This window comes from Pseudobutyrivibrio xylanivorans (assembly GCF_008935055.1).
Lineage (GTDB): Bacteria > Bacillota > Clostridia > Lachnospirales > Lachnospiraceae > Pseudobutyrivibrio > Pseudobutyrivibrio xylanivorans_A.
Genome location: NZ_CP043028.1, coordinates 2968817 through 3084159, shown reverse-complemented (window position 1 = coordinate 3084159; position 115343 = coordinate 2968817). Strand labels below are relative to the sequence as shown.

Annotated in this window: 79 protein-coding genes (2 of these 79 running past the window's edge); 70 read left to right on the top strand and 9 right to left on the bottom strand. The window is 40.9% G+C overall.

Translation table 11 applies throughout. The features are described 5' to 3' along the window. From FXF36_RS13835 to asp2, 9 genes are all read left to right on the top strand, one after another. Positions 1-1092, top strand: the 3' portion of a protein-coding gene (locus FXF36_RS13835; RefSeq protein ID WP_151625064.1) for a sugar ABC transporter permease. 123 nt of this gene lie to the left of the window's left edge; only the last 1092 of its 1215 coding nucleotides appear in the window; the start codon falls outside the window, past its left edge; it ends in the stop codon at positions 1090-1092. A 67-nt stretch (positions 1093-1159) separates the two neighbouring features. Then, positions 1160-2314, top strand: coding sequence for a substrate-binding domain-containing protein (locus FXF36_RS13830; RefSeq protein ID WP_151625062.1), 1155 nt, complete (start codon positions 1160-1162; stop codon positions 2312-2314). An 84-nt stretch (positions 2315-2398) separates the two neighbouring features. Then, positions 2399-3385 (top strand): carbohydrate kinase family protein, encoded by a 987-nt coding sequence (locus FXF36_RS13825; RefSeq protein ID WP_420330103.1) that lies wholly within the window; start codon positions 2399-2401, stop codon positions 3383-3385. Between the two features lie 8 nt (positions 3386-3393). After that, positions 3394-4200, top strand: a complete 807-nt coding sequence (locus tag FXF36_RS13820) for a Cof-type HAD-IIB family hydrolase (RefSeq protein ID WP_151625059.1) — start codon at positions 3394-3396, stop codon at positions 4198-4200. 18 nt (positions 4201-4218) lie between these two features. Beyond that, positions 4219-5454: an AGE family epimerase/isomerase gene (locus FXF36_RS13815; protein ID WP_151625057.1), complete on the top strand. Its 1236-nt coding sequence runs from the start codon at positions 4219-4221 to the stop codon at positions 5452-5454. A 180-nt stretch (positions 5455-5634) separates the two neighbouring features. Then, positions 5635-6996 carry an NADP-specific glutamate dehydrogenase gene (gene gdhA / locus FXF36_RS13810; RefSeq protein ID WP_151625056.1) on the top strand — a complete coding sequence of 454 codons (1362 nt, stop codon included), beginning with the start codon at positions 5635-5637 and terminating at the stop codon, positions 6994-6996. Between the two features lie 225 nt (positions 6997-7221). Next, positions 7222-13677, top strand: a complete 6456-nt coding sequence (locus tag FXF36_RS16395) for an accessory Sec-dependent LPXTG-anchored adhesin (protein WP_167511395.1) — start codon at positions 7222-7224, stop codon at positions 13675-13677. A gap of 104 nt (positions 13678-13781) precedes the next feature. Further along, the gene (locus FXF36_RS13800; RefSeq protein WP_151625054.1) at positions 13782-14804 is read left to right on the top strand and encodes a hypothetical protein; all 1023 of its coding nucleotides are present in this window, start codon (positions 13782-13784) and stop codon (positions 14802-14804) included. 12 nt (positions 14805-14816) lie between these two features. Beyond that, on the top strand, positions 14817-16310 hold the full coding sequence (asp2, locus tag FXF36_RS13795; RefSeq protein WP_151625052.1) for an accessory Sec system protein Asp2: 1494 nt from the start codon (positions 14817-14819) through the stop codon (positions 16308-16310). A 207-nt stretch (positions 16311-16517) separates the two neighbouring features. On the opposite strand, the gene FXF36_RS13790 is transcribed toward asp2, so the two are convergent. Continuing rightward, the gene (locus FXF36_RS13790; RefSeq protein ID WP_151625050.1) at positions 16518-17351 is read right to left on the bottom strand and encodes a transglutaminase domain-containing protein; all 834 of its coding nucleotides are present in this window, start codon (positions 17349-17351) and stop codon (positions 16518-16520) included. Between the two features lie 190 nt (positions 17352-17541). Between FXF36_RS13790 and FXF36_RS13785 the strand changes: the two genes are divergently transcribed. The 17 genes from FXF36_RS13785 (at position 17542) to FXF36_RS13705 (ending at position 43133) form a co-directional block, all read left to right on the top strand. Beyond that, on the top strand, positions 17542-18243 hold the full coding sequence (locus tag FXF36_RS13785) for an ABC transporter ATP-binding protein (RefSeq protein ID WP_151625048.1): 702 nt from the start codon (positions 17542-17544) through the stop codon (positions 18241-18243). Positions 18244-18257: 14 nt separating this feature from the next. Then, positions 18258-21143, top strand: a complete 2886-nt coding sequence (locus tag FXF36_RS13780; protein WP_151625046.1) for an ABC transporter permease — start codon at positions 18258-18260, stop codon at positions 21141-21143. A gap of 143 nt (positions 21144-21286) precedes the next feature. Beyond that, positions 21287-22510, top strand: coding sequence for an EAL and HDOD domain-containing protein (locus FXF36_RS13775; RefSeq protein ID WP_167511394.1), 1224 nt, complete (start codon positions 21287-21289; stop codon positions 22508-22510). 379 nt (positions 22511-22889) lie between these two features. Then, on the top strand, positions 22890-23117 hold the full coding sequence (locus tag FXF36_RS13770; RefSeq protein ID WP_151625042.1) for an HPr family phosphocarrier protein: 228 nt from the start codon (positions 22890-22892) through the stop codon (positions 23115-23117). Between the two features lie 62 nt (positions 23118-23179). Further along, positions 23180-25585 carry an ATP-dependent DNA helicase gene (locus FXF36_RS13765; protein WP_151625040.1) on the top strand — a complete coding sequence of 802 codons (2406 nt, stop codon included), beginning with the start codon at positions 23180-23182 and terminating at the stop codon, positions 25583-25585. Between the two features lie 212 nt (positions 25586-25797). Next, positions 25798-29598, top strand: a complete 3801-nt coding sequence (locus tag FXF36_RS13760) for a phosphoribosylformylglycinamidine synthase (protein WP_151625038.1) — start codon at positions 25798-25800, stop codon at positions 29596-29598. Positions 29599-29840: 242 nt separating this feature from the next. Next, a complete protein-coding gene (locus tag FXF36_RS13755) occupies positions 29841-30911 on the top strand; it encodes a carbamoyl phosphate synthase small subunit (protein WP_151625036.1) in 1071 nt (356 codons plus the stop codon). Continuing rightward, on the top strand, positions 30911-34111 hold the full coding sequence (gene carB, locus FXF36_RS13750; protein ID WP_151625034.1) for a carbamoyl-phosphate synthase large subunit: 3201 nt from the start codon (positions 30911-30913) through the stop codon (positions 34109-34111). Before FXF36_RS13755 ends, carB begins: the two co-directional genes overlap by 1 nt. A gap of 79 nt (positions 34112-34190) precedes the next feature. After that, on the top strand, positions 34191-34796 hold the full coding sequence (locus FXF36_RS13745; protein WP_151625032.1) for a recombinase family protein: 606 nt from the start codon (positions 34191-34193) through the stop codon (positions 34794-34796). A gap of 195 nt (positions 34797-34991) precedes the next feature. Then, complete coding sequence (locus tag FXF36_RS13740) at positions 34992-37115, top strand: Helicase associated domain protein (RefSeq protein WP_151625030.1); 2124 nt, start codon at positions 34992-34994, stop codon at positions 37113-37115. A 19-nt stretch (positions 37116-37134) separates the two neighbouring features. Then, positions 37135-37404: a hypothetical protein gene (locus FXF36_RS13735; protein WP_151625027.1), complete on the top strand. Its 270-nt coding sequence runs from the start codon at positions 37135-37137 to the stop codon at positions 37402-37404. Positions 37405-37419: 15 nt separating this feature from the next. Continuing rightward, complete coding sequence (locus tag FXF36_RS13730) at positions 37420-38727, top strand: DegT/DnrJ/EryC1/StrS family aminotransferase (protein ID WP_243143518.1); 1308 nt, start codon at positions 37420-37422, stop codon at positions 38725-38727. Positions 38728-38773: 46 nt separating this feature from the next. Next, a complete protein-coding gene (locus FXF36_RS13725) occupies positions 38774-39469 on the top strand; it encodes a sugar transferase (protein WP_151625025.1) in 696 nt (231 codons plus the stop codon). Positions 39470-39484: 15 nt separating this feature from the next. Further along, positions 39485-40303 (top strand): glycosyltransferase, encoded by an 819-nt coding sequence (locus tag FXF36_RS13720; protein ID WP_151625022.1) that lies wholly within the window; start codon positions 39485-39487, stop codon positions 40301-40303. A gap of 40 nt (positions 40304-40343) precedes the next feature. After that, positions 40344-41312, top strand: coding sequence for a glycosyltransferase (locus FXF36_RS13715; RefSeq protein ID WP_151625020.1), 969 nt, complete (start codon positions 40344-40346; stop codon positions 41310-41312). 237 nt (positions 41313-41549) lie between these two features. After that, positions 41550-42722, top strand: coding sequence for an O-antigen ligase family protein (locus FXF36_RS13710; protein ID WP_151625018.1), 1173 nt, complete (start codon positions 41550-41552; stop codon positions 42720-42722). Between the two features lie 45 nt (positions 42723-42767). After that, entirely contained in the window at positions 42768-43133 is a 366-nt protein-coding gene (locus FXF36_RS13705; protein ID WP_151625016.1) for a glycosyltransferase family 2 protein, read from the top strand. A 28-nt stretch (positions 43134-43161) separates the two neighbouring features. On the opposite strand, the gene FXF36_RS13700 is transcribed toward FXF36_RS13705, so the two are convergent. Both FXF36_RS13700 and FXF36_RS13695 read right to left on the bottom strand, forming a co-directional pair. Beyond that, positions 43162-44055: an IS3 family transposase gene (locus FXF36_RS13700; RefSeq protein ID WP_151622877.1), complete on the bottom strand. Its 894-nt coding sequence runs from the start codon at positions 44053-44055 to the stop codon at positions 43162-43164. An 8-nt stretch (positions 44056-44063) separates the two neighbouring features. Next, positions 44064-44363 (bottom strand): transposase, encoded by a 300-nt coding sequence (locus FXF36_RS13695; protein WP_151622876.1) that lies wholly within the window; start codon positions 44361-44363, stop codon positions 44064-44066. 70 nt (positions 44364-44433) lie between these two features. Here FXF36_RS13695 and FXF36_RS13690 point away from each other — a divergent pair, with 70 nt between their 5' ends. From FXF36_RS13690 to FXF36_RS13665, 6 genes are all read left to right on the top strand, one after another. Then, the gene (locus FXF36_RS13690) at positions 44434-45036 is read left to right on the top strand and encodes a glycosyltransferase family protein (protein WP_151625014.1); all 603 of its coding nucleotides are present in this window, start codon (positions 44434-44436) and stop codon (positions 45034-45036) included. Positions 45037-45451: 415 nt separating this feature from the next. Continuing rightward, on the top strand, positions 45452-46501 hold the full coding sequence (locus FXF36_RS13685; protein ID WP_151625012.1) for an asparagine synthase-related protein: 1050 nt from the start codon (positions 45452-45454) through the stop codon (positions 46499-46501). Then, positions 46494-47375 (top strand): LicD family protein, encoded by an 882-nt coding sequence (locus tag FXF36_RS13680; protein ID WP_151625010.1) that lies wholly within the window; start codon positions 46494-46496, stop codon positions 47373-47375. The genes FXF36_RS13685 and FXF36_RS13680 overlap by 8 nt, the downstream gene beginning before the upstream one ends. A 76-nt stretch (positions 47376-47451) precedes the next feature. After that, complete coding sequence (locus FXF36_RS13675; protein WP_151625008.1) at positions 47452-47934, top strand: FAD synthase family protein; 483 nt, start codon at positions 47452-47454, stop codon at positions 47932-47934. Positions 47935-47959: 25 nt separating this feature from the next. Further along, on the top strand, positions 47960-48967 hold the full coding sequence (locus FXF36_RS13670; protein ID WP_243143517.1) for an asparagine synthase-related protein: 1008 nt from the start codon (positions 47960-47962) through the stop codon (positions 48965-48967). Positions 48968-48986: 19 nt separating this feature from the next. Then, positions 48987-50438, top strand: coding sequence for a lipopolysaccharide biosynthesis protein (locus FXF36_RS13665; RefSeq protein ID WP_167511393.1), 1452 nt, complete (start codon positions 48987-48989; stop codon positions 50436-50438). A 592-nt stretch (positions 50439-51030) separates the two neighbouring features. Here FXF36_RS13665 and FXF36_RS13660 read toward each other — a convergent pair. After that, a complete protein-coding gene (locus FXF36_RS13660; protein WP_151625001.1) occupies positions 51031-52455 on the bottom strand; it encodes an AAA family ATPase in 1425 nt (474 codons plus the stop codon). 480 nt (positions 52456-52935) lie between these two features. Here FXF36_RS13660 and FXF36_RS13655 point away from each other — a divergent pair, with 480 nt between their 5' ends. The 11 genes from FXF36_RS13655 (at position 52936) to FXF36_RS13605 (ending at position 63119) form a co-directional block, all read left to right on the top strand. Further along, positions 52936-54426, top strand: coding sequence for an RND family efflux transporter (locus FXF36_RS13655; RefSeq protein ID WP_151624999.1), 1491 nt, complete (start codon positions 52936-52938; stop codon positions 54424-54426). Continuing rightward, positions 54416-55123: an ABC transporter ATP-binding protein gene (locus tag FXF36_RS13650; protein WP_151624997.1), complete on the top strand. Its 708-nt coding sequence runs from the start codon at positions 54416-54418 to the stop codon at positions 55121-55123. Before FXF36_RS13655 ends, FXF36_RS13650 begins: the two co-directional genes overlap by 11 nt. Positions 55124-55141: 18 nt before the next feature. Beyond that, a complete protein-coding gene (locus tag FXF36_RS13645; RefSeq protein ID WP_151624995.1) occupies positions 55142-56398 on the top strand; it encodes an ABC transporter permease in 1257 nt (418 codons plus the stop codon). Positions 56399-56546: 148 nt separating this feature from the next. Next, the gene (locus FXF36_RS13640) at positions 56547-57881 is read left to right on the top strand and encodes a cobyrinic acid a,c-diamide synthase CobB (RefSeq protein WP_151624993.1); all 1335 of its coding nucleotides are present in this window, start codon (positions 56547-56549) and stop codon (positions 57879-57881) included. Next, a complete protein-coding gene (locus FXF36_RS13635) occupies positions 57871-58956 on the top strand; it encodes a nicotinate-nucleotide--dimethylbenzimidazole phosphoribosyltransferase (protein WP_151624991.1) in 1086 nt (361 codons plus the stop codon). The genes FXF36_RS13640 and FXF36_RS13635 overlap by 11 nt, the downstream gene beginning before the upstream one ends. A gap of 3 nt (positions 58957-58959) precedes the next feature. Next, a complete protein-coding gene (locus FXF36_RS13630) occupies positions 58960-59487 on the top strand; it encodes a bifunctional adenosylcobinamide kinase/adenosylcobinamide-phosphate guanylyltransferase (protein WP_151624989.1) in 528 nt (175 codons plus the stop codon). 10 nt (positions 59488-59497) lie between these two features. Then, on the top strand, positions 59498-60259 hold the full coding sequence (locus FXF36_RS13625; RefSeq protein WP_151624987.1) for an adenosylcobinamide-GDP ribazoletransferase: 762 nt from the start codon (positions 59498-59500) through the stop codon (positions 60257-60259). Positions 60260-60267: 8 nt separating this feature from the next. Next, entirely contained in the window at positions 60268-60600 is a 333-nt protein-coding gene (locus FXF36_RS13620) for a bifunctional adenosylcobinamide kinase/adenosylcobinamide-phosphate guanylyltransferase (RefSeq protein WP_151624984.1), read from the top strand. After that, positions 60600-61181: a histidine phosphatase family protein gene (locus FXF36_RS13615; RefSeq protein ID WP_151624982.1), complete on the top strand. Its 582-nt coding sequence runs from the start codon at positions 60600-60602 to the stop codon at positions 61179-61181. The genes FXF36_RS13620 and FXF36_RS13615 overlap by 1 nt, the downstream gene beginning before the upstream one ends. Next, complete coding sequence (gene cbiB / locus FXF36_RS13610; protein ID WP_243143516.1) at positions 61135-62112, top strand: adenosylcobinamide-phosphate synthase CbiB; 978 nt, start codon at positions 61135-61137, stop codon at positions 62110-62112. The genes FXF36_RS13615 and cbiB overlap by 47 nt, the downstream gene beginning before the upstream one ends. Further along, positions 62079-63119 (top strand): pyridoxal phosphate-dependent aminotransferase, encoded by a 1041-nt coding sequence (locus FXF36_RS13605; protein ID WP_151624980.1) that lies wholly within the window; start codon positions 62079-62081, stop codon positions 63117-63119. The genes cbiB and FXF36_RS13605 overlap by 34 nt, the downstream gene beginning before the upstream one ends. Here the strand turns inward: FXF36_RS13605 and mnmL are convergent. Further along, on the bottom strand, positions 63100-64005 hold the full coding sequence (mnmL, locus tag FXF36_RS13600) for a tRNA modification radical SAM protein MnmL/YtqA (RefSeq protein ID WP_151624978.1): 906 nt from the start codon (positions 64003-64005) through the stop codon (positions 63100-63102). The two genes, FXF36_RS13605 and mnmL, sit on opposite strands and share 20 nt — an antisense overlap. 129 nt (positions 64006-64134) lie before the next feature. Between mnmL and FXF36_RS13595 the strand changes: the two genes are divergently transcribed. Further along, complete coding sequence (locus FXF36_RS13595) at positions 64135-64557, top strand: hypothetical protein (protein WP_151624976.1); 423 nt, start codon at positions 64135-64137, stop codon at positions 64555-64557. 50 nt (positions 64558-64607) lie between these two features. On the opposite strand, the gene FXF36_RS13590 is transcribed toward FXF36_RS13595, so the two are convergent. Together FXF36_RS13590 and FXF36_RS13585 are read right to left on the bottom strand one after the other, a co-directional pair. Further along, the gene (locus FXF36_RS13590) at positions 64608-65936 is read right to left on the bottom strand and encodes an Mbeg1-like protein (RefSeq protein WP_151624974.1); all 1329 of its coding nucleotides are present in this window, start codon (positions 65934-65936) and stop codon (positions 64608-64610) included. A gap of 14 nt (positions 65937-65950) precedes the next feature. Further along, the gene (locus tag FXF36_RS13585) at positions 65951-66613 is read right to left on the bottom strand and encodes a hypothetical protein (protein WP_151624972.1); all 663 of its coding nucleotides are present in this window, start codon (positions 66611-66613) and stop codon (positions 65951-65953) included. 427 nt (positions 66614-67040) lie between these two features. On the opposite strand from FXF36_RS13585, the gene FXF36_RS13580 reads away from it, so the two are divergent. The 6 genes from FXF36_RS13580 (at position 67041) to gltA (ending at position 74860) form a co-directional block, all read left to right on the top strand. Then, positions 67041-69164 (top strand): PTS sugar transporter subunit IIABC, encoded by a 2124-nt coding sequence (locus FXF36_RS13580; protein WP_151624970.1) that lies wholly within the window; start codon positions 67041-67043, stop codon positions 69162-69164. A 20-nt stretch (positions 69165-69184) separates the two neighbouring features. Then, on the top strand, positions 69185-70018 hold the full coding sequence (locus FXF36_RS13575; protein WP_151624968.1) for a PRD domain-containing protein: 834 nt from the start codon (positions 69185-69187) through the stop codon (positions 70016-70018). 221 nt (positions 70019-70239) lie between these two features. After that, positions 70240-71409 (top strand): CobW family GTP-binding protein, encoded by a 1170-nt coding sequence (locus FXF36_RS13570; protein ID WP_151624966.1) that lies wholly within the window; start codon positions 70240-70242, stop codon positions 71407-71409. Between the two features lie 9 nt (positions 71410-71418). Next, entirely contained in the window at positions 71419-72375 is a 957-nt protein-coding gene (locus FXF36_RS13565; protein ID WP_151624964.1) for a TIGR03943 family putative permease subunit, read from the top strand. A gap of 209 nt (positions 72376-72584) precedes the next feature. Beyond that, positions 72585-73475, top strand: a complete 891-nt coding sequence (locus FXF36_RS13560; RefSeq protein WP_151624962.1) for a sulfide/dihydroorotate dehydrogenase-like FAD/NAD-binding protein — start codon at positions 72585-72587, stop codon at positions 73473-73475. After that, positions 73475-74860, top strand: a complete 1386-nt coding sequence (gene gltA / locus FXF36_RS13555) for an NADPH-dependent glutamate synthase (protein WP_151624960.1) — start codon at positions 73475-73477, stop codon at positions 74858-74860. Before FXF36_RS13560 ends, gltA begins: the two co-directional genes overlap by 1 nt. 779 nt (positions 74861-75639) lie before the next feature. On the opposite strand, the gene FXF36_RS16750 is transcribed toward gltA, so the two are convergent. Next, the gene (locus FXF36_RS16750) at positions 75640-75765 is read right to left on the bottom strand and encodes a hypothetical protein (RefSeq protein ID WP_263008650.1); all 126 of its coding nucleotides are present in this window, start codon (positions 75763-75765) and stop codon (positions 75640-75642) included. 189 nt (positions 75766-75954) lie between these two features. On the opposite strand from FXF36_RS16750, the gene FXF36_RS13550 reads away from it, so the two are divergent. The 4 genes from FXF36_RS13550 to FXF36_RS13535 are packed head-to-tail and all read left to right on the top strand — an operon-like array spanning position 75955 to position 82829. Further along, positions 75955-76515 carry a TetR/AcrR family transcriptional regulator gene (locus tag FXF36_RS13550; RefSeq protein WP_151624958.1) on the top strand — a complete coding sequence of 187 codons (561 nt, stop codon included), beginning with the start codon at positions 75955-75957 and terminating at the stop codon, positions 76513-76515. Further along, positions 76516-78975: a glycoside hydrolase family 2 protein gene (locus FXF36_RS13545; protein ID WP_151624956.1), complete on the top strand. Its 2460-nt coding sequence runs from the start codon at positions 76516-76518 to the stop codon at positions 78973-78975. 26 nt (positions 78976-79001) lie between these two features. Then, the gene (locus FXF36_RS13540; protein WP_151624954.1) at positions 79002-80468 is read left to right on the top strand and encodes a DUF6937 domain-containing protein; all 1467 of its coding nucleotides are present in this window, start codon (positions 79002-79004) and stop codon (positions 80466-80468) included. Positions 80469-80492: 24 nt separating this feature from the next. Then, on the top strand, positions 80493-82829 hold the full coding sequence (locus FXF36_RS13535) for an alpha-galactosidase (RefSeq protein WP_151624952.1): 2337 nt from the start codon (positions 80493-80495) through the stop codon (positions 82827-82829). A gap of 218 nt (positions 82830-83047) precedes the next feature. Here FXF36_RS13535 and FXF36_RS13530 read toward each other — a convergent pair whose 3' ends face one another. Beyond that, a complete protein-coding gene (locus FXF36_RS13530) occupies positions 83048-84325 on the bottom strand; it encodes a chloride channel protein (RefSeq protein WP_151624949.1) in 1278 nt (425 codons plus the stop codon). 75 nt (positions 84326-84400) lie between these two features. On the opposite strand from FXF36_RS13530, the gene FXF36_RS13525 reads away from it, so the two are divergent. The 16 genes from FXF36_RS13525 to rny form a co-directional block, all read left to right on the top strand. Continuing rightward, positions 84401-85327, top strand: coding sequence for a diacylglycerol/lipid kinase family protein (locus tag FXF36_RS13525; protein ID WP_167511392.1), 927 nt, complete (start codon positions 84401-84403; stop codon positions 85325-85327). A 146-nt stretch (positions 85328-85473) separates the two neighbouring features. Continuing rightward, positions 85474-86586: a DUF5692 family protein gene (locus tag FXF36_RS13520; protein WP_151624945.1), complete on the top strand. Its 1113-nt coding sequence runs from the start codon at positions 85474-85476 to the stop codon at positions 86584-86586. A 124-nt stretch (positions 86587-86710) separates the two neighbouring features. Next, positions 86711-87469: an MBL fold metallo-hydrolase gene (locus FXF36_RS13515; protein WP_151624943.1), complete on the top strand. Its 759-nt coding sequence runs from the start codon at positions 86711-86713 to the stop codon at positions 87467-87469. Then, positions 87456-88295, top strand: a complete 840-nt coding sequence (locus tag FXF36_RS13510; protein WP_151624941.1) for a DNA-3-methyladenine glycosylase 2 — start codon at positions 87456-87458, stop codon at positions 88293-88295. The genes FXF36_RS13515 and FXF36_RS13510 overlap by 14 nt, the downstream gene beginning before the upstream one ends. 76 nt (positions 88296-88371) lie before the next feature. Continuing rightward, a complete protein-coding gene (locus FXF36_RS16390) occupies positions 88372-88530 on the top strand; it encodes a hypothetical protein (RefSeq protein ID WP_167511391.1) in 159 nt (52 codons plus the stop codon). A 19-nt stretch (positions 88531-88549) separates the two neighbouring features. Beyond that, positions 88550-91204, top strand: coding sequence for an alanine--tRNA ligase (alaS, locus tag FXF36_RS13505; protein ID WP_151624939.1), 2655 nt, complete (start codon positions 88550-88552; stop codon positions 91202-91204). Positions 91205-91431: 227 nt separating this feature from the next. Further along, positions 91432-92223, top strand: a complete 792-nt coding sequence (locus FXF36_RS13500) for a tetratricopeptide repeat protein (RefSeq protein ID WP_151624937.1) — start codon at positions 91432-91434, stop codon at positions 92221-92223. A 60-nt stretch (positions 92224-92283) separates the two neighbouring features. After that, positions 92284-94413 (top strand): M4 family metallopeptidase, encoded by a 2130-nt coding sequence (locus tag FXF36_RS13495; protein WP_167511390.1) that lies wholly within the window; start codon positions 92284-92286, stop codon positions 94411-94413. 75 nt (positions 94414-94488) lie between these two features. After that, a complete protein-coding gene (locus tag FXF36_RS13490; RefSeq protein WP_151624933.1) occupies positions 94489-109689 on the top strand; it encodes a beta strand repeat-containing protein in 15201 nt (5066 codons plus the stop codon). A gap of 214 nt (positions 109690-109903) precedes the next feature. Further along, positions 109904-110110, top strand: coding sequence for a hypothetical protein (locus FXF36_RS13485; RefSeq protein WP_151624931.1), 207 nt, complete (start codon positions 109904-109906; stop codon positions 110108-110110). Positions 110111-110174: 64 nt separating this feature from the next. Beyond that, positions 110175-110390 (top strand): MATE family efflux transporter, encoded by a 216-nt coding sequence (locus tag FXF36_RS13480; RefSeq protein ID WP_151624929.1) that lies wholly within the window; start codon positions 110175-110177, stop codon positions 110388-110390. Positions 110391-110544: 154 nt separating this feature from the next. Continuing rightward, positions 110545-110718, top strand: a complete 174-nt coding sequence (rpsU, locus tag FXF36_RS13475) for a 30S ribosomal protein S21 (RefSeq protein ID WP_015549455.1) — start codon at positions 110545-110547, stop codon at positions 110716-110718. Between the two features lie 90 nt (positions 110719-110808). Further along, complete coding sequence (locus tag FXF36_RS13470) at positions 110809-112398, top strand: peptide chain release factor 3 (protein WP_151624927.1); 1590 nt, start codon at positions 110809-110811, stop codon at positions 112396-112398. Positions 112399-112573: 175 nt separating this feature from the next. Next, the gene (gene recA / locus FXF36_RS13465) at positions 112574-113623 is read left to right on the top strand and encodes a recombinase RecA (protein WP_151624925.1); all 1050 of its coding nucleotides are present in this window, start codon (positions 112574-112576) and stop codon (positions 113621-113623) included. Positions 113624-113625: 2 nt separating this feature from the next. Continuing rightward, positions 113626-114219: a regulatory protein RecX gene (locus FXF36_RS13460; protein ID WP_151624923.1), complete on the top strand. Its 594-nt coding sequence runs from the start codon at positions 113626-113628 to the stop codon at positions 114217-114219. Between the two features lie 141 nt (positions 114220-114360). After that, a protein-coding gene (rny, locus tag FXF36_RS13455) for a ribonuclease Y (RefSeq protein ID WP_151624920.1) crosses the window boundary here: on the top strand, positions 114361-115343 show its 5' portion. The gene runs 565 nt beyond the window's last position; only the first 983 of its 1548 coding nucleotides appear in the window; the start codon lies at positions 114361-114363; its stop codon lies off the right edge, out of view.

Here is a 115343-nt window from a genome sequence, read left to right as displayed (position 1 = left end):
TTCCAGAATCTATTATCAGGAAATGCATACGTCCTCGTGCTTGCACTTGGAATGCTTATGGTAATCGTAATCGGACAAATTGACTTGTCTGTCGGATCGGTGGCAGGTTTCGCCGGAATGGTAATGGCGCTGGTAGCTAAAAACTACAATGTGCCTTGGTGGGTAGCAGTTCTCATTGCACTTGCAATCGGTCTTCTTGCTGGTGCATGGCACGGCTTTTTCCTTTCACAGCTAGGAATTCCTGGATTCATTACAACACTTGGTGGAATGATGATTTTCCGTGGTGGCGTTATTTGGATTTCACATTCAATTTCAGTTCCAGCTCCAGAAGAATTGAAGTGGTTTGGTGCAGGCTACTTACCTGAATGGGGTCCTTCATTTACAGGAATGAATAACTCGACACTTTTACTTGGTATTATTGGAATTGTAGCTTTTGCAGTTGCACAGCTTCGCAAATACAACAGCACAAAGAACAATGCAGTTGAGGTAACTCCTTTCTGGGCAGTGATTGTAAGAATTGTTCTTATGACAATTATTATTGGATATTTTACATATCTTTTTGGTTCAGGAAGAGTGGGAACATCTTTCCCAGTACCAGGTTTGATTCTTTTACTTTTAACAATTGTTTACCACATCATTACACAGCGCACCAAGTTTGGTCGTCACGTATATGCTGTTGGTGGTAACAAGGCCGCAGCAGCTTTATCTGGTGTAAATGTTAAGAAAACATATTTCCTTACAATGATGAACATGTCTTTCCTTGCAGCTGTTGCAGGTATCCTTTTCGTAGGACGTTCAACAGCAGCAGGTCCTGCTGATGGTACATCATGGGAGATGGATGCAATCGCATCTGTATTCATCGGTGGTGCTGCTGTATCAGGTGGTGTTGGAACAATTCTTGCAACAATCGTCGGTGGTCTCGTAATGGCAGTGCTCAACAACGGACTTATGCTCATGGGTGTTGGTGCTGATAAGACACAGGTTATAAAGGGCTTCGTACTTCTTGCAGCTGTAGCATTTGATGTTTACAACAAGAAGAGTGGAAAGAACTCAATCATCGGACGTCTCTTCCCAAGCAAGGAAGCAAAATAATGGGGGTACGACTCAGTCAAAAGAGTCTTACACATACAAAGTGTATTTAAAGAAGGAGGATGTATTAATGAAAAAAAGAACACTTTTGTCAATGGCGATGGTAGCAACAATGGCGCTTGCTACATTAACAGGATGTGGTGGAAGCAGAGAGGGGGCAGCTTCTACAGACACAGCAGCAGACACAACTGCTCAGACAGAGGAAGCAGCTGCTACAGATGACAGCGCGACAGTAGCAGAATTCCCAGGATTTGAAGAGGGAGCAACAATTGGTGTATCTCTTCCATGGCTTGGAACTCAGAACTGGAAAGAGGCAGAGGAGATGTTCACAGCACAGCTTGAGGAAGCTGGCTACAAGCCAATCGTTCAGGCTGCTGACCAGAAGGTTACACAGCAGCAACAGCAGATCGAGTCAATGATTGAGAACGGTGCAAAGGTTATCGTTGTTGGACCTGTTGATGGTTCACAGCTTGGTTCAGTTCTTGAGCAGGCTAAGGAAGCTGGCGTATATGTAATCGGTTATGACCGACTTCTTGAGAACACAACAGGTGTTGACGGTGTAGTTCAGTTTGGTTCTGTAAAGACTGGTGAGCTTCAGGCACAGGCACTTCTTCAGGGACTTGAGGAATTAAAGGGTGAGGCTCCATACAACATCGAGCTTTTCGGTGGTGGCCCTGCTGATCCTAACGCTCCTAACTTCTTCAAGGGCGCTATGTCAGTGTTGCAGCCAAAGATTGATGATGGTACATTAGTAGTAGTATCAGGTCAGACAGACTTTACTCAGTGCGCAACTGTTGATTGGGACAATGCAAAGGCTCAGTCGAGAATGGATTCACTTATTTCTGGTTTCTACTCAGACAAGGAAATCGATGGTGTTCTTTCACCTAACGATGGTATCGCTCGAGCAATCATCACATCTTGCGAGAACGCAGGTCAGGATATCCCTGTAGTTTCTGGTCTTGATGCTGAGAACGAGTCAGTTGAGTGGGTATGGTCAGGCCGTCAGTATTCTACAGTAGCAAAGCCAACTCAGGATCTTGTAGCTAAGACAATCGAGATTATCGATTCACTTCAGGCTGGTAATGGAATGCCTTCAACAGATGTAACAGCAGATAATGGTGTTATCGATGTTAATATCTATGAGCTTCCACCAGTAGTTGTTACAAAGGACAATGCAAAGGAAGTATTTGCAAATGATCCATCAAGATTAGAGCTTTTAAAGTAAGCTGAAACAATTTTCTTTTTCATCTTTAAAATAGGGGAGCAGGCTCATCCCTGCTCCCCTAAATAAATTAGTCAGGAGAGTTAGATCGTGGAAAAAACAATTGATGTTGTTGCATTAGGTGAACTTTTAATTGATATGACAAATAATGGAGTGTCTGCGACAGGCAACACATTATTTGAGGCAAATCCAGGAGGAGCACCTTGTAATGTATTGGCAATGCTGAAGAAATTCAATCATTCAGTAGGCTTTATTGGAAAGGTCGGAGATGACATTTTCGGTAACAAGCTTAAGGCTACAATTGAAGAGGTTGGAATTAACACAGAGGGCTTAGTTGTTGATAAAGAGGCTAGAACAACATTAGCTTTTGTTGAGACCTTCCCAGATGGTGATAGAGATTTTTCTTTCTATCGCAACCCAGGTGCCGATATGATGCTCACAAAGAACGAGGTAAAGGTTGACCTGATTAAACAGGCAAAGGTTTTTCACTTTGGAACTCTTTCAATGACTCACTCAGCAGTCAGAGAGGCTACACTTTTTGCCCTTGAGGAGGCAAAGAAGGCTGGTTGTCTTATCACCTTTGATCCAAATCTTCGAGAGCCACTTTGGAACAGTTTGGATGAGGCAAAGGAGCAGATTCTTGCAGGAATGGAATATTGTGATTACCTGAAGATTTCTGATAATGAAATCCAGTGGCTTACAGGCGAAGAGGATTACAACGCTGGCGTACACAAGCTTCGTGAAAGCTACAATATTCCTCTTATCACTGTTTCTATGGGCAAGGAAGGCAGCCGTGCATTCTACTATGGAGCAGATGGAAATGGTGATGAAATAATCGTAGATGTTAAGCCATTCCTTTCTGACAAGACCATCGAGACAACAGGTGCTGGAGATACATTCTGTGGAACAGTAATTCACTATATCCTTGAGACAGGACTTGCAAACTTTGATGAGGCAAAGCTTACAGAAATGCTTACATTTGCAAATGGTGCTGCTTCACTTATTACAAGAGTAAAGGGCGCTCTCAAGGTTATGCCTGAGATTTCTGCTGTAAAAGAATTGATTGGTAAATAGGTGACATTATGAGTTACCAGATTGTATTTAGCGATATTGATGGTACACTTTTAAACAGTAACCATCGAATGCTTGATGGAACCTTAGAGGCTGTTAAAAGCTTGCAAAAAAGGGATATCCCCTTTTTTATAGTGACAGCCAGAGGACCATCGGGAGTATATCCTCTTTTTAGAAGATACAATTTTATTTGTCCTATTGTATGTTTCAGTGGAGCATTGATTTTAGATGAGCATGGCAATGTGATTTATTCCAAGGGCGTCAGCAAAGACACCACAGCAAAAATCATTGATTATGTTGAAGCATCTGGATTTGACTGCACCTGGAATGTATATTCCATGGATAGCTGGATAGTAAACAATAGGACAGACCCAAGGATTATAAATGAGGAAAATATTGTAGAGGTTCAATCTACAGTGGGTACAGTTGATGACCTTCCTGACGGGGCAGAGATAGGAAAGATACTGTGCATGTGCAATCCTGATAAAACTGATGAGATAGAAGCTGGCCTTAGAAAAAGATTTCCATCTTTATCTATAGTCAGGTCATCAGATATCCTTGTGGAGGTTATGGAGAAGGGGGTTACGAAAGGGCAAAGTGTTAAAATCATCTGTGATAAACTGGGGATAAATCCAGATGATGCAATTGCCTTTGGAGACCATTATAATGATATTGAGATGTTAAAGGCAGTAGGGATGCCTTTTCTAATGGACAACGCACCTATGGAACTGAAAGCACAGTTTCCTGCAGAGAACATCACAGATGGCTTCGATGACGAAGGCATCTACAACGCCTTAAAAAAGATAGGGATGATTTAAACCAAGGGAGGTTTTTACATGAAAAAATACATTCTAAACACAAGTGAAAACATCCAATTTCTAAAAGAGTGCTGCGGCACTCTTTTGTCATTTGGACACAAATTTCCAGCACCGGGAGGTGGTTCATACTATCTGGGTGATGATGGCACACCATGGAAAGACAGACCACGGGAAACTTGGATTACAAGCAGAATGCTTCATGTGTATTCTATTGGATGTATGCTTGGGCATGATGGAAGTGAGGCACTTGCTGATGCAGCACTAAAGGGGCTGACTGGTGAGTTGCATGACATGGAAAATGGTGGATGGTATGCAGGTTTAGCTTCTGATGGAAAGCCTCTGCCTACAAAACAGTGCTATGCTCACGCTTTTGTAATACTGGCTGCAAGCTCTGCCGTTTTAGCAAATAGACCAGATGCGACGGAACTTCTTGAGGAGGCAATTCGTATATACGATAAATACTTTTGGGATGAAGAGCTTGGACTTTCTGTTGATACATGGAATACAGAGTTTACTGAACTAGATGATTATCGGGGTATCAATGCCAACATGCACACAGTAGAAGCATTTCTTGCGGCTGCTGATGTTTTAAAAGATGAAAAATATCGTGTTCGTGCAGGCAGAATTACTGATAGAGTAATTGGCTGGGCGAAGGACAATGAGTATAGAATTCCAGAACATTTTACAAAGGATTGGCAGCCAAATCTTGAATGTAATAAGGAAAAGCCTGATGACCCGTTTAAGCCTTACGGAGCTACACCAGGTCATGGTATTGAATGGGCGAGACTTATTGTTCAGTGGGCAACATCCTCAAAGTCTTTGTCGGAGGAGGAGAGAAGAGGATACATTGACGTTGCGGAGAATCTATACAACAGAGCAATAGAAGATGGTTGGAATGCTGACGGGGCACCAGGCATTTGCTATACCACAGGCTGGGATGGAAAGCCAATTGTTCATGACAGAATGCACTGGACTTTGGCGGAGGCAATCAACTCTTCGGCAGTTCTATATCGTGTTACTGGCAAGGAGAAATATGCAAAGGATTACGAAGCTTTCATGGAATATCTGGATGCTTATGTAATTGACCATGTGAATGGCTCCTGGTTCCATCAGTTGGACTACAATAATAAATTGCTTACCACTGTTTGGCCAGGTAAATCAGATCTTTATCACGCACTTCAGGCCACGCTGATTCCATACAATGAAAAAATAGGGTTATCGATTGCACCTGCATTAAGTAAATTTCTCCTATAAAAAAATATATGCCAGCGTGTTCTTGCACGCTGGTATTTTTATGGGTAAAATAATGTTTGTTTGATTAACAAAAATTTATTGCACTAAAGTGCTAAATGATGTAAAATCGTCTCTAGGTTGCGTAGCAAGGACAAATGTCCGCGAGCACTGAACGTTTACACCGAAAGGAGAATATAAGAAATGAAATTTCAGAGTAGTTATTTACAGCGTGTTTATGACGGTCTTGAGTCAAGAAACGCAGAGCAGAAGGAATTCCTTCAGGCAGTTAGCGAGGTTTTAGAGTCATTAGAGCCTGTTGTTGCTGCAAACCCAAAGCTTGAAGAGCTTGGAGTTATCGAGAGAATCGTTGAGCCAGAGCGTATCATCCAGTTCAGAGTTTCTTGGGTTGATGACCAGGGTAAGGTTCAGGTAAATCGCGGTTATAGAGTACAGTTCAATTCAGCAATTGGACCATATAAGGGAGGTCTCAGACTTCATCCTTCAGTAAATCTTTCAGTTATCAAGTTCTTAGGCTTCGAGCAGATTTTCAAGAACTCACTTACAACACTTCCAATCGGTGGTGGTAAGGGTGGTTCTGACTTCGATCCTAAGGGCAAGTCAGATATGGAAATCATGCGTTTCTGCCAGTCATTTATGACAGAGCTTGCTAAGCACATCGGTGCTGACACAGACGTTCCAGCTGGTGATATCGGTGTTGGTGCACGTGAGATTGGTTTCATGTATGGTCAGTACAAGAGACTTCGCAATGAGTTCACAGGCGTTCTCACAGGTAAGGGACTTTCTTACGGTGGATCACTTGCTCGTACTCAGGCTACAGGCTACGGTGTTTGCTACTTCACACAGGAGATGCTTAAGTCTGCAAAGAACACTTCATTTGAGGGCAAGACAGTAGCTGTTTCAGGTGCTGGTAACGTTGCTATCTATGCTATCGAGAAGGCATATCAGCTTGGTGCAAAGCCAGTTACATGCTCTGATTCTACTGGTTGGGTTTACGATCCAGAGGGAATCGATCTTGAGCTTCTTAAGGACCTCAAGGAGGTTAAGAGAGCACGTCTTTCTGAGTACGTTAAGACTCGCACAAATGCTGAGTACCACGAGAAGAAGAACGGCGAGCACGGCGTATGGCAGTACAAGGTAGACATCGCTCTTCCATGTGCTACACAGAACGAGCTTGATGAGAACGATGCTAAGATGCTTATCGACAACGGCGTTATCGCAGTAGCTGAGGGCGCTAATATGCCTTCAACTCCAGAGGCTGTTGCTGCATTCCAGAAGGCTGGCGTTCTCTTTGGACCAGCTAAGGCTGCAAATGCTGGTGGTGTTGCTACATCAGCTCTTGAGATGTCACAGAACTCTGAGAGACTCCACTGGTCATTCGAAGAAGTTGATTCTAAGCTTAAGGGCATCATGGAAGGTATCTTCCACGCATGTGATGATGCTTCTAAGAAGTATGGCATGGAAGGCAACTATGTTGCAGGTGCTAACATCGCAGGTTTCGAGAAGGTTGCAGACGCAATGATAGCACAGGGTATTGCTTACTAATTCAAATCTAAATAAATAATTGAATTCTTGTCCCCAGAGTCCCGTAGACTCTGGGGATTTTTGCGTTTAATCATCGTTTTATCCAATTTTTGGCAAAAACGTCTCAATTCTGGCAAATGTTTGGTTATAAAACCTATTCAAAAATTAAAAAATGATGCTAAAATAACTGTAATATTAAAATTGTTATAAAATAGCCGCAGATTGGGAAAGTTTTGAGGTAAAGTAATGTCTAAGAAAAAGGTAGAAAGTTTATTGAAAGGTGTAGCGATTACAGGTGCCACAGTTGGCGGAGCGTCGGTACTTGGTGATGCTAATTTAGCATATGCTGCTGAGCTTGGTGAAGAGCAGGCAATGGCTAGTGCCCAGGGCGTTATTACAGTTGAAGTAGTACAGGAGCAGGCAAAGCAGGTTGTTGAAACTTCTATTCAAAATGTTCAGGAGGAGACAGCTAAGGAGTCAGTTCAGGAGCAGTCAAAGATAGAAACAGAAAAGCAGGCAGAGGAGATTGAGTCAGATATAACAGCATCTAGCGAATCAGCTAGTGAGTCCTCAGCAGCACAGACTTCTGAAGTATCATCAGAGTCTGAGATGGCAAGCACATCTTCTTCTGAAGAGGAGTCTATGATTGAATCTACATCTGAATCATCAAGTGATTCGCTCTCGGAGGAAGATGCTAATATTGCATCCGCTTCAACATCTGCCTTAGAGTCTTTAGCTTCAGAGAATGACAGCTTGGCAAGTACATCAGTTTCAGATTCAGAAAGACTTGCATCAGAAAGTACTAGCCTATCTACAGCTATGTCTGAGGCACAGGAGACTTTTGATTCAGCTTCAACCTCTTTTTCTGAGGCAGGACTTGAGAACGATTATCTTGAAAACCTCATCAAGGAAATCGAGGCGGCTCAGGAAGCATTAAAGGCTGCTCAGGAGCAGGCTGCAAAAAATGGAGAAAACCTCAATAAATCTCCAATGTCAAATAATTATTATACCTATGGTGATAGACTTTCCAATTTGCTTATTCAATATTCCTTCTATCAGGAAGGATATGTTGGCGAAATCCTTTACAGTGACTGGGATACCAGTAACTATTATTCAAACAGTGTCAAGGTATCATACATGGACGCTGCAGGCGAGACAAAGTATGCATATTTTGATTATGTAACAGTAGATCAGAATGGTGATGCCCTGGTTCCAGGCGTTACTACAGGCTGGGGTGTAAATGACGATCCAAATGTTGTTTCTGGCATCATGGTTGTAAGGAAGAATGTTCAGTACACTGACGGCGCTGGAAATATCCTTTCATGGAAATATGAGGATACTAAGGCCGCTGATGGAAGCACTAAGACAGTATGCAAGTATTACGTCAATGGATACCAACTGACAGGTGATGTTTCTGTTAAGCTCAATGATGATGCAACATATACACTTTCCTGGAAAGAAGGCAGAGAAAGCATCTCAGTAAATCAAACATCTTACAACCAATTTACTGATTCAAAGGGCAATGAGTTTAAGGAGCTTTCAAGCAATGCTACAAAGGAAGGTAATTGGAATAATACTTTCCAGGGACTATATCAGAATTATGCAAATGATAATGTTGGTGTCATAACTACAGATTCAAATGGTAATGCTGAATATATTGATCTTGTTGATTTAAACGGAAATACAGTTAGTCTTGTAACAGCCCATGGTGATGGACAGAATAATCAGTGGTCATGGAAGGGTGATTACACAGCTATTTCTGTTGGTGGTAAGACATATTATTACCAGGGATCAGAATTGCGCAATAATGGTGATGGAACATATACTTTAGAAGCTACTCTTGATAAGAAAGGCTCAAGTTACGAGAGACAGTATCTTATTTTTAAAGCTGCTAATAAGTCTTCAATTCAGAGTGTAAATTACAATCCAATGTTTGCTGTTAAGGCACAGTCGCAGGATGACATTTACTATAATAATAACGGCGAAGGCAGGGACGGAAATTTTGCTATTAAGGGAGTTGAGTATTATACAGAAAATGACTTTAATGCAGGTAGAGATGATTATCATGAAGCAAGAAGTTCTGTAACTTCATTTTCTCAGTCAGTTAGTGAAATCGCTTCACAGTCAACTAAGTGGTCTGAGTCAGCTAGCGCAAGCTATGCAGCTTCTGAGTCTGCATCAACAAGCAGAATGATGTCTCTTTCAGAGAGTGCAATGCAGTCAGAGAGCGCTTCAGTTTCAAGAAGTATGTCTTTATCTGAAAGTTCAGCTGCATCTCAGTCTGCATCAGAGTCAAGATCTGAGAGTGCAAGTTTAAGCAGCTCAAACAGCCAGAGTGTATCAAGCAGTTTGAGCAACTCAACATCTGAATCAGCTTCAACAAGCATGAGCAATTCAGAGAGTATGAGCACATCAGTATCAGAGAGCACAAGTGAATCAAATTCAGAAAGTGCATCAATAAGTGAAAGCAATTCAGAATCAACTAGTACTTCAGTAAGTGAATCAGATAGCCAGAGCGCATCAGCTTCTGAGTCAACATCAGCTAGTCAGAGTGAATCTGAGTCAACAAGCCAGAGTAATTCTGAATCTGAGTCAGCATCAGAGTCTGAGTCAGAATCAGAGAGTACATCTGAAAGTGAGAGTATTTCTGAATTTATAGCAGCAAGTGAGAGTGCCTCAGATAGTGCAAGCAATTCAGAGAGTATGAGCACATCAGCATCAGAGAGTGAATCAACTTCTGAAAGTGAAAGCACTTCAGAGTCAGCAAGTACATCAGATAGCCAGAGCACATCAGTTTCAGAGAGTGCATCAACTTCTGAAAGCACAAGTACTTCAGAGTCAACAAGTGTTTCAGATAGCCAGAGCACATCAGAGTCTGAATCAGAGAGCGCATCTACAAGTGAGAGTACTTCAGTAAGTGATAGTGAATCTGAAAGCCAGAGTATATCTGAATCTGAGAGCACATCCGAGTCAGAGTCTGAATCAGAGAGCGCATCTACAAGTGAGAGTACTTCAGTAAGTGATAGTGAATCTGAAAGCCAGAGTATATCTGAATCTGAGAGCACATCCGAGTCAGAGTCTGAATCAGAGAGTACATCTGAAAGTGAGAGTATTTCTGAGTTTATAGCAGCAAGTGAGAGCACTTCTGATAGCATGAGCAATTCTGAGTCTGTTAGTACAAGTGAAAGTGTTTCAGAGTCAGAAAGTACATCAACTAGTGAAAGTGCTTCAGAATCAACAAGTACTTCAATAAGTGATAGTGAATCAGAAAGCCAGAGTATATTAGAATCTGAATCAGCTTCAGATAGTGTAAGTACTTCAGAGAGTATGAGTACATCAGCATCAGAGAGTACATCTGAAAGTGAGAGTATTTCTGAGTTTATAGCAGCAAGTGAGAGCACATCTGAAAGTGTAAGCAATTCAGAGAGTATGAGCACATCAGCATCAGAGAGTGAATCAACTTCTGAAAGCACAAGTGAATCTGAATCAACAAGCCAGAGTGTATCAGCATCTGAGTCAGCTTCAGAGTCTGAGTCTACATCAGAGAGTACATCTGAAAGTGAAAGTGCATCAGAGTCAACAAGTACTTCAGAAAGTGAAAGTGCATCAGAGAGCCAGAGCACATCTATAAGTGAGAGCACTTTTGAAAGTGTAAGCAATTCAGAGAGTATGAGTACATCAGCATCAGAGAGTGAATCAACTTCTGAAAGTGAAAGTACTTCAGAGTCGACAAGTGTTTCAGATAGCCAGAGCACATCAGAGTCTGAATCAGAGAGCGCATCTACAAGTGAGAGTACTTCAGTAAGTGATAGTGAGTCAGAGAGCCAGAGCACATCAATTTCAGAAAGTGTATCAACTTCTGAAAGCACAAGTACTTCAGAGTCAACAAGTGTTTCAGATAGCCAGAGTGCATCAGAGTCTGAGTCAACATCAGAATCTGAATCAGAGAGTACATCTGAAAGTGAAAGTACTTCAGAGTCAGCAAGTACATCAGATAGCCAGAGTGCATCAGAGTCTGAGTCAGAGAGTGCATCTACAAGTGAGAGTATTTCTGAGTTTATAGCAGCAAGTGAGAGTACTTCTGATAGCATGAGCAATTCTGAGTCTGTTAGTACAAGTGAAAGTGTTTCAGAGTCAGAAAGTACATCAACTAGTGAAAGTGCATCAGAGTCAACAAGTACTTCAGAAAGTGAAAGTGCATCAGAGAGCCAGAGTACATCAGAGTCTGAATCAGAGAGTGCATCAACTTCTGAAAGCACAAGTGTTTCAGAGTCAACAAGTACTTCAGTAAGTGATAGTGAATCAGAAAGCCAGAGTATATCAGAATCTGAATCAGCTTCAGATAGTCAGAGCACATCAGAATCTGAATCTGAGTCTGAATCAGAGAGCACATCTATAAGTGAGAGCACTTCAGATAGTGTAAGTACTTCAGAGAGTATGAGTACATCAGCATCAGAGAGTGAATCAACTTCTGAAAGTGAAAGTGCTTCAGAGTCAACTAGTACTTCAGAGTCGACAAGTGCATCAACTAGTGAAAGTGCTTCAGAATCAACAAGTACTTCAATAAGTGATAGTGAATCAGAAAGCCAGAGTGTATCAGCATCTGAGTCAGCTTCAGAGTCTGAGTCTACATCAGAGAGTACATCTATAAGTGAGAGCATTTCTGAAAGTGTAAGCAATTCAGAGAGTGCATCAACTTCTGAAAGTGAAAGTGCATCAGATAGCCAGAGCACATCAGAGTCTGAATCAGAGAGTGCATCAGAGTCTGAGTCAACATCAGAGTCTGAATCAGAGAGCACATCTATAAGTGAGAGCACTTCAGATAGTGTAAGTACTTCAGAGAGTATGAGTACATCAGCATCAGAGAGTGAATCAACTTCTGAAAGTGAAAGTACTTCAGAGTCAACTAGTACTTCAGAAAGTGAGAGTGCATCAGAGAGTGAATCAACTTCTGAAAGTGAAAGTACTTCAGAGTCAACTAGTACTTCAGAAAGTGAGAGTGCATCAGAGAGTGAATCAACTTCTGAAAGTACAAGTACTTCAGAGTCAACAAGTGTTTCAGATAGCCAGAGTTCATCAGAGTCTGAGTCAACATCAGAGTCTGAATCAGAGAGTACATCTGAAAGTGAGAGTATTTCTGAGTTTATAGCAGCAAGTGAGAGCACTTCAGATAGTGTTAGTACTTCAGAGAGTATGAGTACATCAGCATCAGAGAGTGAATCAACTTCTGAAAGTACAAGTACTTCAGAGTCGACAAGTGTTTCAGATAGCCAGAGCACATCAGAGTCTGAATCAGAGAGTACATCTGAAAGTGAAAGTACTTCAGAGTCGACAAGTGTTTCAGATAGCCAGAGCACATCAGAGTCTGAATCAGAGAGTGCATCTACAAGTGAGAGTGCTTCAATAAGTGATAGTGAATCAGAAAGCCAGAGTGCATCAGCATCTGAGTTAGCTTCAGAGTCTGAGTCTACATCAGAGAGTACATCTATAAGTGAGAGTACTTCAGTAAGTGATAGTGAGTCAGAGAGCCAGAGCACATCAGTTTCAGAGAGTGCATCAACTTCTGAAAGCACAAGTGAATCTGAGTCAACAAGCCAGAGTGTATCAGCATCTGAGTCAGCTTCAGAATCTGAGTCTACATCAGAGAGTACATCTATAAGTGAGAGCACTTCTGAAAGTGTAAGCAATTCAGAGAGCCAGAGCACATCAGTTTCAGAGAGTGCTTCAGAAAGCACAAGCACCTCAGCAAGCATTTCAGAGAGCATTAGACTTTCCGAGTCAGCAAGTGCATCTGCAAGAATTAGTGAGCTTGAGAGCCAGTCAGCATCAACAAGTGCAAGTTTGTCAGAGTCACTTAGTGCAAGCACATCTGCATCAGAGAGTGCATCAATTTCTGAAAGCATAAGTGCATCAAACTCAGAAAGTGCATCACTTAGTGAAAGCTTTGCAGCAAGTGTAAGTGCATCAGAGTCAGCAAGTGCTTCTTCAAGAATAAGCGAATTGGAGAGCATCTCTGAGTCATATAGCATGAGTCAGTCAGCGTCAGTGAGTGCAAGTGAGTCTGAAAGTATCTCAGCAAGATTGAGTCAGCTTGAGTCACTTAGCGAAAGTCTTTCAGTTTCAGAGAGTGCAGCAGTGAGTCAGTCTGCATCAGCTTCACTTAGTGCTAGTGCATCAGAAAGCATGAGTCAGTCAGATTCATTAAGCAATTCATTATCAGAGTCAGCCGCAGCTGCTGCCTTCACAAGCAACAATGGTAACGGATCAGGAAATGGTTCAAGCAGCAATGTTTCAGCAAGTGAGAATAACAGCCCAGCAAGCACAAGCAGTGCAACTCAGTTTGATGTAGCTTCAAATACGATTGCTCCTGCAGAAGCTGATACATTTATAAATACAAACAGCTTCAATGAAATTGATAATGCTGATGAAGAGACCATCAGAACAACAACATTCAAAGAGGTGGATAGCGATATTTCACTTTCAGATACAAAGGTTCCACTTGCAGTTGTTCTCGATGATTCTATGAAGACAGATGAGGTAGTGACAATTGAAGATGACGAGACTCCACTAGGAATTTCAAAATCAGCTGTTGGTTCAAGAGTATGGTGGTATTGGATTATTATCATCATAAGTGCTGTATCTGGAAAGATCGCTAAGGAAAAGAAGAATAAAGTGGTAAAAGTCTTAAATGATGAGGAATAATTCACAGAAGAGTGTGGATTGTATTTAAGATTTTCTCTATAATAAAGAGAGTAGGAAGCTTTTCGTGACCTACTCTCTTTAGTTTTATTTTGGGTGGGAAAAATATGGATAATCGTTTGAAAAAATTCTTCGAGATATTTGCGGTGTTTTCTATTACCTTCGTGGTAATGGTTTCAAGCTCATTTAATATTTGGACAGGTGGAACCTTCACAATGGTTCAGCGAAGCATATTGGATTTTGCACATTCTGTAAGAGATGGTTATTCAGCGTATGTTGAGTTGGAAGGACACTATGGACCTGTAATATATGAGTTGGTGGGCCTTGGATATTTGGTGAAGGCTAGCAATACTGCACATTATCTGATTGAGTTTGTAATAGTTTTCTTTTCAACCTATTTTATGTATAAGACTGCAAAGCTTTACACATCAATCCAGTTTTCCATTGGAATCACCTTGATTCTTATGGTTTTTGGCTGGGGAGATTTGACACATGCAGGCGCAGAACAGTTGGTATTCTTTTTCATGGTGGCCCTGGGGTATCACATTGCAAGGCAGCTTCAGAGAGGATTCCTTTCGTATCATGTATATTTGATGGCAATAGAGATGACTCTGATGTTCTTTTTGCAGCCAGGCTATGCTCTAATATGGGTTGTGATGCTTGCAGCTTTTGCTGTGAAATTTATCAGAGCAGGAATGGAAAAGGCAGCGTGTAAATCTTTCTTTCTATCAATCATAGAAGGTATAGTTACAGTCACTGTTCCAATGGCACTTTACTTTTTGTATTTCCAGAATGCCACTGAATTTTTTGAGATGGTAGTCCTATATAATTATTCAAGACTTGGCAGCCTTTTGGAAGGAATGAAGGTTATTTGGAACATGCCTTGGATTATTATTATTCCGATTTTTATTATTGTGACAATTGTAAAGTTGATACAAGGAGAGGATGTTAAGGGGCTTTTCTTCTGGATGGACTACATGATAGTGGCATTTATTGTAATTGCTTTGCAGGGGGACAATTTAGCCAGCGAGCTAGTGCTTACGAAGGCACTATACGTGGTTCCGCTTGCAAGCGTTTTTTCATTAGCTGATAAGCGATTAGGATTTCAAACCGAGGAACGGGTATTCTAACGGACAATCAATATGGATAGAATTAGAATTCTACAAATTGGCGGCATAAACTGGGGAAAGAGATTTAGATTCCCTGAGAATGTGAAGCTTATTTATGCCGCTGAAGAGCTTGAACTGAAGAAGGAAATCTACGAGATAGTTGTGCTTGAACGCAACATCACGCAGGAGGAGTATGCGGCCGCGGACAGTATGTCCATGGCCTATTGCTTTTTTATCGTGGATTCTTTTGAGGTGGATGAGCTGACGAGAAGCCTTTTTGACAGGAAAATGGGAAAGATGATTCCTGAAAATGGAATTCAGAATTTCCTGGATAATGAAGCTAAAAAATATTTTCCTAAGCCTTACGGAGAAAAATTCAGACCTGAGGCATTGGGTATCGCACAAAGCTTTAGTGGACGCATAAAGTGGAACGGACAATACAGCGTGAGCCTTGAAGGCGACTATGGTAACACTTTAAATCAGGTAGTTTTTTGGCGCGGTAATATCCCAATAGAGGCCAATCAGGCTATAGAGTTTTGGCTAGAATATAAAAAGACAGATGGCATTGAAATTACTCTAGCAATAAAACAGTTTGTTTCTGGTAGTTTGTCCGATATTTGCGATAGCTGGGAGTTTACCGAGGAAGAATTGAAACAGCCGGTAATAATAGAAGGACGAAATGGTCAGGGAACACTTTTCTGCGAGCTTAAGGCGAAGGGCTATGGCAAACTGGATGTGATTGCTTTGCACGATAGGATATCCCGCTGGGGCATCGGTACTTTTATGGTAGGTGGCGAGAGATTTGTCACCTCTGAGAGAGAGGAGATATTTGCCTATTTTGATCCGGGAGATATGAAACCACCATTGTCTGTATACTTTTCAGGTTATAAAACCATGGAAGGGTTTGAAGGCTACTACATGATGAAGAAAATGGGATGTCCATTTCTTTTGATTTCTGAACAGCGTTTTCAGGGCGGTGGCTTTTACCTGGGCAGTAAGGAATACGAACGGCTTATGGTTTCGGTTATTGAACGATATATGAATAAGCTTGGATTCTATTCAAATCAGCTGATTCTGTCAGGAATTTCTATGGGAACAATCGGCTCGATGTATTATGGTTGTGACCTGCGACCACATGCGTTGATTTTGGGTAAGCCACTTGCCAGTCTTGGAGATATTGCGGCTAATGAGAGGCTGCGCAGGCCAGGTGGATTTCCAACATCCTTGGATTTACTTCAATATCATGGTGGGGGAATGGATGGCGAAGCCATTTTCAGACTTAACGAGCGATTCTGGAATAAGCTTCGTGCCACTGATTTCAGTCATACGAAATTCATTGTGTCCTACATGTACGAGGACGATTACGACGACACTGCCTACAACAAAATTCTTACGATTTTACAGTCATTCGGTGTGCAGGTTTACGGTAAAGGATTGCATGGCCGCCACAATGATAATACCTCCGGCATCGGAGCCTGGTTCAAAGGACAATACGAACGTGTCCTCCACGAAGACTACGAACGCTGAATATCCGAATATAAAAAAGAGCCCCAGTTACGGCTACAAGCCTGAGTGTTTCCTTGGCAAATGTAAGCTAAAGCTTACTAGACCACAAAAGTTGATTGCTAAAGCAATCATCCTTTTGGGATCATATCTCGACTACATGTCTCGCGCCAGAAACCTCAGAGCTTGATGCCTACTGGGGCTCTTTTTATATTCAGCTATATCGAATCGCTATATCGCATCGCATGGCGGCAGTTTGGAGGACAGCTCGGAGCGCACGTGGTTGTGGGCTATCTGGCCGTCGCTGACGTTGAAGTACTGGTAGGAGTGGGTGTTCAGCGTCTCGTTGATGGTGTCGTCTCCAGTGATGTCTACGTTATAGAAATTTCCACCGATTCTAACTATATTCCAGGCGTGTTCTTCGCCGTTGGCAACTCCAGTAACGTAATAGCATATGATGCCAAGCTTTTGGCAGGAAAGCTGGAAGGCTCTTGAATATCCAGCACACACGCTGTTGCCTTCCACAACTGCAGAGTAAGCACTTTGGTGTCCAGGTCGTACTGAATTGTAGGTGGCGATGTCGCAAATCATATCGTGAATTGCACGCTCACGTTCTAAATCAGTAGGATAAACAGCTGCTTTGTCTACGATGTTGTTGATTGCATTATTGAAAGCAAGGGTTGCAGTCGCCAGGTTTGACTTTGAAATGCAATAGTTCAGCTTTAGTTGGATGACCAGGCCCTTGCTGTTGTATCCATATTTGTAAGAGGTGTTAACCCAGAAAAGCTCAGGATGATCATTGTAGACTGCGTTCATGGTAATGTACAAATCATCGTGTGTGAGCGGAACCACAAGCTTAAAAATTTTCTCGTTGAAGGCGATGATATTTTCATAAACCTGCTTGTAAACCTGCTGTTGGTCTCCACTTAGAACACTATTGTAAATATAAAGCTCATCGCTGGCATGGGTATTGAAATCACAGTTGAAAAGAAGCACTGTTACAAGAACTACAGAGCAAATTATGGATATTAGGGTTGTTAGAGTATTCATCAGATGTCTTACCATACATTTTCTCCTTTACAAAACAAAAGAGAGTGAACCGTAAAAATATTATATTAAAAGATGTCTGATAATAACTAAAAGTAACAGATAATTCATTTAAAAATCACAGAAACTTAACAGTTCTGGGAAGAAAGAAAAATATCTCCGTGGTACTATGACATCATAATGAGGGAGTGTCGCCTGGAGGAGAACTATGGGATTTGTAGAATTTAAAAACGTTGGAAAAATATATAGAACAGGTGAGGTTCAAATCGAAGCCTTGCACGATGTGAATTTTGAAATAGAAGAGGGGGAGTTTTGCATTATTGTGGGCGCATCAGGTGCAGGTAAGACTACAATTCTAAATATCCTTGGCGGAATGGATACCCTTACAAGTGGAGGCGTTTATCTGGCAGACAGAGACGTTTCAGGATATTCTGCCAGAGAGCTTACCAGCTATCGAAGATTTGATGTGGGCTTTGTATTTCAGTTTTACAATTTGGTTGGAAATTTGACAGCAAAGGAAAACGTTGAGCTGGCAGCTCAGATATGTAAGGACCCAATAGATGCAGCTACAATTCTGGAAGAAGTTGGGCTGAAAGACAGAATGAACAATTTCCCAGCCCAGCTTTCCGGAGGTGAGCAGCAGAGAGTGGCAATTGCGAGAGCACTAGCCAAGAATCCTAAATTACTTCTTTGCGACGAACCAACAGGTGCTCTTGATGATGATACAGGTCGACAGGTGCTTAAGCTTCTTCAGGACACCTGCAAGAATAACGGAAAGACTGTGGTGGTCATCACCCATAATCATGCCCTTACGGCAATGGCTGACAGAGTGATAACGGTAAAGTCTGGCACAGTTGTGGACATGCATTTGAACGATAATCCGAAGTCGGTGGATGAGATAGAATGGTAATTCTGAGGTGATTTATGTTAGCACGTTCTACCCTTAGAGAAATTAAAGATTCGTTGGGGCGCTATCTGGCACTTATGCTTATTATTGCTCTTGGCGTGGGCTTTTTTGCTGGGCTGAAGGTTACGGATCCTGCCATGCGAACATCAATGCATCAGTATCTTACGGAAAATGAGTTTTACGATTTCCGCCTGCTTTCTTCGGTGGGATTTGAGCAGCAGGATATTGATTATCTGAAGGATAATTTAGGTGCACGGTATGTGGAGGAAAGTATTGCCTTTGATATCATTACAGAAGTTGATGACACCAGCTATGTATTGAAGGCTATTAGTTTACCGTCTGATATCAACAAGATAGTCCTTGTTGATGGAACACTGCCTGCTAAGGATGATGAATGTGTCGTTGATATGAAACTTTTTGATTCAAGTCATATCGGAAACACGATATTGCTATCAGACAGTAATGAATCAGAGGACACTGATAAATTCGCTTACAAAAAATATCGTATATGCGGTATTGTGAAATCGCCGTTGTACATACAATATGAGCGTGGAACAACCACACTTGGCACAGGCGTGTTAGATGGATTTATGTATGTGAAAAAGGGTGCTTTTGATGTGGCCTATTTTACGGACTGCTACGTGAAACTGGATTCGGATCCACAGCTTTATTCCGATGAATATGACCAATTGATAAATGATAATGAGGATGCTGTTCAGGCTGCGCTTGATTATGTGGCTAATGCCAGATATCAGAGAATAGTAGAGGATGCTACAGCAGAACTTGATGATGCCAGAAAGGAATTGGAGGACACTAAGGCAGAAAAGGGACAGGAGCTTTCTGATGCCAAAACAGAGTTGGACGATGCAAAGAAGAAGCTTACTTCTGCAAAGAAATCTATATCAGAATATGAGGATATGGAGTCGCAGCTTCAAAATGGATTGGATGAGATGCTTGCAAATATTAATCAAATGGAGCAGGCAATGGCAATAGATGCTTCACTTGTTGACCAGGCTCAATATCAAGGGCTTGTAGCAGCTTATCAGGAAAACAGTGCAAAGCTATATACGCTTCAGTCTAATCTGAAAGATGCAAAACGTAAATACGAATCAGGAAAGCAGGAGTATGAGGATGGTCTGAAGGAATATGAGGATGGCCTTCAGGAATTCAATGAGAAAATTGCTGACGCTGAAGCAGAGATTGATGATGCCCAGAAAGAAATAGATGATATTGAAGAGGCTACAACTTACCTGTTAGACAGGGGTAGTAACCCAGGCTATGTATGCTTTGAAAGTGATTCTACGATTGTAGGAGCAATCGCTAACGTATTTCCGGTATTCTTTTTCCTGGTGGCGGCTCTTGTTTGCATGACAACCATGGGAAGAATGGTAGAGGACCAGCGTACACAGATTGGTGTTTTGAAGGCTCTTGGTTACAGCAACGCGAGTATAATGGGAAAGTTTGTATTTTACTCTGGTTCCGCAGCGTTAGTAGGAGCGATTATTGGATTCATTCTTGGAACCATCAGCTTCCCAAAGGCAATTTGGTACGCATATCAGATGATGTATAACACCTCTGATGTGGATTATTATTTCAGTCCTGTAATGCTTACTATCAGTTTCATTGTTGCAGTGATTTGCTCGGTGGGAGTTACTGTCATTACCTGCCGTTATGAGATGGCAGAGATGGCGGCTTCCTTAATGCGCCCAAAGGCACCTAAGGCGGGCAAGCGAATCTTCTTAGAGTATATTCCGTTTTTCTGGAACCGCTTGAAGTTTTTGAAGAAGGTAAGTCTTCGTAATATTTTCAGATACAAGGGCAGACTTGTTATGATGGTTCTGGGAATCGGAGGTTGTACAGCCCTTCTGGTGGCGGGCTTTGGCATCTATGATTCCATTGCAGATATCGCGGTAAATCAGTACACTAATATTTCTCTTTATGATATGGATATCACTCTGAAGAATGGGGCTGATGGGACTGTACCAGTAGTAGAAAAATATGGTTACAACGAGGAACAGTATCTGCTTTATTATCATACTTCTGTCGATTTAGAAGCAGGCAAACACAAGAAAAATATTTATCTGAATGTGTATGAGGATGATGTTAATTTGGCATCCTTTATTGATATGCATGACAGAAAGAAGAACACAATTTCAATCAATGAATTGAAGGACAATCAGGTGATTATAAATCATGGTCTTTGTGACCGTTATGGAATTAAACTGGGAGACAGAATTACTCTGTCTTCTGAGGATTTGCAGCCAGCTACTTTTGTTGTGGCGGGCATAAATCAGAATTTCATTAATAATAATGTTTACATGACTCGCAGTGTTTATGAGAATAGCTTTGGCGCTCTTCCTGAAAGAAAGAATCTATATCTTAACATAGAAGAGAGCGAAGACGCTCACGAAATCGGTGCAAAGCTGATGAACGAGAAGGAAATCACTGTAGTATCTTCATCGGTAGATATGCTGGATCGAGTGGAAAACATGATGGCAAGTCTGAACATTATCATCTATCTGGTAATTGGATGTGCTATGGCTCTGGCGGCAGTGGTAGTTTATAACCTGACCAATATTAATATTTCTGAGCGAGTGAGAGAAATTGCAACAGTAAAGGTGCTTGGTTTTTATAAAGAAGAAACCAGGTCCTATGTTTTCAGGGAAAATATTCTCCTTGCCTTTATGGGAGCTGCTGTTGGGCTTGGCCTTGGTAAGCTGCTTCATGCTTTCGTAATGAGCGAAATTGTTGTGGATTTAATCACTTTTGATGTGAGAGTGACAGTATTGAGCTATGGCCTGTCATTTATTTTGACTATCGTATTTACGTTTATTATTAATATGCTAATGGGTAAGAAACTTGAGGAAATCAGCATGACTGAGTCCTTGAAGGCGGTGGAATAATTTCTCAATAAACCCTTTATATTCTAATTGAACCTACAAATCACTAGTGATATAATTTTTTTATAAATATTCTGACAATACACGATGGAATATTTATGGGGGTTATTAAACGAAATTTAGGGGCTTACAAAAGGAGAGGGATTATGCTTGCTACATTAGTACCACTTTTTTATGAGGACATGTCAGTGGCATCATATTGTTTGTATGCGCAGAAGGAGAACATGTTCGAAAATCCACATTTGCTTGCGGCTGGAAAATATGACGGCGCTGGTTCAATCGTAGGTATTGAGGTTCTTGAAAGTATTTCTGAGGATGATTTAGTTGCTAATTGCAATATCATCATTCCTATCAATAATATTTCGCTTTTCGCAAATATTGAACAGCAGATAACAGGCTTTGACGGTCGTATCGTCCTTTTGATGGACCATTCTATCAAGCCTGAGAATTCTTATATTAAGAGATTACAGGATTTAAAGAGCAAGGGCTTCAAGCTTGGAATCAAGGATATTCCTCTAAACATGGTTGAAGACTATAAGACTATGCTAAAGGACTTTGACTTATTCCTTATCAATGCAGACTCAGGTGACATTGTTGAGCAGGGACAGGCATTCAGAAAGCTTTTACCTAACACTACATTCTGTGCAGAGAACCTTCATACCAAGGAGGAGTTCGATAAGGCAAAGGAATCTGGTCTCTTTAAGATTTTTGAGGGAACCTTCTTCAGAGTCCCTATCAATACTTCAGATACAGAAGTTACTCCAATCAAGATTAATTACATGAAGTTAATGACTGTTATCAACCAGTCTGATTTTGATCTTGAGGATGTTGCAGACGTTGTCGCACAGGATCCAGCTCTTTCGATTGAGCTTTTGAAAATTGCTAACAGACTTACTATTAATTCTAATATTCGCTCAATTAATCAGGCTACAGCACTTCTGGGACAGAAGGAGATTAGACGTTGGCTGAACACCACTCTTTTCAATGAACTTGCTGCTGGAAAGCCAAACGAGATTACAAGACTATCTCTTATCAGAGCACGTTTCGCTGAAAATCTTGCTTCAGCATTTGATTATGCGATGCGCAAGGACGAGCTTTTCCTTATGGGATTGTTTTCATTGTTGAATCTGATTTTGGATATGCCAATGGAAGATGCTTTGAGTCAGGTTGGTGTAAGTGCCGAGATTAAGAAGGCTCTCGTCAACGATGATGGCATTTTCTCACCACAGCTTGAGTTTCTGCTTAGCTATGAAGCTGGCGATTGGCAGGAGGTTTCCAGACTTATGGTGCTTCATGATATTGAAATGCACGTTGTGTATGATGCATATGTTGAAGCCCTTAAATGGTATGGAGATATGTTCATTGAATAATTATAGCTAGTCAAAATTGTTAAAATATAATCATTATTTGAGCCACGGATAAAATATGTCCGTGGCTTTGTTTTTGAAGAAATACACTTACATAATTATTAATTCTTGTTGAATTATGTTATATATTGTGGACAATTTATTTGGAAACTAGTTATGAATGAAACGCTCGAAGCTTGTTAAATAGAGGGATAGACGGAAACTCAAGCACTGTTTCCCACTCTTTTAATCATGGGCAATAATTAGCATATCAAAATCATATAACGTTTAGTGCATGAATTTGATATTTTTGCGTGGATTTTGCATTGACGGGTTTTGATTATGGTGATATAAATACAGCACAAACTGTTTTTAGGGTTTTTGTGAATAGGAGTTGAAAGCAATGATATTCAAAATCAGATTAGAGAACACTAATGATGCTGAGGAGTTTGTTAAGGCAGCTTCACAGTGCGGTGGAGATGTTGATCTTCACAGCGGAGTTGTATATATTGATGGAAAATCTCTTTTAGGAGTTATGGCAATGGGCATCAAGCGTGAGATGAATGTCTCTATTAATAATCCAGAGGATTCAATTCTTAAGAGCGCTGTTGAAAAGTTCGTTGTTGCATAAAATCGAATAAGGTATAATAAAGCCTGTGAGTTGATGCTCACAGGCTTTTTTTGTGGAGAATTATGAAAGTAGCGAAAATGGTGACCCCTGAGGGGGAGAAGGCACAAATAAATATTTCCGTCAGAAATCTGGTGGAGTTTCTGCTTCGGGAGGGCGATATTGATGACCGTAAGGGCTCAGTTGATCCATTTGAAGCGATGCAGGCAGGCAGCAGGATTCATAGAAAAATTCAAAGTTCTATGGGTCCTTTTTATCGTGCCGAGGTTCCACTGAAATTCAAGGTTGAATATGAGGATTACACACTTGGTATTGAAGGCAGAGCAGACGGTGTTGTTCTGGAAATGGATGAGGATGGAAATGTTGTTGCAGCTCTTGTGGACGAAATAAAGGGTATGTACATGGATGTTATGACCTTCGAAAAGCCTGTGCTTGTCCACGAAGCTCAGGCAAAGTGCTACGCTTATATGATTGCTAACGAGTACGGACTTTCAGAAATTGAGGTTCAGATGACCTATGTGAGCCTTGAAACTGAGGAAATCAAATATTTCAACAGAATGTATTCCTTTTCGGAGATTGAAGAATGGTTCCTTACGGTAATTAATATTTTTAGGAAATGGTCTGATTTTCAGTATTATCACAAGCTTGAAATGCTTGAGTCTGTTCAGGACTTACCTTTTCCTTATGAATATCGTGACGGGCAGAAGAAGCTGGTGTCGGATGTTTACCGCAGTATATATAGAAGAAAGATTTTGTTCATGCAGGCTCCAACTGGAACAGGAAAGACAATTGCTAATGTTTTTCCTGCGGTTATGGCGCTGGGGCAGAATCTTTCAGAACGAATATTTTATCTGACTGCAAAGACTGCCACGGCACTTGCCGCTCGCGATGCTTTTAATTTGCTTTCAAGCAAAGGGTATGAGGGCAGGACAATCATGCTCACTGCAAAGGAAAAGATGTGCATGTGCGACGAGGCGGATTGTAATCCTGACAATTGTCCATACGCCAGAGGGCATTTTGACAGAATAAATGACGCTATTTACGAGGTGATTACAAAGGAGCTTGTTATTACCCGTGATGTTATTTTAGGTTATGCCGAGGAATTCGTGGTGTGTCCTTTTGAGCTTGCTTTGGATGTGAGCACCTGGTGCGAAGGAATTATCTGTGATTACAATTATGTTTTCGACCCGAATGTCTATCTGAAAAGATTCTTTGCTGAGGGCAAGACAGGTGAGCATATTTTCCTTATTGATGAAGCTCATAATATGGTAGACAGAGCCAGGGAGATGTACTCTGAGACACTCATAAAGGAAGAGATTCTTTCTATAAAAAGATACGCAAAGCCGGTCAGCAAAAAGCTAGTGAACGCTTTGGAAAAATGTAATCGAATTATGCTGGAGTATAAGCGACAGTGCGATAAGGATATTACAGTTCTTGATGATATAGATATGCTTCTTAACGCCTGCGATAATCTTCAAATGATTTTGGAACAGCTTTTCAAGAAGGAGATTAAGTTTGGAATCTATCAGGATGAGGTTCTTGATTTCTATTTCAGACTGAGAAATTTTACAGCCTTGGCTTACCAGCAGGATAGTACCCATTATAGAATTTACTGTGATTTTGACGAGGATAAAAACTTCAATCTGCATCTGTTCTGTGTGGATCCATCTGCGCAGCTCCAGGATAGACTTAATATGGCAAGGGCTACAGTATATTTCAGTGCGACACTGCTTCCAATTGATTATTACAAGGATTTGCTATGCAATATCCGTGATGTATATGCAATTTATGTAGATTCGGTTTTTGATACGGACAATCGACTTCTTTTGCTTGGCACTGATGTGACCAGCAAATATACAAGGAGAAGCACCGAGGAATATTTGAAGTATGCGAAATATATCAAGGCTGCTGTGGATTCCAAGGTTGGAAACTATATGGTCTTTGGACCATCCTACAAGTTCCTGGAGGATATTTTTACAGAGTATGAACCTATGGCGGGTGACGTGGATATCCTTATGCAAAAGCAGAGTATGACAGAGCAGGAGCGCGAGGAATTCTTACTTGAATTTGAGGCAAAGCGAGATAAATCCATGGTGGCATTTTGTACTCTTGGTGGAATCTTTTCTGAGGGCATTGATTTAGTGGGTGGAAAGCTCATCGGTGTAATTGTCCTTGGAACCGGTTTGCCACAAATTGGAAATGAGAGAAAGCTCATGTCGGATTTCTTTGATGAGCAGGGAAAGAACGGCTTCGAATATGCTTATCTTTATCCTGGAATGAACAAGGTTATTCAGGCTGCAGGCCGATTAATCAGAACAAAGGATGATGTGGGAATTATAGAATTGTTAGACGAAAGACTTCGCTTTGCTAGTTATCGAAAGACTTTTCCTCGGGAGTGGAATGACGCCTGTTATACCACAGTTGAAGATGTTTCGTTAAAATTGACAAATTTTTGGAATAAAAAAGGCTAAAAACTTATTAGGAGATGTGAAAATTTTGTGTTATACTCTCCTTAACTGTGAGGCTACCTGCCAACCTACTAGTTTTTGAGACACAATTTACTAGAGCATAGAGACATAACTTTTACTAGTTTTCGAGGCACAAATCACTAGAGCATAGAGACCCAAATTATAGGCAGGAGTCTTGTCTCACAGATTTTCAAGTAAATATACGGAGGTGTAATGTGGGCAAAGTAAGAAGAGTTTACGTTGAGAAAAAGCCACAATTTGCAGTATCTGCCAAGTCACTGTTTTCCGAAATCGGAAGCTACTTAGGCATCAAGGATGTTACAGGAGTGAGAGTCTTGATTCGTTATGACATTCAAGATGTAAGTGACGATGTATTCAAGAAAGCGGTGAAGACAGTATTTTCTGAGCCTCCTGTTGATAATGTTTACGAAGAGACATTTGATTACAGTGGTCGTGTCTTTTCTGTTGAGTTTTTACCAGGTCAGTTCGACCAGCGCGCTGATTCTGCGGAGCAGTGTCTTAAGCTCTTAAATGAAAATGAAGAGCCAACTATCCATACAGCTACTACCTATGTCATTGAGGGTAGCATTACTGACGACGAATTCGATGCTATCAAAAAGCATTGTATCAATCCTGTTGATTCTAGAGAGACTTCACTTGATAAGCCAGAGTCTCTATCTAATAATTTCGATGAGCCAGCTGACGTCAATACATTTGACGGTTTCACTTCTATGGCTGAAAATGATTTACGCACTTTATATGATTCCTTAAATTTAGCTATGACTTTTAAGGATTTCTTACATATTCAGAACTATTTTTCCAATGATGAGCACAGAGATCCAACTGTTACAGAAATCAGAGTATTAGATACTTATTGGTCTGATCACTGTAGACACACTACTTTCTCTACTGAACTTAAGAACGTTACTATCGAGGATGGATACTATAAGGCTCCTATTCAGGATACTTACAATGATTACCTTGATAACTTTAAAATCCTTTATAAGGATCGCGACGATAAGTTCGTATGCCTTATGGACCTTGCACTTCTTGCAATGAAGCGTCTTAAGGCTGATGGCAAGCTCGCAGATCAGGAAGAGTCAGATGAGATTAACGCCTGCTCAATCGTTGTTCCAATCGATGTAGATGGAACAGAAGAAGAGTGGCTCATCAACTTCAAGAACGAGACACATAATCATCCTACAGAAATCGAGCCATTTGGTGGTGCTGCTACATGTCTCGGCGGTGCAATCCGTGATCCACTTTCAGGACGTACTTATGTATATCAGGCTATGCGTGTCACAGGCGCAGCTGACCCTACAGTTTCTGTAAAGGATACAATAGAAGGAAAGCTTCCACAGAAGAAGCTTGTTCGTGAGGCAGCTCATGGTTACAGCTCATACGGTAACCAGATTGGTCTTGCTACAGGCTATGTAAAGGAAATCTACCATCCAGATTATGTTGCAAAGCGTATGGAGATTGGTGCTGTTATGGGTGCTGCTCCAAGACGTGCAGTTCAGCGTCTTAATTCTGACCCAGGAGACAAGATTATTCTTCTTGGTGGACGTACAGGTCGTGATGGAATCGGAGGTGCTACAGGTTCTTCAAAGGCTCACAATACAGAGTCTACAGCAGTTTGTGGTGCTGAAGTTCAGAAGGGTAACCCACCTACAGAGAGAAAGATTCAGCGCCTTTTCAGAAGAGAAGAAGTTTCTTATATCATTAAGAAGTGTAACGACTTTGGTGCCGGCGGTGTTTCAGTTGCCATCGGTGAGCTTGCTCCAGGTCTTGTAGTTGATTTGGACAAGGTTCCAAAGAAGTACGCAGGTCTTGATGGAACAGAACTTGCCATTTCTGAGTCTCAGGAGCGTATGGCAGTTGTTGTTGCTCCAGCAGATGTAAATAAGTTCCTTCAGTATGCAGCTGAGGAAAACTTAGAGGCAATCGAGGTAGCGGTTGTTACTGAAGAGCCACGTCTTGTACTCAACTGGAGAGGCAAGGAGATTGTTAACCTTTCTCGTGCATTCCTTGATACAAACGGTGCTCATCAGGAGACAGATGTTTATGTAGAGCTTCCTGATAACAATGATAAATATATCGATAAGATTGGTATCGAAAAGGTTGCAGAGGACCTTGAAAAGGGCGATTTCAGAGCAGCTTGGCTTGATGCTCTTGCAGACTTAAATGTTTGCTCACAGAAGGGTCTTGTTGAAATGTTCGACGGCTCAATCGGTGCGGCTTCAACACTTATGCCTTTCGGTGGAAAGTATCAGCTTACAGAAACACAGGCTATGGTAGCTAAGGTCCCAGTGGCTGATGGCAAGACAGATGCTGTTACAATGATGGCATACGGCTTTAATCCTTATGTCAGCTCATGGTCACCATATCATGGTTCACAGCTTGCAGTGCTTGAATCAGTTGCAAGAATCGTAGCAACTGGTGGTGATTACAAGAAGATTAGATTTACATTCCAGGAGTACTTCCGCAGAATGAGCGAGGATCCAAAGAGATGGAGCCAGCCATTTGCAGCGCTTCTTGGTGCATATAAGGCACAGATGGAATTTGGACTTCCTTCAATCGGTGGTAAGGATTCTATGTCAGGAACATTCAACGAGATCGATGTTCCACCAACACTTGTTTCTTTCGCTGTAGATGTTGCAAAACAGCAGGATATTGTTACACCAGAGCTTAAGGAAGCTGGCGATAAGCTCTTCCTTCTTAGAGTTCTTCGTGATAATTATGACCAGCCAAACTATCAGCAGGCTAAGGCAATCTTCGAGGTGGTTAGACAGATGGTTGAGCTTGGTAATATCAAGGCTGCATACGCACTTGATGCCTACGGACTTGTTCCTGCTGTTTCTAAGATGGCATTTGGTAACAAATTCGGTGTTAAGCTTTATGATGATTGTCAATCAGTATTGCTTTTTGGCTGTGTAATCGGAGATATTGTTGTTGAAGTATCAGAGGATGGAGCGCTTGCTATAATCAATGAGCTCGAAAAGCGCGGTCTTTCAGATTGTGGATTTGAAGTTGGTGAAGTTACTGACGATGCTACATTCACATATAAGGATGCAAAGATTCCTGTAGATGAGGCAATCGCAGCATGGACAGGCACACTTGAGAAGGTATTCAAGACACGCAGTCACGAGGATACATCTCTTGTAGATACAGGACTTTATGAGTCAAAGAACTTCTATGTTTGCAAGAACAAGATTGCAAAGCCTAGAGTATTTATTCCAGTATTCCCAGGTACAAACTGTGAGTACGATTCAGCAAGAGCCTTTGAGAATGCTGGTGCTATCACAAACGTGAAGGTATTCAAGAACCAGAGCGCAGAAGACATCAGAGAATCAGTTGACGAGTTCTCAAGAGCAATTGCTCAGTCTCAGATTGTTATGTTCCCAGGTGGTTTCTCAGCAGGTGATGAGCCAGAGGGTTCGGCTAAGTTCTTTGCTACCGCTTTCAGAAATGAAAAGATGAAGGAAGCAATCCACGGACTTCTTGAAAATAGAGATGGTCTTATGCTTGGTATCTGTAATGGTTTCCAGGCTCTCATCAAGCTTGGCCTTGTACCATATGGTGAGATTCACACACAGAAGGAGGATGCTCCTACACTTACATACAACACAATTGGACGTCACATTTCAAAAATCGCATATACGAAGGTAGTTAGCAACAAGTCACCTTGGCTTGCAGGCGCTCAGCTTGGTGAGACATATTGCTCACCAGCTTCACACGGTGAGGGACGCTTCGTTGCATCAGAGGAGTGGATTAAGAAGCTCTTCGAGAACGGACAGGTTGCTACACAGTACGTTGATGAAAACGGAAATCCTACAATGGATGAGGAATGGAACATCAATGGGAGCTATTGCGCGATTGAAGGTATCACCAGCCCTGATGGTAGAGTCTTCGGTAAGATGGCTCATGCAGAGCGTAAGGGTGATGGCATTGCATTAAACATCTATGGAAATCAGGATCTCAAGATCTTTGAATCTGGTGTAGATTACTTCCGTTAAATCGTAAACTCCAAGGTAAATTTTATACCTTGGAGTTTTAATAAAGTGAAAACTTTAAATGAGCTTACTCAAGAAACTTCTTTCTATTCCAATGAATATAGTGAAACAGTGATTAGAAAATATGAACTTGTGAAATATTTTCTAATCAGGAGGCTTTAGCCGACGATAAACGATATTGGAATAGAATTAGAAGTTTCTGAGGAAGCGGATTAAATTATTCTAAAGGGTAGAAAAGAGGAAAGATGAAAGCATTTTTAATTTTAGAGGATGGCACAGTTTTTGAAGGAACAAGTATTGGTTCTACAAGAGAAGTCATTAGTGAGATAGTTTTTAACACTTCAATGACTGGTTACCTTGAGGTGTTGACTGATCCTTCTTATGCAGGTCAGGCAGTGTGCATGACTTATCCATTGATTGGAAATTATGGAATCACTCCAGATATGGAAAGTGGCAAGCCATGGCCAGACGGCTTTATTGTAAGAGAGCTTAGCCGAATTCCTTCAAACTTCCGTTGCCAGGGAACAATTCAGGACTTCCTTGTAAAGCATGACATTCCAGGCATTGCAGGTATCGACACAAGAGCACTTACAAAAATCCTGCGTGACCGCGGAACTATGAACGGAATGATTACAACAAACGAAAACTACAACTTTGAAGAGATTCAGCCAAAGCTAAAGGCATACTCAACAGGTGATGTAGTTTCAAAGGTTACCTGCGACAAGAAGAAGGTGTTGCCAGGCTGCGGTATGAAGGTGGCACTCCTTGATTTTGGCGCAAAGAATAATATTGCAAAATCTCTCAATGACAGAGGCTGTGAGGTTACAATTTACCCAGCTCACACCTCGGCAGAAGAAATCCTTATGACAAATCCAGACGGAATTATGCTTTCAAACGGCCCTGGAGATCCAAAGGATTGCGGCCCAATTATTGACGAGGTTAGAAAGCTTTATGAGAGCGACACACCGATTTTTGCAATCTGCCTTGGTCATCAGCTGATGGCACTTGCCACTGGTGCGGACACACACAAGTTGAAATACGGTCATCGTGGAGGAAATCATCCTGTAAAGGATTTGGAGACTGGCAAGGTTTACATTTCCTCACAGAACCATGGCTACGTTGTAGATACAGATAAGCTGGACCCAGCAGTTGCTACACCAGCATTTGTAAATGTAAACGATGGCACCAACGAAGGACTTAAATACACAGGAAAGAACATCTTCACTGTTCAGTTTCATCCTGAGGCTTGCCCAGGACCACAGGACAGCGGATACTTGTTTGATAGATTTATTGGAATGATGGGAGGAGCGCAGTAATGCCAAAGAGAAATGACATTAAAAAGGTAATGGTGATTGGCTCAGGTCCTATCGTCATCGGACAGGCAGCGGAATTCGACTATGCAGGAACACAGGCTTGTCGTTCCCTTAAGGAAGAGGGCATGGAGGTATGCTTGGTAAACTCAAATCCAGCTACCATCATGACAGATAAGGAAATTGCAGATCAGGTTTACATCGAGCCTCTTACTGTTGATGTTTTAAAGCAGATTATTATCAAGGAAAAGCCAGATTCACTTCTTCCAACACTTGGTGGACAGGCTGGACTTAATCTTGGTATGGAGCTCGCTGAGAGCGGATTCCTTGAGGAGCAGGGAGTAAAGCTTATCGGTACAACAGCCGAAACAATCTTCCGCGCAGAGGATAGACAGGCTTTCAAGGATACAATGGAAAAGCTTGGGGAGCCAGTGGCAGCTTCACTTGTAGTAAATACAGTGGAGGATGGTATTAAGTTTACAAACACAATCGGCTACCCAGTAGTACTTAGACCTGCTTACACACTTGGTGGTTCAGGCGGTGGTATCGCACACAACCAGGCAGAGCTTGTTGAGATTCTTACAAACGGCCTTCGCCTTTCACGTGTGCACGAGGTACTTGTTGAAAGATGCATCGCTGGTTGGAAGGAAATCGAGTATGAGGTTATGCGAGATGCAGCTGGAAACTGCATCACAGTTTGTAACATGGAAAACATCGACCCAGTTGGTGTGCATACAGGTGACTCAATCGTAGTTGCTCCTTCACAGACACTTGGCGACAAGGAGTATCAGATGCTTCGTACATCTGCACTTCGCATTATCGATGAGCTTGGTATCACAGGTGGATGTAACGTACAGTATGCTCTTCATCCAGAGAGCTTCGAATACTGCGTAATCGAGGTAAACCCACGAGTATCCCGTTCATCTGCCCTTGCTTCAAAGGCAACAGGTTACCCAATCGCAAAGGTAGCTGCAAAGATTGCACTTGGATACACACTTGATGAGATTCCAAATGCAATCACCAAGAAGACCTTCGCGAGCTTCGAGCCAATGCTTGATTACTGTGTTGTAAAGATTCCACGTCTTCCATTTGATAAGTTCATTACAGCTACTAGAAAGCTCACCACTCAGATGAAGGCAACCGGTGAGGTTATGTCTATCTGCAACAACTTCGAGGGTGCCCTTATGAAGGCTATCCGTTCCTTGGAGCAGCATGTGGATTCTCTTATGAGCTACGACTTCTGTGATATGACAGATGAGGAGCTTGCAGAGGCACTTAAGGTTGTAGACGACAGAAGAATCTATTGCATCGCTGAGGCACTTAGACGAGGCGTATCCTACGAGAAGATTCACGAGATTACACAGATTGATATCTGGTTTATTGATAAGATTAAAATCTTGGTTGAGATGGAGCAGCGTTTGGCAAATGAGGAGCTTACAGTAGAGCTTCTTAAGGAGGCAAAGCGCATCGAGTTCCCAGATAACGTAATTGCGGATTTGAACGGCAAGATGACCGAAGAGGAAGTTCGCAAGATGCGTTACGATAACGGCATCGTTGCTGCTTACAAGATGGTTGATACCTGCGCGGCAGAGTTCGATGCTATGACTCCATACTACTACAGCGTATACGGCAGTGAGAACGAGGCCGTAAAGACTGAGGGGCGCAAGAAGGTTCTTGTACTTGGTTCAGGTCCTATCCGTATCGGCCAAGGTGTAGAGTTTGACTATTGTTCAGTACATGCTACCTGGGCATTTGCTAAGGAAGGCTGGGAGACAGTCATCGTAAACAACAACCCAGAGACAGTTTCTACTGACTTTGATATTGCCGACAAGCTTTACTTCGAGCCTCTTACAAACGAGGATGTAGAGTCAATCGTAAATCTTGAGAAGCCAGACGGAGCTATCGTTCAGTTCGGTGGTCAGACTGCTATCAAGCTTACAGAGCACCTTATGAAAATCGGCGTGCCAATCCTTGGTACAAAAGCAGAGGATGTAGATGCAGCAGAGGATAGAGAGCTCTTCGATGAGATTCTTGAGAAGACTCAGATTCCAAGAGCTGCTGGTGGCACTGTCTTCACAGCTGAGGAAGCAAAGGAAGTTGCAAACAGACTTGGCTATCCAGTGCTTGTTCGTCCTTCATACGTGCTTGGTGGTCAGGGTATGCAGATTGCCTTCAACGATGATGAGATAGAGAAGTTTATGGATATCATCAATCAGATAGCTCAGGATCATCCAATCCTTGTAGATAAATATTTACAGGGTAAGGAGATTGAGGTTGATGCCATCTGCGATGGTGAGAACATCCTAATTCCTGGTATTATGGAGCATATCGAGCGTACTGGTATCCACTCAGGTGATAGTATTTCGGTATATCCTGCTCATACAATCACACAGGATATCAAGGACAAGATTGTTGATTACACTGAGCGCCTTGCAAAGGCACTCCACGTACTTGGTATGATTAACATCCAGTTCATCGCAATGGACGGAGAGGTTTATGTAATCGAGGTTAACCCTCGAAGCTCACGTACAGTTCCTTACATCAGTAAGGTTACAGGTATTCCAATCGTTGACCTTGCAGCAAAGGCTATTCTTGGTCACAAGATTACAGATATGGGCTACAAGCCAGGACTTCAGCCAGAGGCAGATTACATCGCAATCAAGATGCCAGTGTTCTCCTTCGAGAAGCTTCGCGGTGCCGAGATTTCCCTTGGCCCTGAGATGAAGTCTACTGGTGAGTGCTTAGGTATCGCAAAGACCTTCGAGGAGGCACTTTACAAGGCATTCCTTGGTGCAGGAGTTGTACTTCCAAAGCACAAGCAGATGATTATCACTGTAAAGGATGCAGATAAGCCAGAGGCACTTGAGGTTGCAAAGCGTTTTGAGAAACTTGGTTACAAGATTTACGCAACACGTTCTACTGCAAAGTTCCTTCAGAATGGTGGAGTAGATGCCCTTCAGGTCAACAAGATTACTCAGGAATCTCCAAACGTAATGGACCTTATCCTTGGTCACAAGATCGACCTTGTAATCGACACACCTACACAGGGCCACGGTGACAAGACCCGTGATGGCTTCCTCATCAGAAGAAACGCCATCGAGACTGGTATCAACTGTATCACAGCCATGGATACTGCAGTGGCACTTGCAACATCTCTTGAGTCAGCAACTACAGAGTACACATTAGTGGACGTTGCTAAGATTTAACAATTTAATGCTAGAATTCTTTAGCCAGGAGTGGATTTATGATTCGCTCCTGGCTATTTTTGTGTAAGGAGATGGGGCAATGGGAAAGGAATATGGATATGCAAGGGTGAGTGACAAGCATCAGAAGGAAGATAGGCAACTCATCGCGCTGCAGGGTATGAATATTTCAAAGAAAAATATCTATGTAGATAAACAGTCTGGAAAGGATTTTAACAGGGAAGGCTATAAAAAGTTGATTAGGAAATTGAAGCCAGACGACGTGATATATGTGAAAAGCATAGACCGGTTGGGGCGCAATTACGAAGACATTTTGGAGCAGTGGAAGATGATAACAAAAGAGAAAAAGGCTGATATTGTTGTAATTGACAATCCACTGTTGGATACCAGACGAGGCAAGGATTTGATGGGCACATTTCTTACAGATGTTGTGCTGGCATTGTTAAGCTATGTGGCAGAAAACGAGAGGGTTAATATTCGACAGCGCCAGGCTGAAGGTATCGCAGCTGCAAAGGCGAAGGGGATTAGGTTTGGACCTGCTCCAAGTCCACTGCCTAAGAATTTCAATAAGGTTTATCGCAGATGGAGGCAAAAGGAGATTCCTTTGGCAGAGGCTGCCAGACAGTGCGGTATGCCGAAATCAACTTTTTATGATAGAGCCTGTAAATATGAGATTGGGAAAGAATGAAAAAAGTCCGAGGAAGTATACTTCTTCGGACTTTTTGTCAATCAATGATGTTAGAGATATGTTATCACTTTTGATGTCTAAAGTCTACATAACTTGCCCTTTTTTCTGAAAACTTATTAGTGATTTCCACCAACCCAATTTTATCCGAAGAAGTATACATCTTTAGACAATTCGGACAACGGGGGGTGAATTGTTATGGCTATTGAGCTTTATGCTCATAATAGAGACGCATATCAAGCTGCTATAGCTATGCTCAAAATAGCGGGCAAGGCTGCCATAATTCATCCAACAGGAACCGGTAAATCTTTTATCGGATTTAAGCTCTGCGAGGACAATCCAGACAAACACATTTGCTGGCTGTCCCCATCCAAATATATTTTCTCCACCCAATTAGAAAATTTAAGAAAAGAATGTGGATTAGAAAATGAAACTGATAGTTTCCTAACTAATATCACATTCGTGACATACGCTCGCTTGATGAACATGTCTGATGAAGAAATGCAGGCAATTGCACCTGACTATATTGTGCTGGACGAGTTTCATCGCTGCGGAGCAGTGGAGTGGGGACGCGGCATTGAGAGATTTCTTTCGATTCATCAGAATATTCCGATGCTTGGACTTTCAGCTACGGCCATTAGATATTTGGACAATCAGAGAGATATGAGCGATGAGCTTTTTGATGGTCATGTGGCCAGTGAAATGTCATTGGGTGAGTCAATAGTAAGAGGAATTTTGAACCCTCCGAAATATGTTCTTTCTCTTTATTCATATCAGGAAGAATTGAATAAATATGGAACCAGAGCAAGGCGCTCAAAGAGCAAAGTTGTAAGGGATAAGGCTGAAGAATATATAGACCAGCTAAGGCGAGCTCTTAACAAAGCGGAAGGCTTGGATAAGATTTTTGAAAAGCACATGTCTGATAAAACAGGAAAATATATAGTGTTCTGTTCCAACTTTGAAGCTATGCAGGATGCACTTGAAAAGGTGCCTAGCTGGTTTTCGCTGGTGGATAAAAACCCTCATGTGTATTCGGTATATTCAGATGATCCTACAGCCAGTGTAGCCTTTAAAGAATTCAAGGAAGATGAAGATGAGTCACACCTAAGACTTTTGCTTTGCATAGATGCTCTCAATGAAGGTGTGCATGTGGATGATATTTCAGGGGTGATCCTTTTAAGACCTACGGTTTCACCGATTATTTACAAGCAGCAGATTGGTAGGGCGCTTTCAGCCTCTAAGAAAAAGGATACTGTGATTTTTGACATAGTGAACAATATCCAGAATCTTTACAGCATTGATGTCATTAAAGAAGAAATGACAAATGCAATGCAGCATTTTAGGTCAGAGGCTAGTGAAGACTCTATCGTAAATACGAATTTTGAAGTGATTGCTGAAGTGAGCAATTGCTTAGAGCTTTTTAGGCAGCTGGAGGATACGCTTAATGCTGGCTGGGACTTTATGTATCAGGAGGCGAAAAAGTATTTTGACCAAAATGGAAACCTGATGGTGCCTGCTAGCTATATCTCAGAAGATGGTTATGGCCTTGGCAGGTGGATTAGAACTCAGCGCATTGCAAGGCAAAATAAAGATGCTGATTGTGAAGAAAAGTATGTCTACGGATATTGTCCCATCACAGATGAGCATGTGAAGATGCTGGATGAGATAGGGATGATTTGGAATTCAGTAATCAAGGAAAATTGGATTTTTAATTTTCGACTGGCTAAGGAGTTTTATCAGAAAAATGGGCATCTTATCGTTCCTCATGATTATGTAGTAAGAAGTGATGAGGATGATTCGAATGATATTAAGCTTGGCATTTGGATTACAAGTCAGCGAACTAGCTTCGCAAAAGGTAGGCTCTCCGAGGAGCAGATAAAGCTTATGGAACAAATCGGAATGAGCTGGGACCGTTACGATGAAAAATGGCAAAAGGGTTTTCAATACTGCAAGAGATATAAAAAGGAATATGGGGATATCAACTTTGTCCCTGCAGATTTTGAATATGAAGGCTTCAAGCTACAGCGATGGCTAAACACTCAGCGAAGCAGATGCAAGTTAGGGAAACTTAGTGAAGAGAGAATAAAAAAGCTACAGGAATTAGGATTTAAGCTGAGTGTCCATGAAGCATTTTGGGAGAGCGGATTTGTACATGCAGCCGAATACAAAAAGCAGCATGGTGATTTGAATGTTCCTAATGGCTATGTGTGCAGTGATGGATTCAAACTGAAATCCTGGCTGACCAATCAGAAGGCAAGATGCAAGAAGGGAATGCTCTCTGAGGGACAGGTTGGAAGACTGAAGGCTATTGGGGGCGTGTAGATGGGGGAGAGACTACAGAATGAACTGGGAATTAAACAAGATTCTTGAATTATCGAAAGGAAAGGTTGTGCTCCTTGCTGATGATGAAAGAAGGACTTATGCATCCGGTGATGAGGCAATTAAGCAGTTGAATAAAGAATATAAAGCTGTGTCAATTGCTCCTGAAGACGATGCACTTGTAATCAAGTTGGAAGAAAATCAAAGAGTTGGATACGATTCTAATTCTGATTTCGTAAAGAGTTATGTTGCTCAATATGGCAGAGAGCCAAATATGTTTGATGGGGATTAGGCGAGAGGAAGAGAGATGGCTAGCAACGATTCAATGACAGAATTTAAGAAGAAAAATATTCCTTTCAGTCCACCGGATATTTCAGATTTGGAAATAAAAGAAGTGGTAGAGGCGCTTAAATCTGGATGGATTACAACAGGCCCCAGAACGAAATTGTTAGAGCGCAGATTAGCTGCTTACATCGAAACGGGAAAGACGGATGTTGACTGTACTACTGAAGAGGCAATTGAAAAATATGGTCAAAGAGTAGTGTGTTTGAATAGCGCAACAGCAGCCGAAGAACTGAATTTTCGTATATGCGGAATTGGGGAGGGTGATGAGGTAATTGTTCCAGCTTATACATACACTGCATCAGCATCCGCTGCAGTTCATTGTGGTGCAAAGGTAATCTTTGTGGACAGTCAAAAAGATTCCACGGAAATGGATTATGACAAGGTCGCAGAGGCAATTACAGAAAAAACAAAAGCCATTGTGGCAGTAGATATTGGTGGAATAATTCCTGACTATGACAAGCTCTTTGAAATAGTAGAAGAAAAGAGAGATTTGTTCGTACCAAGCGGTAATACAGAATTGGGAAGAAAAATACAGAAAGCTATAGGTCGTGTGCTGATATTTGCTGACGCAGCCCATTCTCTTGGAGCAAGCAGAAATGGAAAGATGGCAGGAGCTACAGCTGATTTCACAGATTTTTCTTTCCATGCAGTAAAGAATTTCACAACTGCTGAGGGGGGAGCATCCACATGGAGAGAAATACCAGGCGTTGACAATGCTGATATTTATCATCAGTACCAGTTGTACAGTCTACATGGTCAGAGTAAGGATGCATTGGCAAAGACTCAGATTGGAGCTTGGGAATATGACATTCAGGGAGCATGGTACAAGTGCAATATGACGGATGTAACTGCTGCTATTGGTCTTCGTCAGTTGGATCGTTACTCAGGAATGCTGGCTAGAAGGAAAGACATTATTGGAAGATATGATGCTATGTGTGATGAGCTTGGCGTGAAACATCTTATTCATTATACAGAGGATGGTGACTCTTCCGGACATCTTTATCTTACAAGAATTCCAGGCATAAGCGACGAGACTAGACGAGAGATTATAGTGAAGTTGGCAGAACGTGGAGTGAATACCAATGTTCATTACAAGCCACTTCCGATGATGACTGCATATAAAGAAATGGGATGGGATATAAAAGATTTTCCAAACGCATACGGCTACTACGTGAATCTGGTTACGCTGCCGCTACATACAAAGCTTACAGATGAGGATGTTGATTATGTAATCAGTAACTATAAGGAAGTGGTTAGCAAATATATCTAAGGAAGTTTAGATAAACCAATGACCTTATTTGAAGGGAGACATCTAAATGCTGAAAAGTTGGGAAGAACTTCCTGATTTTATGAAGACACCTGAAGTGAGACCATACTGGGAAGTTCTATGGAAACGACGGTGGCAGCTGCTGGTTAAAAGAATATTCGACTTTATAGTGGCAGTAATACTGTTGATTATACTAGTAATTCCTATGACGGTTATTGCTGTAGCAATAAAAATGGATAGTGAAGGTCCTATATTCTATCGGCAGGAGAGAGTTACGACTTATGGAAAACATTTTAGGATTCATAAGTTTAGGACAATGGTTACGAATGCAGATAAGATTGGCACTGCAGTTACAGTTGGAGAGGACCCACGTATAACGAGAGTGGGAAGTAGGCTTAGAAGATTAAGATTGGACGAGCTACCACAGTTACTTGATGTGATTCAAGGCAATATGTCATTCGTAGGCACGAGACCTGAGGCAGTGAAGTATGTTGAAAAGTATAAACCAGAGTGGAATGCAACACTGCTAATGCCAGCAGGGATAACCAGTGAATGTAGTATTAGGTATAAGGATGAGGATAAGCTGCTGGATGGGGCTGATGATGTGGATAGGGTGTATGTGGAAGAAGTATTACCTAGGAAGATGAATTGGAATATAGATAGCATAAGAAATTATAGTTTCTGGGTAGATTTGAGTACGATGTTGAGGACAGTATTGGTTGTGTTTGGAAAGGAATATGTATAACTGTAAGGTAAGGCTATGGCTGCTCTTAGCGTATTGATGTCATTATACATAAAAGAAAAAACTGAATATGCAAGAGAGTGTTTTGAAAGTCTACTAAGGCAAACAGTACCTGCAGATGAGTGGGTCATAGTTGAAGATGGACCTCTAACAGATGAAATGTATCATCTGTTAGATGAATATCAAGAACAATATCCAAGACTTATTAAGAGAGTTCGGCTTGAGATTAATGGCGGTCTTGGGTTAGCACTTAAAGCTGGTGTTCCAGTGTGCAGTAATGAACTCATTGCGAGAATGGATACAGATGATATTGCTAGGGAAGACAGGTTTGAGAAACAATTGGCAGTTTTTGAAAATAATCCTACTCTTGATATTTGTGGAAGCTATGTTGATGAATTTGAGGATAGCCACAATATAATTGTTGCAAGGCGAACAGTACCGATTAAACATGAGGATATTATTGAATATCAGAAAAAGCGAGATGCATTTAATCATGTGACTGTGATGTTTAAAAAGAGTGCTGTATTGGCTGCAGGTAATTATCAATCATGTCCTCTAATGGAAGATACATATTTGTGGGCGAGAATGATAATGAGTGGTGCTAAGTGTGCGAATGTTAATGAATCTTTAGTCTATGTCAGAATAGGTAAGGGAATGTATGAACGACGTGGAGGATGGAGTTATTTTAAGAAATATAAAAGTGGGCAGAAGATGGTTAATGATTTGGGATATACGAGTCGTCAAGATTTTTTTCTCACAGTTACTATTCAGTTTATTGTTGCAATGATGCCAGGATGGTTAAGAGGTTTTGTATTTAAGAGAATACTCCATAGGTGATATAGAATAGAACGATTTTGACGTAAAATGGTGGCTGTTTATGCAAAGAATACTTCAGGTTGGATTTAGCAGTAATCCAGGAGGTGTTGAAAATGTGGTGATGAATTATTACAGAGCCATAGATAAAACACGATTTCAATTTGACTTCTTAGATATTTATGGTGGTGGAATTGCATACCAAGATCAAATAGAAAAGATGGGTGGAAGAATTATAAGGATTCAAAATTATAAAAAGCATCCATTCAATGCCTACAAACAGATTCTAAATGTACTTAGTTCAATGGATTATAAATGTATGCATGTACATATGCAGTCAGCTGCAAATCTTTTACCAATTATAGCAGGAAGAAGAAGGCATATAAGAGTAATTGCTCATTCGCATTCTAGTTCAACTCCAAAAGGGGTTTTAAGAAAATTACTACACATTATTAATATTAATATTTTAAGAAATATGGATATTGAAAAGTATGCTTGTGGAGAGCGAGCTGGATTGTGGATGTGGGGTAACAAATTCGACAAGAAGAATATAATATGTAACGCTACTGATTTATCACGATATGAATTTAACCCAATTATAAGGGAAAACAAAAGAAGGGAAATTGGATTTGAAAATAAGATTGTAATTGGTTTTGTGGGAAGATTTGGAGAGGAGAAAAACACTTTCTTCTTGATAGATGTGCTAGAAAAATTGTTAGAAAAAAATAAGGAGGTAAGGCTGTTAACCGTTGGTGGGAATGATTTATATGATGAGTTTGTAAATAGAATTAAAGAAAGACATTTAGATAAATACTATTATTCAGCGGCGGTTCAAAAAGATGTATCTCCGTGGTATCAGGTAATGGATGTGTTCCTTATGCCAAGTTATTTTGAGGGGTTTCCAATGGTTGGCGTGGAGGCGCAAGCTGCAGGACTACAATGTTACTTTTCAAACAGAATTAGTAGAGAGGTAGATTTGACTGGTAATGCAAGATTTCTTCCTATAGATAAGGAAAATGCTGCATTATTGTAGGCAGATGAGATTTTAAATAGAAAAGAAATAAATGAGAAGGTAAGTCAGTCTTCTCTCGAAAAATACGATGTGATTAAGGCGGTAAAAAGATTGGAAGATATTTATAACACTATTAAGTCTGAAGCGTGACATTAAATGGTGATAATACATTGTAAGACTAGTTATATAATTGGCTGATGTTGGCTGTGAAGAAAGCAAGTTCTGAAATTGCACAATTTATTTAATTGAGGAATAGATATGAAAGCGTTAGTTAAATGTCCTGTTCTGCTGATGGGAGTGGCATATTTTTTTTATCTTATTAATCCATGGGGGTGGACAATGATGATCCATATGGCGCCCTTATATATGATTATTGTTGTAGTGATTTTGCACAATAATTCGTGGAAAGTACGAATAAATAGATTATGCTATCCGTTTTTGTTCTACACCCTATATACTATTTTTTCAATTGTTTTTATAGCTAATTTGGATGGGACAAATGGAAAAGTAATTAGGTGTATTTATGAGCTGTTAATATTAATAGTTATTTCTTCATATAATTTTGATAAGCAAGACATAAATTTTATTGTTAAATGTATGATTATTACGTGTCATCTAATCACTATTAAGATGATTTTTCAAGGTGCAGTGTTGGTAGATGATCCAAACCGGCATGTAATTTCTAACTTTGGAGCAACAATGGATCCAAATTATTTGGCTGCAGCATACATTTTCCCGATTATTTACGTATTTGATAGGGTATTAAATAGAAATAGAAGGATAGTCGAACTAATTAATTTATGCTTTCTTGTGATAGGCGTAGTAATGATAGGCTCTAGGGGAGCTATTTTGTCAATATTGATTGGAGTATTGATGGGATATCTCATGGGAAAACATTCTACAAAACATATAGCGATGGGCTTAATAGGAGTGTGTTTAATTATTGTTATATATAGTCTTTTGCCATCATACTTCGCAGGAAGATATTCATTTGCTAGTTTACATAATGATAACGGAAGCAATTATTTGAGATTTAATCTTTGGAAAACATGTTTCGCTATTTTTTTGACAAATCCTATATGGGGCAGAGGTGGAAATTCAATGCAAAATTTTGGACCAGAATATGGAGCATATAAAAATTTACTTGCCCATAGTACCTATTTAGATACGCTAGCTGATTATGGACTCATTGGTGGTTTGTTATTTTTTCTTTTCTTGCTTTTAATTGTGAAAATGTCATTTAATTCACGGAACAGTTTAACTTTTGGTGTGATGTGTGGAACTCTGGTTTGTTCGATTTTCATATCTGCAGAGCATTCTGCTTTTTTTTGGCAGAATATAATTGTTTGTTTGATATTGAACAAGGAAAAAGAAATGGAAACATACTTTATGCATTTGATTCACGATGGATATGCGACTAGCTTGCTATAACAAGTTATTTTTTCATTTTGAAAATTTTTATTATAGGGGTGTTCTATGATTAGTGTCATAATGAGTGTATTTAACGAGAAAATTGATTGGATAAAGCAATCCGTGCAATCAATTTTGAATCAAACATATGCTAATCTAGAATTTATAATTGTGATTGATAATCCGAATGTAGATAAATCGGTTTTATTGTATTTAAATGGTTTGCCACATATTGATAGTAGAGTGAAAATCCTTATGAATGAAAAAAATGTGGGATTAGCTATTTCGTTAAACAGAGCATTAGCAGTTGCTACAGGAGAATTAATAGCACGTATGGATGCTGATGATATTTCTGAGATAGACAGATTGGAAAAAGAAATTAAGTATTTGATGAATCATAAATTGGATATTTGGTCCTGTGTCAAGATTTAGTACAAATTAAAATGAGAGGTTCTGCCAGTTAAGCAACTGACGGAGACTTCACCCTTTCATACAACCTTTCATATTCATCAGGAGACATATAGTTACAATGACTATGAATCCTGACGGTGTTATAGAATGCTTCAATGTATTCAAAAACAAGCATGTATGCATGCCTGTAATCGGTAATGGTAAATCTGTTAAGCCATTCTCTTTTTATTAGTGAATGGAAGGATTCGATGCAGGCGTTATCATAAGGATAGCCACTATGAGAGTAGCTACGCTGCATCTTTGCAGTAGCTTCTTGCCAGGCCTTTGAAACATACTGACTACCACGGTCAGAGTGGATAATCAAAGGTAAATCAGTGTCTCGATTAGCCTTAGCTTTTTCAATAGTTTCAATAACAGTAGAAACCTCCATGGTTTCTGCGAGGGTCCAGGCAATGATTTTCCTGGCAAATAAGTCCATGACGCAGTTCAGATAAACAAATCCGTTCTGAGTCCAAATATATGTGATATCAGTACACCAAACAGCATTTGGTCTATCTGGATTGAATTGTTCATCAAGGATGTTGTGAAGCTCTTTGCTAAAATCAGAGTCTCTGGTTGTGGTAGTCCAAGGCTTCACCCACTGGGCTTTAATGCCCATTTCACGCATGTATAAACCTACAGTGCGGTCGGATATAGTTTCTCCAGAATTGCGAAGAGTCTGTGCTATTTTAGGGGCTCCGTAGTTCTGTTTAGAATCATCATAGATGGTCTGGATTTTCTTTTTTACCGCTTCTTTACGTTGCTTAGTAGCAGAAACCTTGCGATTAAGAAAAGAGCGATATCCAGAGCGAGAAACACCTAAAAATTTCAGCATTCCAGAAGTAGAAACACGGTGTCCAGTAACTTTAGATGCCTCTACCTTTGCGGAAACTTCAGTATAGATAGCTTCCGTTAATTTTTCCCCAGAATGCTGATGGCTTTTTTTAACACATCAAGTGCATCCTGAGCATCGCGTAACTCACGTTTCAATCTAGCGATTTCCTTCGCTTCATCTGATTCGTAATTACCCGAACCACGAACAGGAATATCGCCATCGTGGTCTCTGTACTGAGATTCCCAACGGGCCAAGGTGCTGACACCTATTCCTAGGTTCTTGGCACACTCTGATTGAGTGAGATCAGGATGCTCCTTACGATAGTTGATGGCATCCAACTTGAATTGCTTGCTGTGTTGTTTTCTTTGACGTGACATAATGAGTTCCTCCATTTGTTGATTATACAATACTTGAAGGGAATATCTCATTTTGTTTTGTACTATTTAGATGCTAACACTAATTGTTTCATCTAATAAAGTTGATATTGATGAAGCAGGAAACATTATCCGAAGAGAAAGCATTGTAACTCGAGATCCAAACTCAACTTTGGAATATTCAAATGTTATCGTTCATCCTTCGGTTTTGATGAAAACAGAAGTGATACGTAGTTTGGATGGCTATAGACCACTTAAAAACTCGGAAGACTACGATTTATGGTTGAGAATGATAGACGACAATTATAAGTTGGGAATACTTGATGAATATTTGTTGAAATATAGAATAAGGGGCAATAGTGCGTCGGTAGGGAGGTGTCTTGAGCAATACTATATAAACAAATATATATTAAAACTCCATAAAGAAAGACAATTTTATGGCAATGATTCATTTTCCATACGTAACCAAGAAGAGTATCTAGATAAATGTGATTTTTCTAATAGAAAGACGGATAAGTACAGAAAGGCATGCAAGTATTATTGTGTAATTATTGATAGTAGGAGAGAAAAAAAGTATTTAAAGGCAATAATATTTCTGGCTAAGGCTTTTGTAGTATATCCAACTCTAACTTTTGAGAAAATAAAGAATTATTATTTTATTAATCTTAAAAGCTAATAAAAAATATTCGTGGCTTCCGGTACATTTTAAATACAGCCAAGAAATTCGTGGACAGCTGTAGTTATAAAAATATGGATATTTAGGTAGAAAATTAAATTGCATTAAAAGTTGATTATTTTTTTGGTTAAGGGACGCCTCATCTCGAATATCCTGATGGGAAATTCGAGACGAGGGGAGAACAAGGCAAGAATAGATATATATGATTATTATAAACTGATTATTAGTAAAACAGGATTATTTGTGATTGTTAAGGAAATATGAAGAAGACTTTGCTAAAGAAGGCATTAAGATAGTTTATTTTCACTTATACAAAGAGAGTATCAATCACAAAAATAAGTGAAGCATTGAAGGCTGTTAGAGGGGATTGCTGAAGATATAAAACCACGAGAACACATAAACGGAGGCAACTCAAATGGTTGATAAGCAGTTTTGTATGAGTTCTTATCTCATGTATAGATATGTATATGACAGTGAAAAAGCATTTAGTGAAAAAAAATCTTGCCGTCAGGTAGATTTAAATTTTAACAGATTACCTGTTAAAGATAAGGATGCACTATATAAGGCATTAAAATATTATGTGGATGAAGCTTGCTTAGATGGAAAAGCGGCTCTAGCATTGAGCGGGGGAATTGATTCTGCAATTCTTGCAAGGCTCGTTCCGGAAGGTACGAAAGCTTATACCTTTAGGTGTGTTGTACCAGGAGTCAAAGTAATCGATGAATCAGAGTCTGCTAAACGTTGGGCCGACATGAATAATCTTAACCATGAGATTATAGATATCACATGGGAAGATATAGTACTAGCTGCAGATAAGTGTATGTATCATAAAGGTTCACCAATTCATTCGATTGAAGCACAAATATATATAGCTGCAACGAAAGCTGTGGGGGAAGGCAAAACAAAGTTTATTCTTGGAGAAAACGCAGATATTATTTATGGCGGAATGAACGGACTTCTTGCTAAAGATTGGCTATATCACGAATTCGTTGATAGGTATACATATGTAATGCCCTATAGAGTTCTTAGGAATCCAGTTATGCCACTTGAACCATATAAGGAATATGAGATAGATGGGCATATAGATGGACATGACTTTATAAATAAATATTTTAGGCAGGAAGCGTTGGGCACATATACAAATGCCTGTGAGACTGCAGGGATAAAATTCATAGGACCATATTCTCTAACATATTTAGACGCTCCTATAGATTACGCAAGAATACGATCAGGCGATACAAAGTATGTAATAAGAGAGTTGTTTAGATATTTATATCCCGGAGTAGAGTTACCTGCAAAAATACCAATGCCAAGGCCCGTTAATGAGTGGTTCGCAGATTGGAAAGGACCAGTAAGAGCAGAGTTTGTACCATATTGCACAGATGACATGACGGGAGATCAAAAATGGATGATTTGGTGTTTAGAACGATACTTGAATATGATTGAGGAGACCAGCTATGAATAGTATGTTCTTTTTACAAGATAGATATTGCGAGATACGAGACAATAAAGACGTGCAAGAATTGCTGATGTATTTATTTGAAAAATTTAAGATTATTTGCGAGAGTAATAATTTTAGATATTATGCATTTGGGGGCACCCTTCTTGGTGCTGTTAGACATTCTGGCTTTATTCCGTGGGATGATGATATTGATATTGGAATGCCAAGAGCTGATTATGAAGAATTTTTGGATTTTATGAAGAATTATAATGATGATAGTATTATTGAGGTCATGAATTATCCTAGGAAGAACTACGCATATCCGTTTGCTAAGTTCTGTTTGAAGGATAGCTATCTTTTGGAAGATTATATTCAGAAATATGCAGAAATAAAACTTTATATGGATATATTTCCAATTGACGGATATCCTCCGGAAGAATTAGAAGGAAAACATTTTTCTAAATTGAGATTGTTAAAGAAAATCAGAACTATAAAAATGGACAATAACAAATCTTCAAAGAAGAATATGGATAAGTGTGAATATATTAGACATTTGCTAATTCAGAAAATAGCTTTTTTTATTCCAATGAATTTCATAATAAAATCTGAGATTGATGAATGCAAAAAATATCCATTTGATAAATGTGAATATTCATGCTTGCAGGGAGCAGGTTGGTGCGAAAAAGGAAAAATTAAACGAACCGAATTAGAGAGAATTGCTATATATCCGTTTGAAAACAGTACAATAGCTGGGATAGTTAATGCAGATTATAACCTGTCTATGTTTTATGGAGACTATATGTCTTTACCACCAGTAGAAAAGCGACAATCTAATCATAATTATCGGCTTTATGTTTCTCAAGATTTGTATACTGCTGTTTGTAATAAATCAACATGATTAGCGAAGTGATTAGATGGCATTTAAATCCAATTGAAAATCTTAAAATAAAAATGCTATACAAGGAGAATATAAAATGATTATAGGTTATACGACAGGTGTTTATGATCTTTTTCATGTAGGACATCTTAATCTATTAAAGAATGCAAAAGGCATGTGTGACAAGCTAATAGTAGGTGTAACTGTTGATGAACTTGTACAGTACAAAGGAAAAAACGCACTTATACCATTTGAGGATCGTATTGAAATAGTACGATCTTGCAAGTACGTTGATGCTGCGGTTCCGCAATATGACATGGATAAGCTTAAAGCATGCAAGGAACTTGGCGCCACGATGCTTTTTGTGGGGGATGACTGGTATGGCACAGAAAAGTGGCAGAGGTATGAAGATGAATTCGCAGAAGAAGGTGTCAAGATTGTTTATTTTCCTTATACCAAGGGTGTTTCTAGCACGAAGATAACAGAGGCTTTGAAGCAGGTCAGAGGATGGACCAGTGAAGCGTCTGAGAGAGCAATGAAAAAACATATTAATGTTGAGGGCGAAGAGAATAATGATTGATAAGAGATTCTGTATGAGCTCATATATGGCATTTCGCTATATAGAAAAAGATGGCGTAGAATTCTATGAGAGTATGAAGCATAAGAATATTACTCCTATCTCAGATGAAGAGCGAATTTCAGTTCACACTGCTGATGATATTGATACTGAAATCAGAAATCAAATGGAACAGTTCAAGGATATGAAGAAGGGAATTCTTCTTTCTGGCGGAATGGATTCTGCAATTGTAGCTTCATATCTTTCAGGTTCAGATGCTTATACGTTCAGATTTTTAGGCGGTGATTTCCAAAAAGAAGAGTTAGAACGTGCTGAATACTACGCAAAGTACTTTGGTCTGAATCTACATTATGTGGATATTAGTTGGGACACGGTAGTAGCTCATCTTATACCTGTAATGAAAGCTAAGGCTGCGCCTGTTCATTCAATTGAACCACAGATCCTTCAGGCAGCATTTCAAGCAAAAGCCGATGGTGTAGAAATCATGTTCGTTGGAGAGAGCAGTGATTTAATATTTGGTGGGATGGATGGACTGCTTGCAAAGGACTGGACCTTTGATGAATTTATGGAGCGATACATCTTCACTAAGCCAGAGGATGTTTTAGTTGAGCCTGTATCTATGCAGTATTTGTTTGAGCGTTATCGTGTAGATGGAGATAAGATTGATTTCCTTAAGTTTATGGATGATGTTTTTTCTATAGAATCATCAAGCTCATATTTGAATGCATTTGAGGTTGCAGGAATGCCATATTATGATCCTTATGCACGTCTTAAGATGGCTGAAGAATTGGATTTGTATAGAGTTCGACATGGAGAGCCAAAGTATCTGATTCGCGAACTGATGCATATGAAATATCCAGAGATTCCTGTGCCTAATAAGAATCCGATGCCAAGACCTGTTGATGAGTACTTCAAGACTTGGGAAGGTCCAAAGCGACCAGAGTTCAGAAATGATATTGATATGAATCGTTTTACAGGTAATCAGAAGTGGCAGATGTATTGTTTAGAGCAATTCTTAAATATGAATGAAGCATAGAAAGGGCTTGAGATTAATAATGAATAAGGCAATTGAAAAATATCGATTATTGCCAGTACAAGTGAGGGCATCACTGTGGTTTTTGGTATGCTCATTTTTACAAAAGGGTATATCAATGATTACCACACCGATATTTACTCGTATAATGAGCCCTGAAGATTTTGGAGAGTTTGGAGTATTCAACTCTTGGTATGGAATAATAGCAATAATTGTTGCATTGGGGTTAACTGGAGGTGTGCACACTCAGGGACTGGTAAAATATGAAAATGAAGGACCTATTTTTACGTCGTCCCTACAAGGGTTATCGTTAACGCTTGTGGCGTTTTGGTTTGCAATCTATCTGTTGTTTAAAGACTTTTGGAATTCATTATTTTCATTATCATCTGAACAGATGATATCTATGTTCATTCTGATTTGGATTACTGCTGTGTTTGGCTTCTGGGCAAACGAGCAAAGGGTTCACTACTCATATCAATCTTTGGTCGTAGTTACCTTAATATCATCAGTAATAAAGCCGGCTGTGGAAATCATATTCGTGATGAGTGCTGCTGATAAAGCGACTGCTAGGATAATAGGATGGGTGATTTGTGATATTGTAATGTTTGGATGGGTGTTTTTTGCCCATCTTTTTAAGGGAAAAATCTATTTCTCAAAAAAGTTTTGGACCTATGCCTTAGCGTTTAATATTCCTTTAGTGCCGCATTATCTTTCACAAACAGTTTTAAACAGTGCTGACAGAATAATGATTCAAAGAATGGTAGGAGATGGTGAGGCAGGTATCTATAATCTTGCATACTCCGTCTCTTTGATTATGACACTTTTTAATGTTGCGTTAACTCAAACGCTAAATCCCTGGATGTATCAGAAGATTAAGGAAAAGCGAATAACTTCTCTGGCACCAGTGGCGTATACAACATTGATTATTGTTGCAGTTGTTAATTTGTTATTAATAGTTATGGCACCAGAGGCCGTTGCTATATTTGCACCAAAAGAATACTATGATGCCATTTGGGTAATACCTCCTGTTGCAATGAGTGTTTACTTTATGTATTCCTATGACCTATTTGCAAAGTTCGCATTTTACTATGAGAAAACTGGAATCATAATGATGGCTAGTATAATTGGTGCGATTTTGAATGTGGCGTTGAACTATATTTTTATCGGTAAATTTGGCTACATGGCTGCTGGTTACACTACATTAGTTTGTTTCATCATTTATGCTGTGGCTCACTATACTTTTATGAGGAAGGTTTGTAGAGATTGTTGTGAAGAAAAGTATCCTTATAGTACCTCAATAATTCTTAAGATAACTATACCTTTTCTTGTTGCGGGGTTCATTCTAATGGCAACATATAATTATATTTATATTCGGTATGGGATTGTTATACTGACATTTATTGTCGCTTTTGTATTTAGAAAAAAGATAATAGAAATTGTTAAAGGGATTATAAATATAAGGAAAAGGAATTAAAATAGGGCAAGGTCACGGTGCCTTTGCCCTCGATGACATTATTGTTTTTTTAATTCTTCAAGCAATATGCATTTCATACCCAGGAGGCTTTGGAATTCATAAAAAAGTACACCTATCAGATTGTTTAGGAGGTGAGAGGAATGGTTATTTCAAGAGAAATGATTGACGACTATTTGCAGGATATATATACAGAAATGAAACGACGCGGTTTTCAGCAAGACGAGATTCCTAGGGTGATAGCAAAAACTGGATTTATGTAGGCATTAGAGAAGTATCCGGAGGAACAGCTTCACTATTCTATTACTGATGCGGTTAATGAAATTATTACTACTGCGGCTAGATTTTAGTTATAGTCATTAGTTCACATTATAAATTCAAATGATTTAACAAATCCCACACCTTGCGGTGTGGGATATTTTTTATCTATTTATTTCTCGCCAATGCCTCTCCCGTTTGCCGACGAGAGAGGCGCCTCTCACTGAGAGGCACCAATGTCTCTAAGTGTAACAAGCTAGAGGTCGACTTAAAGACAGCTAAGTATTTTGAGTAATCAAAAGGGTTAGACTTTCGACTAAACCATATTTTTAATTGTTTAATGTGAAAATAAATCTTCTCCAGAAATGACATTTTGAATTATGCCGGAATACTTACTTTTTTTTAGGCCATTTGCACTTACTAATGTTATGTGTATAGCTTTCTTAGTTTCTGACTCTTTTTGGAAAATAGTCATACGATTTTGAAGCTTGTAATATTCATCGTGCTCCAATGAGTATTCTTCATTTGTGTATTTCATCTCGCAAAGATTAATTACACCATCTTTTCTATCAATAATTAAATCAATTTGAGCGCTTTTGTCTGTGCTACTACTTCTCCAAGAAAACTCGTTTGTCTCAATTCCGCTAATTCCAAGTGAAGCTTTTATCTGATTGATATGATTTATACATACTATTTCAAATGAATTACCGCGCCAAGCATTATACCCTGGAGTATTAAGATATTCATTCCACGAATCAAATTTTTTATTTTTTATAAAATGTAAACTAAATAGCGTAAACGGATCTATCAACTGGTATAAAGCATTATTTTCTTCTTGTGTATAGTTATTGAACTTGCGAATGAATCCGCATTCTTCCAATTCCCGGAGATTCTTTGTTAGGACTGAACCGCCACCGATAGATTCGTTTTTTGCTAAATCATTTCGTGTAAGCCCTTCTTTTTTTCTTGAGAGTGCTTCTAATATAGCTATATGCTTTTCTGGTTTATCAAATAAAGAATAAAACAGATTGTGATACTCATTGTGTAGTTCGCCATATTCCTTAAAGCAAAGCTCGTTTATATTCTGCGCCAAACTTAGCCTTGAATCTAACATATTTAAGTAATGAGGGATTCCACCAAAAACCATATAGCATTCAATCATCTGATTCCTTGTCATTACGACATCATTAAAACTATATAGTTCTTCACATTCTGCTAAAGAAAATGGTGCAAGCTGAATTCGTCTCGTAACTCTATTATGAAATCCTTTTTTACTATTTAGGAGATTATTAATTATCCAAGAAGTAGCTGAACCACATGTTATTAAAACTAAATCTTCTTGAGCTGATGCCCAACTATTCCAAAAATAATCTAGTGCACTTTTAAAATCTGAGCGTGCTGTATCCATCCATGGGAGCTCATCAAGAAATATTACACGTTTGTTATTGATAGGTTCTCGATAGACATTTTCCTTTTCAAGAATATTTCTTAAGCGTGAAAAGGCTTCGAACCAATCTTTTGGTAATGAAGTATCATTACTGCCATAAGCTTTCAAACTCTCTGTAAAAGCTCGCAGTTGCCCCTTGGTCTTTTCATCTGTGAGACCAGTGGTATAAAAAGAAAACTGTCTATTAAAATATTCTCTGATAAGGTAGGTCTTACCGACTCTTCTTCTACCATACACAACTATAAATTCTGGTCTCTTAGAATAGAGGCACTGCAATAAGCAGTCTTTTTCTCTTTTTCGTCCGATTATTTTCATAAACTACTCCTTTTGTGATATAAATCGCCAAAAAACCAATTCAAAAGGCGATTTTGGCGATTTATAAACTCTAAAGCTATTATAAACCGCCAAAATCTAAATTTCAATATTTTTTTAAAGGCGCATAACGGTGACAGGCACCAATGTGGATATTGTGTAGTGGGATAATTTCCCAATCTAAGTATATAAAGGAAAATGCGAGAATACTGCTCAAAATGACATTTTGAGATTTATACATAATCGTTATGAATCCAGTCGTTAGGGGCTGGATAGATGTTAGCTTCTTGAAATCTTTAGTTTGCGTCATCCTCACTTGTTGTGACACTAGTGTGATAGATGAAATGATACTATAACCTCGGTAAATGTGAAAAAATACTGAAAAAAATAGCAAACGATGATTTATACACAAGATATGCATATTTATATGCTAAGTTATTTACGAAAACGTTTTAGTTGATTTGCTAGGGGAGGCAATTAAGAATGAACAAGAAGACCGTATTAAAAATTGTGGCTGGTGTAGTTGTTGTATCAATGGTTTGTGGCGGTGTTTACTTTAAGTTTATGAAGCCGCAGGATATTGAGGTTGAAACAGTACCCACAGTTAATGTAACAAAGCAGACTATTGAAAAGACTATTTCTGCTACTGGATCAATTATTGCAGCTCAGGAAACTACAGCGCTTGCAAGCACGACAGGAACTTACCCTGTTGCTGAGGTGTATGTTTCTATAGGCGATGAGGTTAAGGTGGGAGATCCTCTTTACAAGCTTGATATGTCAGAAAAACAAAATGAACTTAGCTATCAGCAGAAGGCATACAGCTTACTGCAGCAGAAAAATGATATTGCAATGGCTAACGCAGAGCTTGAGCTTGATAAGCAGCTGGATGCTGGAGCAGTGAAGGTGGTTGACTCTAACAAAGAGGTTGCCGATGCTAACAAGTCAAAAGAGGATAATGAGAGTAAGGTAAAAAAAGCTGAGGATGCACTTGGTGATGCAAGACGCGCAGCAGATCGTGCGGAATCAGATATGAATGCAGCAAGTGAAAGTGGTGACCAGGCAGCCTATGCAGCAGCTAGAGATAAATATGATGCGGCTTTGTCAGCAGTAAGATCAGCTGAGTCAGCCCTTACTACAGCTAAAGAAGCTGTGAAGGATGCAGACAAAAAGATTGAGACAAGCACTGAGGCTCAGGGCAGAACTCAAAAAGAGATGGACAGAGAAAATCTTTTTAAGAGCCGCGCAATCGAATCTGCCAAGTTAGATAGTCAGGCCAACACTATTGATAATCAAAAGGCAATTGCCACAACAAAGGCTGAGCTCGATAAGGCAACTGTTTATGCTACACAGGATGGTGTTGTAACAAATGTAAATATCAAACCAGGTCAGACTTATTCGGGCGCTGAAGCAGCAGTTGTTATAGATGATATGACTACCCTTAAGGCATCTGCGGATATTGACGAGGCTTTGATTCCAAAGATTAAATTGGGTCAGACAGTTAACATTAAAACTGATGCCACAGAAGATGAGGTTCTTACTGGAAAAGTAACCTTTATTTCTCCAACAGCTACAAAGGATAGTGACAAGGATAAGAAAAGCGATTCTTCAACAGCTTCAGTTTCAAAGAAGCGTGCTACTTATCGTGTTGATGTAACTCTAGATGGTGTTAACGAAGTACTTAGACTTGGAATGACTGCAAAGATGACATTTTTGATTGACAAGAAAGATAATGTTCTTGCTGTACCATCTGCAATTATTCAGAAGGATGAGGAAGGTAAGGATTACGTTGTGGTTCAGAAGTCTGAAGGTGAAACTGAAAATGTCACAGTAACAACAGGTTTGTCTGATGATTACTATACCGAGGTTTCTGGAACAGGTATTAAAGAAGGCAAAGTCATTATTGATAGCAATGAGGCCGGTATTGATGATATGTTGCTTAGCATGGGTGCTGATGGGGGTATAAATGTTGACTAATGAAAATGAACTCTTGTTAAGTGCAAGAGGTATTAGAAAAAGTTATTATATCGGTTCACCGAACGAACTGGAAATCCTTCATGGAATAGATTTGGATGTATATAAAGGTGAGTTTGTTTCCGTAGTTGGACAGTCTGGTTCAGGAAAAAGTACCCTGATGAATATACTTGGAATTCTGGATAGACAAACTGCAGGTGAGTATACCTTAGATGGAATCGACATTTCTAATGCGCCAGCAAAACAATTAGCCAGGCTTAGAAATAAACATATTGGATTTGTTTTTCAAACCTATAATTTGATTGCCAGGACAGATGCACTTTCAAATGTGGAAATGCCAATGCTTTATGGAGGCTTGGGCGCCAAAGAGAGAAGAGAGCGAGCAGTAGAACTCCTTAAAATGGTTGGTATGGAAGAAAGAATGCATCATAATCCAGACGAGCTTTCAGGTGGACAAAAGCAAAGAGTGGCTATAGCCAGAGCCATGGCGAACGATCCGGATTTGATTCTCGCGGATGAGCCTACTGGAGCTTTGGATTCTGCTACTGGCCATTTGGTTATGGATATTTTCCATGAGTTGCATGAAAAGCAGGGTAAGACAATTGTGCTTATCACTCATTCAAATGAGCTTGCTGCTGAAACCTCTAGAATTGTAACTATTAGTGATGGGGCGATTATCTCAGATACGGCAAATGCCTAACTAGGAAAGGAAGAATCTATGTTAATCGAGAACTGTAAACTAGCAATAAGAAGTATAAAGGCCAACAAGCTTCGAGCTTTTTTGACTATGCTTGGTATTATCATAGGTGTTGCGGCAGTTATCACTATCATGACTATTGGTGATTCAATGACAGCCCAACAGGTTAAGCAGATGTCTGAGCTTGGCATGCAGAATATGGATTTTTATATAAGTCAGATAGACTGGAATGAGGAAGTATCTGAGGATGATCGGAAGGCTGCCGAATTAACAGCTGAGGATTTGCATGATATGGCCCAGCATTTCGAGGATAAGATAGCTGCAATTTCTGTAAAGTCTCAGGCTGGAAGTGGCAAGGTAAACAAGCTTGGTAAAGAAGCAAGCGTTAATGTTTATGGAATTAGCGTGGGTTATTTAAAGGCTAATAATGTGAAGCTTTCTGCAGGAAATTTCTTCGACCAGTATGCTTATGAAAAAGGTAGCAAGGTGGCAATAGTCTCAGAAAAATTTGCCCAGCAGCTTTTCGGAGAAAACTATAATCCTGACTCAGTACTTGGAACAGACGCAGAGATTCTGATGGATTCAGATTTTTTGGATGTTACCATAGTAGGAATTTATGAGCCAATACAGGATCTTATGTCAATCTATGGCTTTGGAAATGATAAAAATACAGATGTGTATATTCCACTGCAGACAGCCTTTGATTTCAAGCATGAGGTTAGCTATGATTCTGTTGTGATTGTGGCAGCTGAAGGAGTGGATATGAACACCTTCCCTACAGAAGTTACAAATTATGAAAATGAGAGAATGGCCTCTAGATTAAAGGACATCTTTTCAATCTCTACTTATACCAATAAGAGTATGGTGGATAGTCAGCAGCAGACAATGAGTCAGATGACCGCTGCCTTTGCATTAATTGCTGCTATTGCTTTGTTGGTTGGTGGTATTGGTGTCATGAATATCATGACTGTATCAATCACTGAGCGAACCAAGGAAATCGGTACAAGAAAGGCCCTTGGGGCAGAAGATTCGATGATTATGTTCCAGTTTATAAGTGAGGCAATTATTCTTTGTCTGATTGGTGGAGTTATAGGAATGATATTGGGATTGTCCCTTGGTGTATTAGTTGATAAAGTCATGGGATTTCCAGTTAATATCTCATTTACAAGTATTTATCTTTCTATTGGATTTGCAACTGCAATCGGCGTTATCTTCGGATATGCACCAGCTAAGCATGCAGCCAAATTAAATCCTATTGATGCCCTTAGATATGAATAATTTATTATCTTTTTCTCTTATTAACGGATTGTCTCATCCCCACTTGTGTGACACTTTGTGATACTTGTGGTATTATTATTGCTGTGTAAAGAAAAGATAGTAAGCCAAGCATTTAGCTTGGCTTTTTGGCTTGTAAAGGGAGGAGACATTGAACTACTCTAGAATTATGATTGCTGCCCCAAAGAGCGGCAGTGGCAAAACGACAATTACATGCGGATTATTGGCTGTGCTGAAGGCTCAGGGCATGAATCCGTGTAGCTTTAAGTGCGGCCCGGATTATATCGACCCGATGTTTCATCGAACTGTGCTAGAAATTCCATCGGGAAACCTTGATACATTTTTTACAGATGATGATACCACCAGACAGCTATTTGCAAAGGAATATTCAGGCAACATAGCTGTTATCGAAGGTGTCATGGGCCTTTATGATGGAGTCGGTGGCACAGAGGAGACTGGTTCAAGCTATGATCTGGCAAGAGTGCTTAAGGCTCCGATTATTCTTGTGCTTGATGCAAAGGGAGCAGGCCGTTCTATTCTTGCTGAGATAAAGGGCTTTTTAGACTACGACAAGCACAATCTAATCAAGGGCGTGATTTTGAACAGGACAAGTCCAGCCTTTGGAGACAAGCTTGGAGAGCTTATCGAAAAGGAATTAAAGATAAAATATCTAGGCTCGGTCCCTGCCACGAAGGGCGTGGAGCTCAGCAGTAGACATTTGGGACTTGTTCTTCCTGAAGAGATTGAGACCATTCACGAGAAGCTTGAGCTGATGGCAAATGCTGTAGCTCAGAGTGTGGATACATCTAAAATAATAAAAATTGCCGAATCCGCAGCAAAATTAGATATAATAGAAGATAAGAAAACTCAGGAGCAGGAGTCCGCTGTCAGATTGGCGGTTGCCTACGATAGAGCCTTTTGCTTTTACTATCGGGAGAATCTGCAGCTGCTCCAGGACATGGGAGCAGAGCTTGTTTATTTCTCACCTTTGAATGATAAGCATCTTCCAGAGAATATTTCTGGACTCTTGCTTGGCGGCGGTTATCCTGAGAATTATCTCAGGGAGCTTTCGAGAAATTCAATTATCAAAAGTGAGATTAAATCTGTTATTGAATCGGGCATGCCAGTTCTTGCAGAGTGCGGCGGTTTTATGTATCTGATGGATTCAGTTTCAGATAAGGAAAATCGTAAATACGATATGGCGGGAGCCATTTCTGGTGCAGCCTGGTTTGTGGGTAAGCTTGTTAGATTTGGCTATGTGACAATAGATGATGGCAAAATGAAGATTCGCGGTCATGAGTTCCACTATTATGACACGGATAATAATGGTGAAGCCTGCGTTGCCAAAAAGCCAATGGGGGGTAAACAGTGGCAATGCACTCATCATTTTGGTGGTTCCTATGCGGGATTCCCACATCTGTATTATCCATCTAACCCAGACTTTGTAAAAAATTTTGTGGAGGCTATGAAAAATTATGGGGAATGAACGATTTCTGTTTGATGATGTGCTAGAAAACAAGCTGACAGTGGAGCCTATTGATGAGGCTGAGGTCAGAAAGATTAAAGATAGTTGGGACAAGGTTGCCAAGCCAATTAACAGCTTTGGAAATCTGGAAAACTATCATTCTAAAATTGCAGCAATTCAGGGATTCGAGGCACCTGATTTATCTCACATGCGCTTGATAGTCTGCTGTGGCGACCATGGAGTCGTTGAAGAGGGTGTCAGCCAGACTGAGCAGGATGTTACCAGAATCTGTGCCACAAATATCGGCATGGGTATCACCACTGCCGGTGTGATGGCAAAATCTCTTGGAATCGATATTGTTTCTGTTGACGTTGGAATTAATTACGCCAAGGAGGTTCCATTCACTTTGAATCGCAGAGTGAAGTATGGTACCTGCAATTTCCTTAAGCAGCCTGCAATGTCTGTGGAGGAGTTCTCCAGAGCAGTTCAGGTTGGTATGGACTTGGTAAAGGATAGCAAGGAGGAAGGCTACAATGTTATTCTCGTTGGCGAGATGGGAATTGGAAATACCACCTCAGCTTCTGTAATGGCAGGCTATCTTTTGGATTTGAATGCAGAGGCTGTAACAGGTCGCGGCGCAGGCCTTGATGATGAAGGCTTTAGTCGCAAGCGTGCTGTAGTTGCCATGGCATTGGCTCAGTACAGCGGTCTTTCTCCAGTGGAAATTTGCAGCAATTTCGGTGGGCTTGAGCTAGCTGCCATGACAGGAATTGTTTTGGGCGGTGGCTTGTACAAGGTCCCAATTATTCTTGACGGAATGCTCAGCCAGGTTTCTGCACTTGTGGCAGAGCGTCTTCTTGAAAATGTAAAGGATTATCTGATTCCATCACACATCAGCAAGGAGCCTGTTTCTGAAAAGCTTGCAAAGAAGCTTAAGCTGGAGCCAGTATTCGATGCAAAGATGGCTGTGGGCGAGGGAGCTGGCGCAGTTATGATGGCTAATATGCTTCGCCTTACGGATACGGCTTTCCATCAGGCTTTGAAGTTTGAGGATTCCGAAGTAGAGCAGTATGAAAATTTTGAGGTAGATAAATAGTTAATGATTACATTAATCTATGGCGGAAGTGGCAGCGGCAAGTCGGAGTTTGCAGAAGGCTTTGTCTGCGAAAAGCATTATGACATTCAGTATTATCTTGCCACGATGGCAGCATTTGATGATGAGGCAAAGGCCAGAATTCAAAAGCATCGAGAAGCCAGAGCTGGCAAGGGCTTTGAAACGATTGAACAGCCTTTCGATGCCGCAAAAATCACAAACAATATAAACGAAAATGGAATAATTTTATTGGAGTGTCTATCGAATCTTGTGGCAAACGAGATGTTTAGAGATGGACAGATTATTCCATCAGAAAAATGCATCGAGAAGATCTTTGAAGATTTGAAAGTACTTGCAGGACACATCAGTGAGCTTGTTATTGTTTCAAATGATATTTTCGATGATGGAGTTCAATACGATGAAACCACAATGGATTATCTGAAGGCTCTTGGTGCGTTAAATTCAATGCTTGCCAGCGAAGCTGAAGAGGTTTACGAGGTTGTAGTTGGGATTCCGCTAAAAATAAAAGGGTGAATTACTAGATATGAAAATACTTAAATCAATAGCAGTAGCTTTTTCCATGTATTCAAGAATTCCTATGCCACATTTCGAATGGGCAAGTGATGATATGAAGTATCATCTGATTTTCTTTCCATGGGTAGGGGCGGTAATAGGCGTTTTGGAATATGCTTTATATTATTTATATGAGAAATATCAATATCCGCATTTGGCTTTGGCGGCGCTTGCACTTGCAATTCCACTGGTTGTTACAGGCGGCTTTCATTTGGATGGCTACATGGATGTGACCGATGCATTAAGCTCTTGGCAGACAAAGGAAAAGCGTCTTGAAATAATGAAGGACCCACACATTGGAGCCTTTTCAGTTATTAATCTTGTAACACTTGGACTTATAATGTTTGCAGCAATTCTGATGATGACCAAGGAAGCTTTTATCACCTGGTGCTTTTCATTTTTTGTTGTACGTTGCCTGAGTGGAATATGCGTTGTTCGAGGCAAGAAGGCCAAGGAAGATGGCTTGCTTCACACCGAGGCAAAGACGGCAAGTGACAATATTGTCTTTATCGCATTGATTGTGGAGCTAATAGCTTGTTTCGTATATGCGTTTTATGTTAATCCATATCCAACAATTGCTTTGATTGTGGTGTCTTTTTTATCGACAGTTGGTTACATTAGGATGGCCTACAAAAACTTTGGTGGAATCACAGGGGATTTGGCTGGCTGGTTTGTTGTAAATACTGAGATGTTAATTGGCGCATTTGTAATGGCTTTGAATGTGCTCCAATAGGAGGAAAAATGGTTTTAGTTGTAGGCGGCAGCTATCAGGGGAAGACTGATTATGCCAGCGAAAATTTTTCGAATGCAAATTGCCTGAATCATCTTCATCTGTTTATTAAAGAGCGACTTGAGGCAGGCAAGATACAGCAGGAAATCTTAGAAGAGATAAGAGCGATAGTTACTGACGGAGACTGGGTAATCATCTCTGATGAAATTGGAAATGGAGTGGTTCCACAGCAGGAGTTTGACCGCCAGTGGAGAGAGGTTACAGGTCGCATTCTAATTAGCCTTGCTAAAGAGGCGACTGAAGTATACAAGGTGGTTTGCGGAATCGCTGTAAAGGTTAAATAATGACTGAGGTAAGACATATTACTTTTATTCGCCATGGTAAAACCCCTGGCAATGAAAGAAAAGCATATATCGGAATTACAGATGAAAAGCTTAGCACAGATGGGCAGGAACTAATCAAAAACAGGGTTTACCCACCTGCAGATATTGTTTTTTCAAGTCCTTTGGCACGCTGTATCGAAACTGCGGAGATAATATACCCAGGAATGAAGCCTGTGATTGTTCAGGATCTTCGAGAGACCGATTTTGGTCTTTTTGAGGGGAAGAACTACCAGGAGCTGGCGGACAATCCAGAGTATCAGCGTTGGATTGATAGTGGTGGAACAGAAGCCTTTCCTAAGGGGGAAAGTCCAGCTGCGGCAAACGAGAGATTCCTAAGGGGATTTCAGGAAGTACTTAAAAACATTGGGGATGCAGAGGATATTTCTATTGTTGCCCATGGGGGCACAATCATGGCTGTTTTGAGCCATTATTTTGGCGGGGATTTTTACTCATACATGACAGAGAATGGCGAGGGATACACTTTTGATTTATCACATGACAGCATTTTTAGCGGGCTTCGTCCTGGATCTTTTACTAGGTGATCCAATAGGCTGGCCACATCCAATCAGATGGATAGGAAATTTAATATCATTTTTATCTAAGCAGTTTCTGGAGGTGGCAGACAGAAGCCTTGATATTGAGACTGTTTTTGCAAGAAAAAGAAGGCTGGGACTTCTGATGGTAATTATCGTAATTACGATATCAGTGGGAATATGTTTTCTTATTCTTTATTTCGCATACACATTAAATTCAATATTTGGAATTATAATTGAAGCAGTGATTACATACTATTGTATTGCTGCAAAAAGCCTCTACACCGAGAGTATGAAGGTGTACACGGCTCTCAAAGAAGAAGGGCTTGAGGCAGGCAGACGTGCTGTGTCCATGATTGTGGGCCGAGATACAGCAAGTCTTGATGAAGATGGAGTGATTAAGGCGGCAGTTGAGACAGTTGCGGAGAATACTTCTGATGGCGTCATTGCACCTCTTTTATATCTGGCAATCGGTGGCCCAGTGCTTGGCATCGCCTACAAGGCTATAAACACCATGGATTCCATGGTAGGTTACAAAAATGACAAGTACATGGATTTTGGAAGAGCAGCAGCAAAGCTCGATGATATTGTAAATTTTGTACCAGCACGAATAAGTGCTTGGCTTATGATTTTGGCCTGCGCATTTCTTGGAAAAGATTATAGCATGAGGAATGCCTATAGGATTTTCAAAAGAGACCGGTTTAATCATGCCAGTCCAAACTCCGCACAAACTGAAAGTGTATGTGCAGGAGCTTTGGGACTTCAGCTTGCCGGCCCAGCAAGCTACTTCGGAAAAGTAGTGGAGAAGAAGTATATCGGAGATAGGCTGCGACCAATCTCGGATGAAGATATAAAACGTGCAAATATTTTGATGTTTGCGACAGAAATAATTTTTGAGGTTTTGATATGCATGGTGGTGATATTTATAGAAATAGCATAGTTTCTGATTTCTCAGTAAACATTAATCCGTTGGGAGTGCCAGATGAGGTGCAATGGGTTTTAACTGAGGCGGCGCTTCATGCCAATAAGTACCCTGACATTGTTCATGAAGCACTGGTAGGTGATACGGCAGCTTTATTTGATGTGAGTGAGCAAACGATTGTTTATGGCAACGGAGCATCGGAGATTATTATGGCGATTTGTCATGCCATAAATCCAAAGAGGGCTCTTTTAGTGGCGCCTTGCTTTTCGGGTTATGAAACATGCTTGAAAGGCGTGAATCCAAAATGCAAGCTTTTGTATTATCATCTTTCAGAAGAAAACGATTTTGAACTTCATCATGATTTTGTGGAGCGGATAATAGTAGAGAAGCCAGAGCTGGTTTTCCTTACCAACCCTAACAATCCAAATGGTAAGTTGATAGATAAGGATTTGCTTGATGATATTATAGAAACCTGTGATAAAACTGGCGCAGTCCTTGTGGTTGATGAGTGCTTTTTACCACTAACAGGAAAAGATATGCAGCGTTCAGTTATACAGGATATTCAGAGTCATAAATCTGTTATAGCGCTTAGGGCTTTCACTAAGTCCTTTGCGATTCCTGGAGTTCGCATTGGCTATGCAATTTGCTCCAAGGAGGCAATGGCAGATCAGTTGAAGTCACATCTTCCAGAATGGAACCTTTCCATCTTTGCGCAGATGGCAGGAGTGGAGTGCCTAAAGCATCATGAGTATCTTGAAAAATCAGTGAAGGTTGTTGAAGAGGAGCGCTACTTCCTGACTCATGAGATGAAGAAACTTGGTGTGAAGGTTTATGGCTCTGATGCTAATTTTCTTCTATTCAAATGCAATAATTTTGAATTAAAGCAGCAGCTTTTAGAATATAGAATTCTAATTCGTGACTGTTCGGACTATGAAGGCTTAGCTAAGGGCTTCTATAGAATTGCAGTTAAACAGCACAATGAAAATGAGGGATTGATTTCTGCACTTAGCGATGTGCTTTTTTAATAGCCTCCCGCATTGTGTTCATTACAACCTTTTTATTTCCGGACCAAAGAGGGGCAATGAGAAGTCTTTTAGGACCATCACCAGTGAGGCGATGAACAACAGTCTCAGGTGGAAGATGACGTAGGCACTCACAGACAAGCTCACAATATTCATCCAGTTCGTAAATATGAAATGGTTGCGATTGATACATATCAGCAAGCTTTGTACCCATTAAGATATGAAGCAATTGAAGCTTTACGCCAAACAACCTGGGCGTTAGCTTCGCCAGGTAATCAATCGTATCTATGATGTCTGACTTTGATTCACCAGGCAGGCCAAGAATAACATGAACTACTACTTTTAGCCCTGCGTCGGTGAGTCTTTTGTATGCATCCTCAAACACTTGAAGCAGGTAGCCTCGGTTGATAAGCGTTGAAGTGTTTTCGTGAATGGTTTGCAGACCAAGCTCAACCCAAACCTCTTTTTCTAAGTTCAGCTTGGAAAGGTGCTCAATCATCTCATCTGAAAGGCAATCTGGACGTGTACCGATAGAAAGCCCTACAATCTCAGGATAAGATAGCACTTCAGAAAAAAGGCGCATTAATCTTTCCTGATCACCGTAGGTATTGGTGAAGGATTGGAAGTAGGCAATATATTTCCGTTCTTCGAGTGGAATCTTCGAGGAAATCTTTTTATCAACAAGCTCTCTGGCATAACAAATTTGCTCAGCAAGATTCATACCCTTGGCAGCAAAGTCTCCAGAGCCACCTTCAGAGCAGAAGATACAGCCACCAGTACTGATAGTACCGTCCCTGTTTGGGCAGGTGCAGCCGCTGGTGAGAGAGAGCTTGTATACCTTTGTACCGTATTTATTTTTTAAATAATCTGATAGTGAAATGTATTCCATGGAACAAGTATAACACAGATGTGTTATAATTAAGAAAGTGATTGACAGCTACGAATAATTGTTATATGATTGTCGGGTCTTTGTGAAAAATGTAGTTTTGATAACGGATGAGTACTGAGGAGAGATACTATGATAACAGTTCGTACTAGAAGAAAAATAGGAATGATGCAGCAACAGCTCAGCGGATCAAAGGAGGAGGATTTCCTTCTTACACTTGGGCAGAATTTCCTTGAATTTATACATAGATATGGCACTGATAACAGTTATGCAGATTCTTTGATTTGCACAAAGATTGCGGAGTATGTTAAGGATAAGAATTATGCTGCTATAGGTGATTTGTTCGCAGGTCTTCAGGTCTTTGGAACCTACGACAAATACACACAGCTTACTACAAAATATAAGATCGTTTCTTCAGCTGTAGGCCGTAATTTCAATGGTACAGTATTTGAAGGACGCCCAGATGAGCAGAGCGAGCTCAACAGAATCATTGCACACACATGTGGCATGTGCACTGAGCAGGGCACAGAGTTTGTAGAAAAGCTTCTTGCATAGAATATGATATTAGTAAGGGACTGGCAATTGCCAGTCCCTTTTTCACATCGCTAGCCAACCCGCATATCCTCGCCGCTGTAGCGTAGGGAGATGCGTTGCATCTTGCGGGAGATTTCGACTAATAGGGCGAAGAGCTCCGTGTGGCGCTGCAGGAAGCTTATCATATTTTCTGGTGAGTGCTTTAGATGGAGGATTAGCAGTACCAGCTTAGGGCGTTTGCCTATGAGGCGCATAAGTAATGAGTGATTAGTTACGAAGTCAATGATTCCAACCATGCTGGTGTTGAAGCCGTTTTGCTCCATGATTTCCTTTACGGATTCCACCATCTGAGGCTTCTTGTTTTTGTATTTGAAAATGTAGGCTGTTAGCTGAGCTGCACTGTCTGAATAACGCTCGTCAGAGAGTGTGTACACAAGCTTGTCGGTGTCACCGCCTTTGGCATTTACGATTAGGCTGCCAAGCATGTTCGCAACCTTTTCTCTTGTAGTCATGCGTATAGAGCGTATAAAGCTGTTAAGCATCACATCCAAATCGGACATTTTCTTATCCTGAGCAGGAGCAGGCCATACAGACATTCCGCCAATATCATCATAAAATACCACAGCATTTGCACAGTGATTCTCCGCAAAGCCAAGCCTTCCACAGTTTGTTCCAAGATAAAACTGCTTTTTACCAACATCGTTTAGCAGAATATTTACAAAATCACTTTCTTCTATAATATTTAGGATTTTCTTTTGATTCATAATAATTTGGTGAGCGTATTTCTTGATGAATTCATCAGAAAAGCCTTGCCCGTCGAAGGAGAAGCAGTTGTCCACCCGATTATCCATAAGAGTGATGAATTTGGCCTTGTTGCCACCCTTTGAATGGCCAGTGACAGTGATTGTATCGTAGCCCTCCAAATCAAGCGAACGGAACCAGTTTAATGCGTTAGTCTGAAATGCTGTCGGAACCTGATATAATCCGGAAACATTGTCAATCCACTCGGCATCGCTTTGGGTGCCCTTAAAGGCAACAATTGCTTCATTTCCAACAGGGTCGTACAGAAGAGCACTTCGTCCGCCACCGGCACAGTCACTTTCATAGTGGACCTGGAGGATAATAATATTCTTCAGATGCTCGTTTGGTCTTATAGACCACATGATTTGCTTGTATTCAGCGCCAGTTACACCTGTGCTGTATTCTTTATCATTCTCAATTTTGGCGGCATTATGAAGCACACCATCGATATAGTCACCAATTGTTCTGGATTCCTGGCTTGTAGACAGAAATGTACCCTTTGGTCCACCTAGATTTTCACAGTAAAGCAGGTTGTTGATGAGCACGATTTCTTCTATCGAAAGGTTACTTGAAAGGTTGCTAGAAAGATTATTTTCCATACAATATACCTCATCTATTCAATGATAAAACTATCGGAAAAAAGTCGGTCTCTTGCGTAATCTGCCTCAGCATTTTTTAGAACTACTATATAGATGTCTCCGTGAACACCTTCTGTCTTAAGACAATTCTTGATATCAGCCACTACCTTTTTGTAGTCCTTGTCAGAAAGCTTTGTATCATCCAAAAAGATCTTAAAATCATTTCCAGTTGGAAGCTTTCCATGAAGGACATTTATAGGAGAGAGTTCTCCGTCAAATTCATTGCCTAGATATTCCCAAAATGAAACATTTACATCAATAACAGGAATGCCCGCGGATTCTAAAATTTTTTCAAGCTCCTTTTTTATATCCTCCCTTATGACCTCACCATAAAAGTCATCCTTTATTTTTAAATCGGCATCATCACCATCTGCCATGGCGATAAATGCAGAGTCTCTGTTGATGCCTTCCACTGTGTAGTACCACTCATCGTAGGTGCGGACAGTACCGTCCTTTGGTTCGCAGCCTGTAATTTCAAAGGTGAAGGTTGGATATTTATCCTTTAGATAATTGTCCACCAGACGCATTTCGTATAGCAAAGCAATGTCTGTGTCGCAAAGATTTCCGTTTTCAATTTCCTCTGTGTGGAAGGTTATTCCAGACAGCACTTTTTTCTCGTCATCTGTAATGTTAATCATATTCCCTCCAATTTCTTTTCAACAATTAACAAATGCTACTTTGCGCAATGAACGCTGAGCTCGGTCTTTTTTGGACATTGGTGCAAACATCGCTTACGTTATACATTATAACTTGATTTGATAATGGATACAATGGGCGAAATTAAGGGTAGTTAGTGCTCATTTTTATTCATCTGTATGCATAAAAATAAAAAAGTTACTTAAACGTTTACGAAAATGTACGAAACCTATTGACACAAGGGTTTTAACATGGTAACTTATCATCCGTAGTGTGTAACTTGTAACCAATCAAGGCACGAACTATGCATAAACTAACTGTATTTATGTAGGGTTCGTGTCTTTTTTTATACCCATCATATAGAAAAAGACACTTAGCAGCTTTTACATAAGTACGCAAAAACATTTTTATGTATAGGAGAAAAACAAAATGAAAGACAAAATTTTCGCAGTATTGCAGCGAGTTGGACGCTCATTCATGCTTCCAATCGCAATCCTTCCAGTAGCAGGTTTGCTTCTCGGAATCGGTGGTTCATTCACAAACACAACTATGCTTGAGACTTACCATCTCACAAGTGTTTTAGGACCAGGTACAGCAGGTAATGCTATTCTTACAGTTATGAACGATGCTGGTAACATCGTATTCGCTAACTTGCCTATTATATTTGCTATTGGTGTAGCAATTGGTATGGCAAAGAAAGAAAAAGAAGTAGCAGCACTCGCTGCAGCAATCGCTTTCTTAATCATGCATGCTTCAATCGGTGCTATGATTACAATCAATGGCGGAGCAGAGGCAATGCTTGATGGTGCAACAACATCAGTTTGCGGTATCACTTCATTACAGATGGGTGTATTTGGTGGTATGATCGTAGGTCTTGGTGTTGCTTCACTTCACAATCGTTTCTACAAAATCCAGCTTCCACAGGTATTATCATTCTTCGGTGGTACAAGATTCGTTCCTATCATCTCTGGTTTGGTATACACAGCAGTTGGTATTTTAATGTTCTTCGTATGGCCATTCGTACAGCAGGGCATCTACGCAGTAGGTGGTGTTGTTCTTGCTTCTGGTTATGCTGGAACATGGGTATATGGTCTTATGGAAAGACTTCTTATTCCATTTGGTCTTCACCACGTATTCTACCTTCCATTCTGGCAGACAGCTCTCGGTGGAACACTCGAGGTTAATGGTCAGCTTATCGAAGGTGCACAGAACATCTTCTTTGCACAGCTTGGTGCACAGAACACAATTGATCACTTTGCAGTATCAGCTACTAGATTCATGTCTGGTAAGTTCCCATTTATGATCCTTGGTCTTCCAGGTGCAGCTCTTGCTATGTATAGATGCGCACTTCCTGAGAAGAAGAAGGAAGTTGGAGGTCTTCTCCTTTCAGCAGCTCTTACATCTATGCTTACAGGTATCACAGAGCCAATCGAGTTCACATTCTTATTTGTAGCTCCAGCTCTTTACGGTATCCACTGTGTATTCGCTGGTGCATCATATATGTTCATGCACATGCTTGGCGTTGGTGTTGGTATGACATTCTCAGGCGGTATCATCGATTTAATTCTATTCGGTATTCTTCCTGGAAACGCTATGACATCATGGGTATGGGTACCAGTTGTAGGTGCAGGTTACTTCGTAGTTTACTATTTCCTTTTCAGCTTCCTTATCAAGAAGTTCGATCTTAAGACACCAGGTCGTGACGCTGATGAAGAGGTTAAGCTTTACAGACGTTCTGACTACAACGCAAAGAAGGAGTCTATGAACGACAACACTTCTGAGAAAATCTGCAACGGTCTTGGTGGTAAGGCAAACATCTCTGATGTTGACTGCTGTGCAACAAGACTTCGTGTTACAGTTCACAAGTCTGAGCTTGTAAATGATGCTATGCTTAAGGCAACAGGTGCTTCTGGTGTAGTTCACAAGGGTAACGGTGTACAGGTTATTTACGGACCACACGTTACAATTATCAAGGCTAACCTTGAAGATTATCTTGAAACAGCTCCAAATGTAGAATACAATGGAGCAAATGATGCGGTTGTTGAGGAAACTAAGGCTGAGGCAACAAACGAGCCAACAGGTAAGGTTGTTAAGACAGTTATCCTTGGTAGCCCAATTACTGGTGTAGCTGCTGATTTAGCAGAGACTCCAGATGATGTTTTCGCTCAGAAGATGATGGGCGATGGTGCAGTTGTTACTCCAAATGATGGAAAGGTAGTAGCTCCTGCAGACGGTACAGTTGTATTCGTATTTGATACAAAGCATGCAATCGGTTTCAAGACAGATGACGATGTAGCAATGCTTCTTCACTTTGGTATTGATACAGTTAAGCTTAAGGGTGAAGGCTTCAATGTTCACGTAACAAACGGACAGAAGGTTAAGAAGGGTGATGTACTTATGGAGGCAGACTTAGATTACATCTCTAAGAACGCTCCTTCAGTAGCAACTCCTGTACTTTGCACAGAGCTTAAGAGCAATCAGAAGCTTCGTCGCGTAGGCAATGGCGAGATTAACGCTGGCGATGACTTACTTGCAATTGATTTTTACGAGTAATCATTAGGAGAAACACTTAGATGTACAGAGTCGAAAAGGTTCTAAATCATAATGCTCTTATCGGTATTCCTGAGAATACAACACAGGAATACCTGATTATGGGCAAGGGGATTGGGTTCGGAAAACATATTAGCGAGACAATCGAGGTTACTGACGAGCACAAAGTGTATTCCCTTAAGGAATCTACAGACCGTGGAGATAAGAAGGAATTAGCCACCAGCATCGACCCTGTTTATCTTGAAATTGCTAATGAAATTTTAGATGGCGCAGAGGCTGCATTTAACACTATCGACAGAAATGTTATGCTGCCTCTTGCAGACCATATCGAATTTGCAGTCAAGCGAATTAAGAGTAATGAGCAGCTTAAAAACCCCTTGACGGACGATATCAGAGTTCTTTTCCATGTCGAGTTTAAGGTGGCCGAGGCAGCAAGAGATATGCTTGCTGACAGGCTTGGTGTTACAATCTCTGACGATGAGATTGGATATATAGCACTTCATGTTCATTCTTCAATCATGGATCAGGCTGTGTCTCAGGCCATGCAGATGGCCGACGCTGTGAGACAGTGCGTGAGCATGGTAGAAGAGGAAACTGGCAAGAGAATTGATACTCAGTCATTGTCCTATAACAGGCTTCTCAATCATATTCGCTATATGATTGCACGTACAATTAGAGGCGAGGTAATCAAACTTGATATGAATGACTATATAAATGCCTCCGCCGCAAATTCATTTCAGGCCGCTACACGCATATGCCAAGAGCTTGGGAGAAGCTTGGACAAGCAGATACATGAGGCAGAAATCGGCTATCTTGCTATGCATATTGAGCGAGTAGCGCTTGATGAAATGGATTAAAGACACAATAGTTTATTAAATCCCTAAAACAGAACAGTTCACTTATAACAATTAGCAGTTGGCATATTCTTGGCTGACTGCTTTTTTGTATTCTTTTTGTTTGTAATTTCTGTGAATTAAAGTGGCTACCAAGCTTGTTTCTCTTTGAATTTTTACAGTTCTGTGTTATGATAATTAGTTGTGTTAGATAATAATAATTTGTCAGGAAGGAAGGAATTGAAATGACAAAGATTGATATAATTTCAGGATTTTTAGGTGCAGGTAAAACTACTTACATTAAGAAAATGCTTGAAGAAGCATACAAGGGTGAGAAGGTAGTCCTTATTGAGAATGAGTTCGGCGAGGTTGGTATCGACGGCGGATTCTTAAAGGACGCAGGTATTACAATTTCAGAGATGAATTCTGGATGTATTTGCTGTTCACTTGTTGGCGATTTTGATAAGAACCTTCATGAGGTACTTGAGAAGTTCAGCCCAGATCGTATTCTCATTGAGCCATCAGGCGTTGGCAAGCTTTCAGATGTTATGACATCTGTTATCAAGCTTGAGGAAACAGCAGATGTTAAGCTTTGTGGTCTTGTTACTGTTGTTAATGCTCTCAAGGCTTCAAAGCAGATGAAGGCCTTCGGTGAGTTCTTCAATAACCAGATTGAGTTTGCAACTACAGTTGTTCTTTCACGTTCACAGACAGCTACAGAGGATCAGCTTGAGTTCTGTGTTAAGCAGATTCAGAATCACAATCCAAAGGCTGCTATCATTACTACTCCTTGGGAGGAAATCTCAGGTGAGAAGCTTCTTTCAGTTATGGAAGGTCAGGACAATCTTGCTGCAGAGATGAAGCATCTTGCAGAAGAGGCTCATGAGCATGAGGAAGAAGAGCATGAACACGAGCATCACCATCATGATCATGACCACGAGGAGCATGATCATCACCATCACGAACATGACCATGAGGAGCATGAGCATCACCATCACGATCATGACCATGAGGAGCACGAGCATCATCATCACGATCATGACCATGAGGAGCATGAACATCATCATGAGCATGGCGAGAATTGCACATGCGGTTGTCACGACCACGATCATGAGCATCATCATCATCACCATCATGCAGATGATGTATTTAATACATGGGGTAAGGAGACACCTCACAAGTTTGAGAAGTCTACAATCGAGAAGGCTATGAAGGCTTTCGCTAACACAAATGATTACGGTACAGTTATCCGTTCAAAGGGTATGGTTCCTTCAACAGATGGTACATGGATTTACTTCGATTTTGTAGACGGAGAGTACGAGCTCAGAGCAGGTGAGCCTGATTACACAGGACGTCTTGTTGTAATCGGTGCAGATATTGACGAGCACAAGATTGAAGAGTTATTTGGATTATAAGAGGTAAAAATGGCAAAAGATATACCAGTATATGTCTTCACTGGATTTATGGACAGTGGTAAAACCACTCTAATCCAGGAGACATTGTTTGAAAATGACTTCGCCGCTGGCGGAGAAGACAGAATCCTCATTTTGTCTTGTGAGGATGGCGATGTTGAGTACGATATTGAAAAGCTTAAGACAATCAATGCAAAGGTGGCAACAATCGATTCTGAAGAGGAATTCAACCTTGAAAACCTTACAAGAATTTCAAATGAGTACAAGCCTGATGTTATCTTCCTTGAGTACAACGGTACCTGGGGCGTGGACAAGATTTACGACGAGCCACTTCCAGAAGGATGGGTTCCAGCGCAGTCACTTGCTACTGTTGATGCTACAACCTTTGAAAACTATCTCAACAACATGCGCACCATGATGATGGAGCAGCTTTTCAAGGCAGAGGTAGTAATATTCAATCGTTGTACAGATGCTACTCCAAAGACAAAATTCCGTGGACAGATTAAGTCGATGAATCGCCCGGCTCAGATTGTTTATGAAAGAGCAGATGGAACAATTGATGATTCTCCAGAGGAGCTTCCATTTGATATCGATGCAGATGTTATCGAAATCACAGATGCTGACTACGCACTTTGGTTTATGGACTGTATGGAGACACCAAAGAAGTATGACGGCAAGACAGTTCACTTCCTTGGTCTTGTTTACAATCCAAACGATGGCAAGCTTCGCAAGGATGTATTCGTTCCAGGACGTTTTGCGATGACATGCTGTGTTGAGGATATCCAGTTCCTCGGTATGAAGTGCAAGTGGGATAAAGCGGAATCCCTTGGACATCGTACTTGGGTAGATATCACAGCAAAAATTAAAGTAGAGTTCGCAAAGGAATATAAAGGAAGAGGCCCTGTGCTTTATCCGATTTCCGTAGAGCCAGCTGAAAAGCCAGAAGATGAGCTTGTATACTTTAGTTAATATATAATTTGCGCCTCTAGTCACACTCTCAAGCCTTGGTTTTACTCCGTCGCGAGATTGGCGCCTTGAGTAACACCAAGAGCTTGATAGCTACTAGAGGCTTAATTTATGTCAAAAATACAATTTTGTTCACTTTAACACTTTACAATGCTACAGTGAATAGATATAATACGTACATTATGGTACGAAAAAGGGAAGGAGTCTTGTTTATGTATCCAATTTTAAAGAAGGAAAAGCTTTCCGATAAGATTTTCCTTATGGTAGTTAAAGCACCACGTGTGGCAGCTGGTTGCTTGCCAGGACAGTTTATTATTGTAAAGATTGATGAGGAGGGTGAGCGTATTCCTCTCACAATCTGTGATTACGATAGAGCAGAAGGAACTATTACAATTGTTTTCCAGACTGTTGGCGCTTCTACAGAGCGTATGGCACTTCTTAATGAAGGTGATGCTTTCGCAGATTTCGTAGGTCCACTTGGACAGCCTTCAGAGCTTTGCCTTGAGGATGAGCTTGAGGAGACAAAGAAGAAGAGCATCGTATTCATCGCAGGTGGTGTTGGTACAGCTCCGGTATATCCTCAGGTTAAGTGGCTTAAGGAGCATGGCGTAAAGACTACAGTTATCATTGGTGCACGTTCAAAGGATATCCTTTTCTATGAGGACGAGATGCGCGAAGTAGCTGATGAGCTTTATCTTGCAACAGATGATGGAAGCTATGGTTTCCACGGAAATGGTTGCCAGCAGCTTCAGGCACTTGTAGATTCAGGTAAGAAGTATGACCATTGCGTAGCAATTGGTCCTATGATTATGATGAAATTTGTATGTCTCCTTACAAAGGAGCTTGGCATTCCTACAGTAGTTTCTATGAACCCAATCATGGTTGATGGAACAGGTATGTGTGGAGCTTGCCGTCTTGTAGTTGGTGATGAGGTTAAGTTTGCTTGCGTAGATGGTCCAGAGTTTGATGGTCACCTTGTAGACTTTGATCAGGCTATGGCTAGAGCAAAGCAGTACAAGACAGAGGAAGGCAGAGCACTTCTTAAGCAGCAGGAAGGCGATACTCACCACGGTGGATGTGGAAATTGTGGAGGTGACAAGTAATGGGAGACGTATTAGTTAGAGTACCTATTTCAGAGCAGGACCCTAAGGTTCGTGCTACAAACTTCGAAGAGGTTTGTCTTGGATATACAGAGGAAGAGGCAGTAGAGGAGGCAGGACGTTGCCTTAACTGTAAGAAGCCTATGTGTGTAGGTGGCTGCCCAGTTTCTATTAATATTCCAGCATTTATCGAGCAGGTTAAGGAGCGCAACTTCGAGAGAGCATACGAAATCATTTCTGAGTCATCAGCTCTTCCAGCTGTTTGCGGTCGTGTTTGTCCACAGGAGTCACAGTGCGAAGGCAAGTGTATCCGTGGAATTAAGGGCGAGGCAGTAGCTATCGGAAAGCTTGAGCGTTTTGTTGCTGACTGGGCTCGCGAGAATGGCATCAAGCCAAAGAATACATCTACTCCAAATGGACACAAGGTAGCTGTTATTGGTTCAGGCCCTTCAGGTCTTACAGCAGCTGGAGATCTTGCAAAGCTTGGTTATGATGTTACTGTATTTGAAGCCCTTCATGAGATGGGTGGTGTACTTGTTTATGGTATTCCAGAGTTCCGTCTTCCAAAGGACAAGGTAGTAAAGGCTGAGGTTGAGAATGTAAAGGCTCTCGGCGTTAAATTTGAAAAGAATGTAATCATCGGACGTTCAATCACAATCGATGAGCTTATGGAGAACGAAGGCTTCGAGGCTGTATTCATCGGCTCAGGAGCTGGTCTTCCAATGTTCATGCATATTCCAGGTGAGCAGGCTAACGGAGTATTCTCTGCAAACGAGTACCTTACACGTAACAACCTTATGAAGGCTTTCAAGGAAGGTTATGATACACCAATCGCTCGCGGCAAGAAGGTTGTTGTAGTTGGTGGTGGTAACGTAGCTATGGATGCTGCTCGTACAGCACTTCGTCTTGGTGCAGAGGTTCACGTTGTTTACCGTCGTTCTGAGGCAGAGCTTCCAGCGAGAGCAGAGGAAGTTCACCACGCTAAGGAAGAGGGCGTTATCTTTGATCTTCTTCAGAATCCAGTTGAAATCCTTGTTAATGAGGAAGGAAGCGTTCGTGGATGCAAGATTATCAAGATGGAGCTTGGCGAGCCAGATGCTTCAGGACGTCGTCGTCCAGTAGAGATTCCAGGCAGCGAGTATGAAATCGAGTGCGATACTGTTATCATGTCACTTGGTACATCTCCAAACCCACTTATCTCTAGCACAACAGTTGGTCTTGATACAAATAAGAAGGGTTGCCTCATTGCTACAGAGCAGGGCGCAACAACAAAAGACGCAGTATTCGCAGGCGGTGATGCCGTAACAGGTGCAGCTACTGTAATCCTCGCCATGGGCGCAGGTAAAACAGCTGCCGCAGCCATCGACGAATACTTCCGCAACAAATAAAAACGATTTACGCATTTTGGCGGCTCTTTGAATAAGGAGCCGCTATTTTTGTACCATTTTTTAGATTAGTGCCCCAGCCCAACCGCCCACCTGGCACCACGAGGCCCACCCAGTCCAATTCTAATTTGCATCATTGGAGTAAAATTGCAGATTCTCTTAAGCTACCGGTTGAGCTTTCTGGGGGTGTCCTTTTATTGATGTTGCACTTCGAACCCACTGTATTACACTACACAGACACTTTGTAGTTTATATAAGCTTCTCTGCACAAAGCTTAGGATAATTGCGTTCATACTCCATTCGCTAAGTGGGAAAACGAAATGTTTTTTGTAGATATAGGCACCACTCGGGATTCACGTCCATGATCAGCCGCTCGTTCTCATGGCCATGCGTGACTCGTCGTGCCTATATATATCAAAACAACATTTGTTTCCCACTAAGCTCATTGCAAAATCACGCAATTATTCCTAAGTTTGCTGCATAGAAGCTTAATTCAAGAATTATTAGTGTTTGTGTTGTGTATACTGTGGCGTTAGAAGTGCAAAGAATGAAACGGACACCCACAAATAAAAAAAGCGAAACGTAGCTTTAGAGAATCACAATTTTGCGACTGTGCAAATAGAATGGACTGGGTGGGCCTCGTGGTGCCAGGTGGGCGGTTGGGCTGGGACACCACATACAATAGAGGGTAAAAAAATAGCGGATACGATAACGTGAGATGAGCCGCAAAAAAAGGCTTGCCGTTAGGCAAGCCCTGAATTTTTAATGTTAAGTTTCAGTTTTTAGAGCTGTCCAAAAGCGTACTTGAAGAATGATACCGGCTCCTTGCCCTCAATTTTCTGCTTCTTGCAGTACTTTTCATAATCTGCGTAAACTGTGTACATCTGGAATGATACTTCTTCGAACATTCTTAATTCCTCCTATCTCTTTTTCTTTTCGAGCATATGATAAACCTTGAGTTGTACTTTGTCAACAAAAACAATATTAAGAAATTGTGAAAAATGGACAAACGTATTTGGGTTGAGTTAGTTTCCATAGGTGTGGTACAATTTATGTAGGAAACTCAAGCAATAAATTATAGTTTTTGGGAGTTAATTATGAACGAACGAATATTAGAAGGCGCATTAAATGTTTTCAAGGTAAAGGGTCCAAAGTTCACTATGGATGATATTGCTGCGGAAATGAAGATGAGCAAGAAGACTATCTACACAGTGTTCAATGACAAGAATGAGCTTATGTGTGAGATGGTGGATTATGCTTTCGATCTAATCAAGTCTGCAGAGGATAAAATCTATAATGATGACTCACTTAACACTGTGGAGAAGCTTCGCGGTATTCTGGAGGTTTTACCTGAGAATTATTATGGATATGATTTCAGCGCAATGCAGGCACTTGCTGAGAAATATCCAATGGCTCATGAAAAGCTTACACACAGATTGGAAAGTGGCTGGGACAAGACCTTCGATTTGTTGAAGGCGGGAATGGCTGAGGGTTCAATCCGCGAGATTAATCTGGAGATTTTCAAGCTTATGTACGAGTCAAGCGTAGAACGCTTGCTTATGAGCGAATTTTTAAAGAAGAATACAACAGCCTACCCTGTTGCCTTAAAGCAGGTTGTTGAAGTATTGGTTGATGGAATCATTATAAAGGGAAGATAAATGGCACAACGAATTTATTTAGACAGAAAATGGCGCTTCAACGAAAGCTTCACAGAGGATATGATTACTGAACCGATGGAGGAATCCACATTGGTTAATCTGCCTCATACTGTCAAGGAGACACCTCTCAATTATTTTGATGAGAGCGTTTACCAGATGGTAAGTGGCTATCAGAAGAGCATCTTCGCACCAACTCAGTGGGAAAATCAGGTTGTATCCCTTGTATTTGAGGGAGTTGCTCATTCATGTGATGTTTACGTAAATGGAAAGCATGTGAAGCATCACGATTGTGGTTATACTGCATTTTCTGCTGATGTTAGTAAAATCCTTGAATATGGCAAGGAAAACCTCATCACTGTAAAGGTGGATTCAAGGGAGACTTTGAACCAGCCGCCATTTGGTTATGTGGTAGATTACATGACCTATGGTGGAATTTATCGTGATGTTTATTTCGAGGTGAAGGAAAAGGTTCACTTCAGGGAGTTGAATATACAGCCATCACTGCTTGAACGCGTTACTACCAGCAAGCGTAATGCCAAGCAGATAAAGATGATGAAGGTTCAGGGTATTATCAAGACTGAATGTATCATGCCAAAGCGCATCTACAAGCTTGCTGCAGCGGAGCGAGTTTTCGTTAGACAGTATTTGGATGATATTTTGTTGATTTCTCAGCCTGTTGGTGGTCTTGAGGAGCGTGAGAACGGCTATTACATGAGTCTGACCAGCGCACCTGCTTCGGTAAAGCTTTGGGATATCGAAAGTCCGCGCTTATATAAAGTTAGGACTCAGCTTGTTCTTGACGACAATGTGGTTGATGAGGACGTGGTTACCATCGGCTTCAGAAGCTCGGAGTTCAGAAAGAACGGCTACTATCTAAATGGTCGTAAGGTAAAGCTTAGAGGTCTCAACAGACATCAGTCTTATCCTTATGTGGGTTATGCGATGCCGGAATCTATGCAGCGTCTTGATGCAAAGATTTTGAAGGAGGAGCTTGCACTTAATGCAGTTCGTACTTCGCACTATCCACAGTCACAGTACTTCGTTGATGAGTGCGACAGACTTGGACTGCTGGTATTCACAGAGATGCCAGGTTGGCAGCACATAGGAGATAAGGAATGGAAGGATAAGGCTATTCAGAACACCAAAGAGATGGTGCTCCAGTATCGCAATCATCCTTCAGTTATCCTTTGGGGCGTTCGAATTAATGAGTCACCAGATGATGACGAGTTCTATGAGCAGACAAATGCAATGGCACATTCTCTTGATCCATCTCGTCCAACTGGCGGTGTGCGATGCATAGCAAAGAGCAATCTTTTAGAGGATGTTTACACCTATAATGATTTCCTCCACGCAGGAAATAACAAGGGCTGTGCTAAGAAGAGTGATATTACATCAAACGAGGAGAAGCCTTATCTCATCAGCGAATATAATGGACACATGTATCCTACAAAGCCGTTCGATGATGAGGAGCAGCGACAGGAGCATGCAATTCGTCATGCAAATGTTCTTGACTCAATTGCTGGAGAGTCAGACATTGCTGGTGGCTTCGGCTGGTGTATGTTTGATTACAACACACATAAGGATTTCGGTTCCGGAGATAGAATCTGTTATCACGGCGTGATGGATATGTTCAGAAATCCTAAGCTTGCAGCCTCAGTATATTCAGCATTTTCTGAGACAGAGACAATTCTGGATGTTACTACAAGCTTTGATATTGGTGAGCATCCTGCCTGCAATCGTGGCAAGTCTTATATCATCAGTAATGCTGATTCGGTGAAGATGTATAAGAACGATGTTCTTATAAAGGAATATTTCCCAGCGGATAGCAGCTTCGAGAATCTGAAGCATGGTCCGATTCTGATAAATGATTTTGTTGGTGATGCTATCGAACAGGATGGCAGCTACACAAAGGGACAGGCGAAGCTTTTAAAGGAAGCTTTGAACGAGGTCACATTAAAGGGCTTCAAGCCAACTCCAAAGCTTGCATGGCTTGCATTTAAACTGGTTGTACTGCACAGGGTTAGCCCAAAGCAGGCTGTTCCAATTTACAATAAGTTCATTGGCGACTGGGGCGGTGAGTCCAGAGAGTACAAGTTCGAAGCTATCAAGGATGGCGAAGTAGTAAAGACTGTTAAGAAGGCGGCGGTTACAAGTGTACATATTGATGCAAAGGTTAGCCACACACTTCTCACAGAGCTTCATACATATGATGTTGCAAATGTGAGAGTTAAGCTTCTTGACCAGAATGATAATCAGCTTTATTTCTTCTCACAGCCAGTTAGCTTTGAGGTAGAAGGACCATTCGAAATCATTGGTCCAAAGGTAGTTTCTCCAATGGGAGGATGTACGGGAGTTTATATAAAATCCATCGGCGAAGATGGAGACGGAAAGCTCATAATTTCAAGCGAGGGGCTTGAACCAGTTACCATCGGACTTTCCGCAGAATGTTTGACAAAATAATTAATAGGGTGAGGTAAATATTAGTAATGAATGATAAGAGTAGGGTGATTTTTGGTAATCGCATTTCTGACAAGGATTACAAAAAGGCATGTAACACAAAGAAGAAGAGCATCAAGAAATTCGGTGATGACTCAAACGTTGATTACAATATCGTAATCGAGAAGAACAGCCACATCGGTGATTCACTTGGCGTTTATGATGTCCTTTTAAAGGACGGTGAGTCTAAGGAGAAGTTTGATACTGAAAAGGGTATCATCGTTGGAAATATCCGAATGGGCTTTGGTCATTATCGTATTTCAATGGCAATGGCTTCAGCTGCAAAGGCATTGGGCTACAAACCATATTGGATGGATTTGAATAGCTATCCACAGACAACCTGCACAAAGGTAATCAGTGCACAGAATGATTTGTATTCACTTGGTTCAAGACTTTCAAAGAACAAGCTTTTCAACAAGTTTATTTGGGAGCCTGCAAACTATGAGTGGTTTAGAAAGCTTAGCTACAACGCTGCAGATCAGAAGAATGCAGAGCTTATGGCTACAGTTTACAAGAACGTTCCAAAGGATATTCCTGTTGTTGGTACTCACGTGTGGCCTGCACAGGCAGCAGTTCATGCTGGCATGAAGAATGTTGTAAATGCCATTCCTGATAACTGGCCAATGGCCCTTCATTTTGCTGAGGGCTCAGTTCATACAATTCAGTGTAAGAACGCATACATGGGTTATCGTATCTGTAATGGTATGGCGGGAAATGATGCGGTTTGCCATCCAATGCCAAATGATGATTTGGTTTATGTTGGTCATTATATCGACCATGAGCTTGTTAGCAATATCGAGGCAGATTGTGATGCCAGAATGGCACGTAAGGCAAATGGCAAGCCAATGAGATTTTTACTTACAATTGGTGGCGCTGGTGCTCAGAAGGAGATTTTCGCTGCAATCATCAAATATCTTCTTCCTGCAATCAAGGATCAGAAGGCTACACTTTATGTAAATGTTGGTGATTACAAGAACGTATGGGATGATTTGATTGCAGAGATTCCTGAGATGAAGGCAGTTTCTACAGAGCATTTCAATCAGTTTGAGGCAACTTCAAAGTTTGCTGAGGATGCTATCACAGGTGATGTTACAGGAATTCACGGATTCTATCACGAGAATATTTTCGAGGCGGTTTACTGCACAAATCTTCTTATGAGAAGCTGCGACGTACTTGTTACTAAGCCATCTGAGCTTGCATTCTACCCAATTCCAAAGCTTTTCATCAAGCGAGTTGGAAAGCATGAGATGTGGGGAGCTATTCATTCAGCAGAGATGGGCGATGGAACATTAGAGTGCCGCGACATTCCTCATACACTTCAGATGATTGACTTGTTTATGAAGGATGAGAAGCTTCTTAAGGATATGTGCGACAGCATCAAGGTCAACAAGAGTATCGGTCTTTACGACGGGGCGTATAAGGTCGTTGAGTTGGCTATGTCTATGAAAAATAAATAATATATGTAACTTAGGAGAAATATAATGATTAAAGCTGATGGAAAAGTATTTGTATTAAATACTGAAAATACTACTTACGCATTTAAGGTAATGGAGACAGGTCAGCTGGAACATTTGTACTACGGAAGGCTCATCCAGGAGGATGAGCCATCTGTGCTTATTGAAAAGCGTGCATTTGCTCCAGGCAACACTGTTACCTATAATGCCGAGCACCCAGAGCTTACACTTGAGGATGTCAGACTTGAGACTTCTTCTATTGGTAAGGGTGATTTTAGGGAGCCAATGGTGGAGGCAATCTGCGCTGACGGCAGCAGTACACTTGATTTTGTCTATGAGAGTTATGAGGTGGTGAATGATAAGCCTGAACTTGCTGGACTTCCTAGCGCATACGATGAAAATGGTGATGTACAGACACTTATTGTCACCTTGAAGGATAAGAACCACGGCTTCATGCTTGAGCTTTCATATAGCGTATTTGAGAGTTGTGACGTTATTACCCGTTCAGCCAAATTTATAAATAGCTCAAATGAATCTGTGAAGCTTACTCGTATGCTTTCGATGATTCTTGATTTTGATACACCAGGCATGAAGATTACATCTTTCCATGGTTCATGGACAAGAGAGATGAACAAGTCTGATGTGATTCTTCCAGCTGGAAAGCTTGTAAATTCCTCATTTACAGGCACAAGCTCAAACCGCTGCAATCCTTTATTTATGGTTTCAGATGCTGATTCTGATGAGACATCAGGAGATGTTTGGGGCTTCAACCTTGTTTATTCTGGAAATCACTATTCAGCTACCGAGGTTTCTCCTTGGGGGAAGACAAGAGTGGCCTATGGTATAAATCCACAGAATTTCACATGGACTCTTGAGGCAGGCGAGGAATTTCAGGCTCCAGAGGCAGTTCTTACCTATTCTGCTGAGGGCTTCAGTCAAATGAGTCATAATATGCATGATTTCGTTCGCGAGCATATTACAAGAGGAGAGTGGAAGGAAAAGGAGCGCCCAATTCTTATCAACAGCTGGGAGGCTTCATACTTCGACTTTACTGAGAAATCTCTTCTCAAGCTTGCCAAGACTGCAAAAGACACCGGTATCGAACTTTTTGTTATGGATGATGGCTGGTTTGGCGAGAGAAATGATGATAAGCACGCACTTGGTGATTGGGATATTGTAAATTCCAAGAAACTTCCAGGTGGACTTGCAGGTTTATCAAAGAAGATTAACGACCTTGGTCTTATGTTTGGCCTTTGGGTTGAGCCAGAGATGATTAACGTTGACAGCGAGCTTTATCGCAAGCATCCAGAGTGGGCTATCGATATTCCAGGTATGGATCATGCAGAGGGACGTAATCAGAGACTTCTTGACCTTTGCAATCCAGAGGTTGTTGATTACATGATAGAGAGAATGAGTGAGGTGTTCTCTACACCTGGACTTTCTTATATCAAATGGGATATGAACCGCAACTTCTCTGATTACTACTCAAAGTATCTTCCAGCTGAGAAGCAGCAGGAGGTTAGCCACAGATATGTGCTTGGATTCTATCGACTTCTTAAGACTTTGGCAGAGAAGTTCCCAGAGATTCTTATGGAGGGCTGCGCTTCAGGTGGCAACCGTTTTGACCTTGGAGCACTTTGCTACTATCCACAGATTTGGGCAAGCGACAACACTGATGCAGTTAGCAGACTTGTAATCCAAAATGGATACTCTTATGGCTATCCACAGAGCACTTACACAGCTCACGTATCTGCATGTCCAAACCATCAGACACTTCGCGTGACACCTATTGAGAGCCGCTTTGCAGTTGCAAGCTTTGGAGTGCTTGGCTACGAGCTTAATCTCAATGATGCAAAGGCTGAGGATATTGCATCGGTAAAGGCGCAGATTGAGCTTTACAAGCTGTATAGAAAGACTCTTCAGTTTGGAGATTACTATAGACTCAAGGATGGAAATATCTACGAGTGGAGCATTGTTGACAAGAGCAAGAAAACAGCTGTTACAATGCTTATGCAGCGAGAGATTATGGCTGGTGAGCAGTACTTAAGAATTGATCAGGCTGGACTTGATAATGATGCCAAGTACCACTTCTTTGGAAGAAAGCTTGAGTATAATCTTAAGGGCTTTGGAGACTTGGTTAATACAGTTGCACCTGTGCATATCAAGCAGGATGGTGTGCTTCACAATGTAATCGCAAAGTTTGTGAAGATGCCTGGAGAAAGCGAAGACTTCGTGGCTTCAGGATCTACACTTAACAATGCAGGTGTAAAGCTTGCACAATCCTTTGTAGGCACAGGCTACAATGAACAGGTGCGTTACTTCCCAGACTTTGGGGCACGCCTGTACTTCGCCGAAAAAATATAAAAATAAGCCAACAAATATAGGTTTTCATGCTCCCGCAGGGCACCCTCCATACTCAAGCCTGGGCCCCTAAGAAATGTAAGCTTCGCTTACTAGGGCAACATTTTCCATCGCTAAGCTCGGAAAATATTACCCCTGTCCCGCCCGGTGTAGGTCCCTCCCAGGCTTGGCATGGCACTCCCCTGCTCGCGCTTGCGGAGTCTATGTCTGTTGGCTTTTGTTTATTCTACTTTCTTGTTAATGAAATTACTTTTATATTTAGAGTATACGATTTTTTGGGATTTGTAGAGTCCTGTGTAGCCTGACACCCAGTACGAGAACGCTACTGCCAGCAGGAAGTATGGCATAGGTTCGTAGCCGAAGAGCTCGAAGCAGATGAGCAGGCTGGAGATTGGGCAGTTGGTTACACCGCAGAAGAGGGCACCCATACCTACTGCTGCAAGCAGAGGAGATGGCATACCAAGTATTGGACCCATAGCTGCGCCCAGGGTTGCACCAATGAATAAAGTAGGAACGATTTCACCACCTTTGTATCCGCAGGATAATGTGAGGGTGGTGAATATTATTTTAAGCAAAAAATACTTAAGTCCGATTGTGGCACCGGTGAAGCAGGATTCGATGATAGCAGAGCCGGTGCTGTTATAAGTTTGAGAGCCTACAAGCAATGTGAGCACAAGAACTGAACAGCCACCAACAACTGCTTTGATATAAGGATTCTCAAGCTTTGAAGATAAGAACTCTTCATATTTGTGAAGGCTCATACAAAACAGAATTGAAACAAATCCACAAATAACTGCAAACACACTGATAAGGATTCCATTTACTACACCGAATTTTGGAATGGTACCAATTACATACATTTCAGTGCCAAGGCCCATGTGTGTGGCAACAGAACGAGCTACAAGTGAAGAAATAACGCATGGAACTAAGGCTGCGTAGTGCATGATGCCTACAGAGATAACTTCCATGGAAAAGATTGCGGCAGCCATAGGTGTCCCAAAAAGTGCAGAGAATGCTGCACTCATGCCGCACATTATCATTGTTTTCTTGTCTGTGGAGTTAAGCTTAAGTGCTCGTCCAATTCCATTTCCAATGGCTCCACCCATCTGAAGGGCTGCGCCCTCACGTCCGGCAGAACCACCTACAAGGTGAGTGATTAAAGTTGCAATGAAAATCAGTGGTGCGAGTCTAAATGGAAGTCTTTCATCTGATTGGATGGCGGCGATTACAGTATTGGTTCCGCTGTCCTTTACTTTCAAAATGGTTTTATAAATATAGGTAATGAGTACGGCGCCAACTGGCAGAAAGAATATGAGCCAAGGGTTAGCCTCGCGGGTTTTTATGACCCATTTCATGGAAAGGCCAAATGCTGATGCAAATGCACCGACTGATAATCCGACCAGGATAGAAGCAATTGTCCAGGTTACAACGGACAAGGCTCTGTGGCCATTATGGTCTATTTTATGAATAGCTTTTTCTTTAAATTCCTCGTTAAACATGGGGGGATACCTTTCTTTTTTATCGATAGTTTATATGCTATCATTATTATAATTAATAGAAAAGGGATTTTTGTTATGAAGAACATATTTATTGTGAATAAAGCAGCCAGAACAGGTAAGGCTGCAGAAACCTGGGATGAACTGGAAAGATACCTGAATGCAAACAATATTGATTATCAGGTAAGATTCACGTCAGGGGCTGGCGATGCTACGGAATTCGCAAAAGAAGCTACATCAACAGGAGAGTTGGTAGGGCTTTTTGTAATGGGTGGAGATGGCACATTAAACGAAGCAATAAATGGAATTGTTGATTTTGAAAATACACTTTATACACCGTTGCCATCAGGCTCCGCAAATGATTTTGTTGCAGGAATAGGCCTTACAGGAAGTGCGCTAGATATTTTAAAAAGGGCATTGAATACTGAAAGCTATAGGGTCCTTGATATAGGAAAGGTTATTTATGAAGGAGGAGAGAGGCTCTTTGGAGTCAGCTCGGGGATAGGAGTTGACGCATACGTGTGCCTTCAGGCTTTGAACAGCAGGCTGAAGAAATTCCTTAATCATTTCGGTCTTGGCTCTGCCACTTATGGACTGCTTACTATTGGCGATATTTTTACAATGCCTTTTGCAGATGCCAGGATTACTGCCTGGTTTAAAGGTGAAAGAATAAGTATGGATGTGAAAAGAATAATTTTTGCTGCGGCTATGAATTGCAGGGCCGAGGGTGGCGGAGTTCCCATGGTGCCCGATGCAAAACCAGATTCAGGATTCCTTTCGGCATTTTACGCTCATGATATCAGCAGATTAAAATGCTTTTTACGTTTACCTTCGCTAGTGGCAGGTAAGCACAAGGGAAAACGCGGTTTTGATTTCTTAAATTTTGATAAAATCCATATCAAAATGAATTCTCCCATGTGTGTCCATGCAGATGGGGAACATGTTGGATTCTTTGAGGAAATATGCTTTGAATGTTTACCACAGACATTAAAAGTTCGTGGCTGATTACTTACAAATTATTAAAATTGTATTAAAAGTTTCTCAAATGATTCATTGTTATTTTATAGACTATTGAGTATAATATACACCGGAGTAAAGAGAATTGGTTTCTCTTCCTATATATTTAAATAATTAATCAAGGAGGATGGAAAATGATTTTCCAAGTTACTAATCTTTGGCAAGTTCTTGGCTGGTGCCTTGTATTTGCAGGATTAATTCTTATGAACGAAATCGGCCGTCGTACAAAGGTCGGTGGAATGATTATCTTTGTAATCATCCCAGCTATTCTTACAGTTTACTTTATCCTTGCTCATGTTGGCATGTTCGGTGGTTCAGCTAACCCTACAGTTGCTTACATGGATGGATGGTTCCACTACTTCAAGCTTTACGCAGCAGATATCGGATGCGTTGGTTTCATGATGATCAAGTACAAGTGGGGCATTGGTAAAGAAAAATGGTTCGCTTGGTGGCCATGGTTCATCGTTGCAGCAAACATTATGATTGCTAACGTTTCTGATATGGAGTCAGCTCTTGCAGCATACCAGATTTCTGGTACTCTTTCAGGTGCTTGGTGGGCTTCAAACGAAGGTGTATTCATCTACGGTGGATGGTGGAACGTTGTTAACGCTATCGCTGGTATGATCAACATCTTCTGTATGACAGGTTGTGTAAAGCTTTACACATCAAACGACAAGAACCAGTCAGATATGATTTGGCCAGATATGACAGTTTGGTTCATCATTGCTTATGATGTTTGGAACTTCGAGTATACATACTTAAATCTTCCTACACATACATGGTACTGTGGTGTTGCACTTCTTCTTGCTCCTACATTTGCTAACGCTCTTTGGAACAAGGGTGCTTGGATCCAGAACCGTGCTAACACACTTGCAATCTGGTGTATGTGGGCACAGGTAGTACCTCTCTTCCAGTTAAAGGGTACATTCGCAGCTGTTCTTCCACGTGTATACGGTGGCGCTACAGAGGCTGGTATCACAACAATGGATCTTTATGAGCAGGCTATCGCTCTTTATAATGCAGGCCAGGGCAAGACAGCAGCAGCTGGTGAGGCTATTGCAGCAATGGGTATCACAGCAGATCCTACAATGCAGGGCTTCGTAGCTATGATGGCACTTGCTGTTAACGTTGTATGTATCTCTGTTATCATCAGAAATGCAATCAGAATCGGTGGAAACCCATATTCTAATTGCGTATTTGAAGGAACAAAGGATTTCGACGAGGCTATGGCACGTGCAGCTAAGTAATTAAGTCACAAATATTTTAAAGCTCGGACAGTTTATCTGTCCGGGCTTTTTTGCTATAATGAGGCTAAAGTGGGGAGATATAGTGCCATTAATGTATTAGTGGCAGAAGAGAAGGACAAGAATAATGCTTAAAGTTTACTACATAATGCACAGCTGCTTTTTAGTGGAGCTGGACGATAGATATTTGCTTTTTGATTACTTTGACAAGGGGGTTGTTAAGGACGTTGTAGATTTCAAGGGAGGCTTACCGGAGCTTGACCCTGAGAAATATTTATATGTGTTTGCCAGCCATAGCCATAAGGACCACTGGTGGCTTGAAAATCTAAGATGGGCTGACAGTCGAAGCAATATACATTATATTCTTTCAAAGGATATTAGGCTTGGAAGAAATTATCTCACTAGAAACGGCTTTAATCTTTCTATCAAGGAAAAGATAACCTTTGTGGCGCCTTTGAAGAAATATCATGTGGATGATATGACAATCGAAACACTCAGATCTACAGATGCAGGCGTTGCTTTTGTAATTAATGTAAATGGCCTTAACATATACCATGCAGGTGATTTAAACTGGTGGAATGCAGAAGGCAGAGGAGAACTGTACGGCGAGGTTTACGGCAGGGAGTACAAGCGAGCTCTCAGACCAATCGCAAACAGACATTTTGACCTTGGCTTTGTTGTGTTGGATTCTCGAATGGGCGAGGATGGTTATTTCGTTGGAATGGAGCATTTTATCAAAAATATTGAGTGCGACACAATTTTCCCAATGCATATGTGGGGAGAGTACCAGTGGATTGAGAGATTCAAGGGCAGACCAGGAATTGCAAATCTCAAGGATAAAGTAGTGGATATAGATAGAGAGAATATAGTTTATGATATTTACTAAAAAACTTACCCCAGAACAATTCAACCCCGATGTCATTCTGAACTCTGGTCAGGTTTTCCGTATGAAACGCGAATTCAAAGGTGCTGACGGTATACCAGACACCTACAGTGCCAGTTCGGGAGATAACGAGGTTATCTTTTATCTAAATACCGAGAAGGACGCATGGGATTTTGTCTGTCAGGAGTCACAGTGGGACTTCTGGCAGAATTATTTTGACTTTGAAACGGATTACATCTCTTATAACAATATTATCCGTCAAAGCAATGATAAATTTCTAAAGGACTCACTGAAGGATTCCTTTGGAATGCGAATCCTGAGACAGGATTTGTGGGAGGTCTTTATTTCCTATGTGATTTCTCAAAATAATAATATCCCAAAGATAAAGAAATCTATTCAGGTGCTTTGCGACAGATATTCTGATGGTGTACATTTTCCAAAGCCTGAGGTTCTGGCTTTTGTTCCGGAGGCTGAGCTTATGGATGGTACGGCTTTAGGGTACAGAGCGGATTACATCATTGGAATTTCAAGAGCTATTACAGAGGGCAGGCTTAATATTGAGGCCATCAGCAAGCTTCCATATCAGGAGGCATACAACAGTCTCATTGCTATCAAGGGTATTGGTCCAAAGGTAGCCAATTGCATTATGCTCTATGGCTTTCATTTTATGGAAAGCTACCCAATAGATACCTGGATGAAAAAGATAATCAAAGAGGACTACAGCACGTATAATCAGGCTGATTATCTGAATTACATCAACGAGAGCTACAGTGGATTTCAGGGCTATGTTCAACAGCTTCAGTTTTATCACAAGAGACAGCTGAAATGATTGAATTTGATATTGCTTTGCATTATAATTTATTCAAGTATGCAATAAATATTTTCGAAACTTAGGAGGATTTGCTATGTCTGCATTTTTATCTAGTTTTGTAAGTTATTTAATTAAGATGATCATACTCGTAGCATTGGGTATTTGCGGTGGCTTTATCGGAATCAAGCTTCGCAAATCCAGCGATAAGAAGAAGGGAATCGACACATTAGCCGAGTCTTCTTCTGAGGAATAATTTTTGGAGGACTTTTGTTTTGAATAACGGTGTTAATGATTTACGACGCGCCTACTTGGAATTCTTTGAGAGCAAGGATCACCTTTGCCTCAACAGTTTTTCTCTTGTACCACACAATGACAACTCTTTGTTGCTCATAAATGCTGGTATGGCACCACTTAAGCCATACTTCACAGGTCAGGAGATTCCACCTCGTAGACGCGTCACCACATGTCAAAAATGTGTTAGAACAGGAGACATTGATAATGTAGGTAAGACGGCTCGCCATCTTACTTTTTTTGAGATGTTGGGTAACTTCTCATTCGGCGATTACTTCAAGCACGAGGCTATCGCTTGGTCTTGGGAGTTCCTTACAGAGGTTTTGAAGCTTGATCCAAATCGTCTCTATCCATCTATCTACGGCGAGGATGAGGAAGCATTCGAAATCTGGACTAAGGAAGTAGGTGTTGCTCCAGAGCGCATCACACGTTTCTATCGTGACCCTGAGACAGGAGAGTGCGATAACTTCTGGGAGCACGGTGCTGGTCCATGTGGTCCTTGCTCAGAGATTTATTATGATCGCGGCGAGAAATACGGATGTGGCAGACCTGATTGTAAGGTTGGTTGTGATTGCGACCGCTTCATGGAGGTTTGGAACAACGTATTTACTCAGTTTAATGGTGATGGCCACGGCGGTTATGAGGAGCTTGCTCAGAAGAATATTGATACAGGTATGGGACTTGAGCGTCTTGCAGTAGTTATGCAGGATGTTGATTCTGTTTTCGACATTGATACAATGAAGGCTATTCGTGACAAGATTTGCGAGATGTCAGGCAAGAAGTATCAGGTTGATGCTCTTGATGATGTTTCAATTCGTCTTATCACTGACCATATTCGTTCATCTACATTCCTTGTATCTGATGGTGTTACACCTTCAAACGAGGGACGTGGTTATGTTCTTCGTCGTCTTATCCGTCGCGCTGCAAAGCATGGTCGTGCACTTGGAATCCAGGGCACATTCATGGCTAAGCTTTCTGAGACAGTTATTAACGAGTGTAAGGACGGTTATCCAGAGCTTTGGGAGAAGCGTGAGTTCATCTTCAAGACTCTCACAGCTGAGGAAGAGCAGTTCAACAAGACTATCGACAAGGGTCTTGAGATTCTTGCAGGCATGGAAGAGAAGCTTGTTGCTTCTGGTGCTAAGGAGCTTTCAGGCGAGGATACCTTCAAGCTTTACGATACTTACGGATTCCCTGTAGATCTTACAGCAGAAATCCTTGAAGAGAAGGGCTTTGGTTACGACGCAAAGGGCTTCGAGGCTTGCATGGAGGAGCAGAGACAGAAGGCTCGTGCTGCTCGTAAAGAGACAAACTACATGGGTGCTGATGCATCTGTTTATGATAATATCGATCTTACTGTTACATCTGAGTTTGTTGGTTATGACAAGACTACATCTGAGTCTACAGTCACAGTTCTCACAACAGAGACAGATATTGTTGACACACTTGCTGAGGGCATGATTGGCACAATCATCGTTCCAGAGACACCATTCTATGCTACAATGGGTGGTCAGATTGGTGATACAGGTGTTATCACAACTGCAAACGGAGAGTTTGAGGTTAAGGATACTATCAAGCTTAAGGGTGGCAAGATTGGTCACGTGGGCGAGATGAAGTCTGGAATGATTAAGGTAGGCGAGAAGGTTACTCTTACAGTTGATGCTGCAAGACGTGCTCGCATTTGCAAGAATCACTCAGCTACTCACCTTATGCAGAAGGCACTTCGTGAGGTTCTTGGAACACACGTAGAGCAGAAGGGTTCATATCAGGATGCTGATAGAACACGTTTCGATTTCTCTCACTTCTCAGCTATGACTGATGAAGAGATTGCAAAGGTAGAAAAGCTTGTTAATGAAAAGATTGCTGAAGGACTTTCAGTTGAAACAGCAATCATGTCTATCGATGAGGCAAAGAAGAGTGGTGCTATGGCACTCTTCGGTGAGAAGTATGGCGACACAGTTCGTGTTGTAAAGATGGGCGATTTCTCAGTAGAGCTTTGTGGTGGTACACACGTTGCAAACACATCTGAGATTTCTGCATTCAAGATTCTTTCAGAGTCTGGTGTTGCTGCTGGCACACGTCGTATCGAAGCTATAACAGGACAGGCTGTATTTGAATATTATGCTGATGTTGAAGCAAAGCTCAACCATGCAGCTGCTGCACTTAAGTGTAAGCCAGCAGAGGTTGAGGACAAGATTGCTCACCTTCAGAAGCAGCTTAAGGAAGCAAACTCAGAGCTTGAGTCTATGAAGGCAAAGGCTGCACAGGCTGCTGTTGGCGATGTTATGGATTCAGTAGTAGAGGTTAAGGGCGTTAAGCTCCTTGCTACATCAGTTGCTGGTGTAGATATGAATGGACTTCGCGATCTTGGCGATGACCTCAAGAATAAGCTTGGAGAGGGCGTTGTTGTTCTTGCATCTGACTGCGATGGCAAGGTAAACCTTGTAGTTATGGCTACAGATGCTGCACAGGCAGCTGGCGCTCACGCTGGAAACCTTATCAAGGCTATTGCGCCAAAGGTTGGCGGTGGCGGCGGCGGTCGTCCAAACATGGCTCAGGCAGGCGGCAAGAATCCAGCAGGCATCCCAGATGCACTTGCTGAGGCAAAGGCACAGCTTGAGGGCATGATTAAGTAAATAATTTGAATGTCATTAGGGCTCCCAGTTTTGGGAGCTCTTTTTTTGTCTGTGATATTTTTGTGATTTTTATCATGTTAAAGTCAAGAAAAATAATTAGTGAATACTCTAAACAATCTGTGAAAAGTCTGACAACTAGTTTCTGAGGTAGTAAAATAGTAGAACACCCTATAGTATAAAAGTGTGCCTATTTTTAAATTTATATACAAATATAATGGAGAAAACACATGGAAAATACGAAATGGTATCACAAAACATGGATTAGAGTTTTAGCAGGGCTGTTGGTTGTTTTACTTGTATTTACTACTGTAGGCTATAACATCCTGAGACTTCGCGCAGAGTCATTCTTTGAGGATTTGGCTGGGGATGATAATTATCTGAAGGAGAAGAGCAAGAGCTATACCGATTCATTTGATCCAGAGAATATTATCTTTAACATGACTCTCTATAGCGATTTAAAAAAGCTCTTGGAAGCTGGAGAGTATGAAGAAGCCATTGATAAGACAAATTCTCTTATAGAATCTGAGACAGATGAAGACCGTAAGGCGCAACTTTATCAGCTTTTGTGCGAGCTTTATTACAACAACGGAGATTATGAGGAGGCAGCAAAAGAGGCTGATAATTGTGTAAAGGACTTGATGCTTGATCTTGATGATAATGCTCTTTTATTCTGTTATATTGCCGCTATTTCATATATGCATATTGAGAATTATGAAAAGAGCATTAAATACATAGATACCATTTTGGCCGTGGGGGAAGACCCAGATCTCTATTATTATCGTGGAATCAATAATATGGCAGCCGAGAATTATAAAGATGCTACCACGGATTTTGAAAAGGCCATGGATTTAGGCAAAACAGATACGGATGTTTACTATGATATAGGCATTTGTCAGATATCCGATGGAGAGGTAGAAAAAGGTATCGAAAATCTTAGATATGTAATTGATCAAAACGACAAACCAGAGCTCACAACTGCTGCAAGTAACATTATTTCTGTTTTATCTCAGGGGAATTAATTAATGGTTAAACGAAGGGTTAAAACAATTATTTTTATATTGTTTGTTGGGGGACTTCTTTTGGCTAATTTTTTGCTTAAGGAGTTTACTACGGAGACCCTTAAAGAATTTTCGGAAAATGGTATTTCTGATGAGAACGATGAAGAGTATTCTCAGATTGAAGCTAACATAAATCTTAATGTGACGAACGTCTTTGACAATCCTGAGGCTCAGGCGGTTTTTGATGAGCTTGAGAGGCTCAACGGCGATGATTATGAAATCATCACAAATGAAAAAGGCTATATCACATTCTTGAAAGGAACTATTTGTGATAAGCCTTTTGACAACGAGGAATATGCTGCGGAAATCCTGAAAAAGGTTATGCCGGTACTGTCGGCAAATACTGATACAAAGCTTGAACTGGCTTATATGCTCTACGATGATTTGGGAAATCAATTTGTCACCTATACAGAGAGTGTAAACGGTGAGACCGTTGTTACCAATGTGGTCAAATTCATACTTGACGAAAATGGCTATATGAAGGGGCTTTGTTCTTCTATTGTTCCATATTATCAGGAGGAAGGGGAAACGATTGAATCAAAGAAGGCCATAGATATTGTAGAGAAGTACCTGGCTAAGAATTATTCTGAAGGAAAGTTCACCATTATGACTGTGGATCCAAAGAAGGACTACAGATATTTGGTTGATCCTATAAGTCTTCAGGAATACAGTGCCAATGTATATATAGTTCTTTCAGATAATCCTGATTCGGACATTGATGGAATAGAGTCACCTTTCATCGAGCATTATGTTTCAGAACAGGGAAAATATTTGGGAGCAGCTCCATCCTTTGCAATGCTTGAAAATGATGAGGAACGTAATTTTGAATCCTATGAACAGTGGTTTGAGAATGATGAAGCCGAAGAATACACAGTAAGCTACGAAGCATTAGATGGGGAAAATCATACAATCACAGTTCCAGTTGTCTATGATGGGGAAAGATATTATCTGGAGGATCCGGAAAGGAAAATTCTCTGTGCCGAGTATTACGATTTTGCATACGCCAATAGTTTGAATGAGATTTCCTCAGAGAATAATGAGGATTGGGATCTGAAAAGCATAATAGCCTATCACAATTATATTGTAAGCTATGATTTTTATGCGGAGACTGGCTGGATCGGCCCAGATGGACTTGGAAGCCCGATGCTTCTTTTGATGAACTACGAGGATTACAATCACAATCCGGTAGATAATCTGTGTTATCTGGGAAATATTGAAGATGTTAATATTTTTACCGCTACGTCAGAGGCTAATGATTATTACGAGGCTTTGGATGTAATTGGTCATGAATACACTCATGCAGTTACAAGTGCCATTCTTGCAAATGTCAGATACGCAAACGAGCCAGGGGCAATAAACGAGGCCTTGAGCGATATCATGGGTGAGTGCATAGAGCTAAAGCATTATGAGGACGAGGGCGATTATATTGACCCTGAAGTTGCTTTTTGTGTGGCAGATAAAACGGGGACTGTTCTAAGAGATTTGGTTGCACCTGATTTATATGGACAGCCAGAGTTTTCTGGTGGAGAGTTCTATGTTCCGCAAGCGGCATTACCATCAAGCTTAAATGATTATGGTGGAGTGCATATTAATTCAAGCCTGATAAGCATGCAACTGCCTTATATGTATTACGAAACTGATTTGGAGTTTGATGATATACGTAGAATTTGGGGAACGGTAATGTGTATGCTGGTTCCAAAGAGCGGATATCAGGAACTGCGGGAGATTCTTCCAATGGCATGTGAAATGTCAGGGTACAAAGAAGCAATTCCAGCAGTTGAGAAATGCTTGGAATACACTGATATGAGTGTAGAAGATGTTTATGATTATGTGGATGCTGGTACCAGTCAAATTAATTTCAGCCTGCCACCATGGGTAGACTGGAACAGGGTTAGAATGGAGGTTACGGACTCAAAGGGCAAGCTTCGAGTAAGTTGGCCAAAGAAGGGAAGTAACAAGATGGCTGTGACCGTCACCCCAGGCAGGTACAATATTACTCTCATCCAATATGATAAAGGCGGTAATCTGGTGGGAGCGTGGAAGTACACGGAGGCTGGCTGGATTACGGGAGATGAAGTAGGAGAAGATAATATCGAAATTCCGAAGGGAAAGTACCAACTTAAGGATATATCATATAAGGCTTCCCCTTGAGGGGAAGCTGTCACCGCAGGTGACTGATGAGGTGTTCTTGAAATAGCAAAATGTATGTATTGTGAGGGCTTTGCTATGAAAAAAGGAATTAGAATCTTAGCAACTACAGTGTTTGCATTAATGCTTAGCGTAAGCATTAGTGCTATGACCGTCTATGCAGAGGGGGACGAACAGGACACAACTCCTGCAGTAACACCTTCTGAGGATGTCACCAAAGAGGAGTCTTCAGTGGAGGCACCTACGGAGGAAGAAACCAAGGCTGAGGAGCCAAAAGAGGCTGCCGAGGTTGAGGAAGAGACCGTAGACTCCGTGGTGAAGAATGCCATCCAGGCTCAGGTTGAGGAAGCAATTAAGGCTATGACTGAGGCAGGAGACTGCATTGTTACGGTTGATGATGGCAGCTACGATGGAAATCTTACCTTAAAGAAGAATCTCTTTGACACGGATAAGCTGACAGGAAAGCTTTATATCCTGGCAGATGGCTCTTACGAGAAGAAGGATGATAAGCCAGATACTGCAACCATCTCAGCAGGTGGTGCAGGTGGAGTCAATGTTAATGGTGATATCTACATCGAAGGCATTGGCGTTATCCTTGGTGGTATCTATTATTCCATGGGAAACAAAATCACTGTAGTGGATTCTACTACTGAAATCTATGGCACGACCCTTGATGACAATATCACTGTGGATGTTGGAAAGGATGGCAATGTGACGGTGAAGACCGGAGATGGCGCGGACACCATTACAGTGCTTAGTACCACGGAGATACCGAAGCCAGCTGATACATCATCATCAACTCCAGAGCCAGTGATTACAGCCACAGGTTCTAGAGAGATTACTCTTGATGGTGGAGATGGTGCGGACGTGTACGAAATTGACACATCTGTTGGTGGTGATTTAAAGCAAAAGTCCGATACTGACACAACTACAGAAGCTGAAACAAAGATTACCATAAATGGAGATGAAGAAGATGTTCTTCATCTCACAGGTTCTCTGAAGGCAGATTCTGTTCAGAATACATATTATGGTAAGGATGATAGTCCTACAGCAGGAACTACCTATGTAAAGGATACAACAGAGGAGGGTCAGGCTGCCTCACAGGAGATAAGCCTGGTTGTTGAAAAAAATGGTAGAGAATTAAAGACCATAATCAATTCCAAAGCAGTAGGAAATTATACAGATGAGTTGAGTGGCAAGAAGACTGAAGCCTATACACCTGGAACAACCATTGTCACAGGTGTAGCTTTTACTGATTATGTCTATGAGTCTGAAAATGTGGTGGACCTCACAGTGAATCCAGGAGATTTGGCTGCACAGCTTGCTAAATCATTTACTCAGCTTAAAATTGGAAAGGCCGATGAGAAGGTTACTATTGGTAATGTCACAACAAATGGCATGAACCTTTTGATAGTAGGTAAAGAAATTGATGTTACAGGTACTATCAATACTGGTTCGGGTGATATTGTGATACGCGCCAATGACAATGATGATTTCCTAAACATCAATGCTGATACAATATCTAAACTGGTACCTAAGCCATTGCAGGAATATGCTAAGGCTGGAGCAGAAAAGGTTATAAACAATGCCAATGTTTCAGTGTTCAGTATCAAGTCAAAAGCAGCCATTAATATAGATGGTCAGATAAATGCCAAGAACGTTGATGCTAAGGCGCAGAGTAAACAGAGTAAAACTCTTATAGCATTTGATAATCTTGAAAATATCTCAGGTCTTAGTGAAGATGCAAAGAAGACACTCAAAGAATTGAAGGGTATCGACTTCGTAGCAGTAAAGATTGGTGAAGCCCTGGTAAGTATTAAGGGCGCAATCACCGCTGCAGGAAATATTATCGGCAGAGCAATTTCTTCAATTGCTACAAAGGCAAGCAATGATGCCCTTGCAAAGTGGTACATTCCAATCGCAGCAGGCATTCTTCTTGGCGAGGCTGGAATTTATGTTACCCAGAGTGCCAACATGAGTGCGGCAAAGGCAATCAAGCTCCTTTCAGACAGCACAGTGAAACTGGATGTGGCTGCTACAGTAGGTGCACTTCCAGTATCAATAGCAGTGGCTGCCATTACCAACGACTCTAATGTAGAGATTGATGGTAATGTGACTGCTGCCCAGAATATAACAACAGAAGCTGCTGGCTCGGTAAAGGTACAGACTGTTTCTCATGCAAAGAATAAAGAAAAGAAGGATGAGAAGGGTGATAAAGATGGTGCCAAGACCGATGACGGCGATGGGGCGGACGCGGCGAAGACAAATAAGAACAATACAAAGGAAAATTCGTCAACAGATACAGATAAAGATAAATCGAAAAACCTCTATGGTGGTTTCGTGGCTGTTACTGTAGCAATCCAGAAGGTAGCAGCAAAGATTGCAGAGCATGCCATCGTTGAATCAACTGAAGGTTCTGTAAATGTGAAGGCATCTGCACTTGAGAGTGTTATCACTTCTGCAATTTCCTATGTGCCAGAGACTGCAAAGAAGAGCGATGGAACTTCTGATTCAAATAATGGCGATAAAGCAGCTGATAGTGAAACTAAGTCAGATAAGGAAGGGGACAGCTCTGACAAGCGCACAGTTGAAAATACAAAGAAGACTTCTTCTGATCTTGTTGATGCGGCATCAAGTGATAATGTCACAAACATAAAGGGTGATAAGCCTGATGCAGATGACAAGAAAAAGATAGATGAGCTTAAGAAAGAAATAACAGGTGATGAGGAATCATCAGATGACGCTGACCCAGCTCCTCCAGTTGGCTCAGAGGAAAAGAAGGACGGCATCGATAAGGTATTTGACGATGCAACAAGCTCAGCAGATACCAAGAAGGATGAGTCTTCAACCAGCACAGATAAGAAGAGTTCAAACCAGATTGCAGGAGCACTTGCTGTTAATGTAATCACTAATAAAGCAGAAGCTTACATTGAAACAAATAACACTGTAAAGGCAGCTGAAGATGTAAGCCTTACTTCTGATGCATTTACATATTCAAAGGTAGTAGCAAATGCATCACAGGTAACGGGAGCAACTGGTGACACTGAGTCCAAGGTGGCAATCGGTGCAGCAATAGCTCTTAATATTGTAAACCACAAGAACATTGCAGAGATTAAGAAGGGCACAGTAGAGGCTAAGAATGTAACTGTACTTGCAAACTCTGGCTCTGATGAAATGCCTGTAACAGTTAGAACAGAAGCTGTAGCAGGTTACACTGGCAAGGCAAAATTTGGTATAGCTGGTGCAGTGGCAGCTGATGTTGCATCTATTACAACAAAGGCTCTTGTAAACGAAGCGGCAGTACTTAAGGTTGGAGCAAACGGCCTTACAGTAGAAGCTGAATCATATGAAGATATTAAGACAATAGCAACTACCAATGAAAAGGTAGCAGGCGACAGTACAAAGGTTGGTGTAGGTACAGCAATCTCAGTTGGAGTAAATGGTATCGACACTATTTCAAAGGTTGGCTCTGAAACAGCAAAGACTATCGTAAATGCGGATATCGCTTCAATGTCAATTAAGGCAGCTAACAACCTTGTTGAGGAAATTACTGCAACAACAGGTAGCGCAGGTAACGTTGGCGTTTCACCTGCAGTTATTGTAGATATATCTGGCGCAAATGCAGAATCCTACGCATACTTTATGCCTGCAACAGGCACTATCGATATGTCAGGCGACTTTGAGCTTAATGCAAAGAACACAGCAAAGCGTACTGTTTCAGCAGATGCTACAACTTCAGCTTCTACAGGTGTCAGCGGAACACTTCTTGTAACAGTGATTAACGACTCTGCAAATGCCAAAGGCAAGAGTGATATCAAGGCCAATAATATAAAGGTTAACGCTACCTCTAAGAGCATACTTGCAAAGGCAAGAGCACGTGCTAGTGCAGCGGGAGCAGAAAAGAAGTCTGAAGGCAGCGGTGACGATAAGAACGACAGTGACGGGGATGGTGACAAGCAGGCCGATGAGGCGATTGATGGTGCCAAGAATCTGTCAAAGAAGGTAGACACCAAGAATATTAATACAGACAAGATTACTGAGCTTACAAAAGATCGTCAGAAGGGTCAGACCTCTGAAGGTTCAATTAGTGTGGCCGCAGCTTTCGTAGTTAATATAATGAGCAATGAGAGCGTAGCACTTTTCGAAGCTCAGGCAATCAATGCTCCAGATATGGCTATAGAGGTTAAATCTGTAAACAACACCTCTACGTACGTATTTGCTGATGCTTCCGCAGTTGGAAGCAAGGGTGTTGAGAAGGACAAATTAGGTGTTGGTGCTGCAGTTGCAATTAACGTTGTAAATATTAAGAATAACGCTTCTGTTATTACTAGCGGAGATTTAAATGTAAAGGCTATAACTGTAAAGGCAACAGGAACTCAGACTGCAACAAAGGACGAAGAAACAGAGACAGAAACAACAAAGGATGATCCTAACCCACTTAAGACCTACGCTGTATCAGGCGCAGGAAGTGCAAAGATTGGTGTGGCAGGCAGCGTTGCTATAGCAGTTATTAATGGAAATGTAAACGCATACATTCTCTGCAAGGATAGTGCAGGCAGTTACAAGATTATCAATACTACAGATGAGGATAAGAACGGCAATATTGAAGTCACAGCCTTTATCTATAACGATGAGGAGACAATCGCTTCAGCATCTATGATTAACGGAAAGCCTGACAAGAATGACAAGGAAAAGGTCGACAAGGAAGGCAAGGGTGAAGAGAAGGAAGCTACTAAGGATGCCAAGAAGGAAGATGATGGTGATGGAGACAAGAAAACCGACAAGGGCTCAACTATTGTCAAAGTAGATGGTGATAAGAATACTGAAAATGCAGGTGCTACAGATCCTAGCAGCGAAGATAATGCAGCACCACCAGCAGGTACAGATACAAATGGAAATCCAAATAACCCTAACGTAGATCAGAATCAGCCTACAGATAAGAAGGCATCATCTACTTCAGTAGGTGTAGGTGCAGCCTTTGCATTGAACTACAGCAGCATTATCACTAATGCTTATATTGACGTGGCAAGAATTATCGCAGATGGTGCTGTAAAGGTAGATGCAAAGGAGCAGATTGACAGATTCACATTCTCTGTAGCTGGAACAGATCCAATAGCAAAGGGCGCTGGCTCAGACTACAAGACAGGAGTTGATGCTTCTGTAGCACTCCTTATAGAGAAGGATAAGGTAAATGCTTACATCGATAAGAACACAATCATCAACTCTAAGGGTGTAAGTATTAATGCGACCCATCAGGGTAAAGCAAGAAATCAGGCAAGTGGTTTTGCAGTAGGAAACCAGTCTGCGATTGGTGCTGCAGTAGCCTTCATATGGTCTGATTCAAATGCAGCAGCTGATTTCAAGGGCGAAATCAATTCTGATGGTGATGTTACTATCTCAGCAGAGACAACAGATATTGACCGAAGCTTATCCCTTGCAACAGCTATGGGTACCTCCGAGAACAAGGCTAAAAAGGATAGTGGAAATCAACCGGGTGGTTCTGACGGAAAGGCAAATGATAAGAACAAGACAGCTTCAAAGATTAATGAAGCATTAAATAGCACTAAGTCTGAAAACGCTACAGAAGATGCTTCTAATAAAAAGGCTCTTTCAACAAATATCCTTAATACACAGGATATTAAGACAGAGTCTACAAAGACTACAGATACTGCTTCAGAAACAGGAAAGGCTGTATCAGAGGCAGAAAAGACTGTTAATGACGAGGCAACAAATAAGCCAAAGAATGAGGAAATAAAGACCGATGAGAAGGGTACAGAGTCAAAGAAGGTTGACGTTGCTGCAGCAATCGGTATTCTTATTGCAGACCATTCAGCTGAAACAACTGTAGTTGGAACTATTACTACTAAAGGCAAGAATGTAAAGCTTACTGCGAAGAATGATGCTACATTCTCAGCTCTTGGAACAGGCTTCACAATGAATCAGATGCCTACAGCTGCTGTAGCAATTGGTGCAGCTTTTGCAATGAATAAGGGGCAGGCAAAGGTAGTTGTAGCCGATGGTTCTTATATCAATACTGTAGATGAATTGCTTGGCAGAGGAAATATTACAATCCAGGCAGACATTCTTCAGAATGCTAATAATGTCTACATGGGCGCACAGGCGGTAGCAGGCTCAATTGCAAAGAAGCAGAAGGATAATAATTCATCTACTAAGGTTTCAGCAGCAGGTGCTGTTGCAATTCTGGTTACAAATGCAGAGGCAATAGCGCAGGTTGGAAACAATGTTAAAATTTATGGCGGTGACGTTGATGTTCTTGCAACAGACGATTATAAGCTTTATGTGAGAGCAGGAAGTATCAGCTATGCTAAGAATGCAAACGTAGGTCTTGGTATAGCATTTGGTATGCTCTATGCCAACGATGTGCTTTCAGCAACAATAGGTGACAATGCGATTATCGAAGCAAAGTCGCTTACAGTAATTGCAACAAAGAAGCATGAGCGGCTTATTGATGGAATCTTTGGTTATATCATGGATGGCGTGGCTGTCTATGAAGGCTTGTCTTCAAACAAGACTGTATCGACCTCAGGTGAAGGTACATCTAGCGAGGTTAAGCTGGATGAAGCTGGTATAAAGAGCATTTATACAGGACAGGAAGCTCTTAACATTATCAATATCTTCATTAATGACAACTATCATGTTGAGTCCTTCAGTGGTTCCGTTGCAACTGGCGAAGGAAAGTTTAATGGAGCAGGTGCAGTATCCTTTGTACTCCTTAATACTGATATTAAGGCAGAGGTAGGAAAGAATGCTCACATTGACCTGGTTGAGGTTGGAGAAGATACCACTATTAAATGGTCTGAGTATGGTATTGACAAACCTGATGAGGTTATGAAGAACAAGCGAGGTGTCACAATCTATGCTCAGGATAAGGCTGACACAGGTCTTTATACTATAGGTATTGCAGCAGGCAACGCAACGAATACTGGCGGTGCATCTATAGTAGTTATGATTGACCATAGTAAGGTTCATTCAGAGCTTCTAAGTGGTGCAGTCATCACTATGACAGATAACGGTGGTGGAGTTGCAGTAAATGCTGACTCAGCTCAGAACAATCTCATCGTATCTGTTGCAGCAGCAGTTACAAGCAACGCAAATAGTTCTACAGCTGCTGGTGGAAACGTAAATGTATTTGTAACAGATCATGAGACTATCGCAAAGATTCATGAGAATGTAAATATAACGGCCGATAGTGATATAGACGTTAAGGCAAATTTCGATAATAATACAATACTTGTTGCAGCAGGCATCCAGGGCGGAATGTCTAAAGGCACTGTAGCAGGTGGAACAATAGTTGTAGGCATTTACAATGCAGATACTGAGGCTTTAGTTGGTAGCGATGCAGGAACGGGCGCTGTTAATCTAACCTCTAGAAATGGCAATGTAAATGTAAATGCAGCATCAGTAGAAAAAGCAATAAGTGTACTTGCAAGTGCTTCTGCAGCAGTTGGTGGAAAGGCTACTGTAGCAGCTGTAATTAGTGTACTCATTTCTAGGGCAAAGGCTTTGGCAAAGGTAATGAGTAAGGCAACAATTACAGCAACAAAGGGCGACATAAATGTTATTGCTTCTTCTGATAGTGATCTTACTTCTATTGATGCTCAGGCTTCACTTTCTACAAAGGGTGTAGCTGTGGGTGGACTTGTAGCGGTAAATGTATTTAGAAGAACAGTTGAAGCATATGTAGCTAAGGGAAGCAATCTTACAGCAGGCGGAAACACTCTGATTAACGCTTATGCAAATGATACGATGCTTGATATATTTGCTGAAGCGGCAGTGGCAGCAACAGGCTCGACTGCCATTGAGGGGGTAATAGTAGTTTCAGTTGAGGGAAATACTATTAAGGCACTTCTTGATAGCGCATCAGGTTCTGCTTCAAGTATTAATGCAGATGGTTCCGTAGGAATCAATGCATACCTGAATTCAGATGTAATGATGATAGCTGGTGGATTAATTGGCTCTAAGAGTGCCGCAATTGGTGGAATTATTACTACAGTAATTCTCGACAATGCTATAGATGCAGAGGCTGGTCCTTATGCAAATATCTTTAGTGGTGGAATGAAGGCTGTTGTTATTCCATCAACAAATGGAACATTCAATTCTGCAAATAATAGAAAAGAAAGAAGAGCTAGAGGAATAGCTATAGAGGCAGGTGAGGATTCTACATTTAATCTCATCTCAGTAAGTGGCGGAGCATCTGGAAAAGTAGCAATCAATGGTGTTATCAATACTGTAGTATCTTCAAGCAAGGTACACGCTACAGCAAGAGGTCAAAATACCTTAAAGACAAAGGTTAAGGATGCTTCAACGGCGCAGGATGCCGAGGTTCCCCTTGCCATCGAAGTAATAGCAGATAGTAAGAACAATGTAATTGATGCAGCAGGTAGCTTATCAATAAGTGGTAAGGCTGGTTTTGGTGCATCAGTAGTAGCATTTGTTTATACATCAGAAGTAATCGCAGGAATAAATAATGTAACGAGTATTGAGGTGACAGATGGTTCACTTAAGGTTGATGCAAACAAGGAAGATAAGCTTTATCTTGTAGCAGTAAGTCTCAGTGGCGCTGGAACAGCAGCGATTAGTGTGGCACCAAATGTACTTGTATATAACAACAAGGTACAGGCATACATAGCAGGATCAAGAAAGACTGTTTCAGCAAACAAGGGTATTACAATTACATCTAATGCAAAGACTGATGTTGGCATGATTGCAGCAGTTGTTTCAGCAAGTGGAACAGCAGCAGTTTCTCTTGAAGGAAATGTAATTTACTTCAACAACACAAGTGATGCTGTTATCGGTGGTGGACTGACAGTTAAAGCTTCAAATGGTGATATTACTATTTCATCTAACACTACCGAGAACCTAAATGGCGGTTCAGCAGGTATTGCGGCAAGTGGAACGGCGGGCGTTGGTGGTTCAGCAGATGTAGTAATCACAAATATTAAATCTAATGCAGCTACTGGTAAAGATGTAATACTTACAGCTGGTGGAAATATTAATGTAAATGCTATAGACAACTATGGCTTTGTTGGTCTGGCTGGAACAGTAGCAGCAAGTGGAACAGCAGGAGTTGGTGCAAGCGTAATCGTAGCAGTTTCGCACAATACAATTAAGGCAGCAATTGGAGAGAATAATTCTGTAAGCGGCAAGAGCATTAATGTGGATGCCAAGTCTTATAGAAATATTATGACCTTTGCGGCTACAGTTGGCGTAGGCGGAACAGCTGGTATCGCTCCTTCAGTTATCGTAATAGTAGCAGGTACTGGAATCGATAAGGATTCATATGATGCATTCTATAATCAGGGCAAGATTCACCCAACAGAGAATGTGGATGCAGCCTTTAGTGTAATCGATAAGCGCGCAGGTCAGAAGTACAACAAGAATAATCTTAATGCAGAGCTTAATACATCCCTTAATCCTTCACGTGAATCAGCTAAGACCGTAGCTGACAAGGGTGGGGACTACGCAAATTATGGAAATGGAAGCACTAAGCTTTCAAGTAATGTAGACAGTACTGTAGTTAATAGCTCAGATAAGATTTCTGGCAAGATTACTGATACAACAGACATAACTTTGGCACACGTTGGTGCAAGTACAGTACTTAACGCCACATATGATATTAACGTAAAGGCTAGTGAAAACGTCAGTGCACTTGTAGTAGCTGGTGGCGTAGCTGTAGGTGGTACTGCAGGCATTGGTGTAGGAGTAGCAGTTGTTATTGTTACATCTAATGTCAGCGCACTTGTAGATTCAAATGTAGTTCTTCAGGCAGGAAGAAATGTAACTATAGACGCTAAGCTCACACATGAAAAGGGTAAATTTGATGTATCTAAGCTTGCCTGGGAGAACAACGGAAAGAAGTCTAATGCAACTGATTCAATCACAAAGGCACAGAACAATGAGAAGCAGAGAAAGAGCATAACAAATCTTTCTGACTACGGAATTCTTATCATTGGTGCATCTGGTGCTGGTGGTTATGTAGGTGTTGGCGCGACAGTTGCCTACTACAATAATTCAGCAGATGTTAGAGCTGTTTCTAAGGGATTTGGTTATAGTGGTACACGAAGCAATAGTTACTCGATTAGTGCAACATCAGATTTTGGCAATATTGGTGTATTTACTGTATCCCTTGGTGGAGGATTTGTCGGCGTGGCAGCAAGTATTGCACTTGCCACAAACGAAGCAACTGTAATAGCAGCTCTTGATCCTGAAAATGACAATAGTTCAACAAAGGTTTACAAGGCTACAGATATTAATGTATCAGCCAATAATAAAGCTAACCTAATAGTGATTAATGGTGCAATAGCAGGAGGATTTGTAGGTGCTGCACCTTCAGTTGTAGTAGCTAATAGCAGACTTAACTCCGAGGCATATATAGGTGGAAATGCCAAGATTAATGCAACAACAGTAAATGTTAAGTCTGATATTAACGGAAGTATTGAAGCATACTTTGCAAATCTTGCAGTTGGTGTAGCAGGTGTTGGCGTTGCAGTTGTAGTAGCCAACAATAAGGCATCAAATACTGCTAGAATTGGCAAAGCAAATTCTTATAATTCTAAAGCATACGTTGAAGCAAAGAATATCAATATTACTGGTAATGTGGTTGCAGAAATTAAAACATATGGTGCAGCAGTCTCAGGTGGAGTTGTTGGCGCAAATGGTATAGTTGTTATTGCAGTTCAAAATGCAACCAATAATGTAGGCTTGAACTACATTAATACAACAGCAACTGGAACAATTACTATTAAAGCTGGAATGCAAGGTAGTCCAAATATTAATGTGGCTTCTGGAGCAGGAGGTGTAGTTGCAGCAGGTGCTGTAGTTGCAGTTGCATATATCAATTCAACAAACAAAGCCTACGCTAACATGGGTAATGCTACCTTAAATACTGGTAACCTTAAGATTGAAGCAGGTGGAATTAGTAGCGGCAGCAACTATGATACAGAAGCGAAAGCAACTGTAGTTACAGGTAAGGCAGGTGCAGTAGCTGCAGCATTTAACTTTATATTTGCAATTAATAATGCGAAGAATACTGCTTGTCTTGATACCAATGGAATAATTGATATTTCGGGAAATATTAACATCCTTTCAAATGGTAAGAATAAAGCAACAGCAAATGTTACAAGTGCGTCAATATCAGGCTTTTCTGCAAATGTAAGCTATGTAGATGCTAATTCGAAGGGCCAGTATCAGGCATACTTTAACAACAATGCTTCAAGCAGCAATATTAATGCAAAGAGTATTAATATTCTCAATAACTTTACATCAGAGGCGGAAGCCAAGCTTGACCCTACTACATTTGGTGTAAGTGTTTCTGGTATTGGTATAGACAGCAATTATACAAATGCCACGGCTTCTGTAACAGGTAAGGCTTATGCAAATGGTGCTCTTGGCAATTGCTCAGGTGACATTAATATCAAGAGTATTGGAAGCTCGGTACAGGCTAATGCATATATTAAAGGTGCAAGAGTAACTGTATCTGGTGTAAAGGTAGCAGCTAATAAATCTACTTCAAAGGTAGCTGTAAACAATCAGGCGTACCTTGACGGTAAGGGTAAAACAATTACTGCAAAGAATGTGTCAGTAATTGCAAAGCTTAAAAATGTTAAATCTATTGCTAAGGGCGGTGCAAGCGAAGCAGGTGTAAGTGTAACGCTTATTGGCGGCAATGCAACAACTATTACTGCAACAGCTGACGTAAAGAATAATGCATATATAAACGATGCAAATATTAGTGCAACAGGTACAGTTAGTGTTCGCGGCGATGTGGCAAATATGAATGACACTACTGGAAAGATGGGCTCAAAGGCAGTTCATGTTGAAGCTACAGCGGATGCTCCAAATTACAGTATTGGTGTTGCTACAGCTCAATTTGTAAAGACAAAGACAGATGCAGTAAGTACAGTTACTGCTAAGATTACTGGCTCAAGTAATATAAGTGCAGCTCAGATTGATGTACTTGCAGCTGATGGAACAGAGGTATCCTCAAAGGGTAGTGCTCCAAAGACAAGCATCACTATAGTATCTGGCAATAGCGTATATGTTGTGACAGAGGCAGCCAAGTCGAGAGCAAGAGAAGTAGCCGCTGAGGTAGGTTCAGGAGTAACACTTACGGCAACTGGTCTTCACAGCTCGGCAGAGCTTGAAAAGCTGCATAAAACTAATCCGTTGATAGACAATATCACCGTGGCAGCTGTTTCAGATTTGGATGTTCAGACCCATCTGAACAGTATGTCTAGCTATAGTGGTATTAAGCTTGACTCATACTATTATGGAGTAGATGTTGGAACAACTAAGACTACTGCAACTGTAGCTGGTAAGCTTTCAACATACGGAGATATTGAAATACTTGCAAAGGACAATATCAATTCAAATATTGATACACTTGTCTCACTGAATGCAGGTCTAATCAATGGTGGCACTTCAAAGGTTGAAGGAAAGATTTCTTCACAGAATGCAACTATAAATATTGGTAATGGCAAGAATAGTGATATTAGCGCCCCTTATGGAAATATTAGTGCTCTCGCAACAACGTCAGCGAAGATGACTGATAGTATTCAAACTGCGTCCTATGGACTTGGCAGCAAGGGTAATATTGAAGCTAATAATACCTATAATCGCAATACTACTGTAAATGTTAAAGACGGAACCACAATGCTTGCAGGTGGTGGTATAGCAATCTATGCAGACGCAGAGAATGCAACAATTACCAGCACAGCCAAAGGTAATGCGGCAGGTGTTGTTAATGATGGTACTCCTTCGGCAACAATCACATACACAGAGAACACTAAGGTAAATATTGGAGGTGGATGTGATCTTACAGCACAGCTGGGTGACAATAGAATTGTTGCACAGACAGATAGTAGTCTTACAGCAACCGCCTCATATGGAATTAGTATAGGTGTAATTGGTAGCGTTAACTCAGAGGCTACAGTTAACAGCACGGTTAACGTTCAGGTTAATATTGCAGAGAATAGCAGCAAGCAGACAAATATTTACGGTGCTAATGTAGAAATTGCATCCTATATTAAGAACCAAAATCACGAGGCTAATTCAAAGTCTGAGTGTACAGGTTTTGGTTCTAAGACAACAGCAACAAGTAAGGTAAATTCTAAGAATAACCTTCTTGTAAACATTGGAAATGCTATTATTACAGGTTATGAGACTCTTTATATCTATAGCGTAGCCAAGAAGCTGATGGAAAATTCTGTGTCCTACGGACGTATCGTTGGTGCTACTGGTAAGGTATATGGAAATTCTGAGGTATCTGGTAGCACAAATGGCTCAGTCAATGTTGGTAACAGCAAATACAAAGCTATCCTAAGGGGACCTGATATTATTATCGAGAATATACCTGCAAATGGCATATCAACTTATAATAGCGTCAAACGAGATGCTTCGGCTGTTGGTGACACCATCGTAAATTACGTAACCAAGACAATTCAGAAGGTTGAAGAGGTTGTCGAAAAGGTTTGCGATTGGCTTCCTTGGCCATTTGACTGTATTGTCAGATGGGTAACCAAAAAGGTTACCAAATGGGTTACCGAGATAATTAAAGTAGTAACTTATTCTGATTGTGAGCCAAAGCAGCTTGGTAATTACAGTATTGGTGGTAATGTATATGTAAACCTTGATTTGTATTGTGGTGAGCATGCAGCAGGTATTAATATACTTGTAAACGAGGATAGAAGTTATATTACAACAGGTCTTGCAAATCCATCTAATTATATTAGGGTGGATGATGCAAATAAGGCAATTTACATACATGACATCAGGGAAACCAAAAACAGCACATTCTCAATCAATACACTGGGTAACAATGTATCAGGTAATGTTAAGATTTTTGATACATCCTACATTCCAGCAATGAATATAGACAATTACTCTAATTATAAGCTCTATATTCAGAAGGTATTTTTAACTAGTGATGCTGCAAGATCTATAAATAAGAACATCACAATGAATATACCTAGTAGAATTAATGTAACTACTGGTGGTGTTGGTGAAGGATCTAAGGTTAACATTACTAATTATGGCTCAGGTGATTTAGTATTCTTATGTGGAAGTGGTGATACCGGAAGAAGTCGTTATAATGACTTTGATGCAGGTGCAGGAAAAATCAACATCAAAATGAATGGAGGTAACGTATACACAGATGGCTCAGCTTTCGTAGCAGCAAATGATGTTGCAATTGAAGGGGCAAAGAAGATTGGAAACACTAGTAGCGATGGTACATTTAGTGTACGTCTGGTTGAACTTGCTCCAATCAATAATCAATACATGAAGAGCGATGCAAAGAGTGCAGCCCTTTCACTTAAGGCTACTGATGAAGTGAGGGTAAACATTACTCCAGTAATGCTTGTATTTAGTGACAGGAGTGAGACAAATAGAACTCCTAATTATCTGATTAGAAATTTGGAAGCTAACAATATTATTCTTTTACTGAATAGACAGATGTACACTACAATGTACATGCCAAATAATGGAACCGGAAGAGGAACTACAAGTGTTAGAGAGTACCTGACCTCAGCAATATTCCCTGTTGATTTCTGGCTTGATAGAATTGTTGCAACAAATTCTATGCTTGTAGTAATGAATTCTTATCCATACGGTAATGCAATTTACAGATTAATGGTTGACTACAAAGGATATAATGCAAAGAGCTTAAGACGAATGCATGTTGAAAATGTAAAGTGGATTATGTACAACCAGCCTTCGAATGGCAGCTCATCTGACCCAATTTATCCAGTAATCAGAAAGCAGCTGGAAAAGGAATTGGAGAATGCTAACAAGAAGGACAAGCTTCCAGAGCTTAAGCACCTGTCAAAGGGTATTAAGAACAAACTTTCCAGAACTGGAAGATTAGGAAACGGTAACTTAATTAATTCACTTCTTCACAGATTTAACATTGCAACAGATCTTAATTCGGATGGATTGGATGGAGCCTTTGCACAGCTTTTAGGTGCAGTAGATTTTGCTCGTATCGTTGATATGGGTGCATGGAGCTACATCATCACCTCAAACGATATGTCTGTAAGGGCAATGAAGGCTGTTGTCAATGCAGTAGTAATGAAGAGCAATGGTGGAGGAACTGCAGTTAACAAGACGTTGAATTCGATGCTGAAGAATGCAGCAGTAAAGAACTTCGTAACAAGCAAGTTCAACTTTAACTTCTTATTCCTGCCATTGGCAGCACTGCTGGCGTTGTTCCTTATCTTGACTCGTAGACGTAAAGAACAAGAACCACAGGAAGTAGAATAATTTTATAAACCCGGTATGCCTATGAGATGGTAGGCATCAAGCTCTAGGGGCTCCCAGTGAGACATGTAGTCGAACAGGGAGCCCTTAGGCTTGTAGCCGTAACCATCGGATTTGGGTTGTGACACTTGTGTGATAATCGGCGTGCTATTATTGAGTCAAGAAAAGAGAAAAGAACTTAATTCCAAGGGATTTCGAAAGGATAAAGGTAAAAGAAATGAAAAAGAGTTTAGTAAAGATTATCACAGCATCACTCCTTATAGCAGCAGTTATCATTACATTTTCTGGAATGGTAGCGATGGTACAGAAAAATTCAGCGGCATCTTCAAAGAGCCAGATTACACCAGTAGTATCTGAAGAGAGTATCATTACAACAGCATTATCAAAGGATCCCCATCCTTGGAGACCAGGTACAAGATGCTAAGGATATAAGATTCAAAAATAGCATTCTGTTTCAAATTGTAGATATAACTATAGTGTCTGAATCTATGAAAGAAACTGCCATTGGTTCACTTTTGACTGCAACTGTGGCATCTCTAATAGATGTAATAATCCTAAGTTACTTTTTAGGACCGAATATGCTTGCAGTTGTTGAAGTCTGCATGCCTATATATATGCTGGTCAATACAATTGGAATGCTAATTGCCTCAGGTGCCACAACGCTTTACGGGCTGTATCACAGCTTGGAATGGCAGTATGTTTGATTAGGGGAATCTCTAGATTTTGAAAATATTCTGAATAAATTTTCAAAAAATATTGATTTTAGTTGACAAACTTGTTTTTTATGCTAAAATGCTTGTTAGTGCTTTTAGATTAATGAGTACAAGTCCCCAGATGGAGGGAGGTTAGGATTAGACTATGTCATATGTTACAGTTAAAGAAAACGAGTCATTAGACAGCGCTCTTCGTAGATTCAAGAGAAACTGTGCTAAGGCTGGTATCCAGCAGGAGATTCGTAAGCGTGAGCACTATGAGAAGCCTTCAGTAAAGCGTAAGAAGAAGTCTGAGGCTGCTAGAAAGCGTAAATACTAATTTACAGCTTACAAATTATGAAGTTATGGCCTATATCGTTACGGCGGTATAGGCTATTTTTCGGTTTATATCGTATTTTTGGAGGTTTACATGGCTTTTACAGTTGAAGAAGAAATCAAGCGTCGTCGTACATTTGCAATTATTTCCCATCCTGATGCAGGTAAGACCACACTTACAGAAAAATTTCTATTATATGGAGGCCAGATTAATTTAGCTGGTTCTGTTAAGGGAAAGGCAACAGCACGTCATGCAGTTTCTGACTGGATGGAAATCGAGAAGGAGAGAGGTATTTCTGTTACTTCCTCAGTCCTTCAGTTTGAGTATGATGGCTACTGCATTAATATCCTTGATACTCCTGGACATCAGGACTTCTCTGAGGATACATATCGTACACTTATGGCTGCAGATTCAGCTGTAATGGTTATCGATGCATCAAAGGGTGTTGAGGCCCAGACACGTAAGCTTTTTAAGGTCTGCGTTATGCGTCATATCCCTATTTTTACATTCATTAACAAGATGGATAGAGATGCAAACGATACCTTCGAGCTTTTGGATGATATTGAAAATGAGCTTGGAATCGCTACTGTTCCTGTAAACTGGCCAATCGGCTCAGGTAAGGAATTCAAGGGAGTTTACGATAGAAATGAGCGCACAGTCCGCATGTTCTCTGATACTCAGAAGGGTACAAAGCAGGGTGAGGAGCGCATTATTTCAATTGACGATCCAGCTTTAAAGGATGAGATTGGTCAGGATAAGTACGACCAGCTTATGGAGGAACTTGAGCTCCTTGATGGTGCAGGTGCTGAGTTTGATCAGGAATTAGTTACAGCTGGAGAGCTTTCACCAGTATTCTTTGGTTCAGCTCTCACAAACTTTGGTGTTGAGACTTTCCTTGAGCACTTCCTTAAGATGACCTATAGCCCACTTCCTCGTAAGAGTGATGTTGGTGAGATTAGCCCATTCTCAGAGGATTTTTCTGCTTTCGTATTCAAGATTCAGGCAAACATGAATAAGGCACACCGTGACCGTGTTGCTTTCCTTCGTATTTGTTCTGGTACATTCGATGCCAGCAAGGATTATCTTCACGTTCAGGGCAATCGCAAGGCAAAGCTTTCTGCTCCACAGCAGATGATGGCAGATGAGAGAAAGATTGTAGACAAGGCATATGCCGGTGATATTATCGGTGTGTTCGATCCAGGTCTTTATAGTATTGGTGATACATTTACTTCTGCAAAAAAGCCATTTAAGTTCGAGGGTATTCCTACTTTCGCACCTGAGCACTTTGCACGTGTTCGCCAGATTGATACCATGAAGCGTAAGCAATTTATGAAGGGTATCACACAGATTGCACAGGAAGGTGCTATCCAGATTTTCCAGGAGTACAATACTGGAATGGAGGAAATCATTGTAGGTGTTGTTGGTGTTCTTCAGTTCGACGTTTTGAAGTATCGTCTTAACAACGAGTACAATGTAGAAATTGGTCTTGAGAATCTTCCATATGAGCATATCAGATGGATTGAGGGAGATTATGATATTAATAAGATCTCTGGTACATCTGACATGAAGAAGATTAAAGACCTTAAGGACAGACCACTTCTCTTGTTTGTTAACTCATGGTCAGTTGGCATGGTTCAGGATAGAAATGAAGGTCTTGTTCTTTCAGAGTTCGGAACAAATTAAGTATTGACTTCTCGTTTTTATGATTGTATATTATTGGGCAGTGGCATTCGCCACTGTCTTTTTGTTTTTTCGTTTTCTTATTTTTTATCCCATTTTTTTATTGACATTCAATCCCCATTTCACTATTATTATATTTAAAGAACGAACAGTTGTTCCGAACGGAGGTTTTAATACAATGGCAAATGAAGATAAGTTAAAAGCATTAGATGCTGCGATTTCGCAGATTGAGAAGCAATATGGTAAGGGTTCTGTTATGAAGCTTGGCGAGGGTGCTAATGTTCAGGTGGAGACAGTTCCTACAGGCTCTATCAGCCTTGATATAGCTCTTGGACAGGGCGGATTCCCTAAGGGCCGTATCATCGAGATTTATGGACCAGAATCTTCTGGTAAGACTACACTTGCACTTCATGCAGTAGCAGAGGTTCAGAAGACAGGCGGTATTGCAGGTTTCATCGATGCAGAGCATGCTCTCGATCCTAAGTATGCAAAGGCAATCGGTGTTAATATTGACGAATTATACATTTCTCAGCCAGACAATGGTGAGCAGGCTCTTGAAATTACAGAGACTATGGTTCGATCAGGCGCTATGGATATTATCGTAGTTGACTCTGTTGCAGCCCTTGTTCCTAAGGCTGAAATCGATGGAGATATGGGTGACAGTCACGTTGGTCTTCACGCACGTCTTATGTCACAGGCCATGAGAAAGCTCACAGGTATTGTTGCCAAGACAAACTGTGTTGTTATCTTTATTAACCAGCTTCGTGAGAAGGTTGGTGTTATGTTTGGAAATCCAGAGACAACTACTGGTGGTCGTGCACTTAAGTTCTATGCATCAGTTCGTATTGATGTTCGTCGTATTGAGGCTCTCAAGGCTAATGGCGAGGTAATTGGAAACAGAACTCGTGCAAAGATTGTAAAGAACAAGGTAGCACCTCCATTCAGAGAGGCAGAGTTCGATATCATGTTTGGCGAGGGTATCTCTCGTGAGGGCGATATTCTTGATGTTGCTACAAATCTTGACATTGTTCAGAAGTCTGGTGCATGGTATGCATACCTTGGCGAGAAGATTGGTCAGGGCCGCGAGAATGCAAAGCAGTATCTCAAGTCTAATCCAGAGGTTTGCGAGGAAATCGCAGGCGCTATCCGTGACCACTATGCAGAGACTGATGAGAGTGAAGTCGGCTTAGTTGGCGGAGAGAAGGACGACGTAGAGGTTATCGATTAATCATGGAAGTTAAATCTCTTGTTAAATTAACCAAGGGAAGAGCAAAAATCTGTCTCGATAATGGGGCAGATTTTGTTCTATATAAGAAGGAATACGAAGCCTATGGTATAGAAGAAGGGGCGTATTTGCCTGAAGAGAAATATCAGGAAATATGTCAGGAAATACTGATTCCGCGCTGTAAGAAGCGGGGATTAAATCTTTTGGAAAAGCAGGACCGCACGGAGAAGAACCTTCGTGATAAGCTTTCGGAGGGAGGCTATCCGGAGGCTGTTATCGACATAGCTATTGATTATATCAATTCCTTTGGCTATATAGATGATGCCCGCATGGCAGCCAGTCACATTCGCTTTTATCAGGACACCCGAAGCCGTCAGAGATTGAAGCAGGATTTACTTTCTAAGGGTGTTTCCTCAGAGGTTATAGAGAGAGTTTTGGATGAGGAATACACAGCAGATGAACAGGAGTTAATTAAATCCTTATTAATCAAAAAGGGCTATGATTCTGAGGATGCCACTTATGAGCAGAGGGCGAAGATGTACAGGTTTCTAATGTCCAGAGGGTTTTCGTCTGACTCAATTAATCGTGTCTTAAACTGACATTTACCTACTATATGTTGTATACATTTCCTTGACAGACGCCTTGCATAAAGTTAAACTAAATGTGTTGATATGTATAAATGAGAGCAAAATTGCTTTTATTTTATATTCAATTTAGAAATTAAATAAGGAGGTGCTCCTGTGGGCGTAACGATTATTAGTTGTCTTGTCGTTGCCGCTATCGCAGTTGTTGTCACTCTTGCCATCTCCAATAATTATCACAAGAGCCAGGATGCTAAGAAGATTGGCTCAGCCGAGGAAAAGGCTCGTGAGATTATCGATGAGGCAGTTAAGAGTGCGGAGGCCAAGAAGAGAGAAGCTATGCTTGAGGCTAAGGAAGATGCCATGAAGCAGAAGAATGATCTCGATAAGGAAATCCGTGAGCGCCGAGCAGAGATTCAGCGCAGCGAGCATAGAATTTCTCAGAAGGAAGATAACCTTGAGAAGAAGCTCGAAGCTGCAGAGAAAAGAGAAGCTGAATTTGCTCGTCAGGAACAGCAGCTTAACAAGCAGCGAGAAGAGGTTGCAAAGCTTAATCAACAGCGTGTACAGGAACTAGAGAGAATCTCAGGACTTACCTCCGAACAAGCAAAAGAACAACTTTTAAAATCTGTAGAAGAAGACGTCAAATTAGACGCAGCAAAGCTTATTAAGGAAAGTCTTACTCAGGCTAAGGACGAAGCTGAGAAGAAGGCACGTGATATTGTTGTCAGTGCTATTCAGAAATGCTCAGCAGACCACGTAGCAGAGACTACTATCTCAGTAGTACAGCTTCCTAACGATGAGATGAAGGGACGTATCATTGGTCGTGAGGGTAGAAATATCCGCACACTTGAGACAATGACAGGTGTAGAGCTTATCATTGATGATACTCCAGAGGCAGTTATCCTTTCTGCCTTCGATCCAGTGAGACGTGAAATTGCACGTATCGCTTTGGAGAAGCTTATCGTTGATGGTCGAATTCATCCAGCCAGAATTGAAGAGACAGTTGAAAAGGCTAAGAAGGAAGTTGAACAGCAAATCCGTGAGGAAGGCGATGCAGCTGCACTTGAGGTTGGTGTTCAGGGAATTCATCCAGAGCTTCTTAGATTACTTGGAAAGATGAAATTCAGAACTAGCTACGG

Bases quoted from the DNA above. Each gene is read 5' to 3' on its own strand.
- FXF36_RS13800 (WP_151625054.1), top strand. From the start codon at position 13,782: ATGGATAATCGTTTGAAAAAATTCTTCGAGATATTTGCGGTGTTTTCT.
- carB (WP_151625034.1), top strand. From the start codon at position 30,911: ATGCCAAAGAGAAATGACATTAAAAAGGTAATGGTGATTGGCTCAGGT.
- FXF36_RS16395 (WP_167511395.1), top strand. From the start codon at position 7,222: ATGTCTAAGAAAAAGGTAGAAAGTTTATTGAAAGGTGTAGCGATTACA.
- FXF36_RS13780 (WP_151625046.1), top strand. From the start codon at position 18,258: ATGTTAGCACGTTCTACCCTTAGAGAAATTAAAGATTCGTTGGGGCGC.
- FXF36_RS13540 (WP_151624954.1), top strand. From the start codon at position 79,002: ATGAATGATAAGAGTAGGGTGATTTTTGGTAATCGCATTTCTGACAAG.
- FXF36_RS13550 (WP_151624958.1), top strand. From the start codon at position 75,955: ATGAACGAACGAATATTAGAAGGCGCATTAAATGTTTTCAAGGTAAAG.
- rpsU (WP_015549455.1), top strand. From the start codon at position 110,545: ATGTCATATGTTACAGTTAAAGAAAACGAGTCATTAGACAGCGCTCTT.
- FXF36_RS13665 (WP_167511393.1), top strand. From the start codon at position 48,987: ATGAATAAGGCAATTGAAAAATATCGATTATTGCCAGTACAAGTGAGG.
- FXF36_RS13565 (WP_151624964.1), top strand. From the start codon at position 71,419: ATGGCAAAAGATATACCAGTATATGTCTTCACTGGATTTATGGACAGT.
- FXF36_RS13740 (WP_151625030.1), top strand. From the start codon at position 34,992: ATGGCTATTGAGCTTTATGCTCATAATAGAGACGCATATCAAGCTGCT.
- FXF36_RS13545 (WP_151624956.1), top strand. From the start codon at position 76,516: ATGGCACAACGAATTTATTTAGACAGAAAATGGCGCTTCAACGAAAGC.
- FXF36_RS13625 (WP_151624987.1), top strand. From the start codon at position 59,498: ATGAAAATACTTAAATCAATAGCAGTAGCTTTTTCCATGTATTCAAGA.
- FXF36_RS13730 (WP_243143518.1), top strand. From the start codon at position 37,420: ATGGCTAGCAACGATTCAATGACAGAATTTAAGAAGAAAAATATTCCT.
- gltA (WP_151624960.1), top strand. From the start codon at position 73,475: ATGGGAGACGTATTAGTTAGAGTACCTATTTCAGAGCAGGACCCTAAG.
- FXF36_RS13520 (WP_151624945.1), top strand. From the start codon at position 85,474: ATGATTTTCCAAGTTACTAATCTTTGGCAAGTTCTTGGCTGGTGCCTT.
- gdhA (WP_151625056.1), top strand. From the start codon at position 5,635: ATGAAATTTCAGAGTAGTTATTTACAGCGTGTTTATGACGGTCTTGAG.
- FXF36_RS13685 (WP_151625012.1), top strand. From the start codon at position 45,452: ATGGTTGATAAGCAGTTTTGTATGAGTTCTTATCTCATGTATAGATAT.
- FXF36_RS13490 (WP_151624933.1), top strand. From the start codon at position 94,489: ATGAAAAAAGGAATTAGAATCTTAGCAACTACAGTGTTTGCATTAATG.
- FXF36_RS13710 (WP_151625018.1), top strand. From the start codon at position 41,550: ATGAAAGCGTTAGTTAAATGTCCTGTTCTGCTGATGGGAGTGGCATAT.
- FXF36_RS13675 (WP_151625008.1), top strand. From the start codon at position 47,452: ATGATTATAGGTTATACGACAGGTGTTTATGATCTTTTTCATGTAGGA.
- FXF36_RS13770 (WP_151625042.1), top strand. From the start codon at position 22,890: ATGATATTCAAAATCAGATTAGAGAACACTAATGATGCTGAGGAGTTT.
- FXF36_RS13745 (WP_151625032.1), top strand. From the start codon at position 34,191: ATGGGAAAGGAATATGGATATGCAAGGGTGAGTGACAAGCATCAGAAG.
- FXF36_RS13570 (WP_151624966.1), top strand. From the start codon at position 70,240: ATGACAAAGATTGATATAATTTCAGGATTTTTAGGTGCAGGTAAAACT.
- FXF36_RS13525 (WP_167511392.1), top strand. From the start codon at position 84,401: ATGAAGAACATATTTATTGTGAATAAAGCAGCCAGAACAGGTAAGGCT.
- FXF36_RS13630 (WP_151624989.1), top strand. From the start codon at position 58,960: ATGATTACATTAATCTATGGCGGAAGTGGCAGCGGCAAGTCGGAGTTT.
- FXF36_RS13690 (WP_151625014.1), top strand. From the start codon at position 44,434: ATGCTAACACTAATTGTTTCATCTAATAAAGTTGATATTGATGAAGCA.
- FXF36_RS13720 (WP_151625022.1), top strand. From the start codon at position 39,485: ATGGCTGCTCTTAGCGTATTGATGTCATTATACATAAAAGAAAAAACT.
- FXF36_RS13515 (WP_151624943.1), top strand. From the start codon at position 86,711: ATGCTTAAAGTTTACTACATAATGCACAGCTGCTTTTTAGTGGAGCTG.
- FXF36_RS16390 (WP_167511391.1), top strand. From the start codon at position 88,372: ATGTCTGCATTTTTATCTAGTTTTGTAAGTTATTTAATTAAGATGATC.
- FXF36_RS13765 (WP_151625040.1), top strand. From the start codon at position 23,180: ATGAAAGTAGCGAAAATGGTGACCCCTGAGGGGGAGAAGGCACAAATA.
- FXF36_RS13460 (WP_151624923.1), top strand. From the start codon at position 113,626: ATGGAAGTTAAATCTCTTGTTAAATTAACCAAGGGAAGAGCAAAAATC.
- FXF36_RS13645 (WP_151624995.1), top strand. From the start codon at position 55,142: ATGTTAATCGAGAACTGTAAACTAGCAATAAGAAGTATAAAGGCCAAC.
- FXF36_RS13775 (WP_167511394.1), top strand. From the start codon at position 21,287: ATGCTTGCTACATTAGTACCACTTTTTTATGAGGACATGTCAGTGGCA.
- FXF36_RS16750 (WP_263008650.1), bottom strand. From the start codon at position 75,765: ATGTTCGAAGAAGTATCATTCCAGATGTACACAGTTTACGCAGATTAT.
- FXF36_RS13830 (WP_151625062.1), top strand. From the start codon at position 1,160: ATGAAAAAAAGAACACTTTTGTCAATGGCGATGGTAGCAACAATGGCG.
- FXF36_RS13595 (WP_151624976.1), top strand. From the start codon at position 64,135: ATGATAACAGTTCGTACTAGAAGAAAAATAGGAATGATGCAGCAACAG.
- FXF36_RS13735 (WP_151625027.1), top strand. From the start codon at position 37,135: ATGAACTGGGAATTAAACAAGATTCTTGAATTATCGAAAGGAAAGGTT.
- FXF36_RS13585 (WP_151624972.1), bottom strand. From the start codon at position 66,613: ATGATTAACATTACAGATGACGAGAAAAAAGTGCTGTCTGGAATAACC.
- FXF36_RS13755 (WP_151625036.1), top strand. From the start codon at position 29,841: ATGAAAGCATTTTTAATTTTAGAGGATGGCACAGTTTTTGAAGGAACA.
- FXF36_RS13535 (WP_151624952.1), top strand. From the start codon at position 80,493: ATGATTAAAGCTGATGGAAAAGTATTTGTATTAAATACTGAAAATACT.
- FXF36_RS13715 (WP_151625020.1), top strand. From the start codon at position 40,344: ATGCAAAGAATACTTCAGGTTGGATTTAGCAGTAATCCAGGAGGTGTT.
- recA (WP_151624925.1), top strand. From the start codon at position 112,574: ATGGCAAATGAAGATAAGTTAAAAGCATTAGATGCTGCGATTTCGCAG.
- FXF36_RS13725 (WP_151625025.1), top strand. From the start codon at position 38,774: ATGCTGAAAAGTTGGGAAGAACTTCCTGATTTTATGAAGACACCTGAA.
- FXF36_RS13580 (WP_151624970.1), top strand. From the start codon at position 67,041: ATGAAAGACAAAATTTTCGCAGTATTGCAGCGAGTTGGACGCTCATTC.
- FXF36_RS13575 (WP_151624968.1), top strand. From the start codon at position 69,185: ATGTACAGAGTCGAAAAGGTTCTAAATCATAATGCTCTTATCGGTATT.
- FXF36_RS13695 (WP_151622876.1), bottom strand. From the start codon at position 44,363: ATGTCACGTCAAAGAAAACAACACAGCAAGCAATTCAAGTTGGATGCC.
- FXF36_RS13615 (WP_151624982.1), top strand. From the start codon at position 60,600: ATGACTGAGGTAAGACATATTACTTTTATTCGCCATGGTAAAACCCCT.
- FXF36_RS13560 (WP_151624962.1), top strand. From the start codon at position 72,585: ATGTATCCAATTTTAAAGAAGGAAAAGCTTTCCGATAAGATTTTCCTT.
- FXF36_RS13590 (WP_151624974.1), bottom strand. From the start codon at position 65,936: ATGGAAAATAATCTTTCTAGCAACCTTTCAAGTAACCTTTCGATAGAA.
- cbiB (WP_243143516.1), top strand. From the start codon at position 61,135: ATGACAGCATTTTTAGCGGGCTTCGTCCTGGATCTTTTACTAGGTGAT.
- FXF36_RS13705 (WP_151625016.1), top strand. From the start codon at position 42,768: ATGATTAGTGTCATAATGAGTGTATTTAACGAGAAAATTGATTGGATA.
- FXF36_RS13510 (WP_151624941.1), top strand. From the start codon at position 87,456: ATGATATTTACTAAAAAACTTACCCCAGAACAATTCAACCCCGATGTC.
- FXF36_RS13500 (WP_151624937.1), top strand. From the start codon at position 91,432: ATGGAAAATACGAAATGGTATCACAAAACATGGATTAGAGTTTTAGCA.
- FXF36_RS13790 (WP_151625050.1), bottom strand. From the start codon at position 17,351: ATGGTAAGACATCTGATGAATACTCTAACAACCCTAATATCCATAATT.
- FXF36_RS13660 (WP_151625001.1), bottom strand. From the start codon at position 52,455: ATGAAAATAATCGGACGAAAAAGAGAAAAAGACTGCTTATTGCAGTGC.
- FXF36_RS13650 (WP_151624997.1), top strand. From the start codon at position 54,416: ATGTTGACTAATGAAAATGAACTCTTGTTAAGTGCAAGAGGTATTAGA.
- FXF36_RS13485 (WP_151624931.1), top strand. From the start codon at position 109,904: ATGAAAAAGAGTTTAGTAAAGATTATCACAGCATCACTCCTTATAGCA.
- FXF36_RS13635 (WP_151624991.1), top strand. From the start codon at position 57,871: ATGGGGAATGAACGATTTCTGTTTGATGATGTGCTAGAAAACAAGCTG.
- mnmL (WP_151624978.1), bottom strand. From the start codon at position 64,005: ATGGAATACATTTCACTATCAGATTATTTAAAAAATAAATACGGTACA.
- FXF36_RS13480 (WP_151624929.1), top strand. From the start codon at position 110,175: ATGAAAGAAACTGCCATTGGTTCACTTTTGACTGCAACTGTGGCATCT.
- asp2 (WP_151625052.1), top strand. From the start codon at position 14,817: ATGGATAGAATTAGAATTCTACAAATTGGCGGCATAAACTGGGGAAAG.
- FXF36_RS13470 (WP_151624927.1), top strand. From the start codon at position 110,809: ATGGCTTTTACAGTTGAAGAAGAAATCAAGCGTCGTCGTACATTTGCA.
- FXF36_RS13605 (WP_151624980.1), top strand. From the start codon at position 62,079: ATGCATGGTGGTGATATTTATAGAAATAGCATAGTTTCTGATTTCTCA.
- FXF36_RS13620 (WP_151624984.1), top strand. From the start codon at position 60,268: ATGGTTTTAGTTGTAGGCGGCAGCTATCAGGGGAAGACTGATTATGCC.
- FXF36_RS13815 (WP_151625057.1), top strand. From the start codon at position 4,219: ATGAAAAAATACATTCTAAACACAAGTGAAAACATCCAATTTCTAAAA.
- FXF36_RS13655 (WP_151624999.1), top strand. From the start codon at position 52,936: ATGAACAAGAAGACCGTATTAAAAATTGTGGCTGGTGTAGTTGTTGTA.
- FXF36_RS13680 (WP_151625010.1), top strand. From the start codon at position 46,494: ATGAATAGTATGTTCTTTTTACAAGATAGATATTGCGAGATACGAGAC.
- FXF36_RS13785 (WP_151625048.1), top strand. From the start codon at position 17,542: ATGGGATTTGTAGAATTTAAAAACGTTGGAAAAATATATAGAACAGGT.
- FXF36_RS13530 (WP_151624949.1), bottom strand. From the start codon at position 84,325: ATGTTTAACGAGGAATTTAAAGAAAAAGCTATTCATAAAATAGACCAT.
- FXF36_RS13670 (WP_243143517.1), top strand. From the start codon at position 47,960: ATGGCATTTCGCTATATAGAAAAAGATGGCGTAGAATTCTATGAGAGT.
- FXF36_RS13820 (WP_151625059.1), top strand. From the start codon at position 3,394: ATGAGTTACCAGATTGTATTTAGCGATATTGATGGTACACTTTTAAAC.